99 protein-coding genes and 10 tRNA genes (1 of these 109 only partly in view) are annotated in these 114,099 nt (G+C 62.9%); 47 read left to right on the top strand and 62 right to left on the bottom strand.

What is annotated here, in order from left to right; genetic code table 11:
* The 24 genes from EDC39_RS15710 to EDC39_RS06950 all read right to left on the bottom strand — a co-directional run.
* On the bottom strand, positions 1–1,530 hold the 5' portion of the coding sequence (locus EDC39_RS15710) for a secretin N-terminal domain-containing protein (protein ID WP_187426689.1). Its footprint begins 951 nt before the window's first position; only the first 1,530 of its 2,481 coding nucleotides appear in the window; it begins with the start codon at positions 1,528–1,530; the stop codon falls past the left edge of the window.
* A 39-nt stretch (positions 1,531–1,569) separates the two neighbouring features.
* Positions 1,570–2,247 carry a hypothetical protein gene (locus tag EDC39_RS07060; protein ID WP_148895677.1) on the bottom strand — a complete coding sequence of 226 codons (678 nt, stop codon included), beginning with the start codon at positions 2,245–2,247 and terminating at the stop codon, positions 1,570–1,572.
* Entirely contained in the window at positions 2,244–2,813 is a 570-nt protein-coding gene (locus tag EDC39_RS07055) for a type IV pilus inner membrane component PilO (RefSeq protein ID WP_148895676.1), read from the bottom strand. The genes EDC39_RS07060 and EDC39_RS07055 overlap by 4 nt, the downstream gene beginning before the upstream one ends.
* Positions 2,810–3,355, bottom strand: coding sequence for a PilN domain-containing protein (locus EDC39_RS07050; RefSeq protein WP_148895675.1), 546 nt, complete (start codon positions 3,353–3,355; stop codon positions 2,810–2,812). The genes EDC39_RS07055 and EDC39_RS07050 overlap by 4 nt, the downstream gene beginning before the upstream one ends.
* 9 nt (positions 3,356–3,364) lie before the next feature.
* Positions 3,365–4,291: a type IV pilus biogenesis protein PilM gene (gene pilM / locus EDC39_RS07045; protein ID WP_148895674.1), complete on the bottom strand. Its 927-nt coding sequence runs from the start codon at positions 4,289–4,291 to the stop codon at positions 3,365–3,367.
* A complete protein-coding gene (locus EDC39_RS07040; RefSeq protein WP_148895673.1) occupies positions 4,288–6,006 on the bottom strand; it encodes a GspE/PulE family protein in 1,719 nt (572 codons plus the stop codon). Before EDC39_RS07040 ends, pilM begins: the two co-directional genes overlap by 4 nt.
* 12 nt (positions 6,007–6,018) lie before the next feature.
* Positions 6,019–7,245, bottom strand: a complete 1,227-nt coding sequence (locus EDC39_RS07035; RefSeq protein ID WP_246140199.1) for a type II secretion system F family protein — start codon at positions 7,243–7,245, stop codon at positions 6,019–6,021.
* Positions 7,246–7,354: 109 nt separating this feature from the next.
* On the bottom strand, positions 7,355–8,452 hold the full coding sequence (locus tag EDC39_RS07030; RefSeq protein WP_148895672.1) for a cytochrome c3 family protein: 1,098 nt from the start codon (positions 8,450–8,452) through the stop codon (positions 7,355–7,357).
* Positions 8,452–9,312, bottom strand: a complete 861-nt coding sequence (locus EDC39_RS07025) for a cytochrome c3 family protein (RefSeq protein ID WP_148895671.1) — start codon at positions 9,310–9,312, stop codon at positions 8,452–8,454. The genes EDC39_RS07030 and EDC39_RS07025 overlap by 1 nt, the downstream gene beginning before the upstream one ends.
* Positions 9,313–9,378: 66 nt before the next feature.
* Positions 9,379–10,419, bottom strand: coding sequence for an NHL repeat-containing protein (locus EDC39_RS07020; RefSeq protein WP_148895670.1), 1,041 nt, complete (start codon positions 10,417–10,419; stop codon positions 9,379–9,381).
* A gap of 8 nt (positions 10,420–10,427) precedes the next feature.
* Entirely contained in the window at positions 10,428–11,393 is a 966-nt protein-coding gene (locus tag EDC39_RS07015) for a peptidylprolyl isomerase (protein ID WP_187426688.1), read from the bottom strand.
* A 159-nt stretch (positions 11,394–11,552) separates the two neighbouring features.
* Positions 11,553–11,629, bottom strand: a tRNA-Asp gene (locus tag EDC39_RS07010).
* Positions 11,630–11,670: 41 nt separating this feature from the next.
* A tRNA-Val gene (locus EDC39_RS07005) sits at positions 11,671–11,746 on the bottom strand.
* 12 nt (positions 11,747–11,758) lie between these two features.
* Positions 11,759–11,835: transfer RNA gene (locus EDC39_RS07000), tRNA-Asp, on the bottom strand.
* A 126-nt stretch (positions 11,836–11,961) separates the two neighbouring features.
* Positions 11,962–12,234 carry an HU family DNA-binding protein gene (locus tag EDC39_RS06995; RefSeq protein ID WP_148895668.1) on the bottom strand — a complete coding sequence of 91 codons (273 nt, stop codon included), beginning with the start codon at positions 12,232–12,234 and terminating at the stop codon, positions 11,962–11,964.
* A 101-nt stretch (positions 12,235–12,335) separates the two neighbouring features.
* Positions 12,336–14,753, bottom strand: a complete 2,418-nt coding sequence (gene lon / locus EDC39_RS06990) for an endopeptidase La (RefSeq protein WP_148895667.1) — start codon at positions 14,751–14,753, stop codon at positions 12,336–12,338.
* 39 nt (positions 14,754–14,792) lie between these two features.
* The gene (clpX, locus tag EDC39_RS06985) at positions 14,793–16,043 is read right to left on the bottom strand and encodes an ATP-dependent Clp protease ATP-binding subunit ClpX (RefSeq protein ID WP_148895666.1); all 1,251 of its coding nucleotides are present in this window, start codon (positions 16,041–16,043) and stop codon (positions 14,793–14,795) included.
* A 24-nt stretch (positions 16,044–16,067) separates the two neighbouring features.
* Positions 16,068–16,652, bottom strand: coding sequence for an ATP-dependent Clp endopeptidase proteolytic subunit ClpP (gene clpP / locus EDC39_RS06980; protein ID WP_148895665.1), 585 nt, complete (start codon positions 16,650–16,652; stop codon positions 16,068–16,070).
* A 2-nt stretch (positions 16,653–16,654) separates the two neighbouring features.
* Positions 16,655–18,022 (bottom strand): trigger factor, encoded by a 1,368-nt coding sequence (gene tig / locus EDC39_RS06975; RefSeq protein ID WP_246140198.1) that lies wholly within the window; start codon positions 18,020–18,022, stop codon positions 16,655–16,657.
* 37 nt (positions 18,023–18,059) lie between these two features.
* Positions 18,060–18,144: transfer RNA gene (locus tag EDC39_RS06970), tRNA-Leu, on the bottom strand.
* Between the two features lie 138 nt (positions 18,145–18,282).
* Positions 18,283–18,358, bottom strand: a tRNA-His gene (locus EDC39_RS06965).
* 53 nt (positions 18,359–18,411) lie between these two features.
* Positions 18,412–18,488 (bottom strand) — tRNA-Arg (locus tag EDC39_RS06960).
* Between the two features lie 16 nt (positions 18,489–18,504).
* Positions 18,505–18,581: transfer RNA gene (locus EDC39_RS06955), tRNA-Pro, on the bottom strand.
* Between the two features lie 88 nt (positions 18,582–18,669).
* Positions 18,670–21,927 (bottom strand): PAS domain S-box protein, encoded by a 3,258-nt coding sequence (locus tag EDC39_RS06950; RefSeq protein ID WP_187426687.1) that lies wholly within the window; start codon positions 21,925–21,927, stop codon positions 18,670–18,672.
* 416 nt (positions 21,928–22,343) lie between these two features.
* Between EDC39_RS06950 and EDC39_RS06945 the strand changes: the two genes are divergently transcribed.
* From EDC39_RS06945 to EDC39_RS06915, 7 genes are all read left to right on the top strand, one after another.
* On the top strand, positions 22,344–23,132 hold the full coding sequence (locus tag EDC39_RS06945) for an MlaE family ABC transporter permease (protein WP_148895662.1): 789 nt from the start codon (positions 22,344–22,346) through the stop codon (positions 23,130–23,132).
* Positions 23,133–23,153: 21 nt separating this feature from the next.
* Complete coding sequence (locus EDC39_RS06940; RefSeq protein WP_148895661.1) at positions 23,154–23,936, top strand: ABC transporter ATP-binding protein; 783 nt, start codon at positions 23,154–23,156, stop codon at positions 23,934–23,936.
* Positions 23,933–24,385 (top strand): outer membrane lipid asymmetry maintenance protein MlaD, encoded by a 453-nt coding sequence (gene mlaD / locus EDC39_RS06935; protein ID WP_148895660.1) that lies wholly within the window; start codon positions 23,933–23,935, stop codon positions 24,383–24,385. Before EDC39_RS06940 ends, mlaD begins: the two co-directional genes overlap by 4 nt.
* Complete coding sequence (locus EDC39_RS06930) at positions 24,382–25,182, top strand: MlaA family lipoprotein (RefSeq protein ID WP_148895659.1); 801 nt, start codon at positions 24,382–24,384, stop codon at positions 25,180–25,182. The genes mlaD and EDC39_RS06930 overlap by 4 nt, the downstream gene beginning before the upstream one ends.
* 67 nt (positions 25,183–25,249) lie before the next feature.
* A complete protein-coding gene (locus EDC39_RS06925; RefSeq protein WP_148895658.1) occupies positions 25,250–25,852 on the top strand; it encodes an MlaC/ttg2D family ABC transporter substrate-binding protein in 603 nt (200 codons plus the stop codon).
* 200 nt (positions 25,853–26,052) lie between these two features.
* A complete protein-coding gene (locus tag EDC39_RS06920) occupies positions 26,053–26,253 on the top strand; it encodes a cold-shock protein (RefSeq protein WP_148895657.1) in 201 nt (66 codons plus the stop codon).
* 352 nt (positions 26,254–26,605) lie between these two features.
* Positions 26,606–29,557, top strand: coding sequence for an insulinase family protein (locus EDC39_RS06915; RefSeq protein WP_148895656.1), 2,952 nt, complete (start codon positions 26,606–26,608; stop codon positions 29,555–29,557).
* Between the two features lie 15 nt (positions 29,558–29,572).
* Here EDC39_RS06915 and hrpB read toward each other — a convergent pair whose 3' ends face one another.
* The 3 genes from hrpB to EDC39_RS06900 are packed head-to-tail and all read right to left on the bottom strand — an operon-like array spanning position 29,573 to position 34,174.
* Entirely contained in the window at positions 29,573–32,071 is a 2,499-nt protein-coding gene (gene hrpB, locus EDC39_RS06910; protein WP_148895655.1) for an ATP-dependent helicase HrpB, read from the bottom strand.
* A complete protein-coding gene (locus EDC39_RS06905) occupies positions 32,068–33,045 on the bottom strand; it encodes an RsmB/NOP family class I SAM-dependent RNA methyltransferase (RefSeq protein WP_246140197.1) in 978 nt (325 codons plus the stop codon). Before EDC39_RS06905 ends, hrpB begins: the two co-directional genes overlap by 4 nt.
* Positions 33,038–34,174 (bottom strand): M20/M25/M40 family metallo-hydrolase, encoded by a 1,137-nt coding sequence (locus tag EDC39_RS06900; protein WP_148895654.1) that lies wholly within the window; start codon positions 34,172–34,174, stop codon positions 33,038–33,040. The genes EDC39_RS06905 and EDC39_RS06900 overlap by 8 nt, the downstream gene beginning before the upstream one ends.
* A gap of 154 nt (positions 34,175–34,328) precedes the next feature.
* Here EDC39_RS06900 and EDC39_RS06895 point away from each other — a divergent pair, with 154 nt between their 5' ends.
* The 5 genes from EDC39_RS06895 (at position 34,329) to EDC39_RS06875 (ending at position 38,306) form a co-directional block, all read left to right on the top strand.
* The gene (locus EDC39_RS06895) at positions 34,329–35,657 is read left to right on the top strand and encodes a M23 family metallopeptidase (RefSeq protein WP_246140196.1); all 1,329 of its coding nucleotides are present in this window, start codon (positions 34,329–34,331) and stop codon (positions 35,655–35,657) included.
* Between the two features lie 3 nt (positions 35,658–35,660).
* A complete protein-coding gene (locus EDC39_RS06890; RefSeq protein WP_148895653.1) occupies positions 35,661–35,966 on the top strand; it encodes a hypothetical protein in 306 nt (101 codons plus the stop codon).
* Positions 35,963–36,805 carry a DUF362 domain-containing protein gene (locus EDC39_RS06885; protein ID WP_148895652.1) on the top strand — a complete coding sequence of 281 codons (843 nt, stop codon included), beginning with the start codon at positions 35,963–35,965 and terminating at the stop codon, positions 36,803–36,805. The genes EDC39_RS06890 and EDC39_RS06885 overlap by 4 nt, the downstream gene beginning before the upstream one ends.
* Positions 36,806–36,904: 99 nt before the next feature.
* On the top strand, positions 36,905–37,486 hold the full coding sequence (locus tag EDC39_RS06880; protein WP_148895651.1) for an acyl carrier protein phosphodiesterase: 582 nt from the start codon (positions 36,905–36,907) through the stop codon (positions 37,484–37,486).
* Positions 37,487–37,556: 70 nt separating this feature from the next.
* Positions 37,557–38,306: a ferritin family protein gene (locus EDC39_RS06875; RefSeq protein ID WP_148895650.1), complete on the top strand. Its 750-nt coding sequence runs from the start codon at positions 37,557–37,559 to the stop codon at positions 38,304–38,306.
* An 11-nt stretch (positions 38,307–38,317) separates the two neighbouring features.
* On the opposite strand, the gene EDC39_RS06870 is transcribed toward EDC39_RS06875, so the two are convergent.
* The 5 genes from EDC39_RS06870 to EDC39_RS06850 form a co-directional block, all read right to left on the bottom strand.
* Positions 38,318–38,989 carry a YkgJ family cysteine cluster protein gene (locus EDC39_RS06870; protein WP_246140195.1) on the bottom strand — a complete coding sequence of 224 codons (672 nt, stop codon included), beginning with the start codon at positions 38,987–38,989 and terminating at the stop codon, positions 38,318–38,320.
* Positions 38,986–39,801, bottom strand: coding sequence for an exodeoxyribonuclease III (gene xthA, locus EDC39_RS06865; RefSeq protein ID WP_148895649.1), 816 nt, complete (start codon positions 39,799–39,801; stop codon positions 38,986–38,988). Before xthA ends, EDC39_RS06870 begins: the two co-directional genes overlap by 4 nt.
* Positions 39,798–40,568: a TerC family protein gene (locus EDC39_RS06860; RefSeq protein WP_148895648.1), complete on the bottom strand. Its 771-nt coding sequence runs from the start codon at positions 40,566–40,568 to the stop codon at positions 39,798–39,800. The genes xthA and EDC39_RS06860 overlap by 4 nt, the downstream gene beginning before the upstream one ends.
* A 127-nt stretch (positions 40,569–40,695) precedes the next feature.
* Positions 40,696–42,552, bottom strand: coding sequence for a DNA helicase RecQ (recQ, locus tag EDC39_RS06855; RefSeq protein ID WP_148895647.1), 1,857 nt, complete (start codon positions 42,550–42,552; stop codon positions 40,696–40,698).
* Between the two features lie 78 nt (positions 42,553–42,630).
* Positions 42,631–43,992 (bottom strand): radical SAM protein, encoded by a 1,362-nt coding sequence (locus tag EDC39_RS06850; RefSeq protein WP_148895646.1) that lies wholly within the window; start codon positions 43,990–43,992, stop codon positions 42,631–42,633.
* A 145-nt stretch (positions 43,993–44,137) separates the two neighbouring features.
* Here EDC39_RS06850 and EDC39_RS06845 point away from each other — a divergent pair, with 145 nt between their 5' ends.
* From EDC39_RS06845 to EDC39_RS06820, 6 genes are all read left to right on the top strand, one after another.
* Positions 44,138–45,859, top strand: coding sequence for a B12-binding domain-containing radical SAM protein (locus EDC39_RS06845; protein WP_148895645.1), 1,722 nt, complete (start codon positions 44,138–44,140; stop codon positions 45,857–45,859).
* A 281-nt stretch (positions 45,860–46,140) separates the two neighbouring features.
* Positions 46,141–47,691 (top strand): class I SAM-dependent DNA methyltransferase, encoded by a 1,551-nt coding sequence (locus EDC39_RS06840; RefSeq protein WP_148895644.1) that lies wholly within the window; start codon positions 46,141–46,143, stop codon positions 47,689–47,691.
* Positions 47,681–49,069 (top strand): restriction endonuclease subunit S, encoded by a 1,389-nt coding sequence (locus EDC39_RS06835; RefSeq protein WP_148895643.1) that lies wholly within the window; start codon positions 47,681–47,683, stop codon positions 49,067–49,069. The genes EDC39_RS06840 and EDC39_RS06835 overlap by 11 nt, the downstream gene beginning before the upstream one ends.
* Complete coding sequence (locus EDC39_RS06830) at positions 49,066–50,307, top strand: AAA family ATPase (RefSeq protein WP_148895642.1); 1,242 nt, start codon at positions 49,066–49,068, stop codon at positions 50,305–50,307. The genes EDC39_RS06835 and EDC39_RS06830 overlap by 4 nt, the downstream gene beginning before the upstream one ends.
* Entirely contained in the window at positions 50,307–50,921 is a 615-nt protein-coding gene (locus EDC39_RS06825; protein WP_148895641.1) for a DUF4276 family protein, read from the top strand. The genes EDC39_RS06830 and EDC39_RS06825 overlap by 1 nt, the downstream gene beginning before the upstream one ends.
* Before the next feature lie 395 nt (positions 50,922–51,316).
* A complete protein-coding gene (locus EDC39_RS06820) occupies positions 51,317–54,463 on the top strand; it encodes a type I restriction endonuclease subunit R (RefSeq protein ID WP_148895640.1) in 3,147 nt (1,048 codons plus the stop codon).
* 9 nt (positions 54,464–54,472) lie between these two features.
* Here EDC39_RS06820 and EDC39_RS06815 read toward each other — a convergent pair whose 3' ends face one another.
* Positions 54,473–55,054, bottom strand: coding sequence for a transcriptional regulator (locus EDC39_RS06815; protein ID WP_148895639.1), 582 nt, complete (start codon positions 55,052–55,054; stop codon positions 54,473–54,475).
* A 767-nt stretch (positions 55,055–55,821) separates the two neighbouring features.
* Between EDC39_RS06815 and EDC39_RS06810 the strand changes: the two genes are divergently transcribed.
* Together EDC39_RS06810 and EDC39_RS15815 are read left to right on the top strand one after the other, a co-directional pair.
* Positions 55,822–56,295, top strand: a complete 474-nt coding sequence (locus EDC39_RS06810; RefSeq protein ID WP_148895638.1) for a hypothetical protein — start codon at positions 55,822–55,824, stop codon at positions 56,293–56,295.
* 110 nt (positions 56,296–56,405) lie between these two features.
* Complete coding sequence (locus EDC39_RS15815; protein WP_148895637.1) at positions 56,406–56,831, top strand: DUF2784 family protein; 426 nt, start codon at positions 56,406–56,408, stop codon at positions 56,829–56,831.
* Between the two features lie 184 nt (positions 56,832–57,015).
* On the opposite strand, the gene msrA is transcribed toward EDC39_RS15815, so the two are convergent.
* A complete protein-coding gene (gene msrA / locus EDC39_RS06800; protein WP_148895636.1) occupies positions 57,016–57,630 on the bottom strand; it encodes a peptide-methionine (S)-S-oxide reductase MsrA in 615 nt (204 codons plus the stop codon).
* 97 nt (positions 57,631–57,727) lie between these two features.
* Here msrA and EDC39_RS06795 point away from each other — a divergent pair, with 97 nt between their 5' ends.
* Together EDC39_RS06795 and EDC39_RS06790 are read left to right on the top strand one after the other, a co-directional pair.
* On the top strand, positions 57,728–58,939 hold the full coding sequence (locus EDC39_RS06795) for a GNAT family N-acetyltransferase (RefSeq protein WP_148895635.1): 1,212 nt from the start codon (positions 57,728–57,730) through the stop codon (positions 58,937–58,939).
* Positions 58,940–59,021: 82 nt separating this feature from the next.
* Positions 59,022–59,243 (top strand): hypothetical protein, encoded by a 222-nt coding sequence (locus tag EDC39_RS06790; protein ID WP_148895634.1) that lies wholly within the window; start codon positions 59,022–59,024, stop codon positions 59,241–59,243.
* A gap of 6 nt (positions 59,244–59,249) precedes the next feature.
* Here EDC39_RS06790 and EDC39_RS06785 read toward each other — a convergent pair whose 3' ends face one another.
* Both EDC39_RS06785 and EDC39_RS06780 read right to left on the bottom strand, forming a co-directional pair.
* Positions 59,250–59,498 (bottom strand): hypothetical protein, encoded by a 249-nt coding sequence (locus tag EDC39_RS06785; protein WP_148895633.1) that lies wholly within the window; start codon positions 59,496–59,498, stop codon positions 59,250–59,252.
* A gap of 26 nt (positions 59,499–59,524) precedes the next feature.
* A complete protein-coding gene (locus EDC39_RS06780) occupies positions 59,525–61,234 on the bottom strand; it encodes a DUF6178 family protein (protein WP_148895632.1) in 1,710 nt (569 codons plus the stop codon).
* A 199-nt stretch (positions 61,235–61,433) separates the two neighbouring features.
* Between EDC39_RS06780 and EDC39_RS06775 the strand changes: the two genes are divergently transcribed.
* The 7 genes from EDC39_RS06775 to EDC39_RS06745 all read left to right on the top strand — a co-directional run bounded on the left by EDC39_RS06775 (position 61,434) and on the right by EDC39_RS06745 (position 69,995).
* Positions 61,434–62,168, top strand: a complete 735-nt coding sequence (locus EDC39_RS06775) for an outer membrane lipoprotein-sorting protein (RefSeq protein WP_148895631.1) — start codon at positions 61,434–61,436, stop codon at positions 62,166–62,168.
* Positions 62,169–62,171: 3 nt separating this feature from the next.
* A complete protein-coding gene (locus EDC39_RS06770) occupies positions 62,172–63,392 on the top strand; it encodes an ABC transporter permease (protein WP_148895630.1) in 1,221 nt (406 codons plus the stop codon).
* The gene (locus EDC39_RS06765) at positions 63,385–64,635 is read left to right on the top strand and encodes an ABC transporter permease (protein WP_148895629.1); all 1,251 of its coding nucleotides are present in this window, start codon (positions 63,385–63,387) and stop codon (positions 64,633–64,635) included. Before EDC39_RS06770 ends, EDC39_RS06765 begins: the two co-directional genes overlap by 8 nt.
* Before the next feature lie 105 nt (positions 64,636–64,740).
* Positions 64,741–65,427, top strand: a complete 687-nt coding sequence (locus tag EDC39_RS06760; RefSeq protein WP_148895628.1) for an ABC transporter ATP-binding protein — start codon at positions 64,741–64,743, stop codon at positions 65,425–65,427.
* The gene (locus EDC39_RS06755; protein WP_148895627.1) at positions 65,424–66,614 is read left to right on the top strand and encodes a hypothetical protein; all 1,191 of its coding nucleotides are present in this window, start codon (positions 65,424–65,426) and stop codon (positions 66,612–66,614) included. The genes EDC39_RS06760 and EDC39_RS06755 overlap by 4 nt, the downstream gene beginning before the upstream one ends.
* Before the next feature lie 308 nt (positions 66,615–66,922).
* Positions 66,923–67,789, top strand: coding sequence for an ethylbenzene dehydrogenase-related protein (locus EDC39_RS06750; protein ID WP_148895626.1), 867 nt, complete (start codon positions 66,923–66,925; stop codon positions 67,787–67,789).
* Positions 67,790–67,799: 10 nt separating this feature from the next.
* Positions 67,800–69,995: a methyl-accepting chemotaxis protein gene (locus EDC39_RS06745; RefSeq protein WP_148895625.1), complete on the top strand. Its 2,196-nt coding sequence runs from the start codon at positions 67,800–67,802 to the stop codon at positions 69,993–69,995.
* Between the two features lie 14 nt (positions 69,996–70,009).
* Here the strand turns inward: EDC39_RS06745 and EDC39_RS06740 are convergent, their stop codons facing one another.
* The 7 genes from EDC39_RS06740 to EDC39_RS06705 all read right to left on the bottom strand — a co-directional run bounded on the left by EDC39_RS06740 (position 70,010) and on the right by EDC39_RS06705 (position 77,823).
* Positions 70,010–70,927, bottom strand: a complete 918-nt coding sequence (locus EDC39_RS06740; protein ID WP_263500088.1) for a DUF3179 domain-containing protein — start codon at positions 70,925–70,927, stop codon at positions 70,010–70,012.
* Positions 70,918–71,967 (bottom strand): AmmeMemoRadiSam system radical SAM enzyme, encoded by a 1,050-nt coding sequence (gene amrS, locus EDC39_RS06730; RefSeq protein ID WP_148895622.1) that lies wholly within the window; start codon positions 71,965–71,967, stop codon positions 70,918–70,920. The genes EDC39_RS06740 and amrS overlap by 10 nt, the downstream gene beginning before the upstream one ends.
* A gap of 408 nt (positions 71,968–72,375) precedes the next feature.
* Entirely contained in the window at positions 72,376–73,473 is a 1,098-nt protein-coding gene (gene rodA / locus EDC39_RS06725) for a rod shape-determining protein RodA (RefSeq protein ID WP_148895621.1), read from the bottom strand.
* A gap of 2 nt (positions 73,474–73,475) precedes the next feature.
* Positions 73,476–75,347 (bottom strand): penicillin-binding protein 2, encoded by a 1,872-nt coding sequence (mrdA, locus tag EDC39_RS06720; protein ID WP_148895620.1) that lies wholly within the window; start codon positions 75,345–75,347, stop codon positions 73,476–73,478.
* On the bottom strand, positions 75,337–75,870 hold the full coding sequence (gene mreD / locus EDC39_RS06715) for a rod shape-determining protein MreD (RefSeq protein WP_148895619.1): 534 nt from the start codon (positions 75,868–75,870) through the stop codon (positions 75,337–75,339). The genes mrdA and mreD overlap by 11 nt, the downstream gene beginning before the upstream one ends.
* Positions 75,867–76,685, bottom strand: a complete 819-nt coding sequence (gene mreC, locus EDC39_RS06710; RefSeq protein ID WP_148895618.1) for a rod shape-determining protein MreC — start codon at positions 76,683–76,685, stop codon at positions 75,867–75,869. The genes mreD and mreC overlap by 4 nt, the downstream gene beginning before the upstream one ends.
* Before the next feature lie 94 nt (positions 76,686–76,779).
* On the bottom strand, positions 76,780–77,823 hold the full coding sequence (locus EDC39_RS06705) for a rod shape-determining protein (protein ID WP_148895617.1): 1,044 nt from the start codon (positions 77,821–77,823) through the stop codon (positions 76,780–76,782).
* 189 nt (positions 77,824–78,012) lie between these two features.
* On the opposite strand from EDC39_RS06705, the gene EDC39_RS06700 reads away from it, so the two are divergent.
* From EDC39_RS06700 to EDC39_RS06665, 8 genes are all read left to right on the top strand, one after another.
* Entirely contained in the window at positions 78,013–79,953 is a 1,941-nt protein-coding gene (locus EDC39_RS06700) for a SurA N-terminal domain-containing protein (protein ID WP_148895616.1), read from the top strand.
* A gap of 10 nt (positions 79,954–79,963) precedes the next feature.
* Positions 79,964–80,854 (top strand): phosphoribosylaminoimidazolesuccinocarboxamide synthase, encoded by an 891-nt coding sequence (locus tag EDC39_RS06695; RefSeq protein ID WP_148895615.1) that lies wholly within the window; start codon positions 79,964–79,966, stop codon positions 80,852–80,854.
* A 17-nt stretch (positions 80,855–80,871) separates the two neighbouring features.
* Positions 80,872–81,573 carry a tetratricopeptide repeat protein gene (locus EDC39_RS06690; RefSeq protein ID WP_187426685.1) on the top strand — a complete coding sequence of 234 codons (702 nt, stop codon included), beginning with the start codon at positions 80,872–80,874 and terminating at the stop codon, positions 81,571–81,573.
* A 126-nt stretch (positions 81,574–81,699) separates the two neighbouring features.
* Positions 81,700–82,986, top strand: coding sequence for an NCS2 family permease (locus tag EDC39_RS06685; RefSeq protein WP_148895613.1), 1,287 nt, complete (start codon positions 81,700–81,702; stop codon positions 82,984–82,986).
* Between the two features lie 59 nt (positions 82,987–83,045).
* Positions 83,046–83,121 (top strand) — tRNA-Ala (locus tag EDC39_RS06680).
* A gap of 58 nt (positions 83,122–83,179) precedes the next feature.
* On the top strand, positions 83,180–84,541 hold the full coding sequence (locus EDC39_RS06675) for an anthranilate synthase component I family protein (RefSeq protein WP_148895612.1): 1,362 nt from the start codon (positions 83,180–83,182) through the stop codon (positions 84,539–84,541).
* The gene (locus EDC39_RS06670; protein ID WP_187426684.1) at positions 84,535–85,368 is read left to right on the top strand and encodes an aminotransferase class IV; all 834 of its coding nucleotides are present in this window, start codon (positions 84,535–84,537) and stop codon (positions 85,366–85,368) included. Before EDC39_RS06675 ends, EDC39_RS06670 begins: the two co-directional genes overlap by 7 nt.
* A gap of 38 nt (positions 85,369–85,406) precedes the next feature.
* Positions 85,407–85,492: transfer RNA gene (locus EDC39_RS06665), tRNA-Leu, on the top strand.
* Between the two features lie 476 nt (positions 85,493–85,968).
* Here EDC39_RS06665 and EDC39_RS06660 read toward each other — a convergent pair.
* Both EDC39_RS06660 and EDC39_RS06655 read right to left on the bottom strand, forming a co-directional pair.
* Positions 85,969–86,253, bottom strand: coding sequence for a YciI-like protein (locus EDC39_RS06660; RefSeq protein WP_148895610.1), 285 nt, complete (start codon positions 86,251–86,253; stop codon positions 85,969–85,971).
* 167 nt (positions 86,254–86,420) lie between these two features.
* Entirely contained in the window at positions 86,421–88,031 is a 1,611-nt protein-coding gene (locus EDC39_RS06655) for a delta-60 repeat domain-containing protein (protein ID WP_187426683.1), read from the bottom strand.
* 531 nt (positions 88,032–88,562) lie between these two features.
* Between EDC39_RS06655 and EDC39_RS06650 the strand changes: the two genes are divergently transcribed.
* From EDC39_RS06650 to EDC39_RS06635, 4 genes are all read left to right on the top strand, one after another.
* A complete protein-coding gene (locus tag EDC39_RS06650) occupies positions 88,563–89,168 on the top strand; it encodes a flavodoxin family protein (RefSeq protein ID WP_148895608.1) in 606 nt (201 codons plus the stop codon).
* 462 nt (positions 89,169–89,630) lie between these two features.
* The gene (locus EDC39_RS06645; RefSeq protein WP_148895607.1) at positions 89,631–90,215 is read left to right on the top strand and encodes a hypothetical protein; all 585 of its coding nucleotides are present in this window, start codon (positions 89,631–89,633) and stop codon (positions 90,213–90,215) included.
* A 111-nt stretch (positions 90,216–90,326) separates the two neighbouring features.
* Positions 90,327–91,655, top strand: coding sequence for an alkaline phosphatase (locus EDC39_RS06640; RefSeq protein WP_148895606.1), 1,329 nt, complete (start codon positions 90,327–90,329; stop codon positions 91,653–91,655).
* A gap of 479 nt (positions 91,656–92,134) precedes the next feature.
* Positions 92,135–92,650, top strand: coding sequence for a peptidylprolyl isomerase (locus tag EDC39_RS06635; RefSeq protein WP_148895605.1), 516 nt, complete (start codon positions 92,135–92,137; stop codon positions 92,648–92,650).
* A 57-nt stretch (positions 92,651–92,707) separates the two neighbouring features.
* Here the strand turns inward: EDC39_RS06635 and EDC39_RS06630 are convergent, their stop codons facing one another.
* A complete protein-coding gene (locus EDC39_RS06630) occupies positions 92,708–93,922 on the bottom strand; it encodes a class I SAM-dependent rRNA methyltransferase (RefSeq protein WP_148895604.1) in 1,215 nt (404 codons plus the stop codon).
* A 92-nt stretch (positions 93,923–94,014) separates the two neighbouring features.
* Here EDC39_RS06630 and EDC39_RS06625 point away from each other — a divergent pair, with 92 nt between their 5' ends.
* A complete protein-coding gene (locus EDC39_RS06625; protein WP_148895603.1) occupies positions 94,015–94,650 on the top strand; it encodes a hypothetical protein in 636 nt (211 codons plus the stop codon).
* Between the two features lie 169 nt (positions 94,651–94,819).
* Here EDC39_RS06625 and EDC39_RS06620 read toward each other — a convergent pair whose 3' ends face one another.
* A complete protein-coding gene (locus EDC39_RS06620; protein ID WP_187426681.1) occupies positions 94,820–95,806 on the bottom strand; it encodes a permease in 987 nt (328 codons plus the stop codon).
* Entirely contained in the window at positions 95,782–96,012 is a 231-nt protein-coding gene (locus EDC39_RS06615) for a hypothetical protein (RefSeq protein ID WP_148895601.1), read from the bottom strand. The genes EDC39_RS06620 and EDC39_RS06615 overlap by 25 nt, the downstream gene beginning before the upstream one ends.
* A gap of 52 nt (positions 96,013–96,064) precedes the next feature.
* Between EDC39_RS06615 and EDC39_RS06610 the strand changes: the two genes are divergently transcribed.
* Positions 96,065–96,856 (top strand): class I SAM-dependent methyltransferase, encoded by a 792-nt coding sequence (locus tag EDC39_RS06610; protein WP_148895600.1) that lies wholly within the window; start codon positions 96,065–96,067, stop codon positions 96,854–96,856.
* A 170-nt stretch (positions 96,857–97,026) separates the two neighbouring features.
* On the opposite strand, the gene EDC39_RS06605 is transcribed toward EDC39_RS06610, so the two are convergent.
* Positions 97,027–98,340 carry a citrate (Si)-synthase gene (locus EDC39_RS06605; protein WP_148895599.1) on the bottom strand — a complete coding sequence of 438 codons (1,314 nt, stop codon included), beginning with the start codon at positions 98,338–98,340 and terminating at the stop codon, positions 97,027–97,029.
* Positions 98,341–98,681: 341 nt separating this feature from the next.
* On the opposite strand from EDC39_RS06605, the gene dusB reads away from it, so the two are divergent.
* The 3 genes from dusB to ntrC are packed head-to-tail and all read left to right on the top strand — an operon-like array spanning position 98,682 to position 102,217.
* Complete coding sequence (gene dusB / locus EDC39_RS06600; RefSeq protein WP_148895598.1) at positions 98,682–99,683, top strand: tRNA dihydrouridine synthase DusB; 1,002 nt, start codon at positions 98,682–98,684, stop codon at positions 99,681–99,683.
* Positions 99,673–100,782 carry a two-component system sensor histidine kinase NtrB gene (locus EDC39_RS06595; protein ID WP_148895597.1) on the top strand — a complete coding sequence of 370 codons (1,110 nt, stop codon included), beginning with the start codon at positions 99,673–99,675 and terminating at the stop codon, positions 100,780–100,782. Before dusB ends, EDC39_RS06595 begins: the two co-directional genes overlap by 11 nt.
* Positions 100,783–100,786: 4 nt before the next feature.
* Positions 100,787–102,217, top strand: coding sequence for a nitrogen regulation protein NR(I) (gene ntrC, locus EDC39_RS06590; RefSeq protein ID WP_148895775.1), 1,431 nt, complete (start codon positions 100,787–100,789; stop codon positions 102,215–102,217).
* A 3-nt stretch (positions 102,218–102,220) separates the two neighbouring features.
* Here the strand turns inward: ntrC and EDC39_RS06585 are convergent, their stop codons facing one another.
* The gene (locus tag EDC39_RS06585; RefSeq protein ID WP_148895596.1) at positions 102,221–102,415 is read right to left on the bottom strand and encodes a GSU3473 family protein; all 195 of its coding nucleotides are present in this window, start codon (positions 102,413–102,415) and stop codon (positions 102,221–102,223) included.
* Positions 102,416–102,571: 156 nt separating this feature from the next.
* Between EDC39_RS06585 and EDC39_RS06580 the strand changes: the two genes are divergently transcribed.
* Positions 102,572–103,084: a dihydrofolate reductase gene (locus tag EDC39_RS06580; RefSeq protein WP_148895595.1), complete on the top strand. Its 513-nt coding sequence runs from the start codon at positions 102,572–102,574 to the stop codon at positions 103,082–103,084.
* On the opposite strand, the gene dnaB is transcribed toward EDC39_RS06580, so the two are convergent.
* From dnaB to ispE, 12 genes are all read right to left on the bottom strand, one after another.
* A complete protein-coding gene (dnaB, locus tag EDC39_RS06575; protein ID WP_148895594.1) occupies positions 103,078–104,445 on the bottom strand; it encodes a replicative DNA helicase in 1,368 nt (455 codons plus the stop codon). The two genes, EDC39_RS06580 and dnaB, sit on opposite strands and share 7 nt — an antisense overlap.
* 63 nt (positions 104,446–104,508) lie before the next feature.
* A complete protein-coding gene (gene rplI / locus EDC39_RS06570; RefSeq protein ID WP_148895593.1) occupies positions 104,509–104,958 on the bottom strand; it encodes a 50S ribosomal protein L9 in 450 nt (149 codons plus the stop codon).
* A 33-nt stretch (positions 104,959–104,991) separates the two neighbouring features.
* The gene (locus tag EDC39_RS06565) at positions 104,992–105,924 is read right to left on the bottom strand and encodes a DUF2232 domain-containing protein (RefSeq protein WP_148895592.1); all 933 of its coding nucleotides are present in this window, start codon (positions 105,922–105,924) and stop codon (positions 104,992–104,994) included.
* A gap of 29 nt (positions 105,925–105,953) precedes the next feature.
* Positions 105,954–106,217, bottom strand: coding sequence for a 30S ribosomal protein S18 (gene rpsR / locus EDC39_RS06560; protein WP_148895591.1), 264 nt, complete (start codon positions 106,215–106,217; stop codon positions 105,954–105,956).
* A gap of 32 nt (positions 106,218–106,249) precedes the next feature.
* Positions 106,250–106,627 carry a 30S ribosomal protein S6 gene (gene rpsF / locus EDC39_RS06555; protein ID WP_148895590.1) on the bottom strand — a complete coding sequence of 126 codons (378 nt, stop codon included), beginning with the start codon at positions 106,625–106,627 and terminating at the stop codon, positions 106,250–106,252.
* A 157-nt stretch (positions 106,628–106,784) separates the two neighbouring features.
* Complete coding sequence (ychF, locus tag EDC39_RS06550) at positions 106,785–107,879, bottom strand: redox-regulated ATPase YchF (RefSeq protein WP_148895589.1); 1,095 nt, start codon at positions 107,877–107,879, stop codon at positions 106,785–106,787.
* A 78-nt stretch (positions 107,880–107,957) separates the two neighbouring features.
* The gene (locus tag EDC39_RS06545) at positions 107,958–109,967 is read right to left on the bottom strand and encodes a sodium-translocating pyrophosphatase (protein ID WP_148895588.1); all 2,010 of its coding nucleotides are present in this window, start codon (positions 109,965–109,967) and stop codon (positions 107,958–107,960) included.
* 34 nt (positions 109,968–110,001) lie between these two features.
* Positions 110,002–110,577 (bottom strand): aminoacyl-tRNA hydrolase, encoded by a 576-nt coding sequence (pth, locus tag EDC39_RS06540; RefSeq protein ID WP_148895587.1) that lies wholly within the window; start codon positions 110,575–110,577, stop codon positions 110,002–110,004.
* An 11-nt stretch (positions 110,578–110,588) separates the two neighbouring features.
* Positions 110,589–111,212, bottom strand: a complete 624-nt coding sequence (locus EDC39_RS06535) for a 50S ribosomal protein L25/general stress protein Ctc (RefSeq protein ID WP_148895586.1) — start codon at positions 111,210–111,212, stop codon at positions 110,589–110,591.
* 39 nt (positions 111,213–111,251) lie between these two features.
* Positions 111,252–112,196 (bottom strand): ribose-phosphate pyrophosphokinase, encoded by a 945-nt coding sequence (locus tag EDC39_RS06530; RefSeq protein WP_148895585.1) that lies wholly within the window; start codon positions 112,194–112,196, stop codon positions 111,252–111,254.
* Between the two features lie 164 nt (positions 112,197–112,360).
* Positions 112,361–112,435: transfer RNA gene (locus EDC39_RS06525), tRNA-Gln, on the bottom strand.
* A gap of 27 nt (positions 112,436–112,462) precedes the next feature.
* Positions 112,463–113,323 carry a 4-(cytidine 5'-diphospho)-2-C-methyl-D-erythritol kinase gene (ispE, locus tag EDC39_RS06520; protein ID WP_148895584.1) on the bottom strand — a complete coding sequence of 287 codons (861 nt, stop codon included), beginning with the start codon at positions 113,321–113,323 and terminating at the stop codon, positions 112,463–112,465.
* Between the last annotated feature and the right edge of the window lie 776 nt (positions 113,324–114,099).

Here is a 114,099-nt window from a genome sequence, read left to right as displayed (position 1 = left end):
TCCGAGAATGGTCCGTTCACCGTCCTTGAGCACCAGCTCGGTCTGAGCGTTGGTGGTGCTGATGGCGAAGGCGACGTTATTGCCCGTACTGTCCACGACGTCGGCCCCCTTGTTGCTGACCTCGAGCTGGACCTTGGTCAGTACCGTCTGATCGAGACGGATATGGGCCTCGAGATCGAGCTTGACCCCGACATCGACATACTGGATGTTGGTCGAGGTGATTTCGCCAGTCGAGGTGTTGGTGGTGGTGACGATCGGCTCGCGGCTGCCGACATGCACCTTGGCCTTGGCGCCGTTCTTCAGCCGGATGTGGGGATTGGCCAGAATCTCGGTGTCGGACAGCACCTTCTTGAAGTCGAAGGTCGCCGACGGAATGGTGTAGAGAAACTTGCGGTTGCTGAGGCTGGAGATCGGCGTCGCCCCCGACAGCAGTGCCGCGCCGGTATCGTCGCTCAGCCCGAACTGGACCTGTTTCGAATCGAGGCTGGCGCCAAGTTCCAGATCGTCGGTGTGCGACACCTCGATCAGTTCCAGCTCGAACAGCACCTCCGAATCGGCCCGATCGGCGGCGCGCAGGATCTGCTCCGCCAGGCGAACCACTTCCGGCTTGTCGCGAATCACCAGCGCGTTCAGCTCTTCATGGACGTAGATCTTGCGCAGCTGCAGCATGGTGCGCAGCATGTTGACCGCTTTTTTCGCCTGGATGTTCGACAGGTAGAAGGTCTGAATCAGCTGGTCCTGGTACTGTTTCTGCTTTTCCTTGGTATCGGGATAGAGGATGACCGTCTTCGGATTGAGCACCCGCATCCGCAGCTTCTTCATCTTCAGGATCAGCTCCAGGGCCTGGGCGAAACTGGCCTGGTCGAGACTGACGGTCACCGTCTCCCGTTCCACGTCCTCGTCGAAGATGAAAGTGATGCCGGACAGGCGCGAAAGAATCCTGAAGACATCCTTGACCCTGGCTTTCTTGAACTTCAGGGTGATCGGCTTGTCGGAAGCGACGTCGAGCTCGACATCGCCGACCTCGGTCATGGTCGCCACCCGGACCTGCTCCTTCAGCTTGCGGGCCGCCGGCAGGTCGGGCGCCAGAAGCAGGGCCTGGTCGAGGTTGCTCATCGCCTGCTGAAACCGGCGGGTACGGTAGAATTCGTCGGCCTGCCGGACCAGCTCCTCGGCCCGCATCCGATCCTCGATCTGTTTCAGTTCCTGGGCCGCCTTTTCCAGGCTGGGATCGAGGGCCATCGCCTGCCGGTATTCACCGACAGCCTCCTGCAGCTTCCCCTCGCGTCGCAGCCGGCGCGCCTGTTCGAGGTAGACCGCTGCCGCCTTGGTCCTGGCAACGAACAGCTTCATCCGGTATTCAAGGGACCCGGGATCTTCCTGCAACGCCCTGGTGTAGAGTGCGACGGCCTCCTCGTAACGGCCATGACGCGTCATCTCCTCCCCCTGCAGGAACGCCTGCCGGGCCTTGTGCGCCGCGCAGCCGGTCAGCAAAACCAGGGCCATCCCCCACAGAATCACTTTTTTCATCAAGGAATCCATGCACTACCTCGCAGCTGTTGCGCCGGTTCAGGGCCGGTACTTCTTGAAAGATCTGAAACGGGGCTGGTCGACGGGCACGGTTGAACGTCGCAATGGCGTTTTCGGTCTGCCCACACCTTCCGCCTCTTTCATGCCGGTGCCCACAGACTCTTCCCTGTCGTTCAGGCTGATCCGGATCAGGGCGGAACGGCCCCGCTGACGGATTTCGACCGCCTCCGATGTCAGCGTTTCTACCCGGTACTCCCCGTTGTCGCCAAAGGTATCGCCTTCGCTCACGATGAAAAGCTTCCGCTCGTCGGTCAGAAAAACCCGCATCCGCTCCCCGGTGTCGACCAGTCCCAGCAAACGGAAACGTGCCGGCGGCGGGGCGGTGACAACCGGCCTGGGCGGCGGCGCCGCGCCGGCCTGCGGCGGTGGCGGTTGAACCGGCTTCGCCTTCTCTACCGGCCGCTTCGGGGGTTTGGGCACGTAAAACCGGAAGATGTCCCGTCTCACCGCCTCGTATCCGGCTTCGTCGTGAACCAGCAGATCGAGTCGCAACGATTCGCCCAGCGGGGTTTTTTCCTTCGTGGCCGTCGCGGAACGACCGACAACCGGAGTGCCTTTTCCGGCAATCCGCTGCTGCCGGGGAGAGGTCAGCCAGGCATAGACCAGGGAAGCCGCCAGAACGATCAGCAGGACAAGAAGCAGCCGTTCCTTCTTCATGCCTCCCCCCTGCGAAAATAGGTGGTCATGCGGATGCTGAGGCGGACGGTTCCCTCGTCCTTCCGGCCACGGTCGAGATTGAGCTGATCCACCACCACCAGCCGCTCGCTCTTCTCGATCAGGTAGATGAAACGCTTGACCTGTCCGTATTCGCCGGCAACGGAAAATGACAGGGCGTATTCGATCAGTCCCTGCTCGGGCAGGGGTTTCGGCCGGTAGTCGACCGCCTTGATGTCCAGTCCGGCCTTGCGGGCCATGGCGAACAGGTCTCCGACCAGGGCACTCAGCTCATCCTGCCCCGGCACGCGGGCGAGAAACTGTTCCAGATCCTTCTGTCCCTTGCGAAAAACCTGGCGCGGATTGCGGGCGGCCAACTCCGTCCGGCGTGCCTGGCGGGCACGCTGCTGCAATTCGATGAAGGTCCGCTCCCTGGCATAGAGTCCGGGATTGATCACCCGGGCAAGGTAGAGATAGCTCCCCAGGTCGGCAACCAGAAGCAGGGCCAGCAGGACCGGAATCCAGCGATTGAGCCGCCACAGCGAAGAGACAAATGTCGCCGGACTCATGCGCCGCCTCCCCTGACCTCGATACGGAAACCGACCAGGTCGCCGCCGGCCGGATCATCCACGGTCTGCTGCGACAGGATCAGAACTTCGGAAAAGAATTTCGAAGCGACCAGCCTGTCGAGCAGCAGCTGCAGATCGGCAATGCTTCGGGCTTCCCCGGACAACCGGATTTTCCCTTCCTTGAAAAGGGGATGGATGGTGCTGATTCGCACCTGTCGGGGCAGAACCCGCTCCAGATGTCCCAGCAACAGGCTCCAGCGGTAGCTGTCCCGCTCGATCACCCGGTTGGCGAAACGGATCCGTGCCTGCAGGCGCGCGAAATCACTGTCGCTGACCGGAGGCGCGGATTCGTCGATGCCGAGCTGCTGCTGCAGTTCGGCGATTCGGGCATCAAGTCGCTGCAACTGCGCACGGCCGGCGAACCAGGCGTGCAGATTGAAAACCAGGGCCAGAAGCAGGAGCAGGCCGACCAGGGCATAGACGCCATAGACCGCGCGCCGGTTCAGATGCTCGTGGGTTGCCAGGTTGATGGTCGGTTTCATGACGGTTTTTCAGATCATCCGTTCGGCAGCACCGGCTGCCGCAGCGAGGCTGCGGATCCGCCAGGGAGGAAGATTCAGTTCACCTGCAGCATGCCGGTCGAACCGGGGATTGAGCAGGTGAATTTCCTTTTCGAAAACCGACGACGCCGCCTCGACCAGCAGATCCGGTTCACGCCAGTCGGTATGGAGAAAGATGCGGGCACGGGCGATTTCAGGATGACTTTCCCTGGCACCGGTCATCGATCTGTTCATTTCCTGAAACATCAGGTCGGGCGCCGGCGCGGTTTCGCGCCCCCGCACGAAGGCGACCCTGCCATCGACCAGATAGCGAAAGCCGAACGATCCTCCCTCGATGTCGATCAGAACGATCTCCTCACCGAGGTCGCTGGCAAAACGGTACCAATTGTACAGGTTGGCGCCGTGAAAATCCAACACAACGGCCTGGTAACCGGCCCGGTCGAAGGCCTCTTCATACTGCTCGACGACACTGCGCAAGGCCAGCGCCACCAGAACCCGGTAGCGGCCGTTTTCCTGCTGTCCCAAAACCTGGTAATCGATCTGGACATCCTGCGGCGCGGCGGGAAGATTGGCCTTGAGTTGCCAGCGCAGGATGTCGATGCCCTCCCGGTGCGACTTGAAGGGCGTTTCGACTTCGGTCAGAAGCTGTCGGCCGGCGGCATCCGGCAACGACACCGAAATCCTCTCTTCCGTTCCGGCCAGCGGCGAAACCAGCTCCCGCAACCGTTCGGCAAAAGCGTCGAGGTCGCCGATGTTCGGCTCCCTGATGGCCGCCCTGAGCAGCCCCTCGGGCAGGCCCAGCACCCGTCCACCGGTGACAAGACGGTTCTTCCCCCGGCGCTGCATGGTGACCAGGCGCATCTCCTCGGGGCGCAGATCCAGTCCCAGATATTTTCGTCGCAGCAGTGACACGCTCATCCCTCGATAAAGGTCACCCGGTTGATTTCTTCCAGACTGGTCATCCCTTCGACCAGCTTCTCCACCGCGGCCTGGCGCAAAAAGACGGTTCCGGCCTTTCTCGCCGCTTCCTTGAGCCGGCTGACCGACGTCTTGCTGACGATCAGTTCGCGCAAATCGTCGTTGAGGTCGAGCAGTTCGACGATGGCGCTGCGTCCATGGTAGCCGGTACCGTTGCATTCCCGGCACCCGACCGCCTCATAGAAAGTATGTCCGGCATAGGTTTCCGGCGACAGCCCGGCTTCGCGCAGGGTTTCCGCCGAATAGCGTACCGGCTTGCGGCAGTGGGAACAGAGCTTGCGCACCAGTCGCTGGGCGGCGACACAGTTGAGGCAGGACACGAAATTGTAGGGATCGATGCCCATGTGCAGAAAACGTCCGAGTACGTCGAAAACGTTGTTGGCATGGACGGTGGTGAAAACCAGGTGACCGGTCAGCGCCGACTGGACGGCGATCTGTGCCGTTTCCGGATCACGAATTTCGCCGACCATGATCTTGTCCGGGTCATGGCGCAGGATCGACCGCAGCCCGCGGGCGAAGGTCAGGCCCTTCTTCTCGTTGACCGGTATCTGCAAAATTCCCTTGAGCTGGTACTCGACCGGATCCTCGATGGTGATGATCTTTTCCTGCTCGTTGTAAATCTCGTTGAGGGCCCCGTAGAGAGTGGTCGTCTTGCCTGACCCGGTCGGACCGGTCACCAGCACCATGCCGTAGGGCTCGCGGATCAGACGCCGCAGCCGTTTCAGCTCCCGCTCGGAAAAACCTAGAACATCGAGTGTCAGCCCCTTGAGATCGCGGGCGATGCTCTCCTTGTCGAGAATACGAATCACCGCATCCTCGCCGAAGACGCTCGGCATGATGGAAACGCGAAAATCGATCGACTTGCTCCCCATCCGCACCTTGAATCGGCCGTCCTGCGGGATGCGCCGCTCGGAGATGTCGAGTTCGCTCATGATCTTGATGCGGGAGATGATCGGCCCCTGAAAACGGGCATCCAGCGGCTCGGTCGCCCGAAAGAGAACACCATCGACCCGGTACTTGATCACCACACCATCCTGTCCGGTCTCGATGTGAATGTCCGAGGCGCGTTTTTTCAGTGCGTCGTAGAGGGTCGAGTCGATCAGGCGGATGATGGGACTGGTGTCGTCGGTCAGCTTCTCGATGGAAAGGACTTCCTCGCCCTTGTCGGTTTCCTTGACCAGATGCAGCTTGAAGTCCTCGGAGACTTCCTGCAACATCTGTTTGCTTCCCCCGCCGCGTTCGAGAATCTGCGCAATCCGACTCGGCGCCGCCACCACCAGGGTCAGCGGCGTATCGAGCAGAAGTTCCAGATCATCGAACGCGGCGACGTCCGAAGGATCGCCCATGGCGATGACCAGCCCCTTTTCATCCCTGCGCACGGGAACGAACTGGTAACGCATGGGCAGCCCGCTCGGCATCTCCTCCATCAGGGCCGGATCGGGCTCGAACTGCCGCAGATCGAGATAGTCGAGGTTGAACTGTTGCGCCAGCGCCTGTGCCAGCTCGTCCTCGCTGAAGTAGCCCTCAGCCAAACCGACCTGGCCGAACCGGCCGCCTTCGGCGGCCATCTTGTCGAGGATCAGCCGAATCTGTGCCGGGGCGATGGCCCCCATCTCGACGAGAATGTCACCCAGTTTCTTGCGTTCGAATTTCATCGTCCTTGCTTTTCAGCCGACCGTACCGGCCAGCTGGAATATCGGAAAATACATGGCGACCACAATACCGCCGATCAGAAGCCCCATGCTGGCCATCATCACCGGCTCGATCATGGTGGTCAACCGGTCGAGCCGGCGCTCGACCTCGCTTTCGTAGTAATCGGCGACATCGGCGAGCATTTCCGGCAGAGATCCCCCCTTTTCTCCAACGGCGACCATGCGCAGGGCGATATTGGGAAAAAAGCCGCAGCGGTCGAAGCTTTCGGACAGACTCATCCCCTCCTCGACCCGCCGGATGGCCTGCACGACGGCAGTCTCCAGCACCCGGTTGTTGAGCGTGCCGCGCGACATCTGCAATGCCTTGACGATGGGAACGCCGCTGAGCAGGATGGTTGCCAGGGTGCGGCAGAAACTGAGCAGGGCGTACTCGGTCAGCAACGCACCGAAAAAGGGGATCCGCAGCTTCAGCCGATCGAAGAAAAAGACCCCTCTTTCCGTCATCAGAAGCGAACGCAGCGACACGACCAGCAGAACAAGACCTCCAACCAGCAACGGCAACGCCCCGACCATGCCGTTGGCGACGGCGATGAGAATCCGGGTCATCAGCGGCAGTTCAACCTTGGCGTCGGCGTAGATCTGGCTGAAGCTGGGCACGACGTAGAGCATCAGGAAGAGCACCACCAGAACCACGAAGCCGGTCAGCAGCATGGGATAGAAGGTGGCGTTCCGGACCCGCGCCTTGATCGCCTCGATCCGCTTCTGGTACTCGATGTAACGCACCAGGGTAATAGGCAGATCTCCCGTTCTTTCACCCGCCCGCACCGAAGCGACGTAGAGATGCGGAAAGAAACGAGGGAACTTGCCCAGGGCATCCGAAAGGGAGGTTCCGGCCTTCACGTCCTCGCGGATGGCGCGCAACACCTCCTGCATCATGCCGCCTTCCTGCCGTTCGAGCAGGGTATCGAAAATCTGGATGATGGGCAGACCGGCCTTGAGCAAAACCAGGAATTCCTGATTGAAGGAGAGGAAACGGCGACTCGACCAGCCCCGCCGGCGCCCTCCGCCACGCGTCAGGCCGGCAAGAAAGGCCCGGCGGATTTGAAAAACGTAAAAACCCTGCTCCTCGAGCTGTTCGCGCAACATGGCGCTGTTGACAGCTTCGAACTCCCGCTCAACAACCCGGCCGTCCGATGTCCCGATTTTGCAGATGAAGGTCGGCATGGTCAGCAAAGATACCATATATTTCGCTTTTTTTTTAGAGCAAAGAACAACAAAACGCCGGTCCGAAAGGACCGGCGTTCATCGGCGGCATCCCCGGAGGTTCGCCCCGCGGGAAAAGAGATTCTCGTCAGTAACTCATGGGATTGTGCTCGACACCGTGACAGTTGAGCAGACAGGAACCGTGGCGGGTACCGATGCCGGTCGCCTTGAACTCGAGCTTGCCGTCGGCCGTCGGACTGACAACCTCCTCGTTGAAACGGATCAGATACTGGTATTTGCTGCTGCCATGGGCGTCATGGCAGGTATGGCAGGACGTTCCGGCCGGATTGCCGCGGATATGCAACGCGTGGTAGGGGAAGCTCTCGTTGCTCAGGATGCTGGTCCGGTCGTGACACCTGTAGCAGAGCTCGTAGGCGTAGCGGCTTTCGGGGCGCTCATCGCTGGTGTCGTAATTCAGCCTGAGCAGGCCGGCATAATTGGACCCGTGTGGGCCCTGGGGGCCGGACGCATCGTCACTTCCGTGGCAGTCGCTGCAGGTCATCCTGGTAACGTCCCCCGGATTTTCCTTCCGCTCGTTGTAAGGCGGCAACAGGCTGATGACGTAAAGGTTGCGTCCCTCCGCCTCGACCGGGTGGTACGACCTGTTGGTCTGCTTAAATTCCGCGTGCTTGTTGGTGGAACCGATAGGCAGGTTGGCACTTTCGGCGTGGCAGCGATAGCAGAGTTCGTACTCGTTCTCGATGGCGCCCTGGAAATTGCCGACCCGCTTGCCGACCATCCCCCGAAAGGGTTGATCCCGGTCGACCTGGTGCGGGTGATGACAGTCGACGCATTCGACATGCCGTGCGGCGTTGACCTGCTCTTCCGGCAACCGTTCCTGCGGATGATGCACCCCGCGGCTCTTCTCGACCGGATGCCGATAGGGCTTCCGGAATTCACGGGCGATGTTGTCGAGTCGGGCACCATCTCCAAGCAGGCCGGCCCGGCGCATCTTGTCCCGCTCGTCCTGCGAACCGTGACAGGCGTAGCAGACCTCCTCCTCGCCCCTTATCGCCATCGCCATGCCGCGATGGCAGGCACGGCAGGTCCGGGGCAACAGCTGCCTGTCGCCGTGCGCCCCGTCCAGAACCGTCCGGCCCACATTGCGCATCGCGTCGGCCGGTGAAAGAAGAAGCAGACCGCCTCCGACAAATCCGGCAAGCAGAATCAGAACGAGTTTCTTCATCACAGGTTATGTCCGTTGAACGGAGCTCCTCCCTTGTCGGTATGGCACTGGCCGCAGGTCGCGTCGTAATCGGCCTGTTCATCGGCCCCGGCGGAGTCATAATTGGCCCAGAACGGCAACGTGTAGGTCGTCCCGTTGTTGGTGTCGACATGCGGGTTGTGACAGGTGGTACACTGCATGCGGCTCTGGCCGTCGAGCCGAACGTCCGGGTCGGTCGGCAGCGAATAGACCGACTTGCCGGGCTGGGCGCTGATATAGGCCGCCACGTCGGCATTGTAGACGAAAGATACCGGATGGGTCGTGGCCAGGTCGTTGGTCGTCGCGTCGAGGGGATCGAAAATCTTAGTCTTGTCGGTTATGGTCGACTGGGTCATGGTGATGGTGACGCCGTTGGCCATTTCGCCGATAGCGGTCGCCCCGTCATGACACGACAGACAGAGCTTCGTCGCTCCGTTCGGATACTCGACGCCGTTGGTGCCGTTCGGCTCATATTTGGTGGTCGCCGTGATGGCCGCGTCGTCGATGGCAATACGGGCCGAATCGGGCCCGTTGTCGAACAGGGGAAAACTGCCCATGCGCACCGGATCCTTCCGGTTCCACAGCGGCGTCTGCGGCGTGCCGCCATGCGGCGTATGGCAGTAGACACAGATGCGCGTGTCGGCATACGAGTCGGGGCCGTCGTCGACGGCCTTGGGGCCACTGTGGGTCGCCAGTCGCGAAAGATTGTGCGGATTGTCGTTGACACCGTTGTTGTACCCGAGCAACAGGGTCGGATCAACGGCCAAAAGACGGCCCGGCAGACACGAAAAGACCAGTGTCAACAGGCCGACAAACAGGAAAACGCCGTATTTATACTGCATTTTTCCACCTTCAGGAAAAAGGGTTGCCACCCGTGATCTTCAAGGTGCAATGCTGATGCCAAGGTTCTACTCCTTCGGCACCTCCCGCTGACGCACATACTGAAAGACCTGCAGCCGGTGATTGTAGGCATCAACCACGTAAAGACGGTCCCGACCATCGAAGTAAAGTCCGGCGGGCAACGAAAACTGCCCCGGCTTCTGCCCCGGCTCTCCCCAGAAGAGCAGCAACCGGCCCTGCCGGTCGAAGATCTGGATATTGCCGAAGGCGGCGTCGGCCACGTAGACATGCCCGTCGGAATCGAGGGCTATGCCACGCGGCCGGGCGAAACGCCCCGGGATGTCACCCAGCTCACCGATACTGCCCAGGCTCTCCCTGGCTGCCGAAATCACCTCGACCCGGAAATTGAGCGAATCGACCACGAAGAGGGTCCCATCCCGGTCGACGGCGACATTGGCGGGGCGATTGAACTTGCCATCCTCGGTCAGAAAACTGCCGATCCTTTCGAGCCGCGTTCCTTCCGGGGAAAAGACCAGAACCTCTCCCAGCAGAACGTCCGCCAGGTAGAGCCGGCCCTCGGCGTCAACCGCCATGCCGGCGGGACGCTGCAGCAGATCGTCCGTCCACAGGCCGAGCAGCCGCCCTGCCGGATCGACAACAACAACCGCCCTGAGTCCGGGATCTGAAATGTAGAGCCGCTTTCTCTTCGGATCGAACGCCAGTCCAAGAGGAGAATCGAGCCGGACCTGACCGAACTGGCTCAGGGATGTCATCTTTTTTCGGGCCAGGTCGAAAAAGGCGACCCGGTGCGCCAGGGGGTCTGCCACCCAGATCCGCCCCTGACCGTCAGCGACGACACCATAGGGTGAAACGAGGGGCACGGCGCGCTCCTCTTCTCCCGTGAGCCAGCGCAAAAAAACCTTATCTTCCCCTGCCGGGACGGCGTCGGGCGTACCGCTGACCGAGCGCAGGTAGCGAATACGGGGAAGATCCGGAGGTTTCGGCCAGACCAGGTCCGCAACCGGAGATGCCCACTCGAAACTGCCCGGACCGGAAACACAACCGGCCGGCAGAAAAAGAATCAGCAGCAGCAACAGCGCCCTATGCACCGCGATTCTCAGAAAATCTCGACCCGGTATTTCTTCTTCAGCTCCTCAAGCCAGGCCTTCTTCAACCGCTCGCGCTCTTCCTTTTCCAGCTGCTGGCGAATCTTGCCGGCCATCTCCTCGTAGGTCAACTGACGTTCCTCGTTGACCTCGACCAGCTTGATGATGTGGTATCCGAACCGGGTGCGAACCAGATCGGAGATTTCCCCCGGCTTCAGCTTCAGCAGTGCCTGCTCGAAGGCCTTGACCGTCTGTCCGACATGAAAGTAACCGAGATCGCCGCCGACATACCGGGTGCGATCATCGGAATTGTAGTAGGCAAGATTGTAGAAGTCCTCTCCCGCCCTGGCCCGCTTGAGGAGCTCCTCGGCCCTCTTTCTGCGTTCTTCCCGTTCCTGTTTGTTGGACGAAGGGTCGACGCGCACCAGAATATGACTGGCCCTGAACTGCTTCGGACGCATGAAGCGGTCCTTGTTCTTTTCATAATAGGCCCGCACCTGCTGCTCGCTGATCTTGACCTGTTTTTCGACCCTCTCCTCTTCGGCCTTTTCGGCCAGAAGCTGTCGGTAAAGAGCGGCCCGATAACCCTGGACTCCTTCGACACCAGCCGCCTTCTCAAATTCTTCCCGGCTTTTGTACCGGGCCCGCAGCTTGGCCAACTTGGCGTCGACCTCTTCGTTGGGAACGGACAGTTCCTGATCGATGGCCCACTGCACCATCAATGCCCTTTCGACAAGCCGGTCGAGCGCCTGCTTGCGGATCTCCTCGCGCCTTTCTTTCGATACGCCGCCATGAAAACCACCCTGCAGGGGCAGGATCCTCTGAAACTCCCGCGCCAGCTCATAACGCGTTATCGGAACACTGCCGACACGAGCGACCAGATCGTTCTTGCTGTCGGCAGAGGCAAGCACGGGGAACAGAAGAAGGACGACAGAGAAAACTGCGCAGATGCGGACAAATCGAACCGGAATGATCATGAGTGGGCCTCGTACAGGTTGCGTTGAAAATGGACAGATGGTTTCCCGACCGTTCATGCTAGCACAAATCACCGCCACATTTAAACCATCCGCTTCATGCCCATAACCCAAACGGAAAAACAAAGAGGCGAGCCTTTCGACTCGCCTCTTGCATCTGAATGGCGGGGCTGACGGGACTCGAACCCGCGACCTCCGGCGTGACAGGCCGGCGTTGTAACCGACTCTACTACAGCCCCGTAGGTCCTTCCTCCGAAGAACCTCCTTTCTATATCTTTAATGGTGGGCGAAACAGGGCTCGAACCTGTGACCCCCTGCTTGTAAGGCAGGTGCTCTCCCAGCTGAGCTATTCGCCCTTGTCGACTAAATGGCGGGGCTGACGGGACTCGAACCCGCGACCTCCGGCGTGACAGGCCGGCGTTGTAACCGACTCTACTACAGCCCCGCATGCAAAGAGCATAGAAATAGGAAACAGAAAATAGCCTGTTGCTCTCGATTCCATTTTCTGTTTCCTATTCCTGCCCGACCGCCGGATTCCGGCGATCGGGCCTGAAACCTGCGGTTTGTCAGATCAGTTGACGGCGTCCTTCAGAGCCTTACCGGCCTTGAACTTGGGCGTCTTGGCGGCAGGAATGTTGATCTGCTCACCAGTCTGGGGATTCTTGCCCGTCCGGGCGGCACGCTCACCGACGCTGAAAGTGCCGAAACCAACAAGGGCAACCTTGTCACCAGCTTTCAGGGCATCCGTGACAACACTGGTGAAAGCCGCAAGTGCCTTCTCGGCATCAGCCTTGCTCAACCCTGCCTTCTCTGCCATCGCATTCACAAGATCCGCCTTGGTCACAACAAACCTCCAGTTATCTAGATTAATAAAGCCCTGCTGAAAACGGACTCCTTTATATCAGACTGCATTTTTTGAAGTCAAGCAATTTAATCAGCCAAAACCTAGTGCCTGACCGGTTCTCCCGGGCTCTCGGCAAAATGCGCATTACGCCCCTCGGCAAGAGAAGAATCCGTTTCGAGAAGAGCCTCGGCCAAAACCTCGTCCATGTGTTCGACGGTGACGATGTCGAGATCCTTGCGAACCTGAGGAGGCACATCTTCCAGGTCCTTCTCGTTCTCCTTCGGGATCAGCACCTTGCCGATACCGCCTCGCCGGGCAGCCAGCAGCTTCTCCTTCAGTCCGCCGATGGCGAGCACCCGTCCCTGCAGGGTGATTTCGCCGGTCATGGCCAGATCGGGCCTGACCGGACGCCCGGTCAGAATCGACGCCAGTGCCGTCGCCATGGTGATGCCGGCTGACGGTCCGTCCTTGGGAATGGCTCCTTCGGGCACATGAATGTGGATGTCCAGCTTGTGATAGAAATCCTCCTTCAGCCCCAGCTCCCGCCAGCGGGAACGGACATAGCTCATGGCTGCCTGGGCCGATTCGCGCATCACTTCGCCCAACTTGCCAGTCACCGTCAGTTTCCCCTGCCCTGGCAGAACAACGACCTCGATGGTCAGCAGTTCACCACCGAATTCCGTCCACGCCAGGCCGGTGACGATTCCCACCTTCTCCTTCTCCTCGCGGGTGCCGAACTGGTAGCGCGGCACCCCGAGATGCTTGCGCACCTGCGCAGCCCCGACATGGAACGTCTTCTCCTTGTTTTGCGACCTGACAATCTCGCGGGCGATCTTGCGGCAGATGTTGGCGATCTCCCGCTCGAGGCTGCGCACCCCGGCCTCGCGGGTATAGCAGCGCAAAATTTCGTAGATGGCGCTGTCGGAGAATTTCACCTGACCATCCCTGAGACCGTGCGCCTCGAGCTGCTTGGGGATGAGATAGCGGCGGGCGATGTGCAGCTTCTCCTCCTCGGTATAACCCTCGATGCGAATGATCTCCATCCGGTCCTGCAGCGGCCGCGGGATGGTGTGCAGGGTGTTGGCCGTGGTCACGAACATCACGCTGGACAGGTCGTAGTCGACATCGAGGAAGTGATCACCGAAGGTGGTGTTCTGCTCCGGATCGAGCACTTCGAGCAGCGCCGATGACGGATCACCGCGAAAATCGGTGCTCATCTTGTCGATCTCATCGAGCAGAAACACCGGATTCTTCACCTGCACCTTGCGCAGCCCCTGAATGATCTTGCCTGGCATGGCGCCGATGTAGGTCCGCCGATGCCCGCGGATTTCCGCTTCGTCCCTCACTCCGCCCAGGGAAACACGCACGAACTTGCGCCCCATGGCGCGGGCGATGGAACGACCGAGCGAGGTCTTGCCCACACCGGGCGGCCCGACCAGGCAGAGGATCGGTCCCTTGATCTTCTTGGCCAGGGCCTGCACCGCCAGATACTCCAGGATGCGTTCCTTGACCTTTTTCAGACCGTAATGATCCGCCTCGAGCACCTGCTCGGCGCGGGCAATGTCCAGCCGGTCCCGGGTTCCCTTTTTCCAAGGCAGGGCCAGCAGCCAGTCAAGATAGTTGCGGACCACCGTCGCCTCGGCCGACATGGGAGACATCATCTTCAGCTTGCGCAGCTCCGCCAGCGCCTTTTCGGTCGCCTCCCTGGACATGCGCTTCTTCTCGATCTTCTCCTCGAGCTCGCGCAACTCCTGCTTGAACTCGTCCTTTTCCCCCAGCTCCTTCTGGATGGCGCGCATCTGCTCGTTGAGATAGTACTCCTTCTGGCTGCGCTCCATCTGGTTCTTGACCCGTGTGCGGATCTTCTTCTCGATCTGCAGGATCTCGACCTCGCGCTCGATGATGGCGAGCAGCCTCTCCAGACGCTCGACAGCATCGAAGGTGGCGAGAACCTCCTGCTTTTCGGCGATGCGGATATTGAGCTGGGCGACGATGGTGTCGGCCAGCCGGCCGGCCTGGTCGATCCCGCGAACCGAGGCGACCACCTCGGACGGCACCTTCTTGCTCAGGTTGACATAGTTTTCAAAAGCGTTGTTGACGCTGCGGATCAGCGCCTGCACCTCGGCCGAATCCTGCTCGACGTCCGGCAGCTGCTCGCAACTGACAAAGAAACATTCATCCCGGTCGACCAGACGGGTGATACGCCCGCGCGTCTTGCCTTCGACCAGCACCTTGACCGTGCCGTCGGGGAGCTTGAGCATCTGGATGACCTGGCCGATGGTGCCGACATCGTAGATGTCGTCCCGGCCCGGATCGTCGTTCTTGGGGTCCTTCTGGGTGGCCAGAAAAATGGCCTTGTCCTGCTCCATCGCGCTTTCCAGGGCGCTGATGGAACGCGGCCGCCCGACAAAGAGAGGCGTCACCATGTGCGGAAAGATGACGATGTCGCGCAGGGGCAGAAGCGGCAAAAGGTCCCCGAAGAAATCTTCGGGAACCCGTTGGTCATAATAGTCGGTCATGATTTACCTGTCGCCTCCAACGACGTCGGTACTGGCGTCTCAGGCCGATTCGGCGCAATCGTAGAGAACGATCGGACGGGATTTCTTGGTGATCGTGTCTTCGTTGATGACAACTTCCTTGACCCGATCCTGAGAGGGGATTTCATACATGACATCAAGCATGGCATTTTCAAGAATGGAACGCAGCCCCCTCGCACCGGTCTTTCGAGTCAGCGTTTCCCGGGCGATCGCCTCAAGGGCGCCGTCGGTGAACTTGAGACTGACCTCTTCCATCTCGAAAAGCTTCTGATACTGCTTGATCAGGGCGTTTTTCGGCTCTTTCAGAATCTGGATCAGAGCCTCCTCGTCAAGTTCGTCGAGCGTGGCGATCACCGGCAGCCGGCCGACGAATTCCGGAATCAGGCCGTACTTGAGAAGGTCGACCGGCTCGGTCAGGGCCAGGATCTCGCCCAGGGAACGGTCGTCACGTGAACGGACGTCCGCCCCGAACCCCATGGCCTTGCCGCCGATGCGGCGGGAAATAATCTCCTCGATGCCGGCAAAGGCACCACCGCAGATGAAGAGAATGTTGGTGGTGTCGACCTTGAGGAACTCCTGCTGCGGATGCTTGCGGCCACCCTTGGGCGGAACACTGGCCGTGGTCCCCTCGATGATCTTCAGCAGCGCCTGCTGCACCCCCTCGCCCGACACGTCGCGGGTGATGGAGGGGGAATCGGACTTGCGGGCGATCTTGTCGACCTCGTCGATGTAGATGATCCCCTTCTGCGCCCGCTCCAGATCGTAATCGGCCGCCTGCAGCAGGTTGAGGATGATGTTTTCGACATCCTCTCCGACATAGCCGGCCTCGGTCAGGTTGGTGGCATCGGCGATGGCGAAAGGAACGTTCAGAACCTTGGCGAGGGTCTGGGCAAGCAGGGTCTTGCCGCTGCCGGTCGGGCCGAGCAGCAGGATGTTGCTCTTCTGGATTTCGACCTCGTCCTTCCGGCCGGCATGAGCCACCCGCTTGTAGTGGTTGTAGACGGCAACCGAGAGAACCTTCTTGGCCCGTTCCTGGCCTATCACGTAGTCGTCGAGGATATCCTTGATTTCCGACGGCCGCGGCAGGTTCTCGAGTCCGCCGAGGGACTCTTCCTCGAGTTTGGTCTCCTCGGCTATGATGTCACGGCACAGCTCGATACACTCGTCGCAGATATAGACCGCGGGACCGGCTATCAGTTTCTTGACTTCGTCCTGCGACTTTCCGCAGAACGAACAACTCAGGTCGCTTGACCGATCGTCTCTATGGCTCACGAATCACCCTCCCGGAATGACGGGTCATCCCTTCCTGGTAACCATATCGTCGATAATACCATACTCTTTAGCCGCGGGACCACCCATGAAGAAATCCCGCTCGGTATCGGCCGCAATCCGTTCGATGTCCTGTTCGGTGTGCCGGGCGAGGATGGCATTGAGCTGATCACGCATCTTGAGGATTTCCTCGGCGTGAATCTTGATGTCCGAAGCCTGCCCCTGAAAGCCTCCCAGCGGCTGGTGGATCATGATCCGGGCGTTGGGCAGGGCAAAACGCTTGCCCTTTTCGCCGGCCGCCAAGAGCACAGCCCCCATGCTGGCCGCCTGACCGACGCAGATGGTCGACACCGGCGCCTTGACATACTGCATGGTGTCATAGATGGCCAGCCCGGCGGTGACGATACCGCCGGGCGAGTTGATATAGAGAAAGATGTCCTTCTCCGGGTCTTCCGACTCGAGAAACAGCAATTGGGCGATCACCAGATTGGCAATATGGTCGTCGATGGCACCGCCGAGAAAGATGATCCGGTCCTTGAGCAGCCGCGAATAGATATCGTAGGCCCGCTCGCCGCGTCCGGTCTGTTCGACAACCATGGGGATCAGGGTCATGGTCAAGCCTCCGTTGCCTCTTCAGTTTCGGCCTGAGCCTTTTCCGCTTCCAGCTCCTGCCGGCCCACTTCAACAATCTTGGCATTGTCGATCAGAAACGCAAGGGTCTTCTCCTCGAGGATCTGATCCTTGAGCGTGGCGCGCGCCTCGTCGCTACTGTAATACTGTCGGACGGCATCGACCGGGGCATTAGCCATGGCGGCGATCTCCTCGAACTTGCCCTCGATCTCGTCATCGGCGACCTCGATCCCCTCCTGGCGGCCGATCGCCTCGAGCAACAGGCTGCCCTGAACCTGCTTCACCGCCGTATCGCGGTAGAGGCTAGCGAAAACCTCCTCGTTCATGCCGAGCATCTCCAGGGTCATCCCCTGCTGCTGCATGCGGTTGCGGACATTCTGCAGCATGTACTCGAGCTGCTTGGCCACCATCGCTTCCGGCACCTCGATCGGATTTTTCGCCACCAGGGCCTCGACCAGACGCTCGCGCAGATCTCCCTCGATCCGGCTCTTTTCCTGCTGCTGGAAATTCTCCGTCATCTTCTGCCGCAGATCTTCGAGGCTTTCGGCGCCGAATTCCCTGGCGAAATCGTCGTCCAGCCCGGGAAGCACCTTCTCCTTGATCTCGTGCAGCTTCACCTTGAAAACCGCCTTCTTCCCGGCCAGTTCCTTGTTGCCGTATTCTTCGGGGAAGGTCACCTCGATCTCCTTTTCCTCCTCCCGTTTCATGCCGACAATCTGCTCCTCGAAGCCGGGGATGAAAGAGCCGGAACCGAGTTCGAGCACGTGTCCCTCGGCGCTGCCGCCGTCGAAGGCCTCACCGTCGACAAATCCCTCGAAATCGATGGTGACGAAATCTCCTTCGCGCGCCTTCTTGCGGCTGGTCACCTTCTGCTCGACCCTCATCTGCCGCATCTCCTCCAGCCGGTGATCGACGACGGCGGGGTCGAACTCGAATTTTTCCTTCTTGACCTCGAGCCCGGTATAGTCCTTTGCCTCGACCTCGGGCTTGACCTCGACCTCGGCGACATAGGTAAAGGCCTTGCCGCGATCGATATCGCCGCTTTCAGTGATTTCCGGCTGGCCGACCGCCGGCACCTTGTGGTCGACCAGAGCCTGGAAGTAGGAGTCACTGATCAGCTTGGTGACGACCTTCTCCTCCATCTGCGGCCGGAAATACTGCTCGAGAATGCGCTGCGGAATCTTGCCCTTGCGAAACCCCTTCAGCTTCGCCGTCCGGGCGATTTCGGCGTAGGCCCCGGCAATGGCGGCGTCGACCTGCTCGGCGCCGACCTCGAAGGAGAGTCTCCGGCGGATGCTGCTGACTTCTTCGACCTTGACGTTCATATTCTTCACCTCGAGATAGGGAATCATTCGCGTTTTTCAGGCAGCCCCGCAACGGTGTCGAACCTGGTGCGAGAGGGGGGACTCGAACCCCCACGGCCCAGGCCGCTGGATCCTAAATCCAGTGCGTCTACCAGTTCCGCCACTCTCGCAGAAATCCGGAAAGAACCGACTGAAAAACCTTCAAATAAAGCAAATCTTTAAATAAAACAAAGCCCACCCTAGCCGTTTGACCCGCGGCCGGGGCCGCGTCTGTTCGGTAACGGTTGGGCGGGCCATGGTTGATGAAATGGGGTGAGTGAAGGGACTTGAACCCTCGACAACTGGAGCCACAATCCAGCGCTCTACCAACTGAGCTACACCCACCACAAGTGAAGCGAGATACTAACCAAAAAGCCGCTGAGCTGTCAAATCTAAATTGGCACGCCAGGAAGGACTCGAACCCTCGACCCGCGGCTTAGAAGGCCGCTGCTCTATCCAGCTGAGCTACTGGCGCGTGTTCACCTGGTGAATGGTCGGGGCGACTGGATTTGAACCAGCGACCCCCTGCTCCCAAGGCAGGTGCGCTACCAGGCTGCGCTACACCCCGACGGAGGCGGTTATTTACCATGGTCGGGGATCGAATGCAAGCGCAAACCGGCCGCAACCGCCCGTTCGCAACTCCACAGCTCCCACCGTCAATCTTCCTGCTGGTCACCGCAAGGAAGCAGAACCCATACCTTGGTATATGTCCCCACCTCGCTCTCGATCCTCAGTTCGCCGCCATGATCCTTGACAATGCCCTGACTGATGGAAAGGCCCAGTCCGGTCCCTTCGTTGACCGGCTTGGTGGTATGGAAGGGGTTGAACACCCGCCGCAGATGTTCCGGCGCGATCCCCGTCCCCTGGTCATGGAAGATGATGGCCAGACAGTCGTCCTGCCGGCGGCAGACGATGCACAACAGCTTGTCCGGACAGGATTGCGGATACTTCTGGTTCAGGGCATAGCGGGCGTTGCTGATCAGGTTCATGAAAACCTGCTGGATCTGCTGCTGAAAGACGTTCACCGGCGGCAGATCGGGCGGCACGTCGACCTCGAGATGGATACCGTCTTTCTGCAGCTGGGTGCGCACCAGTACCAGCGTGTCCTCGACGATCTCGGCAACCCGCACCGGGGTGCGCACCTGGCCGCCCAGCCGGGAGAAGGAGAGCAGACCGGTGACGATGGTGGCAATGCGGTCTCCTTCCTTGAGAATACGGCTGGCGATATCACACCACTGTTCCTGTCCGTCCAGGACATCATGCAGGATCTGCGCGTAGTTGATGATGCCGTTGATCGGGTTGTTGATCTCGTGGGCAACACCGGCGGCCAGCTCCCCGATCGAGGCGAGCTGACCGGCGCGCACCGCTTCTTCGCGCAGCCGCACCCGCTCGGTGATCTCCTGGGCGGCCAGAACCACGTTGATCACCTTCTGCCGGTCGTTGACCACCGGGTAGGTCCGCACATCCCAGAACCTGCCGCCTTCCATCTCGAAAGAAAGTGACTGGGGCCGTCCCAGTTCGAAGGTCCGGCGCACCGGACAGTCGGAGCACTCTGCCGGCAGGTGATGAAAGACCTGGTGGCAGAAACGGTTCTCGAGACCCCGGTCGCCACCAAGAGTACCGAGGGCCCCACAATTGCTCCAGACAACCCGCAACTGGCTGTCGAGCAACAGCAACGGATCCTGCACACTGTCGAGGATGGCCTGAAATTCGCGGGAAAGCCGGCGGTATTTCCGCCCTGCTTCCTCCAGGGCGTTGCGCGCCCGTTTCAGCTCGGTGACGTCCCGGATGACCACAAGCAGACAGTCCTCGTCCTCAAGCCGAACCGGGCAGCCCGAAATCAGACCGGTCTTCCGGCTGCCGTCACGCAACTGCAGATCGGCTTCGAAATTGTTCAGCCATCCATCGCTGAACAGCGCCTGCCACAGATCCCTCCTCACCCGCCGCTCGACCCAGAAACCGAGCTGCTCGGTGGTGCGCCCCGTAACGTCCTCCCTCGTGCACCCGACTTGACGCAGAAAACCTTCGTTGCAGTCGATGATCCGGCCGTCGGACCGCAACAGAAGAATGGCGTCCGGTATCGCGTGGAACATGGTGCGAAACCGCTCTTCGCTCAACTGCAGAGCCCGGCGGGCCTGATGCCCCTGAAACACCATGCTGAACTGGTGGCTCACCACCTTCAGCGACTCGACCTCGTCGGCCAGCCACAGACGCGGGTGTCGACGATCGACCAGGGCGATAAAGCCCGTCAGCCGGTTTCGTTGCAGCAGCGGAACGACCAGCATGGCACCGATCTGCCGTAACAGCAGAAAGTCCCTTTCGGTTCCGGCCCCGTCCGGCAGGTCGTCGACATCTGCCACAACCAGTGGGTCGAGCCTTTTCAGACGGTTCATCACCCAGGGGAAACGGCGGGGATCGAGTCGACCCAGATCCTCCGTCGTCACTGCCAGGTCTTCATGCTGCCAGAATCCGGCCGGCACCAGCGGCGAACCAGCGCCGAAGTAACGGAAAAGATAGGCACCGTCGACCCGGAACCAGCCGGCCACGTTCTGCAGGGTATGGCTGATGCCGGCCTCCATCTCCTCCAGCGGCTGCCGCACGAAACGACCGGTCATTTCGGCCAGCAGCTGCTGGAAGGCTGCCCGGCGCTCCAGGTCTTCGGCCTGACGGACCCTGGCCGAAACGTCCTGAAACAGAACCGCCACACGTCCCGGCGCGATCTGGAAGGCATGAACCTCGAAAATGCGGTCTTCCGATCGATCCCGCCCCAGGCAACGAAGCTGGCCATGATGCCAGGGGTGCCCCGTCTCGGCCACCCTGTGACAGACCTCGGGAATCTCGGCCGCATCGAGCCGGGGAAAGACTTTTTCCATCGCCATACCGACAAGATTGCAGCTGTCGACCCCCAGGATCCGGTCGGCGGCCGGATTTCCCTCGATGAGAATGAGGCGGCCCTGCTCATCGAGCTGGCAGATGAACAGCCCCATGGGAGAAGCCCGGACCACGCTGTGAAAACGGGCCTCGCTTTCACGCAGAGCCTTCTGGGCCTGCTTCATTTTGGTGATGTCGCGGGCGATACTGGTCACGGAAACCAGGCGGCCGGCATCGTCATAGTGAAAATGACAGTTCCACACCATGGTCGACACCCGCCCGTCAAGAGCAACCTGCCGGTTTTCTATGCTGCTGTTGCCAGCCCCGGCCCGCAGGCACTGCTTGAACCAGGCCCGGGTTCGTTCACGGTCGTCGGGATGGATGAAATCGAAGGCCGACATTCCGACGCATTCTTCGGGCTCGAGTCCGAAAATGCGTCGGGATGGGTGGTTGACGAACATGAAACGCCCGTCGGCATCGACCTGGGTCATCAGATAATCGGTCCCCTCGATCAGTTCGCGATAACGCTCTTCACTCTCGGCCAGCCGACTCTGTTCTCGTACCCACTCGCTGACATCGGTCAGCGTAGTCAGCACGGCCGCCCTGTCATGCCAACGTACGCGGTTCGATCGCGCCTCGAGCCAGACCGCCAAAACTCCTTCCATTCGGGGACGCAGCAGAACTGTTTCCGCGTTGTCAGGCCCTGAATCGACGAGGTCGAACAGCCGCCGTGCCCGCGGCTGATCCTGCGGCAAAAAAAGCTTTTCGGGGGATTCGACAGACTGCAGGTCCCCGGGAGAATCATAACCGAGCAGACCGGCAACGGCCCGGCTTGCATAAAGGATGCGTCCCTCGCTGGCCACCAGAAAACCGGTGGTGACACCATCGACCAGGCCCAGAAGAGCCCGGCATTCCTCCCCGCCCTGACGCAGCCGGGTCTCCTGCGACTCCAGAATGCGCCTCAATTCGAGATTGTCCTGCTCGAAAGCCGCCACCCGCAGACGCAGTCGACGCTGAGACCGGCAGGTGGACAGCAGGATCAAGAGAAAAATGGTGTACGTAAGGAACAGCCAAGGAAAACCGTCGGCAGGCGACGGCTGTACAGGCGGCGTCGGAGCAGCCATAACACCGGCGGGGGCCAGGACAACGGCAAAAGACCCGGCCCAGCCATATCGGACAAGACTGTGAAACCGATCAAAAAAAACGGCGGCACCCACCCGCAGAAAAACACCGCCATCTTTTTCGGGAGCGGCATGATGGCATCCCGTCCGGCACCACGGGATGGCGGACTTGAACGATCGGCGAGCCAAGGTTCCCCCTCCTGGCACGATCCATGGAACCTGCGGGCCAGAATGTGCCTGTATCAGTTTAGCAGATTTCCCGGAAAACACCTTCCACCGATGAAATCCCCTGTTATTTAACACTTGCATTGCCCGTACATTTGACTATCCTCTTGGGCATGTTTCAGTTGCTGGAAAGAATCGGCCGGGAAAGTCTCTACCTGCTCGAGGTGACTGGACGCATGGGCATCTTTCTCGGCACCTGCCTGCTGCGCATCGTCACTCCGCCCTACAAGCTGCGGCCGGTGATCCGCCAGATCCACTTCATCGGCGCCAAATCCATTTTCGTCATCATCTTTACCGGCGCCTTCACCGGCATGGTCCTCGGCCTGCAGGGCTACTACACCCTGCGCAAGTTCGGCTCCGAGGGGCTGCTCGGCTCGGCCGTCGCCCTGTCCCTGCTGCGCGAGCTCGGTCCGGTGCTGACGGCGCTGATGGTCATCGGCCGGGCCGGATCGGCCATCACCGCCGAAATCGGCATCATGCGCAACTCGGAACAGATCGACGCCCTCGAATGCATGGCCATCGACCCCTTCAGATACCTGCTTGTTCCCAAGTTCCTCGGCGGCATCATCGCCATGCCCCTGCTCACCTTCATTTTCGATGTGGTCGGCATCGCCGGTGGCTGGGCGGTCGGCGTCGGCCTGCTGGGGGTCAACGAGGGCGTCTTTCTGCAATCGATGTACAAGGCGGTTGTCTGGCACGACATCAACATGGGCATCATCAAGGCCCTGGTCTTCGGCCTGGTGGTGATCTGGATCTGCTCGGTCAAGGGCTACTACCTGCACATGGAACGTACCGGCGGCTTCGGTGCCGAAGGCGTCAGTCGCACGACCACGTCGGCGGTGGTCCTTTCCTCGGTGTCGATCCTGGTCTGGGACTATCTCATCAGCGCGATGATGATCTAGAGAAAGCGACCGCGAACAGACATGGAACAGGAACCGATCATCGAACTGGTCGACGTCGAAAAGTCCTTCGGCGAACAGAAGGTGCTCGACGGTGTCAACCTGCGGGTGCGTCCGGGTACAACCCTGGTCATCGTAGGGGCCTCGGGCCAAGGCAAGAGCGTCATCCTCAAGCACATGCTCGGCCTGATGCGCCCGGACAGCGGCCAGGTGAGGATTCTCGGCTGCGACCTGACCCGCTGCCGGCAGCGGGAACTGAAGGAAGTGCGCCGGCATTTCGGCGTCCTGTTCCAGAACGTCGCCCTCTTCGACTCGATGAATGTCTTCGACAATGTCGCCCTCCCTCTGAGGGAGAGAACGAAAATGCCGGAATCGCAGATCCGTGAGCGGGTCATGGACAAGCTGGCGATGATGGGACTGGAAGGGGCCGAAAACAAGTTCCCGGCCCAGATCAGTGGCGGCATGCAGAAACGGGTCGGTCTGGCCCGTGCCCTGGTCATCGATCCCAAGATCGTCTTTTTCGACGAACCGACCACCGGCCTCGACGTACACAAGAGCAACGAGATCTATCGCCTCTTCTACCGGGCGCAGGCGCAGCTCGGCTACACGGCGGTGATCGTCAGTCACGACGTGCCGAAGATCTTCAAGCTGGCTGACGAGGTGGCGCTGCTGGCCGACAGAAGGATCCAGGGCTGCCTCCCCCCCGAGGCTTTCCAGCTGTCCGACAACCCCCACATCCGCGCCTTCGTCGAAACCACCATGGGTCCGATCTATTCCAGTGAACGCGAGGAGTCAGTCTCATCATGAAAAGATTCAACATTGAGATGGCCGTCGGCCTCTTTCTGGTGCTGGGCTTCCTCTGCTTTGCCTACATTTCGGTCAAGCTGGGTGACGTACGCCTGTTCAACCACACGACATACACCGTCAACGCCCGCTTCAGTTCGGTTTCCGGCCTCAAGGTCGGGGCCAACGTCGAAATCGCCGGTGTCCGCATCGGCCGGGTCAAGGCGATCCGGCTCGATCCGGATGAGTATGAGGCCATTGTCAACATGGAAATCGACAACGGCGTCGAACTGCAGGACGATTGCATCGCCTCCATCCGCACCGCCGGCATCATAGGCGACCGCTACATCAGCATCTCCCCGGGGGGATCACCCGACCTGATCGAACCGGGTGGTGAAATCGAGGAGACCGAGCCGGCCATCAACATCGAAGAACTGATCAGCAAGTACATTTTCGAAAAGGACTCGAAATGAAGCGCCTGTTTCTTCCCCTGCTGTGCGGACTCGGCCTGGCCTGGGGGCTTTTCCTGGCGCCGGCTACCTTCTGCCACGCGGCCTCGCCTTCCATCGAATCCGAAACGGCAAGCCCGGCCGGCCAGACCGGTGAGACGGGCGATTTCAGCGATCCCTTCGACGATCCCTTCGCCGCGGAGGACTCCCAAATCGCCGACCCCCTGGAACCGGTCAACCGTGGTATCTTCTGGTTCAACGACAAACTCTACATCTACCTGTTCAAACCGCTGGCCAGGGGATTCCGCATCGTTCCCGAGCCGGGGCGGCTGGCGATCGACCGCTTCTTCAGCAACCTGGGCACTCCGGTACGGCTGGTCAACTGCATCCTGCAGCTGAAACCGAAGGAAGCCGGAACCGAACTCGGCCGTTTTGTCGTCAACTCGACGGTCGGCCTGCTCGGTCTTTTCGACCCCGCGAAAAGCTGGCTGGGCTGGAAAAAACAGGAAGAGGACCTCGGCCAGACCTTCGGCCGCTACCACGTCGGTCAGGGCTTCTACCTGGTCCTTCCCGTTTTCGGCCCGTCGAGCCTGCGCGACGGCATCGGGCTGCTCGGCGATGGTTTCATCGATCCCATTACCTCGCCCTGGTACGTCAAGCTGCGGCTCTGGGAGCAGATCGCCCTGAAGACCGGCGACCGGATCAACGTCCTTTCCATCGACAAGGATACCTACGAGAGCATCCGCAGGGAGCAGCTCGACCCCTATCTCTTTGTCCGGGACGCCTGGGCCCAGCAGCGGGCCGCGCTGGTCGAAGATTGAAAGACCGGTTTTGGGCTATAATGGCAACGACCCGATTCAATGACCGTTGATCACAAAGGAGTTCCGCATGATTGCCAGAGCGATACGCATCATTCTCACAGCCGTCATCGCCTTGCTGCTCAGCGCGCCGACAGCCATGGCGACCACCCCGAAAGAGGATATCTCGGCCACCGTCAACAGGATTCTCGACGTGCTGCGCGACAAGAACCTGGACAGGCCGCAGCGCCGGCAGACCCTGACCGAACTGATCAAGGGACGGTTCGACTTCGAAACCATGTCCCGCAGCACCCTGGGCAAGAACTGGCGCAAGGCCACGCCCGAGCAGAGGCAGAGATTCATGGAGCTCTTCTCCGCCCTGCTCGAAGCCACCTATCTCGGCCGCATCGAGGCCTACACCGACGAAACCGTCGCTTACGGCGACGAGAAGATCAGGGGGAAAAAGGCTTTGGTCAAGACCAGCATCCGTTCGGGCAACACCGATATCCCCATCCACTACAAGCTGGTACGCAAAACTGACGGCTGGTACGTCTACGATGTGGTCATCGAGGGCGTCAGCCTGGTGCGCAACTTTCGCGGCAGTTACGGCCACATCATCGAACGGGAAGGGTTCGAAAAGCTCTTCGCCAAAATGGAGGCCAAGATTGCCGAACTGAAAAAAGGCCGCCAGTAAAAACTTTTTTGACTTGCTGCAAACAGAACGGCGTGCTATAAGTGATCCTGATACAACAGGCAAGACTGGGATCACGTGAAGAAAGAAATATCCATAAACTGAGACACCGGCCGCATGCTGACAGGACAGCGTGCGGCCTTTCTTGTACCAAGGGGGCCCAGACCCGCACAACCCGTCCTTCGGGACAAAGGAGCAGAACGATGGCAGAAGGTGTAGTGAAATGGTTCAATGATGCGAAAGGTTTCGGTTTCATCGCCCAGGAGGAAGGTCCGGACGTCTTTGTCCACTTCTCTTCAATCCAGATGGAGGGATTCAAGTCGCTGGCCGAAGGTGACCGCGTCTCCTTCGACATCACCGAAGGACAGAAGGGGCCCCAGGCGGCCAATGTCGTCAAGATCTGACCCGGCCCCCGCAATCCAGCCATCGAGCCCCGCGGTCATCCGCGGGGCTTCATTTTTGTTGACAAATCGTGCTGCCCAAAAAGGTTCGGATGCAAGGCATCCGTAAATGTCGAGGCATGAGGCGTACCTTGAAACCGTACTCGAATGCCGAGAAATGCGGAAACACAGCAGACGGGCCTTTTTCAGCAGCCTGAGACCACGCGGCCTTCCGCGGGGCATTTTTCGCCATTCCCCCTGTCAAAACCGCCCGTTTGCCGCTAGACTTGAGAGCAGTACCGGGGCGACCCGGATGAGCCGTCCGCCGGACCGCCCATCCGGGTGCGGCCCGCATTTTCAGAACGGAGTTGAGTGCATGAGCGACACGACTTTCCAGCCCGGCAGCCGTTGCGCCGGCTTCACGGTCGAGGAAAAGACCGACCTTCCCGAACTCAACCTGACCCTGATCCGGCTGGTCCACGACCGGACCGGGGCCCGCCACCTGCACCTGGCGGCTGACGACAGCAACAACCTGTTCGCGGCGACCTTCCGCACGCCGCCGACCGATTCGACCGGCATCGCCCACATTCTCGAACACACCGTCCTGTGCGGCTCGCACCGCTATCCGGTGCGCGATCCCTTCTTTTCGATGATCAGACGCTCACTCAACACCTTCATGAACGCCATGACGGCGAACGACTGGACCAGCTATCCCTTCGCCAGCCAGAACCCGCGGGATTTCGACAATCTGCTCGGCGTCTATCTCGACGCCGTCTTCTTCCCCCTGCTGCGCGAAGAGGATTTTCTCCAGGAAGGGCACCGGCTCGAGTTTGCGGCCGAAACCGACGACGCCCCCCTGACCATCCAGGGGGTGGTCTACAACGAGATGAAGGGCGCCATGGCCTCCCCTGCCAGTCTGCTCGGCCGGCGGCTGGCCAGGGCGCTCTACCCGACCACCACCTACCGGCACAATTCCGGCGGCGAGCCCGAGGCCATCCCCGAGCTGACCTGGCAGGACCTGCGCGCCTTTCACGCCCGCTACTACCACCCCAGCAACAGCTGGCTCTTCAGCTACGGCAACCTGCCGCTCGAGCATCTGCTCGAGCAGGTCGACCGCCTGGCCCTGAGCCGTTTCGACCGGGCCGGGATCGACAGCGAAGTGCCGCCGGAGAAGCGCCTCGACCGGCCCAGGTGCTGCGAGGAGCCCTTCCCTCTCGATCCCGGCGAAAGTCCGGACCGCCGCTCCATGGTCCAGGTCGGCTGGCTGGCCAACGACATCGACGACAGCTACCAGCGGCTGGTGATGAATCTCGTCTCTTTGCTGCTGCTCGGCAATCCCGCCGCTCCCCTCTACCGGGCCCTGCTCGAAAGCGGCCTGGGCAGCAACCTCACCCCGGGCTGCGGCTACCATGACGACAACCGCACCACCTACTTCGCCGCCGGTCTGCAGGGGACCGATCCCGAACGGGCCGAGGCGATCGAACGCCTGATCCTCGACACCCTGGAGCGGGTGGTCGGTGAGGGTTTTTCCGACGAGCGGATCGCAGGCGCCCTGCACCGGCTCGAATTCGCCAACCGCGAGGTGACCGGCGATTCCTACCCCTATCCCCTGCTGCTGATGATGCGCCTGCTCGGTCCCTGGCTGCATGCCGACGACCCGGTTTCGCCGCTGCGCCTGGAGCGTCACCTCGACCGGCTGCGCGACAACCTGAAGGATCCGGGCTACCTTCCCGGCATCATCCGGGAGATGCTGCTCGACAATCCGCACCGGGTCCGGCTGCTGCTGAAGCCCGACACGACCCTGAAACAGCGGCAGGACGAGGAGCTGGCCCGCAGGCTGCAGCAACGCCGGGCGCGCCTGTCGGCGGCGGAGGCGGAGGAGATCCGGCGCAAGGCCGCCGAACTGAAGGCGCGGCAGGAAGCCGAGGAAGACCTCTCCTGCCTGCCGGGTCTCGGCCGGCAGGACATTCCGGAACGGGAGGAAACCGTGCCCTGGCGGCGGCACGGGGAGAACGCCGGTCTGCTGCTCTTTCCGCAGCCGACCAACGGCATCAGCTACCTGGTCGGGCACCTGGCCTGCCAGGGGCTGGAACCGGAGCGGCAGAAGGATCTCGCCATCTACGCCGCCCTGCTGCCGCAACTGGGCGCGGCGGGCCGGGACTACCTGCAGAACGCCGCCCTGGCCGAACGCTACACCGGCGGCCTGCAGGCCGGCACTGAAATTCTCGAAGAGCCGGGCGATGCGCACCGTTTCCGCGGTGAGCTGATCGTCAGGGGCAAGGCGCTGGTCCGCAACCACGACAAGATGCTCGAGCTGCTCGGTGACATGCTGCTGGCGCCCGATTTCGACGACCACGAGCGACTGCGGACTGTTCTGGGACAGATCCGCACCTCCCTGGAAAACGCCATCCCCGGCTCGGGGCACAGCTACGCGGCCCGCTACGCGGCCGCCAGCCTGACGCCGGCGGCAGAGCTGCGCGAAAGCTGGAACGGCATCAGCCTGCTGCGTCGGATCCGCGCCCTGCTCGACGGCTCCACGGAGGCCCTGGTCGACTGGGCCCGGGCAACGGCCGAATCCGGCCGGCAGATGCTGCGGCACAGCCGGCTGCAGTGCGCCCTCGTCGCCGAACAACGGACGCTGGATGATCTGGCGGCGACGACCGAAGCCTTCTGCAGCCGTTTCGCCGGCGGCAGCGAACCGGCTGCGACCGAACGCTCTTTCACCCCGCGGCCCGGGCAATTCGGCCTGGCCACTTCGGTTCCGGTCGCCTACGTCGTGCGCACCTTCGCCACCATCCCCTACACCCATCCCGACGCGCCGCTGCTGCTGCTGCTCGGCAAGCTGCTCAAGGCCGTTTATCTGCACCGTGAGATCAGGGAAAAAGGGGGGGCCTACGGAGGGCTCGCCAGCTGCGACGCCGAGGGGGGCATCTTCTCCATGCTCTCCTACCGCGACCCGCACATCGTCCGCACCCTGCGGGTCTACGACGAGGCCGCCGACTGGGCCGCTGGCGGGCACTTCAGCCAGCAGGAACTGGACGAGGCAATCCTCTCCGTCTTCAGCGATCTCGACCGGCCGCTGTCGCCGGCCGGCCGGGCCGGCCGCGAATTCGCCAACCTAGTGCAGGGGCTCAAACCCGAACTGCGCCAGCGCTTTCGCCGACGCGTGCTGGCGGCGACCTCCGGCGACCTGGCGCGCGTCGCCCAGCGCTACCTGCTCGACAACAGGCAGCGCAGCGCCGTCACCGTCATTGCCGGCCAGACGATGCTGGAAGCGGCCAATCGCGAGCTGGCGGAAAACGAAAGACTGGTGATCGAGAGAATCTGATCCCCTCGTCACCCGTCACCGCCTTTTCGCGTGCCGGACCCTGGCGGTTGCCTCGGCGGTCAGGGGGTCCTCCGGCCAGGGGTGTTTCGGATAACGGCCCCGCATCTCCCGGCGCACTTCCGGATAGCCGTTGCGCCAGAAGGAGGCCAGATCACGGGTCACCTGCAGGGGGCGACCGGCCGGGGAGAGCAGGTGGATGACCAGCGCCACCCTGCCGTCGGCGATGCGCGGCGTCTGCCGCCAGCCGAAAAGCTCCTGCAGCTTGGCCGCCAGCACCGGTTCGTCGGCCGCCAGGTAGTCGATGCGCGCCCGGCGGCCGCTCGGAATCTCCATCCGCTCCGGCGCCAGCCTCTCCAGCTCGCGCAGCCGGCCGCCGGCCAGCAGCCCCTGCAGCAGGGGCTGCAGGCGGACACGCCGCAACCCGGCCGCGTCTCTGACGCCGTAAAGCCCGGGCGCAAGCCAGCGCTCCAGGTGCTGCAGCAACCACGACTCGGTCAGCGGCGGCCAAACATCCTCGCCGAAAACCTTCGACAGCAGGCGCACCCGGGCGCAGAAAGCGGCGACCTCGTCGTTCCAGTCGAGCAGCCGCAGCCCCTGGCGGCGAACGACGCCAAGCAGCAGGGCGACGGCCCGTTCCGGATCCGGTTCACCGGGACGCTGCTGCAGCACCAGGGCGCCGAACCGCTTCCGCCGGCAACTGACCAGCCGGCCGCCATCGGCGTCCCAGTCCAGATGGTCCTCCCAATCGACTCGCTCGCGCAGCTCATGGACCACCTCTTCGGAGAGGGGGCTGGCGATGGTGATCGTCGCCTCCTGCTCACCACCGGCCACCTCGACAGCCACCAGCCATTCGGACTGGCCGGCCATCGACCAGGGCGCCAGTCGCGCCGCCCGCCCGCTGGCAAGCAGGTAGCGGTCGGCGCCGCCTTCCCGCCGGCGGCCGATCCGGTCGGGAAAGGCCGTCGCCAGCAGATGCCCGACAGCATCAGGGCCGCAGGCATCGCCGGCATCCCTGCCGACGCCGAGCCGTCGGCGCCAGTAGTTGCGAGCCCGCGCAAGAGAGGGGTCGCGACGGACCGCCAGCCACTCGAGCAGCTCCCGGACATCGCACGCCCGCCGTCCGCCGTCGCCGCGCGGCAGTCGCCGGAAATCGACCTCGGAGAGCAGGGCCGCCAGGTCGGCGCCAAGCGCCGTCCATTGCCGGTCTTCCGCCTCGACCAGCAGACGCGCCAGCCGGGGATGACAGGGATGACGGCTCATGCGCCGGCCGACAGATGTCAGCCGGCCGCCGTTGTCAATAGCCGCCAGCCGCTCGAGCAGTTCCCGCGCCGCACGCAGGCCCGAAGCCGGCGGCGGGTCGACCCATTCCAGTGCCGCCGGGTCGGCGACGCCCCAGGCCAGCAGTTCGAGCAGCAGCGGCGCCAGATCGGCCTGGCGGATTTCCGGCGGCGCCGCGTCGAGCATTTCCGCCTCTTCGCCCCGGCTCCAGAGCCGGTAGCAGACACCGGGGCCGAGCCGGCCGGCCCGGCCGGCCCGCTGCCGGGCACTGGCCCTGGAGATGCGCACCGTCTCCAGCCGGGTCAGCCCGACGGACGGCTCGAACCGTGGACGGCGTTCAAAGCCGCTGTCGACCACCACCCGTACCCCTTCGATGGTCAGGCTGGTCTCGGCGACGTTGGTCGCCAGCACCAGCTTCCGGCTGTCGCCCGGCTGCAGGGCCCGGTTCTGCGCCGCCAGATCGAGGCCGCCGTGCAGGGGCGCCAGCAGCAGTCCCCGGGAAGCGGCCCAGGGCGCCAGTTCCGTCGCCAGCCGCTCGATCTGCCGCCGGCCGGGCAGAAAGACCAGCACGTCGCCAACGGTTTCGTCGACTGCCTGCCGCACCACCGCCGGCAGCAGCTGCGGCCAGGCATCGCCCACCCTTTCCGGGCGATAACGGCAGTCGACCGGATGCTGCCGTCCGCCGCAGGCGATCACCGGCGCATCGCCGAGGGCGCGGGACAGCCGGTCGGCGTCAAGGGTGGCGGACATGATCAGCAGCCGCAGATCGGGGCGCAGCCCCGCCTGGATGTCGCGACAGAGGGCGAGCCCCAGATCCGACTGCAGCTGGCGCTCGTGGAACTCGTCGAAGATGACCAGGCCGATGTCCGCCAGTTCGGGGTCCTGCTGCAGCCGCCGGGTCAGCACTCCCTCGGTCACCACCTCGATGCGGGTGCGGGCGGAAACCCGGCGCTGGTAACGGACACTGTAACCGACCGTCTCCCCCACTTCTTCCCCCAGCAGTCCGGCCATGTAGCGGGCGGCGCAGACGGCGGCCAGCCGCCGCGGCTCGAGCAGCAGAATCCCCCTGCCGGCCAGCCAGGAGGCGTCGAGCAGCGCCAGCGGCACCCGGGTGGTCTTGCCGGCTCCCGGTTCGGCCTGCAGGATCGCCAGCGGCCGCCCGGCGAGTTGCCGGTCGAGGCGCGGCAGAGCTTCGTCGACCGGGAGGGACGGTAAGCGTGAGAATCCTTCCTTCATCGATTCTTGCGCAACAGGGCGAGATAGAAACCGTCGTAGCGGCGGTCGGGCAGGATACGTACCGTGGAGGCCAGTTCGGCCGGCAGCTGCCGTCCCTGCCAGGCGGTCAGTCCGGGCATCTGCGGAACCTCGCCGGGCACCGCCAGCGGCTCAACGCTGAACTGCCCCGGAAAGCGCCTGAGCAGGCGGGCGACGTTCAGCTCGTTTTCCTCGGGAGAGAAGGCGCAGGTGCAGTAGAGCAGCCGTCCGCCGGGTCTGAGCGCCTGCAGGGCGGAAACCAGCAGTCCCTGCTGCTTGCGCGCCGTCTCCTTCACCTTGCGCGCCGACCAGTGCGCCCAGCTTTCGGGACGCAGCCGGCTGAAGCGGGCCTCCGACGAACAGGGGGCGTCGAGCAGCACCCGGTCGAAACGGCCGGGCACCTTGCGGCCGATGGTACGGCCGTCGGCCAGGTAGGTATCGACCAGGGTCGCCGCTCCGCGGCGCAGGTTTTCCTTCAGCCGGAAAAAACGCCCCCTTACCGCCTCGACCGCCGCGATCCGGCCCTGATTGCCCATCATCGCCGCCAGCAGCAGCGTCTTGCCGCCGGGAGCGGCCGCCAGGTCGAGAACCTCCTCGCCCGGCTCGGGCGCCAGCAGCAGCGGCGCCAGCATGCTCGACGGCGACTGCAGGTAGATGCGTCCCTCGGCGAATGCGGCGCTTCCGGTGAGCAGCGCCTTCTGTTCCGCCGGCACCCAGCAGGCCAGTGGATACCAGGGAACGGGCGACAGCCGACAGCCGGCAGCCTCCAGCTCGGACCGGATCACCTCCGGCTCGGCGCGCAGGGGATTGAAGCGCAGGCAGACCGGCTTGACCGCGGCGAAACTCTCCATGACCGAAGCAAGCCGCCCGGCCGGCACCAGCTGCCGCAGCAGCTGGACAAAGGCCTCCGGCAGCGGGGACAGGTCTCCGGTCCCGGCGCTGGGATTGTCAGGCACGGGCCAGAATCTCCACCAGCAGTTCGGCGACGGCCGCCATGTCGGCCACCCGGACCTGCTCGTCGACCGTATGCACCCGTTCCATGCCGGTGCCGAGGATGACCGTTTCGATGCCGGCCTGGTTGAAGATGTTGGCGTCCGAGCCGCCGCCGGCAGTACCCACCTCGAGGGAACGTCCCAGGCCGGCCGCCGCCCCGGCCGCCAGTCGGATCACCTCCGCCTCGACCGGCACGTGCATGATCGGATAGTCGAGCCAGACATCAGCCTCGATCCGGGCCCGGACCCTTTCCCCGTCGATCTGCCGGGAGGTCGCGTCCGCCGCCCGCTCCACCGCCTCGAGCATCGCCCGGGTCTGTTCCTCGAGCCGTCGGGAGCTGTGGCTGCGCGCCTCCCCTTCCATGCGGACAGTGCGCGGCACGATGTTGCGGGCGATACCGCCTTCGATGGTGCCGATATTGGCCGTCGTCTCCTCATCGATCCGGCCCAGGGGCATGGCGGCGATGGCCCGGGCGGCCACCTCGATGGCCGACAGTCCCTTCTCCGGAGCGATGCCGGCGTGCGCCTCGCGCCCGTCGATGGTGATCCGCAGCCGGTTGCTGCCCGGCGCGCGGTGAATCAGCCGGTCGACGCCGTTGGTGTCGAAGGCGTAGCCGCGGCGGGCGGTCAGCCGCGAAACGTCGAAATGCTTGGCGCCGGCCAGGCCGATCTCCTCGCAGACGGTGATGACGATCTCCAGCGGCGGATGGCCGATGCCGAGCCGTCTGACCGTCTCCAGCGCCTCGATCAGTTCGACGATGCCCGCCTTGTCGTCGGCGCCGAGGACGGTTTCGCCGGCGCTGCGGAAAACCCCGTCCACAAGCACCGGCTCAACCCCCTCGCAGGGCGAGACGGTGTCCATGTGCACCGAAAGCAGCAGCGGCTCCCCCGCCCTGGTGCCGGGCAGCCGCACCAGCAGATTGCCGACCTCGCCGCCGACCCGTTCGCCGGCGTCGTCCATGCTGACCTCGCCGCCCAGACGGCGGAAGCGTTCCGTCAGGTAGGCGGCCATGGCCCCTTCCCTTTTCGACGGGCTGGCGATGGCCGCCTGGCGGGCGAATTCCTCGATGATGGCTTGCTGATTGACGCGCATGTTTTCTCCTTTCCAAGCTGACAGCGCAACCTTACGCATCTTGTCGTCCCTTTGCAACCGGCACTTATCCCCGCTGGACACCCGAGGTCTCTTCCTGCTAACATGGCCGGGATTTGGCCAGGCCCAGGCGGCCCTGAACTGCAGGTGGTTTGCGATGGATTTCGATTTTCAGCCCCCCCGCCAGAGCATGGCGCAACGCAAGGGCCGGTGGAAACTCCCCGCCCTGGTGCTGGGATGCCTTCTGCTGCTGGTCCTCGGCTTCGTGCTGACCCGGCAGCCGCTGGTCAACCCGACCGAAGCCCGCACCGAACCGGTGGCCGAAATCAAGCCCCCGCCACAGCCGGAAGTCGAGCGGACGGTCATCGCAGACACCATCGATCCCGGCGAAACCCTGACCTCCCTGCTCGGCGACTATCTCAGCCCGCGGGACATCCTCCTGCTCAGCAAGAAGAGCGAAAAGGTCTTCCCCCTCTCCCGCATCTGCGCCGGCCAGCCCTACCGCATCTGCCTGACCGACGGTCGGTTCGAACGCTTCGAATACGACATCGACCGCGACGAAGAGCTGATCGTTTCCCGCCAGGAGGACGACTTCGTCATCGAGCGCAAGCCCATCCCCTACGATGTCCGGGTCGACCACGTGCAGGGCACCATCCGCAGCAGCCTGTTCGAAGCGGTGGCCGACATCGGCGAAGAGGCGGAGCTGGCCCTGGCGCTGGCCGACATCTTCGCCTGGGATATCGACTTCATCCTCGACATCCGCACCGGCGACAGCTTCCAGGCCCTGGTCGAAAAACGCTTCCGCGACGGCAAGCCGGCCGGCTACGGCCGCATCCTGGCGGCCGAATTCTCCAACCGGGGCAGAATCTTCCGCGCCTTCCTCTTTCAGGACGGTGACAAACCACCGTCCTATTACGACGAACGGGGACACAGCGTGCGCAAGGCCTTTCTCAAGGCCCCGCTCAAGTTCAGCCGCATCTCCAGCGGCTTCACCATGCGCCGGTTTCACCCGATCCGCAAGACCTGGCGCGCCCACCCGGCCATCGACTACGCCGCGCCGACCGGCACGCCGATCAAGGCGGTGGGCGACGGCGTCATCAGCCGCAAGGGCTACACCAAGGGCAACGGCAACTTTGTCGAGATCCGCCACAACAGCACCTACAAGACCCTCTACCTGCACATGAGCAGGTTCGCCCGCGGCATCCGCAAGGGCCGCCGCGTCCGGCAGGGGCAGGTCATCGGTTACGTCGGCTCGACCGGTCTGGCGACCGGGCCGCACCTCTGCTTCCGCATGTACCGCAACGGCAAGCCGGTCAATCCGACCCGCATCGAGTCGCCGCCCATGGCGCCGGTTTCCAAGGCCAACCGCCAGCTCTTCTTCGACATGATCCAGCCCTGGATCGCCCGCCTCGAACAGCCGTCGAAGGAGCGGATCATCCAGGCCCGACTCGAGAAGGCCGGCGACGGCCGGCATGACGGGAGGTGAACAATGCGCCCATGGTTTCTGCTCTTTCTGCTGCTGACGCTGCCGTTCACCGGCTGCTTCGCCGACCGGCCGCCCGCTCCGGCAGATGACCGGATCAGCTTCACCGGCAGGGTCGTCTTCGTTCCGCTCGAAGGCGGCTTCTTCGGCCTCGAGGACGCGCAGGGCAACCACTACCTGCCGGACCGCATCCCCGCCGCCCTGCGCCGGGACGGCCAGAAGGTGCGGGTGGTCGCCCGGCCGGCGCCGCCCACCGTCGGCTACCGCATGTGGGGCCGGCGCATCGTCATCGAGGAAATAGGCCCGCCATGAGCCGGAGTTGCCACCTGCAGCCCTTCGAAAGCTTCGGCGAGTCCCTGCCGCTGGCGCTGGCCGCCATCGGCGCCGAAGAACGCCTCGCCGGCCAAAAAACCGTCATCATCAAACCGAACCTGGTGACCGACGACCCGCCGCCGGTCACCCTGCCGGTCGAAGCGGCCATGGTGCTGGTGCGCTGGCTGCGCAAGCGGACCGACGCCCGCATCATCATCGCCGAGGGGACCGGCGACCGGCTGCACTCGACCATCAAGGTCTTCGACCACCTCGGCTACATGGACCTGGCCGATCGCTACAACCTGAAACTGATCGACCTGAACCAGGCGCCGGTCACCGAACTGAACCGGGACGACTGCCGGGTCTTTCCCCAATTCTATCTGCCGGAAATTCTGCTCGACGCCTTTGTCATCTCCTTCGCCGTGCTCAAGGCACACAGCCTGGCCGATGTCACCCTGAGCATGAAAAACATGATCGGCTGCGCGCCGCCAAGCTTCTACCAACAGGGCGGGCACTGGAAGAAATCGGCCTTTCACCGGCAGATGCACCGCGCCATCTTCGAACTCAACCTCTACCGCAAACCGGACCTGGCCCTGATCGACGCAAGTGTCGGCCTGGCCGAACACCACCTGGGCGGCCCGGTCTGCGACCCGCCGCCGAACCGGATCGTCGCCGGCTTCGATCCGGTTGCGGTCGATGCCGCCGGCGCCCTGCTGCTCGGCAAGGATTGGCGACAGATCCCCCACATTACCCTGGCCGACGGGGTTCTCGGAGACGCAACCATCGGCGAAACGGCCTTCCGTATGGCGCAGCGAGCGGAATCGGAGGCGAAACATTAAAGCCGGGAAGGCGAAAGACATGAGTTTCGAACCAGTTCCCTGGTTGGCAACCGGATTTTCAGGATTGCATCTCACACCTCGCGTCTCGCGTCCAACGCGATGAACTACCTTGTCCACCTCTATCTCTCCGACCCCGATCCCGAGGTCCGGCTCGGCAACCTGCTCGGCGACTGGGTCAAGGGCCGGCTGGTTGCCGCTGACTGGCCGGCGGGTGTGCTGCGCGGTTTGCGTCAGCATCGCGCCGTTGATCGTCACAGTGTCACCAGCCCGGCAGTGCGGGCCAGCAAGGCACGCATCGATGACCGGTTCGGCATCCTCAAGCCGATACTGGTCGACATTTTCTACGACCACCTGCTGGCTGCAAACTGGGATGACTACCACCATCAGCCACTGGAGCAATTCGCTGCTGACAACTACCTGTTATTTGAGCGCTACAGGGAGCTGTTGCCTGAATCCTTCCGCCCGGTCGCCAGGCGCATGGCGGAGCACAACTGGCTGGTTTCCTACCGGGATGTAGAGACAGTTTCGATCATCCTCAAACGTCTGTCACAAAGATTGCCCCGTCCCAATCTGCTCCATGAAGGAGCGGCGGAACTGACCCGCGCACACAGGGAGTTGAAGAACGACCTTGATCTTTTCCTGAAGGAAGACTTAACCACGAGCGGCACTGACCGGCGATAGTGTTCTGCCCGCGCCCTGCTATACTTTTTTCCAGGTCCAACTGGTCGTGCCCATATGGTGGAGGAACAGAATGGAAAGAAAGGAACAGCTCAAGGCCATTGTCGACCTGGCCCTGTCCATCGACCGCAAAGCCGAAGCCATTTATCATCAGCTCTCGAATCAGGCGGACAATGATGAGCTGAAAGATTTCTGGCAACTTATGGCCGAAGAAGAAGCGGAGCACAATGCATTCTGGGTTGAACTTAACCGGGCGATCGACAAAGGAAAAATCCCGATGATTTTCGATGACCCCCGAGAGACCTTTTTCGAGTTACTCGAAATCGACAAACGGGCGGCAGAGTTGGTTGCAGTTCCTAACCGGAGAGTGTCCGTAGGCGACGCCTTCCGCACTGCCTACAAAATGGAATTCTACCTGCTCCATCCAACCTTTGAAGTGCTGTTCCAGCTGGCCGAAGAAAATGCCGGAATCCCATCACCCGATGAGGATTACCAGAACCATATCCGCCAATTTCTAGAGGGTTTCGCCCGGTTTGGCGGCATCGACCTTTCACTGGAACTCGCCGGGGAATTCCTTGTTCATGTCTGGAGGGAAAACCGCCGTACGGCCAAACGCATGGTCGAGCTCTACGGCTATCGATCGATTATCCCCTCCTGCGCCGGATGCGGCAAGATAAGGGACGAACAAGGGAAATGGGTCAGCAGTGACAGTTTCATTCGCGAATCCCTGCACAAGGAGCTGACTCACGGCGTCTGCCCGACCTGCATGAAGGAGCTGTACCCGGAGGTTCCAGCTCCCGAAGGAAGCGGCACTTCCAACTGAAATGAGGCTCTTCAGCCACGAGGGTCGGCCAGCAACGGGCCACGCCAGTCGATTGCCTCAAAATCGATCAACACCGCCAGGGGTATAAAGGTATCGAGTTCACGGAAGGGGCGCCCGGTCAGTTGCAGGGCGAACTGCCGTAACAGTGCGTTCTCGCGCCGAAACAAGGCACGATAGGGATAGCGCAGGTCAAAATTTTCCGACAGCCAGTTGCGGCTGCAGACCGCCGAACCGAAATCGGTACCGTCAAGGTCGATGGCCGGCAAACCGTGCAGTCGGCAGGTCATCGGCCGGACCTCATAAACAAGGCAGCGCCCGTCTTCGGCCAGCAGCAGACAGGGCGTCAAATCGTCCTCCGGCATCTCGGTCCATTCCTCGTCCGGCATGCCGTTGAGCAGATACGGCGGCTGCCAGTGCGGCCAGCCCTGTTTCAATTCGTCCAGCCGCATCAGGGCCTTGCCCCGCACCCGACGACGGATATCGGCAGGCAACCCCTCCCATGCCCGGCGCAAAATCAGCGCCTCAATCAGACTGATATCAAACAGCCCCCGGCAGCAGGCGCTGCAGCCGGCACGACAGGCGATGGCGTCAGCGGGAAGCTCCCGCGCGGTCGCGACAAACCAGGCATCGACCTGCTGCATCAGCTCAAGCTGGGCGTCAAGAAAGGCTTGCAGATTCTTCACAAAGCGAATTCCGCCCAGCAGGGGCAATGATCCGACGGCTTCTCCATGCCCCGGATTGCGTAATCAATCCCCGCCGCCGTCAGTTTTTCCGCCAGGGGCGCGGTCACCAGCAACTGATCGATGCGCAAGCCGCGCTTCGGATCGGCCTCGAAACCGCGGGAGCGGTAGTCGAACCAGCTGAAACGGTCGGCGACGTCGGGATGCAGCCGGCGGAAGCTGTCGGTCAGCCCCCAGTCGCACAGGGACCGGTGCCATTCCCGCTCCTCCGGCAGGAAGGAACACTTGCCGGTACGCAGCCATCGGCGGGCGTTCTGCTCGCCGATGCCGACGTCCAGATCGTCGGGAGCGACGTTCATGTCTCCCAGCACCACCAGCGGCTGCTGCGGGTCGCATTCCCGCACGAGATAGTCGCGCAGTCGGGCGTAGAACCACCGCTTGGCCGGAAACTTCACCGGATGCTCCCGATTTTCGCCCTGGGGGAAATAGCCGTTGACCACGCGCAGTCTCCGGCCGTCGGCGAGGGGAAAATCGGCGATGATGCAGCGCCGCTGGGCATCGTCCGGTTCGCCCGGCAGCCCCTTGTGCACCGCCAGCGGCTCCTGCCTGGAGAGGATGGCAACACCATAGTGGGTCTTCTGGCCGTGCCAGGCCACCCGGTAGCCAAGTTCGCGCACGGCGTCCAACGGAAAGTCGGCATCCTGCACCTTGGTCTCCTGCAGACCAATGATATCGGGGGCGTGACTCTCCACCAGCGCCGCCAGCTGATGCAGCCGGGCGCGAATGCCGTTGACATTGAACGAGACGATCTTCATGCTTTCTCCCCTCTTGCCGGTTCGCTCTTTTCCACCGGGACACGCCTGTGCAGATGCACGGGCGACCTTCTTTTACGGACCTTCATGTTGAGCAGTTCGACCGCCACCGAAAAACCCATGGCGAAATAGACATAGCCCTTGGGCACATGCAGGCCGAGTCCATCGGCCATCAGAGTAACGCCGATGAGAATGAGAAAACTCAGGGCCAGCATCTTGAACGTCGGATGCTCCTCGACGAAGCGGCCGATGGCGCCGGCCGCCAGCATCATCGCCAGCACCGCCAGGATGATGGCCAGCATCATCACCGGCAGATCCCGTGCCAGGCCAACCGCGGTGATGACCGAATCGAGGCTGAAGACGATATCGAGCAGGGCGATCTGCACCAGCACGCCGACGAAGGACTGCCCCCTGCCGCCCACCGACGTTTCCTCCTCGCCTTCGAGGCTGGCGTGAATCTCGAACGTGCTCTTGACCAGCAGAAAGAGCCCGCCACCGAGCAGAATGAGATCGCGGCCGGAGAGGGCCCGGCCGAACAGCTCGAAGAGCGGACTGGTCAGCCCCATGATCCAGCTCAGGGAGAGCAGAAGGAGCAGCCGGGTGACCATGGCCAGCCCCAGGCCGAGAAGCCTCCCCTGCCGGCGCTGCCGTTCCGGCAGCCGGCCGACCAGGATGGTGATGAAAATGATGTTGTCGATGCCGAGAACGATCTCCAGGGCGACGAGCGTGGCCAACGCCACCCAGGCCTCGGGATCGGCGATCCAGTACATGGTGGTGTCACCTCCGACCCAAAAAGCTTCACAAGGAAAATGCCGATCCCCGTCAGGTGGGCATCAGGGAAACCGGCAGCCATGGGGTATCAAATGGATGCCCCCTGCGGAGCCAGTCCCCCACATCTCACGCCTCACCGCCCTGCCCCAATTCTTCCAGAAAATCCGCCCCGAAACGCTCCAGCTTGGTCAGGCCGACCCCGTTGATCTGCAGCAGCTCCTGGGCGGTCTGCGGCACCACGGCGGCCATTTCCGCCAGGGTGGCGTCAGAGAAGACCATGTAGGGTGGAATCCCCTGCGCATCGGCGATCTGTTTGCGGCGGGTGCGCAGGCGTTCGAACAGGGTCTGGTCGTAATCACCGATCGGCCCCCGGCTCTTCTTCGGCTTCTTCACTGCCCTGACCCGCAGCCGCGGAACCGGCAGTTCGAGGCTCTCTTCGCCGCGCAGCAGGGGCCGGGCCCGCTCGGTCAGCTTCAGCACCGAGTAGTTGCCGATATCCTGATGGAGATAGCCGCGCTGGATCAGCTGGCGCAGCAGGCTGCTCCAGTGGTCGCTGCTCTTGTCGGCACCGATCCCCCAGGTCGACAGGGTCTGGTGGTTGTTGCGCCGGACCCGCTCGTTGTCAGCGCCGCGCAGCACCTCGACCACGTAGCCGACCCCAAAGCGCTGCCCGACCCGGTAGACGCAGGAGAGCGCCTTGCGGGCATCCTCGGTGGCGTCCCAGGTCTCCGGCGGATCGAGGCAGGTGTCGCAGTTGCCGCAATCCTCTTCCAGGGACTCGCCGAAATAGCCGAGCAGGGTCCGCCGCCGGCAGCCCCGCTCCTCGGCGTAGGCGACCATGGCGTTCAGCTTGTGCAGTTCGATGCGGACCTGTTCCGGATTCTCCGACTGCTCGATCAGGCTGCGCACCAGGGCGATGTCGCCGTAGCCGAACAGCAGCAGCGCCTCGGAGGTGAGCCCGTCCCGGCCGGCACGGCCGGTCTCCTGGTAGTAGCTCTCGAGGTTCTTCGGCAGATCGTAATGGACCACGAAGCGCACGTTCGGCTTGTCGATCCCCATCCCGAAGGCGACCGTGGCGACCACGATGTCGAGGTCGTCACGCAGAAACGCCTCCTGGGTGGAGTGGCGCAGCGCATCCGGCAGCCCGGCGTGGTAGGGGGCGGCGCGCAGCCCGCTGGCGGCCAGCTTGCCGGCGATCTCTTCGGTACGCTTGCGCGACAGGGCGTAGACGATCCCCGACTCGCCCCGGTGGCGGGCGAGAAAGCGCTGCAGCTGCTCGAAGGGGCGCGCCTTCTCGAGCACCGTGTAGCGGATGTTGGGCCGGTCGAAGCTGGCGATGTGGGTATGCGCCTGCTGCAAACCGAGCCGCTCGACGATGTCACGCCGGGTCTGGGGATCGGCGGTGGCGGTCAGCGCCGCCAGCGGCACTCCGGGAAAATGTTCGCGCAGCACCGGCAGCTGCAGGTACTCGGGACGGAAGTCGTGTCCCCACTGGCTGATGCAGTGGGCCTCGTCGATGGCGATCAGGGCGACGTCGATATCGGACAGGCGGGCCAGAAATCCTTCGGAGAGAAGGCGCTCCGGGGCAACGTAGAGCAGGTCGAGCTCGCCGGCGTGCAACCGGGCCAGCAGCTGCCGGGACTCGGCGGCGCCGAGCGCCGAATGGTAGCAGGCCGCGGCGACACCGAGCTGGCGCAGGCTGTCGACCTGGTCCTTCATCAGGGCGATCAGCGGCGAGACGACGATCGCCGTCCCCTCCCGCACCAGGGCGGGCAACTGGTAGCAGAGCGACTTGCCGCCGCCGGTCGGCATCAGCACGAAGGCGTCCCGCCCGTTGCAGAGCGCCCGGATGATTCCCTCCTGGCCGGGGCGGAAGGAGCGGAACCCGAACACCTTATCGAGGACCTGCAGCAGCGGATCGGCATCCGGGACAGATGTTCCGGCAAGGCCGGCCCCCGGCAGTTGCTGTTCAGCGGACGACATCGTGTCTCCCCCCTCCTCGCGTCTCACATCCGACATCCCAACTCCCCGAGTGCCATCGTCCAGCCTCCTTCCACCGCCTCACCCGTCGCCGGAAAGAGAGGCATCCGCGGGTCCGGGCCCCTGCATCTCCCACAGCTCGTCTCCCCGCGGATAGAAGTTCTCGCGGGTGCGGTTGAAATAGCCGTACTGGAGGTGGGGATGCTCGGCCTTGAGCCGGTCGAGAAAGCGCTTCATGCCGAAACCGGCGCCGTCGACGCCGAGCGCCGACCAGTAGAGGACCGGATCGATGGCCAGGTTGCGCATCTGGATCAGGTCGACACCGGCGCTGCCCACCAGGTCGGACAGGGCACGGTATTCGTCTTCCCGATCGGTGACACCGGGAAAGACCAGGTAGTTGAGCATGGTGAACATGCCGTTGCGTTTCGCCCGGTGGATGCTCTCGATCACGTCGGCGAACCGGTAGCCGCGCGGCCGGTAGTAGGCGTTGTAGCGCTCTTCGAGCACCGAGTTGAGCGAAACCCTGATCGACTCGACGCCCGCCTCGGCCAGGCGGTCGATGGCGTCCGGCAGCGAGGCGTTGGAATTGAAGTTGATGGTACCGCGCCCGGTCTGCCGCCTCATCTTGCGCACCGCCTCGCAGATGACCGGCGTCTGCAGGATCGGGTCGCCCTCGCAGCCCTGGCCGAAGGAGACGATGGCGTTTTCCGCCTGCTCCAGGTGCGGCACCGCCACCTCGCAGATTTCGTCCACCGTCGGCACGAAGGTCAGCCGCTCCTGGCTCGACGGGCAGCATTCCCCCTCCTGCAGCGAAATGCAGCCGATGCAGCGCGAGTTGCAGGCCGGCGAGGTCGGCAGCGGCGCCTCCCAGCGGCCGAAAAAGAGATTCTTGGCGGCGAAGCAGTGGTAGTCGAGCGCGCAGCGGGCCAGCTGCTCGTAGAGACGGTTGTCCGGATAGCGCCGCAGCCGCCTGCGCACCAGGGGCTCAAGCTTGCGGTCGTCGAAATGCTCCGGCTGCCACTGGGTGTTGCCGTCGACCTTCACCGCCGCAGCGTAGAAACGTTCTTCCTCGACGCACCAGCCGACGGCGGCGTAGGACCACAAAGGCAGAGTGACCGACTTCGCCTCCCAGGCGGCCGCCGGCAGCAGGGTCCGGGTGTAGCCGGGCGTCAGAAAGACGCTGACCGCCTGGATTTTCCCGCCGCCCCAGCTGCGCGGCAGCCGGTCGCGGGTCACCAGCCGGCCGCTTTCGCGGTCGAAACCGACCGGCGGCGTGCCGGGAACGGTAAAGAGCCGGCTGCCTTCGGGCAGGGGGATCAGCTCGTCGTCCTGCGGCCGGCGCGGCGTCAGGCCGCTGCCGCCGGCCAGCAGCAGGCCGGGATGTTCGAAAACCTCGCCGCTGTCGTCGGCGACCACGGCGAGGATGGTTCTCGATTTGGGCATGGGATCTCTTTCCGGCAAACCTTTCACCACAAAGGCACCGAGCTCCGGAGAAAGGTTTGAAATCATTTTTTCGCGGTCCGAGCATAACACAGCAGCCAGGCAGGGACAATTTGGCTTTCCCCCCTTTTTCCGCTATGCTCGCGCCATGCGCGTCGTTCTGACCACCCTGCACAGCCGTTACATCCATCCGAGCCTGGCCCTGCCCTGCCTGGCCGCTTTCTGCGGTGATCTCGACTGCGAGATCCGCATCCGCGAATTCACCCTGCAGGAGCCGAAGGAGTCGGTCCTCGCCCTGCTGCTGGCCGAAAAACCGGATGTCGTCTGCTTTTCCGTCTACCTGTGGAACCGCGTCCGCACCCTGGAGCTGGTCGACGCCCTGCACGTCGCTTCTCCAGGGCTGCGCATCGTTCTAGGCGGACCGGAGGTCTCCTTCGACGGCCCCGAGCTCTTCGCCCGCCATCCCGGATTGAACGCACTGGTGCGCGGCGAGGGGGAAGAGCCGCTGCGCGCCCTGCTGGCGGCCTGGAGCCGGGGCGACGAGCCGGGCGAGACGCCGCGACTGGCCTGGCGGCAGGGCGAACGGATCGTCGAAGGCCCGGACGGCCCGCCGCTGGCCGATCTCGACCGCATCCCCTCGCCTTTCGCCGCCGGCCTGGTCGATACCGGGCGCGGCCAGGTCTATCTCGAAACCAGCCGCGGCTGCCCCTACGACTGCGCCTTCTGCATGAGCGCCCTCGACGACCGGGTGCGCAGCTTCTCCCGACCGCGCATCGAAACCGATCTGCGCTGGCTGATGCAGCGGCAGGTTCCGCTGGTCAAGCTGGTCGACCGCACCTTCAACTACGACGCCGGACGGGCCCGGCGCATCTGGCGCTTCATTCTCGAACACAACCGGGCAACCCGCTTTCATTTCGAGATCGGTGCCCACCTGCTCACCGACGACTGTTTCGAGCTGCTGGCGACGGTGCCGCCGGAGACGTTCCAGTTCGAGATCGGCGTGCAGTCGACCCTGCCCGTCACCCTGCAGGCCATCGGCCGCAGGGCCTCACTGGAACGACTGGAAAAGAACGTGCGCCGGCTGGTGCGCCTGGGCAACATCCACCTGCACCTGGACCTGATCTACGGCCTGCCGGGCGAAGGGCTGGACAGCTTTGTGGCCTCGATCGACCGGGTGCTGGCCCTGAACCCGCACCACCTGCAGGTCGAGCCGGTCAAACTGCTGCCGGGCGCTCCCCTGCGCCGCGACGCCGAACGACTGGGTATCCGCTTCGATCCGAACCCGCCCTATACCGTGCTGGCGACGCCGCAGCTCGACTTCGACGAACTGGAGCACCTGCGCACCCTCGGCCGGCTGCTCGACCTGACCTGGAACAGCGGCCGCGTGCCGCGCCTGTTCGCCGCCCTGCGCCATGCCGGCTGCAGCCCGGCCACCGACCTGGCCGACCTGGCCGGCTTCTGCCGCGCCGGCGACCTGCTGCGCCACCCGCTGAGCCAGGAGGGTGTGTTCAACCTGCTCTGGGACTGGCTGCGGCAGCGTTTCAGCAGCACGGAACTGCCCCCCCTGCGCACCGCCCTCGGCCGCGACTACGCCCACAGCGAGCGGGTGCTGCCGAACCGGGTACCCGACTTTCTGCGGGGAGATCTGACCGACGGGGAACGCCGGCAGGTCCGCCAACGGGTCGACGCCGAACGGGCCGCCCGGCGGGGTGACGGCAGCAAGCTGCAGTTCTTCGCCGTTCCCTTCAACCACCTGCCGGGGCGGGAGAAAGAACGGGTGATCGCCCTCTTCCTCTACCGCACCGCCAGCGGCCGGGGGCGCGAGGTGGAAGAGCTCTGGCTGACAGAGAACGGGTGGTTCTCACCATGACCGGTTGACTGGAGTCATTCGCCGCTCCCTGTCTTCTTTGCCCCGGTCCCGTCAAAGGCACGGGCTGGGCAGCCGGATGGTTGACAACCCATCTGTCCTTCTCTAACCTCTGACTGTCTTTCTGTTATGATTCCACACAGCAAAAGGAGGGGTCCAACTGCCGGAAAACACCGGCAAATTCCCACTTACTCAAAACGACACTACACCTTCACTCCGCGGCTGACAGCAACAGGGTATCGCTGGAGGCTCTGCTGACAGCCAACCAATCATAAGGACGGAAAATGGCGAGAAAACCGCAGAACAAAAATTCAACCGCCAAGGTCGGTTTCGAGCAAAAACTCTGGCAGGCCGCAGACGCACTGCGCAACAACATGGACGCGGCCGAATACAAACACGTCGTGCTCGGCCTGATCTTCCTCAAGTACATCTCCGACGCCTTCGAAGCCAAGTACGCCGAACTGACAGCCCAGATTTCCGAGGGTGCCGACCCGGAGGATCCGGACGAGTACCGGGCCGCGAGCATCTTCTGGGTGCCGAAGGAGGCCCGTTGGGCGCACCTGAAAGCCAACGCCCCGCAGCCCACCATCGGCAAACTCGTGGACGACGCCATGGCCGCCATCGAGCGCGACAACCCCTCGCTCAAAGGCGTGCTGCCAAAGGACTACGCCCGCCCCGGCCTCGACAAGGAACGCCTTGGTCAACTCATCAATCTGGTAAGCGACATCGCCCTCGGCGATCCTGCCGAGCGTGCCAGGGACACCCTCGGCCGCGTCTACGAGTATTTCCTCTCGCAATTCGCCAGTGCCGAGGGGAAAAAAGGCGGACAGTTCTACACGCCGACCCACGTGGTCCGCGTTCTGGTCGAGATGCTCGCCCCCTACAAGGGCCGCGTCTACGACCCCTGCTGCGGCTCGGGCGGCATGTTCGTGCAGAGCGAGAAGTTCATCGAGGCCCACGCCGGACGCCTCGGCGACATCTCCATCTACGGCCAGGAATCGAACTACACCACCTGGCGGCTGGCAAAAATGAACCTCGCCATCCGCGGCATCGATGCCCAGATCGCCCATGGCGACACCTTTCACAACGACGCCTTCCCGGACCTCAAGGCCGACTACGTGCTCGCCAACCCGCCCTTCAACAGCAGCGACTGGCGCGGCGAACTGCTCAAGGACGACAAGCGCTGGGTCTATGGGGTGCCGCCAGCCGGCAACGCCAACTTCGCCTGGGTGCAACACTTCCTCCATCACCTGGCACCCAACGGCATCGCCGGCTTCGTGCTCGCCAATGGCTCCATGTCGTCCAACCAGTCCGGCGAGGGCGAGATCCGCAGGAACATCATCGAGGCTGACCTCGTTGACTGCATGGTGGCCCTGCCGGGACAGCTCTTCTACTCGACGCAGATTCCGGTCTGCCTCTGGTTCCTGGCACGCGACAAGCGCAACGGCCGCTTCCGCGACCGCCGCGGCAAGACGCTCTTCATCGACGCCCGCAAGCTCGGCACCATGGTCGACCGCACCCATCGCGAGCTGACCGAGGAGGATATCCGGAAAATTGCCGGCACCTACCACGCTTGGCGCGGGGACAGGGACGCGGGCGAGTACGAGGATGTCCCCGGCTTCTGCAAGAGCGCAACCCTCGACGACATCCGCAAACATGGCCACGTGCTCACACCGGGACGCTACGTCGGCGCCGAGGCCCAGGAGGATGACGGCGAGCCGTTCGAGGAGAAAATGAAGCGACTGGTCGCCCAGCTCAAGGAGCAACAGGCCGAAGCGGCAAAACTAGATGCGGCGATTGCCCGGAATCTGGAGGAGTTGGGGTATGGGGGGTGAGTGGCGCGAAGCTACGATCGAGGAAGTCGCCGAGAAGGTAGCAATGGGACCATTTGGCTCCTCGATCAAGGTTGAGACATTTGTTTCAGACGGGATACCAGTAATCAGTGGGCAGCATCTGCACGGCTTCAAAGTCGATGATCGAATTGGATTCAACTACGTGACTGAAGAGCATGCTGGGCGGCTGAGAAACGCAAATGTTCAGCGAGGAGACGTCATCTTCACTCATGCTGGGAACATCGGCCAAGTTGCATTCGTGCCATGGAATTCGCTTTATGAGCGGTATGTCATTTCGCAGCGACAGTTCTATATGCGCTGCGACCGTTCCAAGGTAATACCAGAGTTTGTCGTTGCCTACTTCAAAACCCCAGAGGGTCAGCATCGACTTCTAGCGAACACTTCACAAACGGGCGTTCCGTCTATTGCACGGCCAGTCTCGTATTTGCGAACGATACCCATTCCCTTACCTCCTATAGAGGAACAACGCGCCATCGCCCACATCCTCGGCACGCTAGACGACAAGATCGAGTTGAACCGGAAGATGAGCGAGACGCTGGAGGAAATGGCGCGAGCACTGTTCAAGTCGTGGTTCGTGAATTTCGATCCGGTGGTCTGGAACGCCGTGCAGGCCGGCAATCCGATCCCGGAACGTTTCGCCGCAACCGCTGCCCGCTACCACAACGGAGCCCCTTGTCCCGTGTCCGGCAACATCGTCAACCTCTTTCCCGACTCCTTCGAGTCCTCGGAGTTGGGGGATATTCCGAAGGGGTGGGAGGTGAAACCGCTACCACAGGTCATTGACGTCAACCCACCGCGAAAGCTGACAAAAGGTAGGGTCGCCCCTTACTTGGATATGGCGAACATGCCCACACAAGGCCACTCGCCCGATGTCGTCATTGAACGCTCTTTCACCTCGGGAATGCGCTTCATTAACGGCGACACGCTGCTGGCTCGCATCACTCCGTGCCTGGAGAACGGAAAAACGGCGTTCGTTGACTTCCTAAATGACGGGCAAGTGGGCTGGGGGTCTACTGAATACATCGTCCTTCGGCCGAAGCCACCGCTTCCAAACGAGTTTGCGTATTGCCTCGCGCGCGATGCGGAGTTCCGCGAGTTCGCGATCCAAAGCATGACAGGATCGAGTGGAAGGCAACGTGTCCCAGCCAAGGCCCTCGACCACTTCACGATTGTGACTCCGCCGGAGGAAATCAGCCGGGCGTTCGGGAAGCAAGTCACCCCGATCTTTGCGCGGTCAAGCGCTGCTGCTCTCGAATCCCGGACCCTCGCTGTTCTGCGCGACACCCTGCTCCCCAAGCTCATCTCTGGTAAACTGCGGGTGAAGGATGGGGGCAAGCTCATAGAGAGGATACAGACATGAAACAAGCGTCTCATGACGGCGGCCGCGTACGAATTGAATACCTCAAGGTGCAGAACTTTCGCGCACTGCGATCGGTGGAATTCAAAGACCTGACGCCGCTGACGGTGCTGTTGGGACCAAATGGCAGCGGCAAGTCCACAGTGTTCGACGTGTTCGCCTTTCTCGCGGAGTGTTTTGAGTTGGGACTGCGCCGTGCGTGGGACAAGCGCGGCCGGGCCAAGGAATTGAAAACCCGGGGCGGCGACGGGCCTCTGGTCGTCGAGATCAAGTGCCGTGAATCGGGCTACCCACTCATTACCTATCACTTGGCGGTGGATGAGCGCGACGGACGTCCGATCGTCGTAGAAGAATGGTTGCAATGGCGACGTGGTCAACGTGGCAAGCCGTTCCGTTTCTTGGATTACCGGGAAGGTCAAGGCCAGGCGGTAAGTGGAGAACTACCGGACGAAAAGGACAAACGCATCGAAACTCCGCTCAAGTCCCCCGATCTATTGGCGGTGAATGCCCTGGGCCAGTTCGCCGAGCACCCGCGGGTGGCGGCGCTACGTGACTTCATCACCGGTTGGTATGTTTCCTATCTTTCCGCCGACAGCGCGCGGGGCCAGCCGGAAGCGGGGCCACAGGAGCGGCTTTCCAAGAGCGGCGACAACCTGGCCAATGTCATCCAGTACTTGGCCGATCAGCACCCGCAACATCTCGAACGGATTTTCGAAGTGTTGCGACGGCGGGTGCCGCGCATCGAGCGGGTGTTGGCCGAGACCATGCCGGACGGACGCCTGCTGCTGCAGATCAAGGACGCCCCGTTCGACAACCCGGTGCTGGCCCGCTTTGCCTCCGACGGCACCCTGAAGATGCTGGCCTACCTGGTGCTGCTCCACGACCCGGCGCCGCCGCCTTTCATCGGGGTCGAGGAGCCGGAAAACTTCCTCCACCCGCGCCTGCTGCCGGAGCTGGCCGAGGAGTGCCGCGCCGCCACGGCACGCACCCAGTTGCTCGTGACCACCCATTCGCCCTTCTTCCTCAACGCCCTGCGTCCGGAAGAGGTACGGGTACTCTGGCGTGACGAGAACGGATATACCCAGACGCGCCGCGCCGCCGACCTGCCCGGCGTCACCGAGTTCGTGAGCGAAGGTGCGCTGCTGGGCCACTTGTGGATGGAAGGGCAGCTCGGCGTAGGCGACCCGTTGGTCAATGAAGGCGCGCCCACGCGGCCATTGAAGGGAGCCGGGAGCAAGTGATGGTTTGTCGTCTGGAGTTTCTGGTGGAAGAGCCCTCCATGGAGGCGTTCCTGCGCGCGCTCCTGCCGCGCCTGCTGCCACAAGATCGGACCTTCGAAGTGCACCCCTTTCAGGGCAAGGCGGATTTGCTCGCCAGGTTGGAACAGCGCCTGCGCGGGTACGCCGCCTGGTTGCCGGATGACTGGCGCCTCGTGGTCGTCGTCGATCGGGATGATGACGACTGTCACGAGCTCAAGCGCCGGCTGGAGGACATAGCTAAGCGCGCGGGCTTGAGCACACGCACATCCGCCGCCGGTGCACAATGGCAGTTGGTCAACCGCATCGCCATCGAGGAGCTGGAGGCTTGGTATTTCGGCAACTGGGACGCGGTTTGCGCCGCCTATCCACGGGTATCGAGATACGTGCCACAGCGGCAGAAATACCGTGCCCCGGATGCCATACGCGGCGGCACGTGGGAGGCGTTCGAGAACATTATGCAAAAGCACGGATATTTCCGGGGCGGCCTTGCCAAAATCGAGGCGGCAAGAATGATCGGCGCCCATATCGATCCTGCCCGAAGTTCATCGCCCAGCTTTCTGGCCTTGTATCAAGTGCTGACCGAGGCGTGCGGCTAGCGGAGAACAACGATGACATTTCTCACCGAATCCGTCGTGGAAGACACGGCACTGGCCTGGCTGGAGGCGCTCGGCCACAAGAACAAGCACACCCCAGGGACGTCAGCAAGGGGAGCGACGCACTCCCGGCATCAGCAATCAGCCGGACGGTAAAACTTGCAATCAGCCGATGTCTTAACTTGCAATCAGCCGGCATGGCGGCTTTTGAGATGATTCCACAATTGCTCGACGCTCGGGACCGTGAGTCGTTCACTGAATAGGCCGGCGGCACTCATCCACGGCCCGTGCCAAGGAGACAAGACCCCACTGTCACGCATGGTGGAAAAAGCGGAAGGCTGCCGCGACATCCAGCGAATTCACGCCGTGCCTATCCGTGCTCTATGGGAGGGGCTGTAATGAGCCATTTCACCGAATCCGTCGTCGAAGATGCTGCCCTCGCCTGGCTGGAATCCCTCGGCTACGAGATCAGGCACGGCCCGGAAATCGCCGTTGGTGAGCCGGACGCCGAGCGCGTTGCCCCGAACTACCGAGACGTGGTGCTGGAAGGCCGGCTGCGGCAGGCGCTGACGCGGCTGAATCCGGATTTGCCGCCGGAGGCGCTGGACGACGCCTTCAAGAAACTGACCCGGCTCAACGCGCCGTCACTCATCGAACGCAACCGCGCGGCACACCGGATGCTGGTGGACGGCGTGACAGTGGAATATCGCCGTCCGGACGGCTCCATCGCGGGCAATCAGTCCCAGATAATCGACTTTGACGAACCAGACAACAACGACTGGCTGGCCGTCAACCAGTTCACCGTCTCCGAAGGTCAGCATACCCGCCGGCCGGACGTGGTGCTGTTCATCAATGGCCTGCCGCTGGCAGTGATCGAGCTGAAGAATCCGACCGACGAAGACGCCACCATCTGGGCGGCCTGGCAGCAGCTTCAGACCTACCAGGCCCAGATCCCGAATCTGTTTGCCACCAACACGGCCCTGGTCGTCTCCGACGGCATCGAAGCTCGCATCGGGGCTCTGGGCGCGGGCAAGGAGTGGTTCAAACCCTGGCGCACCATCACAGGCGAAAAAAATGCTCCGGCCTCCCTGTCCCAGCTCCAGGTGGTGCTGGAGGGGGTCTTCGACAAGCGCCGTTTTCTTGATCTGGTGCGCCACTTCATCGTCTTCGAGGACGAAGGCGGCGGGAAGCTGATCAAGAAGATGGCCGGCTACCACCAGTTCCACGCCGTCAATGTAGCGATCGAGGAGACATTGCGGGCGGCGCGGGTCATGGCCGGCGATCGGGTGGCGGAAGAGGAAGGGCGCTACGAGGCAGGGCGTCGTCCCGGCGGGGAGCCTGGTGACCGCCGCGTGGGGGTGGTCTGGCACACGCAGGGCTCGGGCAAGAGCCTGACCATGGCCTTTTACGCCGGGCGCGTGATTGTGCATCCGGCGATGGAAAACCCGACCATTGTCGTCATCACTGACCGCAACGACCTCGACGACCAGCTCTTCGGCACCTTTGCCCGCTGCCGCGACCTGCTGCGCCAGCCGCCGGCGCAGGCCACCGACCGGGCTGACCTGAGGGAGAAGTTGAAGGTTGCCTCGGGCGGCGTGGTATTCACCACGATCCAGAAGTTTTTCCCCGAAGAAAGGGGCGATCGTCATCCGGTCCTTTCGGAGCGGCGCAACATTGTCGTCATTGCCGACGAGGCGCACCGCAGCCAGTACGACTTCATCGACGGCTTCGCCCGGCACATGCGCGACGCCCTGCCCAACGCCTCTTTTATCGGCTTCACCGGAACACCGATTGAGAAAACCGACGCCAACACCCGCGCCGTCTTCGGGGACTACATCAGCATCTACGATATCCAGCGCGCCGTGACCGACGGAGCCACCGTGCCCATCTACTACGAGAGCCGGCTGGCGAATCTCGAACTCTCCGATGCCGAAAAACCGCATATCGACCAGGAATTCGAAGAGGCCACCGAGGGTGAGGAAGTCGAGCGCAAGGAGAAGCTCAAGAGCAAGTGGGCCCAGCTTGAAGCCATCGTCGGGGCCGAAAAACGCCTGAAACTGATCGCCCGCGACCTGGTGGAGCACTACGAGCAACGCTGCGAGGCCCTGGAGGGAAAGGCCATGGTGGTGGTCATGAGCCGCCGCATTGCCGTGGAGCTTTACAATGAACTGGTTGCCCTGCGGCCAGAGTGGCATGGAGAGACTGACGAGACAGGCTCTCTCAAGGTGGTGATGACCGGCTCGGCCTCCGATCCGCTCGAATGGCAGCCGCATATTCGCAACAAGGCGCGACGGGAAGTGCTGGCGAACCGCTTCCGCGACCCGAAAGACCCGTTCCGCATCGTCATTGTGCGCGACATGTGGCTCACCGGGTTCGACTGTCCAAGTCTGCATACCATGTACATCGACAAACCGATGCGGGGGCATGGCCTGATGCAGGCGATCGCGCGGGTGAACCGGGTATTCCGGGACAAGCCCGGCGGCCTGGTGGTGGACTACCTGGGGCTGGCCGACGAACTGAAACAGGCACTTGCCACCTACACCGAGGCCGGCGGCACGGGCAAGACCGCCCTCGACCAGGCCGAGGCGGTTGCGGTCATGCAGGAAAAGGTCGAGATCTGCCGGGGACTCCTCCACGGCTTCGACTGGAGCCCGTGGACCAACGGAACTCCACAGGATCGCCTCTCGCTGTTGCCGGCGGCCCAGGAGCACATTCTCGCGCAGAAGGACGGCAAGACGAGGTTTTTGCGGGCAGTTCGGGAACTGTCACAGGCTTTCGCCCTGGCGGTGCCACATTCCGACGCCCTTGCAATCCGTGACGAGGTCGGCTTCTATCAGGCTTTGCAAGCGGTACTCGCCAAGTCCACACCGGGCAAGGCGCGTTCAGACGAGAAAACCGAGCACGCGATCCGACAGATCCTTTCCAGGGCCATTGTCCCGGACGAGGTGGTGGACATTTTCGCCGCGGCGGGGCTCAAAAAACCGGACATTTCGATCCTCTCCGATGAATTTCTCGCCGAAGTTCGCGGCATGCCGCAACGCAACCTGGCCGTCGAACTGCTGCAGAAACTGCTGAAAGGCGAAATCCGTACCCGGCGGCGGCGCAACGTCGTGCAGGCGCGCTCTTTCGCGGAACTTCTGGAACAGGCCATCCGCAAATACCATAACCGCGCCATCGAAACCGCCCAGGTCATCGAAGAACTGATCCAATTGGCGAAAGAAATGCGGGAAGCCGGCAGGCGCGGCGAGGAGCTGGGTTTGTCGGATGACGAGGTGGCGTTCTACGACGCGCTGGAAACCAACGACAGCGCGGTACAGGTGCTGGGCGACGAAACACTGAAGACGATCGCGCGCGAGCTTGTCGCCACCGTCCGCCGCAACGTCACCATCGACTGGACCATCCGCGAAAATGTCCGGGCCCAGCTACGGGTCTACGTGAAACGCATCCTGCGCAAATACGGCTACCCGCCCGACAAGCAGGAAAAGGCAACACAGACGGTGCTGGAACAGGCGGAAGTGCTTTCGGCAGCCTGGGCCACTAGCTAACCCTCTCCTTCAGACTTCTCCCCGCAGCAGCTTCTCCAGGCAGTCGGGGCAGTAACCATGAGTGAATCTCATGTCGTGGTGGGTTCTGAAGTACTGCTCCACTTCCGACCAGGACTCCTGGTCGTCGCGGATCTTCTTGCAGACCGAGCAGATGGGCAGCACTTCCCACAGGCCGGACAGCTCGTCGATATCCTCCAGCGACAGCAGCACCAGCTCCTGCCCCTGGTGGCGAAAGGGGACGGCCGTCAGCAAAGTATAGAAGGCGACAACCTTTTCGCCGCGGCGAAATTCGAGCATGGCCCGACTGCGGCAGGTCTTTCCCTCGCGCCGCGCCCTTTTGACCGTTTCCCGGATAACACAGGTGCGGCAGCACTCGGCATGGCCGCAGCCGGGGGAATTGGGGTTGTAGTTGATGCAATTCAGCACGCCGGGCCGACTGGACAGCTCTTCCCGGCTGCCATCGACAACCTGGCTGGCGGACCGGTTGAAGGCCAGAACCTTCAGCTCGTCCGCCACCACCATCAGCATCGCCGGGCTGGCATCGAGCATCGCCTGCAGCAACCCTTCCCAGTTCCGGTCCCGACTATCCATTGACCATCTCCTTTGAGACACGGACAGGCCCCGAAAAAAACAGAAGGCAGCCGCAACCGATCCCCCAAGCGACTGCCCATGCACTTTCCGATTTTGGCTGAAACCTGAATCAGTGAGTTCATGCCGGATGGCAAGTGCAAGCGCCTGACCTGAATGGGCTTTTCAAAAATCGTCAGGCCACCCATAGATTCGCCGGCGATTTCTGGAAACTTCAGGCAGGTCAATTGAGGTGTGGCTATCCGCCGGCGATGGCTCACTGATTCTGGTGAGAGCCCCTCCGGCCCTTCGCAGCCCTCTTCAGACGCTCACTTGTCTGGGCATCGAAGATGTCATCCCTGCAAAACGGAAAGGACGGGAACCTCACCTTTTTATTGATTTTACCATTTTACGCCGGGCATGGCGGTTAGAAGATATTTAGGCATTCACCCGTCCAGCGGACTGCAGGCGGACAAGAAGATCCGGCACCTCACCCAGACCGACCGTTCAGGATCAAACCGACCGTGATCGACGAAAGATTGACATGCCCTAAGAAGTTTTCTAGTCTGACAAACAGCTTTCTACAGCACGCCGGGGAATCCAGGAGGGGGGATATCCACGCACCACCAGCATCAAGCCGCCAGCCGGCCTCTCCTTTCCTTTAATTTTCGATAGCCATAGCCGTTTTATAGGCATTTTACAGGCTGTTCCAGCATATCCGATAACACGGAATCTTTTGTATCCGATATAAAAGATTTCGCCTATTCCCTGTTATCTTTCGGAGAATGAAAATGCTAGATCAAATTGAGCAGTGGATTGACCAGACAAACTCTGCGTTTCTAGCACGGAGAGTCTGCTGTGATCGTTTTTCCAAAGTTTTCGAAGGATTCTATTCAGTTTCATTTCTCAACAATGCCTTTTTTGTGGTTGTCGACAAAATTCCAAAACCTGCCTTCCCCGAACTGCGGGAAATGGGGCTGGATGATTTTATAGACATGGATATTACCGGCATCACCTATAAAAATACTTATTACATTCTCCCCCACGTTATTAACAACATAAGGCTTCATTTTCACGAACTTGTTCACGTAGCACAGTGGAAAAAGTTAGGCACCAGAGGCTTCATTGAACGCTATATACGTGAAATACAAAATTACGGTTATGATAAAGCACCGCTGGAAACAGTTGCATACTTTCTAGATAACCACTTTGTTAACATCGGTAAAAAGTTCGATATTCCGAGTTTCATTTCGGAAAAAATATAACAACTCAATCAACCGAACTGTAGTACCAGGGGCGGTTTTCGAAAAGGGCCCTGCTAGTTTGAGTCAGTACGTCGCAGCCGGTTAACCTAGATCCGTTAGAGGGGGCCCAAATGGATTCATCGACAGTCATCCTACTGGCAGCAGATACAATCTTGCTGCTCCACGTGCTATTCGTTGCCTTTGTTGTGATTGGCCTGGTGCTTATATTTGTCGGTAAAGCTCGTGCATGGTCCTGGATCCGCAATCCCTGGTTTCGGTTAATACATCTTGTAGCAATTGGAGTGGTCGTCATTCAGTCGTTGATCGGCGTTATATGCCCGCTCACTACAATTGAAATGGAACTACGTTCACGGGTCGGTGATACCGTATATTCCGGTTCTTTCATATCACACTGGCTGGAAAATATTTTGTACTATCAACTTCCACCATGGGTCTTTGTCGTTTGTTATATGACATTCGGTGCTGTAGTCTGTGCCAGCTGGTTCTGGATCCGTCCGCGAGGTTTCAGAAAATCCAAAAGTCACCACGCCCCCTAACACTTATCAGCCACCCGGCCGTCAGGAGTAAAAAAAGTCCGTTAACGCAAAAGAGCAGCCCTTTTCGTTCGTTGACAAGCGACTGATTGTACAGAGATAGTTATCATCCGACACTTCCGCCCCTGGCGGGATGACGAACTTCCGCAGCCTCTTTAGTTCGTACCGCTCTTTGGCGTTTCGCCCGCTACCGCTTTCCCCAGACCTTCTGCAGGTACTCGTCGCGCCCCGAGCCGCTGCGATAGAAATAGTAGCGCAGGGGGCTCTTGCGATAGTAGTCCTGGTGGTACTCCTCGGCCCGGTAGAAGGTCGAGGCAGGCATAATTTCGGTAACGATCGGTTTTTCGAAACGGCCGCTGGCAGCCAGGCGCACCTTCGAGGCCTCGGCCAGGCGTTTCTGTTCTTCATTGTGATAGAAGATGGCGCTGCGGTACTGGTCGCCGCGATCGACGAACTGGCCGCCGGCGTCGGTCGGATCGATGTTCATCCAGAAGACCTCGAGCAGCCGCTCGTAACCGATCCACTCCGGATCGAAGCTTATCTGCACCGCCTCGGCATGGCCGGTGCCGCCGGCCGACACCTCGCGGTAGGTCGGATTCTTCACGTGACCGCCGGTGTAGCCGGAGATGACCGCGATCACGCCGTCGAGCTTTTCGAACGGATGCTCCATGCACCAGAAACAGCCGCCGGCGAAGGTCGCCACCGCCACGTCCTTTCCTTTCATCGGCGCCCCGCTCTCCGCCGCCAGGGCCGGCGGCGAGAACGCCAGCAGCAGCAAGGCGAGTCGCAAGATGTTCTTCATGGTCGCTCCTTCGGCGCCTGCCCCCCGGTCGGCGCTCTTTGTTCCACTTTATCACCTTCGGCTTGTGCATGCGGTTAGAACGTGCTAAAGAGCAGGCATGGCCGCCCTGACACCGACCACAACCCCTGACACGCCTCCCGTTCCCGACGGCCGTACAACCCCCGTCCGGCTCTGGCTGCTGATCTTCTTCGCCGTGCTGTTCTGGTCGGGCTGGCATCCCTACGATCGCTACATCTGGGTGCTGGAAGCGGCGCCGGCGATCTTCGGCCTGCTCCTGATCGCCCTGACCCGCCGCCGCTTTCCTCTTACCCCTCTGGTCTACTGGCTGATACTTGCGCACGCCATCATCCTGATGGTGGGCAGCAAATACACTTACGCCCGGGTTCCGCTGTTCGACTGGCTGAAAGACGTCCTGGAGCTGGGGCGCAACCACTACGACAAAGTCGGCCACTTAGTCCAGGGCTTCGTTCCGGCCCTCATCGCCCGCGAAATCCTGTTGCGCCTGTCGCCGCTGCGCCGCGGCGGCTGGCTCTTCTTTCTGGTGACGACGGTCTGTCTGGCGTTCAGCGCCTTCTACGAGCTGATCGAATGGTGGGTAGCCGAACTGTCCGGCACCGCCGCCACGGCATTTCTCGGCACCCAGGGCTACGCCTGGGACACCCAGTCGGACATGCTGCTGGCCCTGATCGGCGCCATCCTCGGCCAGCTGCTGCTCGCCCGCTGCCAGGACCGACAGCTCGGCCTGGAACCGCCGCGGCAGCCGGCAACAAAAACGGACGGCCGGACCGGACCGGACGCCGGCGTCCTGATCCGGCGCGCCGGACCGGACGACTGGCAGGCGGTTGTCGCCATCTACAACCAGGCGGTGGAAGAGCAATTCTGCACCGCCGACACCGAACCGGCCAGCGTGGAGAGCCGCCGCCTCTGGCTGGAAACCCACCTCGACAGACGCTATCCCATTCTGCTGGCCGAAGCCGACGGCCGCGTCCTCGGCTGGTGCAGCCTCAGTCCCTGGCGACCGGGACGCCGGGCGCTGGCGGGCGTCGCCGAGGTCAGCTACTATCTCGACCGCTCGGCTCGCGGAAGGGGGCTGGCCTCCCGGCTGCTCACCGAAGCCATGCGCCAGGCCCGCAACCTCGAATTTCACACCCTGATCGCCATTCTGATGGACGTCAACCAGCCGAGCCAGCGCCTGCTGGAGAAACACGGCTTTGAGCCCTGGGGACAGCTGCCGCAGGTTGCCGTCTGGCCGGACGGCTCCCGCTGCGGACAGCTCATCTACGGACGCAGGCTTTCACCGGACTCCTGACTGCGGCCGGCAGGGAATCTGTTAAGCCGGAATCAGGATGAAGACAGACAAAGGAGATGAAGACAGACAAAGGAGGAGTGCCGTGAAACGATCGCTGTCGACCCTGCTGGCGTTGCTGGTCCTGCTCCCCTTCGCCGCCCGGGCCGGTGACGAGCTTCCGCCGCCCGAGATCGAGGTGCGCGGCACGGCGGCGCTGGAGACCACTCCCCAAAGACTGGCGGCGACGGCTCCGCCGGTGACCGCGCCGCAACAGCTGCAGGTCAGGGCCGAGGTCCGCCTGGTCTACGCCATCGGCAACCGCTGAGGCGGCTCATTCAAGGGCCTTTTCGGTCTTGTGGATCATGCTCTTTTTGGCATCGATGCCGGTATCCAGCCCCTTGCCGAGATACTGGACGATGAGAAAGACGCCGGCGACAAAGAGCAGCAGGCCAAGCAGCTGAAAGAGCAGCTTGCGGCGAAAGAAGAAGAGCAACAGCAGCAACCCGCCGCCGACGGCGACGGGAAGGGGCCAGCGCTGCCAGAGCGCCAGCGCCTGGTCGAGCATGACCTGAAAATCCACTTTCCTCTCCTCCTTCCCCTCCGCTCTCAGGCCGGCTCGGACAGCCGGACCAGGATGCCGCCGACAAAGCGCGGATCGAGGTCCGCCGGATCGATGTTGCAGAATTCCTCATCCCAGACCGCCAGGCACCAGTCGGCGAAGGCTCCGCCCCCCGCCAGTTCGGATTCGAACCTCTCCACCAGCCGGCGGCGCAGCTCGGGATCGAGCTCGCCGTCGCGGCTGATCAGCCCGTGCAGGGTGGCGAGCTCGGCCGCCGGCAGCGGCAGCGGCAGAAAATCACCGCCCAGCAACTGGTTGGCCAGCGCCGTCAGAAAGAAGACTGACAGGGAAATCTGGCTGGCGTCGTCGATCTGACAGCCGTCCAGATCGAGTTCGTCGGGCGGTGGCAGTTCGAAGGGAAGAACCTCCTCGAACAGGCGACGCTGCCCCTCCAGCCGCTCGAGACATTCCTCGACCTGCCGCAGCTCGGCCAGGCGGGCGAAAGGCCGGAAGCCGCCGCGGCCGGCCTCGATCGCTCCTTCCCAGCACTCCGGCCGCCGGCGACACAGGGCGTCGAGCAGGGCCCGGTAGGGGGCGTCGATGTAGGGGGCGATGCTGCTGGCGGCGAGGGCGCGGGCACGCCGCGCCAGCCGCAGCACCAGGCTATGACCGTGGCGGAAAAGATATTCGAGATAGCAGCCGTTGAAGAGGTGCGCCGCCTTTTCGACATCCTGCCCCGCCAGGGATTCCAGGGCCAGGTTGAGGGTGGCGTAGAGCCGCCGCAATCCGGCATCGACCTGGCGTGCATCACCGATGTCGATGCCGTCGGCCACGAACATCTTGTTCAGCAGGTAGGTCAGCTCCCAGGCTGTCTCCTGGTCGATGCCGCCGGCCAGCACCTCGGCCAGCAGATCCTTCGGGGTCACCCGCACCAGCAGGTAGCCGGGGGCCCGCACCTCGGGATCGAAAGCCATGGGCACGGTCCGCCGCCAGGCGTCCGGATCGGCCCTGTCGGGATCGAGCCAGGCGTAGATGACCTGCGCCTCGAACGGCTCGGGGAAGCCCTGGTCGAGCAGCCGGCCGTTGCGCCAGCGGAACACGTCCTCCTCCAGCGCCGATTCCGGCTCACCGCGCACCGTCTCCATCAGCCGCCAGTAGACGGCCGGATCGTGCCGGAAGAGGAGGTTGAGCAGATACCCGACCTGCTTGGCGGTTTCGCTGTCGCGGTATTCGATGCCGTAACCGCCGTCGCGGGCGATGAGGGCCTTGCGCTCCTCTTCGTCCTCGATATCGTCCGGGGTGTAGGTGACCCGGACCCACTTGCCGACCATCAGGGCCAGCAGCTCGAAATCCATGCCGGTCAATACCCTGAGAACCTGCTCGTCGCCGGCCTCGGCCAACGCCGCCAGCCAGGCCAGGGCATCCTTCCCGTTCAGCCGGTCCTGCGTCCAGCAGTCGAGATCGATCAGCCCGGTTACCTGCTCGGGAGTGGCCAGCGCCAGCAGCTCGGTCATGTCCTCAGGGCCGAGCTCACGGGCCAGCAGATAGATCTCCTGAAGCGGCAGCCGCTCGACAATGGCCGGCGCGTCGGCCGCATCGATGATCAGGTCGTACTTCCTCTTGCCGGAAGCCTCCTGTACCAGTGCCAGGCGCTCCTCGAACGGCAGCGCGTTGTACTCCTTCGCCGTCAGGCGGGACGGTTTGCGCAACAGGGCGAGATGCCCCACCCGCCGCGTGGTTTCGTTCTTGCCGGTCATGAATCTCCTGTCATCCTTGGCAGGGCATGAAATTCGTGACAGGGCGTGGAAAAGCGATGAGGGCAGGCCATAGCTTTTCGACGTCCTGTTCGTCGATGAGGCAATCTAATGCAGGGGGAATGCGAGGTCAAGCACCCGGCCGCCGTTTTCCTGCTATAATCACCCCGTCACCCTGAAACGTTTACTTTCCGAACCGGCCATGACGCGATCCATCCAGCTTTTGCTGTTTCTGCTTCTACTTGTGCCCCCGACGGCGTCGGCCATGGACATGCGCCAGCTCATCCGCGAGGTCGAGGACCAGTACATGGGCGTTTCCTCCGAGGCGATCATGGTCATGCAGGTGCGGACCGCGCACTGGACCCGCACCACCGAGATGCACGCCTGGTCCCTCGGCCGCGACCATTTCCTGGTGCGCATTCTGGCGCCGGCGAAAGAGCGCGACGTGGCGACCCTGAAGATCGGACGGGAGGTCTGGAACTACCTGCCGAAGGTCGACCGCACCATCCGCATCCCGCCGTCGATGATGGGCGGCTCGTGGATGGGCAGCCACATCACCAACAACGACCTAGTCAAGGCGGCGCACATCGACGAGGACTACGATTTTCGCCTGCTGGCCGAAGACGCGCAGACCTGGACCATCGAGGGCCTGCCGAAGCCAAACGCCGCGGTCATCTGGGGCCGGATCGTCTATCGGGTGGAGAAGAAACGCCGGGTGCCGGTACAGATCGACTATTTCGACGAAGAAGGCGTCAGGGTCCGCAGCATCGGCTTCGACCGGGTCACCAAGATCGGCAACCGTCAGATTCCCCTGCGCATGCGGGTACAACCCCTCGACCAACCGGACGAACAGACCGTCCTCGAATACCGCAAGCTGCGTTTCGACGTCGACATCGACCGCACCTTCTTCTCCCGCCGGCAGCTCAGAATGCCCTGACCCATGCTGCTGGCCACCGCCTACCGCAATCTCTGGCGCAACCGCCGCCGCACCCAGCTGACCCTGTCGGCCATGATTCTCAGCTCGTCACTGCTGATCCTCGCCCTGGGCATCTTTTCCGGCATGCTGGACGACATGCTCGCCTCGGCCACCGAGCAGTACCACGGTCATGTCGTCATCTCGGCCCGGGGCTACCAGGACAGTCACGATCTCTACGCCACCCTCGACCCCGTCCCCCTGCTCGAAATTCTGCGCCGACGACCGGAGATTCTCGGCTTCTCTCCGCGCCTGCGCGGCTTCGGCCTGGCTTCCGGCGCCAAAGCCAGCCGGCCGGTCGAACTGCTCGGCGTCGACCCGGGGGCCGAAGTGCGGGTCACCACCCTGTCGCACCAGCTCGAACAGGGCGCTCCCCTGAATGCCGGCGGCACCGGCCAGGCTCTCATCGGCAGGGGACTTGCGGAAAAGCTGGGTCTGAAAGTCGGCGACAGCCTGGTTCTGTTCACCCAGGCCGCCGACGGGTCGCTGGCCAACGACCTGCTGCGGATCACCGGCATCTTCGCCACCGGCGACAGCCGACGGGACAACAATCTCGTTCTCTGCCAGCTCGCCTGGCTGCAGAACTTCCTGGTTCTGCCCGGACGGGTGCACGAAATCTCCCTGCGCATCGCCGATCCGCTGGAAGCCGAAAAGACGGCGGCGGCACTGCGCACCCTGGTCGATCCGGAGCTCGAAATTCTCGACTGGGGCCGGCTGCTGCCGGAGATGCGCGAAGCCGTCGCCTCCTTCGACGTCAGCCGCATGATCATCGTGCTCATCCTCTACGCCGCCACCGCCCTCGGCATCCTCAACACCTTCTTCATGTCGGTGCTCGAGCGCAGCCGGGAATTCGGCATCCTCTCCGCCCTCGGCATGCGCCCGCGGCGTATCCTCTCGCTGATTCTGCTCGAGGCCGGCCTGCTGGGCCTGATCGGCCTCGCCGGCGGCACGGCGCTGGGCCTGCTGCTGACCTGGCCCATGGCCGCCGTCGGCATCGACCTTTCGGCAACCCTGACGGCGGTCACCTACGGCGGCGGCACCATCCTGCCCCGGCTGCACGCCGAGTTCGTCGCTGCCAATTTCTGGCTGCCGGCCCTGAGCCTGTTTCTGGTCAGCCTCGCCGCCGGGCTGCCTCCGGCCCGGCGCGCCGCCCGGCTGAAACCGGTGGAGGCGCTGCGTCATGACTGACCTGAAACGCGCTCCCCTGCTGCACCTGGCCTGGAAGAACATCTGGCGCAACCGCCGCCGCACCCTGATCACCCTGGCCGCGGTCGCCCTGAGCGTCACCCTGGTGCAGGCCTTTCACAACCTCTCGCACGGCGTCTACCGACAGATGATCGACAACGGCGTGCGGGCCGGCAGCGGCCATCTCGCCATCTACCACCGGGGCTATCTGCAATCCCGCGACGAACGCCTGCTCTGGTCCCCGAAAAGGCTGCCGGCCGATATCGCCGCCCTGCCCGGCGTGACCGCGGTGCTGCCGCGCATCTACCTGGCGGGGCTGGCCCAGTCGAGCCGCGAAAGCCGCGGCATCGTCCTGACCGGCGTCGATCCGGCCGCCGAACGGGCGGTCAATCCCTTTCTGAAACAGCGGATTGCCGGAGAGCCGTTCAGCCGGGCGGACAGCCGAAAGGTGATCATCGGCGAACGGCTGCTGCGTGAACTGAAGCTGAAACCGGGGCAGAAGCTGGTGATCACCGTGCAGCGGACCGACGGCGAGCTGGCCAGCGAACTCTTCCGCGTCGGTGCCGTGATCCGAACCGGCTTGCGGGAGATCGACGGCAGCCTGGTCATGGCCGGACGCGAACGGGTGGCGAACCTCGCCGGCCAACCGGGGACGATCCACGAACTGGCCGTCATTCTCGACACTGCCGAACGCGACCGGCAGGTCGCGCCGGCCGTCGCCAGCCTGCTCGAGGGCCGCAACGAACTCGGCCTGGTCCCCTGGGACCTGGCCATGCCGAATTTGGCCAACGCCATCAAGCTCGACTACGCCAGCCAGAAATTCATCTTTCTGATCATTCTGCTGATCGTGGCCATCGGCGTGGTCAACACCCAGCTGATGTCGGTCATGGAACGCCAGCGGGAATTCGGCGTCCTGCTCGCCATCGGCAGCAGCCCGGCGCGACTGCGAAGGCTGGTCCTGTTCGAGGGGCTGCTGCTCGGCGGTTTCGCCGGTCTGGTCGGCTCGCTGCTCGGGGCGCTGGCCACCCTCTATCTCGCAGAAATCGGCATCGACCTGCGCCGGTTTCTGCCGGAAAACCTCGAATTCGGCGGCGTCGTCTTCGACCCGGTGCTGCGCGCCACCTGGGATTTCGGCTACATGCTTCGCATCGCCGTCTACGTGGTCGTGCTGTCGCTGCTGGCGGGCCTCTACCCGGCCCACCGGGCCGGGCGAATCAGGCCGGCGGAGGCGATGAGGAAGGTTTGAAAAGGAGGGGGATGTCAAATCGGCGAAAGGCGAAGGGCTGATGGCCCTTTGCCGATTTCAGCCTGTTACTTGCAACCTGCAGCTTGCGGCTATATTCTACAGACCATGCCCCTGATCGAACTCGACAAGGTCGGCAAGACCTACCGCTCCGGCAACCGCAACGTTCCGGCCGTGGTCGATTTTTCGACCCGCATCGAGGCCGGCGAATTCACCGTGCTGGCCGGCCCGTCCGGCAGCGGCAAGACCACCCTGCTCAATCTGATCGGCTGTCTCGACCAGCCGACATCGGGACGGGTGCTCATCGACGGCCAGGACGTCGGCAGCCAGTCGACGGCGAAGCTCGCCGACTTCCGGCGCGATCACATCGGCTTCATCTTCCAGTCCTACAACCTGATTCCGGTGCTGACCGCGCTGGAAAACGCCGAATTCACCCTCATGCTGCAGGGCGTTTCCCCGGCGGAACGCCGACGGCGGGTGATGGAGATCTTCGAACGCCTCGGCATCGCCGGCCTGGAAAACCGTCGCCCGGACGATCTTTCCGGCGGCCAGCAGCAGCGAGTCGCCGTGGCGCGGGCCATCGCCGCCAGGCCATCGCTGGTTCTGGCCGACGAACCGACCGCCAACCTCGACTCCACCAACAGCCGCGAACTGCTGGAGCTGATGCGCCAGCTCAACCGGGAAGACGGCATGACCTTCGTCTTTTCTTCCCACGATCCGCAGGTCATTGAACGGGCACGGCGGGTCATCACCCTGCGCGACGGCCGTCTGATCGAGGACCGACGGCGGCCATGATCCGCGCGGCGGCGATCCTGCTGCTGTTTTTCGCCGTCGGCGGCACGAACGCCTTCGCGCAGCTGCAAGGCGTCGCCAAAGTCTTCGGCCTGCGGCAGCCGCACGCCGCCTCCGACCAGCTGCCGCAGGCGACCCTGCTCAGCGGCAGCCTGCGTCTGGGCACGACCCTGCGACCGACAACGGACTGGTCCCTGGAGCTGGCCGCCGAACACTTCCGCAGCTTTGCCTCTCCCCCGTTTCCGGCCGGCGATCCGACCGCCAACGCCAACCGGCGCCTCGACCTGGAAACCGCTCACGACACCAGCGGCCACGGCCGCGCCTACACCGCCGTCGACCGGCTGCGCCTGAACTGGGAAGGGACCGACAACGCCCTGAGTCTGGGCAGGCAGGCGATCGGCTTCGGCCGCATCGTCCTCTTCTCTCCCCTCGACGTTGTCGCGCCTTTCGCGCCGGATGTCATCGACAGCGAGTTTCGCCCCGGCGTCGATGCCATCCGCATCCGGCATTTTCTTCCTTCCGGCGACGACCTCGGGCTGCATCTGGTCTTCGGCCGGGAAGCACGCCTGAACAGCTATCTGGTATCGGGCAGCGGCCAGGTGGCGGGCATCGATCTGCTCGGACTCGCCGGCAGCCTGCGAGACCGTCCCATGGCCGGCGTCGGACTGGCGGGCGATCTCGGCGGTCTGGGCTGGCGGGTCGAAGCGAGTCTCTTTCGTGGCCGGCGGGTCGGACGCACCGGCGGCGACCCGAAAGAGACGTTCGGCCTGGCCGGGGTCGAACTCTGGTACCGCTTCGCCGGCGACCTGTCCCTGCTGGTCGACTATCTCTACAACGGGGCCGGAACCGGCAACCCGGAAGACTACCCCAGGGTCTATGCCTCCGCCCCCTTCGCCGAAGGGATGATCTTTCTCGCCGGCCACCACTACCTGCTGGCCGCTCCCGCCTGGCGGGCGCACCCCCTGGTCGAACTGCGCGGCCTGCTGATCTGGAACCTGGGCGACGCCTCCTGGCAGCTGCGTCCGCTGACGGTCCTCTCCCTGGCCGACAACCTGGAGCTGCAGCTCTTCTGGACCCTTTTCCGGGGCGAGAAGCCGCGCCAGGCCGCCCCACTGCCGGTGGCCGTCCCGCGCAGCGAATTCGGCCAGTTCGAAGACAGCGGTGGCCTGTTTCTGGCCTGGCATTTCTGACCTCCGCGCAAATTGTCACCGGGAGACGATTCAGGACCATTCCCGACCGGAACGCAGCCCGGCCCGTCCCTGGCCCGGTGGATTCAGCTCCGAGTCATTGTTCCTTGAAATAACAGGTATTTCGATTATTATCTGCATGCACCAGACACCGCCTTGCGGCTTTGCCCCGGCAACTGAAACGGCCCGTTTTTTGCTTGATCGAAGGAGATTCCAGCCGGTATTTGCTGCATCGTCTCGAACCGGCGTGCTCGTACCGATCAAGGAGTTTTTCACGCCGCTCACAGCAATTTTGTTCCAGGAGGTCCATCATGTTCCGTCAAGCCCTGCTTCTGCTCACCGGCAGCCTGCTGCTCTGCTCCCAAACCGCCCTGGCCGCGCAAACGGTCACCGCCGTCACGGTCGACACCGCACCGGTCGTGGACGGCCGGGCCGACGATCCGGCCTGGCGCGCCGCACCCGAGATCAAAATCCATGACCAGGTCGCGGATACCGACATCCGGCTGAAAAGCGTAACCTGCGGGGACATGATCTATTTCCTGGTCCGCTTCGCCGACGACCAGCCCAACGAGCTGCACAAGCCCTGGGTCTGGGACAGCGATCTCGAGGCCTACATGCTCGGTCCCCAGCGCGAGGACAGCTTCGTCTTCAAGTGGAACCTGGAAGACCACCCGGTCGACCTGTCCAACTTCTCCGATGACAACTACCGGGCGGACGTCTGGTACTGGAAGGCCAATCGCACCAATCCTGCCGGTTACGCCGACGACAAGCACCATGTCCTGTCGGTCAAGGCGGCCCCCAAGGCCAAGGCGATCACCAGCAAGTCCGGCACGCAGAAGTTCCTGCAACGGCTCGGCGACGAAGGAACCTCGACCACGAAAAAACGGATTCTGACCAGGTACGAGGGCGATATCCAGCCGCAGTACCAGATCCGCCAGCCGAACGGCAGCCGGGCCGACGTCAGGGCCAAGGGGATCTGGGCCGACGGCACCTGGACCATCGAATTCGCCCGCAAGCTGCAGACCGGTCATGCCGACGACGTCCAGTTCGACAAGGGCGGCAAGTACCTGTTCGGGGTTTCGATCTACGGTCTCTACGGCAAACCGGTCGACAAGAGCAAGCCGCACCTGTACGGCCAGGGGCGCATTTCCGAACCCCTGACCCTGGTCTTCAAGTAGGGGACGGCCCATGCGTTCCGGACTGTCACACCGGGCTATCCGCAACTTCGGTCTCGGCCTGCTCGTGATCATCATCATGGTGATGGTCGGCAGCGGCATCTACCAGGCCAGTACCATGGATCAGCGCCTGCAGACGCTGGAAACCTATCGCCAGCACCTGGAAAGCGCCGATGCCATCCTGACCGATTTTCTGGATATCCGCGGACAGATGACCTCGATGATCATCGAGGAACGGAGCGATCCAAAACTGCTGCTGACAGAAATCAAACAGCTGCAGGCGAAGATCGCCGAACTGCAGAAACAGCTTCCGGAAGACAAAAGCCGCAAACTGATCACCGACTTCGGCGAAAAGCTCGGCCGGTTCCGGGTCGCCGCCATCGCCTACCTGCAGGAGATGGCCCTGGGCACCAAGGGGGAAGGGATCCGGACCTGGGGCAACGTTCTGCTGCAGCTGGAGAAGGAAGCCCACCAGATCGGCGCCGAATTCAAGGCCTGGTTCCGGCAGCAGATCCGCGACCAGAACCGCATTATCCTGGCCAACGCCAACCGTAACCGGACCCTGGTCATCCTGTTCGGCGGCATCGGCGCCGTGGTCGCCGTGTTCATCGCCTTTCTGCTGCACAACGCCCTGGCCCGGCCGATCCGCGACCTGGTCCGTATCTCCGAAGCCGTGGCGGAAGGCGATCTCACCCGCGAAGTCAACCGTACCAGCGAGGACGAGCTCGGCCTGCTGGCGGATGCCATCGGCACCATGGTCGACAAGCTGCGCGGCACCGTCCGCAGTATCCAGCATTCGGCCCGGCAGGTCGGCAACACGGCCCGCGAACTCGATCGCTGCGCGACCCAGGTAAGCCAGGGAGCCGACGAACAGACCCGGGAAATCAGCACCGTCACTCACAAGGTCACGGAACTGGAAACCATCATCACCCAGATCAACGCCAAAGTCGTGAATCTCACCGATTCGCTCAACGAATCGAAGGTTTCCGCCGAAGAAATGGCCGCCAGCATCAAGGATGGCTCGCAACTTTCCGACCGGGTCGCCGAAGCGGTGCAGAGCATCTCCTCTTCCATGGCCCAGATGCACAGTCTCCTCGGCCAGAACCTGGAATTTCTGGATTACCTGGCCAGCTCGGCAGCACAGATGCGCAACACCGCCGAAGAACTGGCCGACAGCAGCGACCAGGTCGGCCGCCGCGCCGACGAATCTGCAATCCTGGCGGCCAGGGTCGCGGAAATGGCGGGCCAGGAGGGGTCCTGGGCTCTTGACCAGGTCGCCAGGGAAACCGCCCGGAACCGGGAAGAAATCATCAGCTACCGGTCCCTGATCCATTCTCTGGGGAAGAAATCGAGCAGCATTGGCGACATCCTCGCCATGATCCGCTCGGTCGCCGAGCGGACCAACCTCCTCGCCCTCAATGCCGCCATCATCGCCGCCCAGGCCGGGGAACACGGCCGCAGCTTCGCCGTGGTCGCCGACGAAATCCGCAATCTTTCCGAAACCACCACCGGGCAGATCAACCAGATCGAGCAGGTGATCGAGGGAGTCCAGAACGAACTCGGCACCGCCGTCAGCATGATCGAACGGGTCATCGAAGGCGCTGACGCGAGCATTTCCGCGGTCGATCAGGCCCGCCAGACCATCGCCGAAATCGTCGACAGTTCCGGGCAGGCCGGCCGGATGGCCCGGGAAATCGCGGAAGCCGCGGCCGCCCAGCGGTCCAGCAGCCAGAACATCCGCCTGGAAATCTCCCGCAACAGCGACCAGGTGCGGGAAATCAAGGAGATGATCGCCGAACAGAAAAAGGGCAGCGACCAGATCGTCGCCGCGACCGAAGAACTCAGGGAGATCGCCGAGTGGCTCAAGGCCGGCACCCGGGAACAGGCCGAAGGCAGCGCCATCATTTCCCGGACCCTGAACGAAACCTACGAGTTCTCGAGGGAGATCGCCTCCGCCATGGACCAGGAACGGGCCGCGAGCAAGGCGATGGTCGAATCGTTGCAGAGTATCTCCGACATTGCCAAAACCAACCTGAACGCCATGAAAACCCTCGGCAACAACGTCGACCAGTTGCGTGGTCTGGCCGACCAGCTGCTCCCCGAGGTCAGCCGCTTCCTGCTGCCGGAGGAAACGACCGACCAGAGAGCAAAAGAAGACCGCCCCGACAGATCGCAGGGGCCCGAAGCCCCCGTTTCCCAGCCGGCCTGAAAGCGCCGGCTCCGCTAGCGAGAAGGTTCTGCCGGAGGGGCGAAACGTTCCGTCCGGGGATGAAAAGCCTTCCAGACGAACCAGTAGGTTATCAGGTGCGGCAACGGCCGGCCATCCCGGTCGCGCACCTGCAGCTGGTCCGTGGCTCCATCGTAGTTCAGAGTCAGGGTTCCCGGCACCGACGTGTCGACCAGGCGGCCCCGCCGTTTGAGCCAGTCAAGCGGATAAGCGCGACTGACTCCCTCAAGCTCGATCCCGACCACCAGTTCCTTGTCCTCTTCTCCCGGACCGGCACTCAGAAAACCGAACAGGCCGCTGCGCCGGCGGTAGTAATCCTCGTAGGGATCCCGGCTGTAGTCCCGGTCGTAACCGGTCGCGGTAGTCAGAACCAGCGTCCCGGGGTGCTGACGGCGCCATTTGTCCCAACGGGTCAGGGTCGAAGGCAGGACTTCCAGACGGCTGCCCAGCCGCGGGCCGGTCACCGCCTCGCTGAGGATCTGCGACCAGAGCGATTCGCTCTGATGGTCGTACATCAGCACATTGCTTCGGTACAGCAGACCGGATACCCCGAAGGTCAGTTCCTCGGCTCCGATCCTGCGGGAGTACACGACCCCCGAATAGGCCAGCGGTCACCAGGAGACCAGGACCGGCAGGCCGCCGAATCGATCGTTGACCAGTTCATGCCAGGAAAGGATGCGGGTCGGATAGGCCTTGGCGACCCCGTTGAGTTCCACCCCCAGAACCAGATCGTCGGGGCGCATGAAGGGAACCTGGCCCGCGAGGGCGAATTGCGGTTCCAGCAGGGCCGGAATCCCGTCTCTGGGCGGTCCCCCGGAAAGAATTTCCTCGGTATTGATGCTCGACCGGGAAAGGTCCCAGGCCGCCAAGGCCAGGCCTGGCCAGAGCAGCAGCGCCAGCAGCATCAGGCGCATGACGTGCCCTTTTCTCCTCCCGGTCCGATATTGAAAAGCCCGGCCAGGCGGTTTCCGCACTGCCGACAGCAGCCGTTGTCGAGCCGCAGCGAAACCACCTGGAAACCACGCCGCTTGATAACCTTCCGGCCGCAACCGGCACAGTAGGTATGCCCTCCTTCGGGATCATGCACGTTGCCGGTATAGACATGCCGCAGACCGGCATCCAGGCCGAACTGGCGGGCACGGCACAGAATCTCGGGTGACGTCGGGGGCGCGTCGAGCAGCCGGTAGGTCGGATAGAAGGCGGTGACATGCCAGGGAACCTCGGGGCCGAGTTCATCGGCGATGAAGCCGGCGATGCCCTTCAGTTGCCCGTCATCGTCGTTGATCCCCGGAATGATCAGAGTGGTCACTTCGAGCCAGATGCCGAGCCGCCGGTAGTCGCGCATGGTCGCCAGCACACCGTCAAGGGAGGCCCCGGTCAGTTTCCGGTAGACATCGTCGCGAAAGCCCTTCAGGTCGATGTTGGCGGCATCCAGCCAGGGGGCGATCGCCTCCAGCGGCGCGGTTTCGATATAGCCGTTGCTGACGAAGATGTTGCGCAGGCCGGCCCGGCGGGCGAGAACGGCCGTGTCGAAAGCATACTCGTAATAAATGGTCGGTTCGGTGTAGGTGTAGGCGATGCTGCGGCAGCCGGCGGCCCTGGCGCGCCGCACCACCTCGGCGGGAGTCAGCCTTTCACCGGCGACCTGCCCCCGCTCACTCGGCCATTGCGAAATCTGGTAATTCTGGCAGTGCAGGCAGCGGAAATTGCAGCCGACGGTGGCGATGGAAAAACTCAGGGAGCCGGGTTCGACATGATAGAGGGGTTTTTTCTCGATCGGATCGACCGCCTCGGTAATGCTGCGGCCGTAAACACGGGTGTAGAGGGTGCCGTCGTGGTTTTCCCGCACGCCACACAGTCCGACCCGCCCCGGCGCAATGCGGCAGTGAAACCGGCAGAGCCGACAACGGACATCGCCGTTTTCGCCCTGTTCCCAGAACCGCGCTTCGTGCATGACCCACCTCCCCTGTTCGTTTTCTGTTCTCAGTATAACAGGACTCAGGAAACAAGAATCGAGAATCACGAATCGCGAAACGAAAGCCCCCTATGCCGCAGCCGGAGCGAGACGAAGAGGCAAGGGAAATGCGGGTGCCTTCACTCCGGCAGACTGTTTCGGCGGCCTTGAAAACTCAGCTGTCGCCTCGGGCATTCATGGCCTTTTTCCCGGAACAGTCCGCCTCCATTCAGTGGCTTCCACGCGAAGGGGAAACCCGGTCTTTCAATCTTTCCGGCAAAACCGTTCCAGGGCAGTCGAGAAGGACGCAGATATGCAAGGCTTGTGAAGGATGAGCAGGCGTAGCGGTTGCTACGTCGAGGATTTAAGACTGAGCGTAACGCGGCAGATGCGCCCTTATCGGCCGCCCTAGAAGACAAAGCGTCGCATGCTGACGTTGAGCAGCATCCCCACCCCCACCATCGTCGTCACCATGCTGGTGCCGCCATACGAAAAGAGCGGCAGCGGCACGCCGACCACCGGCAGCAGGCCGATAACCATACCGAGATTGACCACGATGTGCCAGAAGAGCATGGCGGTGACGCCGACGGCGAGATAGCTGCCGAAGCGGTCGGCGGCCCGCCGGGCGATGTAAAGCCCCCAGAGCACCAGCAGCAGATAGAGGCCGATGAGCAGCAGGCAGCCGGTAAAACCCCATTCCTCGGCGAAGACCGAAAAGGCGAAATCGGTGTGCCGCTCGGGCAGAAAGGAGAGCCGCGACTGGGTTCCCTGCATGAATCCCTTGCCGAAGAATTCACCGCTGCCGACGGCGATTTTCGACTGGATGATGTGATAGCCGGCGCCAAGGGGGTCGTGTTCGGGGTCGAGAAAGGTCATGATGCGCTGGCGCTGGTAGTCGTGCAGCAGATACCAGCCGCCCCAGCATCCGAGCATGCCGCTCAGGGTCAGAAAGAGCAGGGTCTGCCGCCGGATGCCGGCGACCAGGGCCATGCTCAGGCCGATAAAGAGGATCAGCAGGGCGGTGCCGAGATCGGGCTGCCTGGCGACCAGCAGCACCGGAATGCCGAGCAGCAGAAAGGGACCTCCCAGCTCCTTCAGGCTGAAACCGCCATAGGGGGCGTTCTCGCTGAAATAGCGGGCCAGGGCCATGATGATGACCAGCTTCATCACCTCGCTGGGCTGCAGGTTGAAAAAGCCGAGATCGATCCAGCGAGTGGCCCCCATGATCGTCTTGCCGATCACGAAGACGGCGACCAGCAGCAGGATGTTGGCGGCATAGAAGAAAAAGCTCAGGTGGATCAGCCGCCGGTAATCGAACAGGCAGAGCGCCAGCGCCAGCGTCACCCCGAACCCGAGCCAGGCGATCTGTCGCAGGTAGACGCCGCCGACCCGCGCTTCCCAGGCGCTGGTGGCGCTGTAGAGGTTGCCGATGCCGATGGCGGCGATCAGCAGCACCAGAATCAGCAGCAGCCAGTCGAAATGGGTCAGCAATCGCCGATCGAACATGCTCAGTCTCCGAGATAGCCGGGATTTTCCATCTCCTCGCCGTCGGCGAGATGGAAATAGCTGCGAAAGATCGCCCGGGCGATGGGAGCGGCAGCGGTCGATCCGTGGCGTCCGTGCTCGACCACCACCGCCACGGCGATCCGCGGCTCGTCCGCCGGCGCGTAGCCGACGAAGAGGGCATGATCCCGGAAACGCCAGGGGGTCCGGTCGCGATCTTTCTCCCGCTCTTCCTCCTCGTTCGACTTGCGTCGGACGACCTGCGAGGTTCCGGTCTTGCCGGCGACCTCGATCTGCCGCAGCCGGGTGGCCCAGCCGGTGCCGTGCGGCTCGTTGACCACCGCGACCAGTCCCCGGCGCACCGCCTGCAGCGCCCGCGCGCCAAGGTCAACCTGCCTGACAACGTCGGTTTCGCGCCTGAAGACCGCCTCGCCGTCCATGGTTTCGATCCGGTAGACCAGTTCCGGCCGCAACACCTTGCCGCCGTTGGCGATGGCCGCCGTCATCACCGCCAGCTGCACCGGCGTGGCCAGCACATAGCCCTGTCCGATGGCGGCGATGACCGTCTCGCCGTCGTACCAGCGCTGACCGAACCGCTTCCGTTTCCACTCACGCGTCGGAATCAGTCCGCGCTTCTCGCCGCTCAGTCCGATGCCGGTCGGCGCGCCGAGTCCGAGATCGAAAGCCATTTTCGACAGCCGGTCGATCCCCAGCTCGAGGGCCACCCTGTAGAACCAGACATCGCACGATTCACGCAACGCCTTTTTCAGGTCGGTCGGTCCATGCCCCTTCTTTTTCCAGCAGCGGAAGACCCGGTCGCCGAGCTCGATCTCCCCCTCGCAGTCGATGGTGGTCCCCGGCGTGGCGATGCCGGCCTGCAGGGCAGCCAGCGCGGTGACAATCTTGAAGGTCGAACCGGGGGGATAGAGGCCGCTGATCGCCTTGTTCTGCAGAGGCCGCCGCGGATCATCGACCAGCCGCTTCCATTCCTCGACCGAAATGCCGCGCGCGAACTGGGCAGGGTCGAAGGCAGGCCGGTTGACGAAGGCGAGCACCTCTCCCGTTCTGACATCGATGGCCACCGCCGCCCCCGATTCCTCGCCGAAGGCCTTCTCCGCCGCACGCTGCAGATCCCGGTCGATGGTCAGAAAGACCCGATGCCCGGGTTGCGGCTCCCTGGTCTGCAGAATGCGCATCCGCTTGCCGCGGACGTCAACTTCCAGCAGCCGCTCGCCGTCGATGCCGCGCAGGTAGGGTTCGAGCTCCTTTTCCAGCCCCCGCTTGCCGACGAAATCGCCGGGGCGATATCCCCTGTCCGCCAGAGAGTCCAGTTCTTTTTCGGTCACCTCGCCGACGTAACCGAACAGGTGGGCGGCCAGGTCGCCTTCCGGATAGGCGCGCACCGGATGAACCTCGACCAGCACCCCGGGCATTTCACCCGAATGTTCCTGGATCTGCTCCATGATGTCGCGCGACACGTCGTCAGCCAGGCGGACCGGACGGTAGGGAGGCAACCGCAACCCCTCGCGCCAACGGCGAAGCAGCTCCTCGACCGGCAGATGCAGATAGCCGGACAGATTCTCCAGCAGTTGTTGCGAATCGGTCACATCCTGCCGCAGAACCGAAATGGCGAAAGCGGGACGATTGTCGATCAGCATCCGTCCGTAGCGGTCGAGCACCGGCCCGCGCGAGGCCGGAATCGACAGGTAGCGGATGCGGTTCTTCTCCGAAAGCTGCCGGTAACGGTCGCCGCTGATGACCTGCAGATACCAGAGCCGGGCCAGCAGCAGAGAAAAGACCAGGAGCGCCGCCACCGCCAGGTAGAGCAGCCGCCTGGGATGTACCGGGTCGGCGTCCCAGCCGGTGTTAAGGCCCATATCTCTTCTCCAGCCGTTTCAGTCCGGGCAGGCCGCGCCCCGGAGCCAGCCGCAGCCGCAGCCGGGGTACCAGACGCAACATCCCCCAGGTTGCCAGCAGGTTCAGCACCAGTTGCGGAACGAAAGTGGGAAGGACTTCGAGCCAGAGTCCGGCGACATCGGCGAAGGGACCGAGAAAGACCAGCAGCCCCCCCTGTACCAGGGTTCCGCAGGCGACGAGAAAGTAGAGCAGCAGCTCGTTTTCGGCGTTGAAGTGACGGGATATCAGCAGCACCAGGTAGTAGACCGACAGCAGGATGGCGGCGTTCAGGCCGAGCTGCGCCCCCGCCAGGGCGTCGAGGCAGCTGCCAATGAAGAGCACCAGCAGTCCGCCGGTCACGGCATTTTCTGTCAGGCCGACATAGACCGTCAGCACCAGCAGCAGGTCGGGTTTGACCTGCCAGCCGGTCACTCCCGGCCAGAGCGCAGTCTCGACCAGGGCGAAAACCCCCGCCAGCAGCAGCAGACCGGCCACGCGCGTCATTTCGGCGGCTCCAGCAGAACGAGAACTTCTTCCAGGCGGGAGAAATCGACGCTCGGTTCGACCGCCACTCCCTGGAACAGGCCGTAATCGCCGCGGCTGATTTCGGAAACCATGCCGACCATCAGCCCCTTGGGGAAGATGCCGCCCATGCCCGAGGTGACGACCGGATCGCCGACGCTGATCTGGTCGTTGCGCAGGGCGAAATCGAGAACCAGCCGCTGGGCGCGGCCGCGACAGATGGCCCGGCTGCGGGTCGGCTGCACCAGCACGGCGACCGCCGAGGAGGCGTCGGTGACCAGCAGCACCCGCGAAGCGTGCGGCGCGACCTGGAAGGTGCGACCGACGATCCCCTCGGGCACCACCACCGGCAGCCCTTCGCGTACCCCGTCGCTGGCCCCCTTGTCGATCACCACGGTCCGGAACCAGCTCGAGGCATCCTCGCCGATCACCTGCGCCGGCAGCACCGGCCGCGTCACCTCCTGCCTCAAATCGAGCAGCCGTCGCAACCGTTCGTTGGCCAGCCGCACCTCGGCGAGATCGGCCAAAGCCGAGCGCAGGCGGCGGTTTTCCCGCCTCAACCGCTCGTTCTGTTCGGCGGTGTCGACCAGCCAGAGGTACCGGTTCCAGGTTTCGGCGACCGTTTCCACCGAAACATCGATCATCCGCTGAAACGGCGCCGTCAGTTGCAACAGGCCGCGATGAAAGAGGCTAAGGTTCTGTCGATGCCGCAACTGGTAGGAATAGAAGAGGAGCGAAGCCAGAAGGAGACTGCCGGCCAGCAGGTGTATCCGGTACTTGCGAAAGAAATCGAGCATAGACTCCGGCCCGTGACGACAGGAGGAATCGTCTCCCCCGGCTTGCCGGAGCGGTGCGGTGACGCGCCGGCAAACCGGACCGGGGACGGCGATATCAGGAGGTGACGGTCACCCGCCGCAACAGTTCGAGCTCGTCCAGCACCTTGCCCGAACCGAGCACCACGCAGGAAAGGGGATCTTCGGCCTGCACCACCGGCAGGCCGGTCTCCTGGTGCAGCAGCTTGTCGAGGTTGCGCAGGATGGCGCCGCCGCCGGCCAGGACGATCCCCTTGTCGACGATGTCGGCCGCCAATTCCGGCGGGGTGCGCTCCAGGGCGATGCGCACCGCCTCGACGATGGAGTTGATCGGCTCGGACATGGCGTCCCGCACCTCGCCTGCGCTGATGGTCATGGTCTTGGGAATGCCGCTGACCAGATCGCGGCCCTTGACCTCCATCCTCTTTTCATCGTCGTCGGGATAGGCACTGCCGATCTCGATCTTGATCTGCTCCGCCGTCCGTTCACCGATCAGCAGGTTGTACTTGCGCTTCATGTGCTGCACGATGGCCTCGTCCAGCTTGTCGCCGCCGACCCGCACGCTCTTGGCGTAGACGATGCCGGCCAGGGAGATCACCGCCACCTCGGTCGTGCCGCCGCCGATGTCGACGATCATGTTGCCCGAAGCCTCGGTGATGGGCAGACCGGCGCCGATGGCCGCGGCCATCGGCTCCTCGATCAGGTAGACTTCGCGCGCACCGGCCGATTCGGCCGACTCCCGGACCGCCCGCTTCTCCACCTGGGTGATGCCGGAAGGGACGCAGATGACGATCCGCGGCCGCACCAGGGTCTTGCGGTTGTGCACCTTGCGGATGAAATAGCGCAGCATCTCCTCGGTGATGTCGAAGTCGGCGATGACCCCGTCCTTCATCGGCCGGATGGCGATGATCGAACCCGGCGTGCGGCCGAGCATCTTCTTCGCCTCCATGCCGACGGCGAGAACCTTCTTCTGTCCCATCTGATCCTTCTGCACCGCCACCACGGACGGTTCGCTGACGACAATCCCCTGCCCCTTGAGATAGACCAGGGTGTTGGCGGTGCCGAGATCGATGGCCAGGTCGTTGGAAAACATGCCCCAGATGGCGTCGAACAACTTGAACATTGTGTGTGGTCTCCTTTGCTTTTGCGGTCGGTGACAAAGGGCCGCAAAATGACTGTTCACATTACCAAAATCCCCCCCCCATTTCAAGGACGAAAAGGGAACAAAGCTGTTGCATTTACCCCCCCGATTGACTAACATGCCAGCCTGCTTCAAAACCCGGCCCGAAGCCGTCAAGGAGAACATCCGACCATGCTCGACATCGTCCGCACCAAGCAGAAATCGCTTCTGATCAAGCTGGCCTTCGCCATCATCATTCTCAGCTTCGTCATCGGCTATGCCATGCTGACCTCGCCGAAGGGCAACGGCCGGGACGATGGTCCGGCGGCCGTAGTCAACGGCAGCGAAATCAGCATGGACGACTTCCGGCAGGCCTACGGCAATCTCTACCGCTTCTACCAGAACATCTACCAGGAGCGTTTCACCCCGGCGCTGGAAAAGCAGCTCAATCTCGAACAGCAGGCCTTCAACCAGCTGGTCGACCGGGCCCTGCTGCTGCAGGAGGCCGAGCGGCTCGACATCTCCGTTACCAAACAGGAAGTGGTCGACGCCATCGCCGCCATCCCGGCCTTCCAGGTCAACGGCGTCTTCAACAAGCAGCAGTACCTGCAGGTGCTCGGCTACCAGCGGCTGACACCGGACCAGTTCGAGGCGATGCAGCGTCAGGACCTGCTGGTGGAGAAGGTGCGCCGGCACCTGCGCGGCGAGGTCCAGGTGACTGACGCCGAGATCGAGGACGAGTACCGCCGGCAGAACGAAAAGGTCAACCTGGCGTTCGCCCGCTTCGCCCCCTCCCTGTTCGAAGACCGGGTCAAGATCGACCAGGCCGAACTCGAGGCCTTCTTCAAGGAAAGGATCGAGGATTTCCGTCTGCCGGAAAAGATCTCCCTGCGCTACATCGTCTTCGACCCGGCGGCCTACGAGAAGGATGTCGAGCTGAAGCAGGAGGCGATCGAAAAATACTACCGGCGGCACATGGACCTGTTCGACATTCCGGAACAGGTCCGCGCCAGCCACGTGCTGATCCGCGTCCCCAGGGACGCCGACGAAAAGACCCGCAAGGAGAAACGCAAACTGGCCGAGAAGGTACTTGAAGAAGCGAAGGCCGGCAAGGACTTCGCCGAACTCGCCCGCACCTACTCCGACGACAAGGCGAGCGTCGCCAAGGGCGGCGATCTGGGCTACTTCAAGCGGGGCACCATGGTCGCCCCCTTCGAAAAGGCCGCCTTCGCCCTGCAGCCGGGTGAGCTGAGCGACATCGTCGAATCCCCCTTCGGCTATCACGTGATCAAGGTAACCGGTTACATCGAAGCCGGCGTCAAGCCGCTGGAAGACGTCCTTGACGAGGTGAAGTCGGGGCTGCGCAAGGAGCTGGCGCGGCAGCTCGCCTTTGAAAAGGCGATGGACGCCTACAACATCAACCGCAAAAGCGGCGATCTGGACGCCGCCGCCAGGAGCAACGGTCTGAAGATCGAAGAGACGCCGCTGTTCACCCGCGAGCAGGCGATTCCGGGCTTCGGCCTGCAGCCCGACCTGGCCGGCACCGTCTTTTCGCTCGAGGCCGGCAAGCTGGCCCGGCCGGTCAACCTGTCTCGGGGCGTGGTACTGATGGCGCTGAAAGAGCGCCAGGAAAGCCGCCTGCCCGAACTGAAGGAGGTCCGTGAGGCGGTCGAAAAGGCTTTCCGCAAGGAGCACAGCGTCGAGCTGGCCAAAGCCGCCGCCGAAAAGGCCCTGGCCGCCGCCCGCAAGCAGGGCAGGCTCGCCGGCGCCATCGGCGACAAGCGCATCAAAATCGAGGAAACCGGCGATTTTGCCCGCAGCTTCGGCGATTTCGTCCCCCGCCTCGGACAGAACGCCGAACTGGCCAAGGCCGCCTTCGAGCTGACGCCGGAGGCCCCCGTCGCCGACCGGGTCTTCGAGGTCGGCGGCAAGTTCGTCATCGTCGCTCTCAAGGCGAAGTCCCCGGCCGACATGACCGCCCTCGACGAGGCCAAGAAGAAGGAGCTGCGGCAGGCCCTGACTTCCCGCAGGCAGGACGAGGCCCTGAAACGGAAACTGGACGAACTGCGCAAGGCCGCGGTGATCGATGTCAGCCCGGCCCTGGTGCAACGCTTCAACCTGAAAGAGGAATAAGGAACTCAAAATGAGCCAGGTTCTCATGCAGAGCAACTGCCCCGACCTCAAGCTGGTCAACCGGGGCAAGGTGCGCGACATCTACGATCTCGGCGAACACCTGCTGATCGTCACTTCCGACCGCATCAGCGCCTTCGACGTTATCATGGACCAGGGCATCCCGGACAAGGGACGGGTGCTGACCGCCATATCCGCCTTCTGGTTCGAACGGATGACCGACCTGGTGCCCAACCACATTGTCAGCACCGACTTCGACAGCTTTCCCGAGCAGGTCAAGGCCTACCGGGACCAGCTCGAAGGCCGCAGCATGCTGGTGCGCAAGGCCGAACCGCTGCCGGTCGAATGCATCGTCCGCGGCTACGTCTCCGGCTCCGGCTGGAAGGACTACCAGGCCACAGGCGCCATCTGCGGCATCCGCCTGCCTGAGGGTCTGCAGCAGAGCGACCGGCTGGCCGAACCGATCTTCACCCCCTCGACCAAGGCGGAGATCGGCGAGCACGACGAAAACATCCCCTTCTCCCGGGCCGTCGAGCTGTGCGGCGATCAGATCGCCAACCGCGTGCGCGACCTCTCCATCGAGATCTACAAGCGGGCCCGCGACTACGCCGACGGCAAGGGGCTGATCATCGCCGACACCAAGTTCGAATTCGGTCTGTGCGACGGCAAGCTGATCTGGATCGACGAGGCGCTGACTCCCGATTCCTCCCGCTTCTGGCCGAAGGACCAGTACCGTCCCGGCGGCCCGCAACCGAGCTTCGACAAGCAGTTTCTGCGCGACTATCTCGAAACCCTCGACTGGGGCAAGGTGGCCCCGCCGCCCCCGCTGCCGGACGAAATCGTCGAAAAGACAGCGGAAAAATACCGCGAGGCCCTCTTCCGCCTGACCGGCATCCGGCTCTGATGGCCAGAGGCGGCGACATGCGGCGCGCTGCAGGAACCGGACGCACCGTTCTTTTCGCCCTGCTCGGCCTGCTTCTGCTGACCGGCTGCGCCGGTGTCGCCGGTGTCGCCGTCACGCCGGACCCCGAACTCGGCCGGCGGCTCTTCCGCGAGGCGGAGCAGCTCTACGCCACCCGCAACTACCGACAGGCGGCCGACAGGCTGGCGCAGGCGGCTGTGTACCTGCCCGCCAACGCCGATCTGATCCTGCGCCGCGGCGAGGTCGAGGAGTATCTCGGCAACTTCGCCAACGCCGCCCGCATCTACCGTCAGGGCCTGCAGCAGACCGGCGAGCGGCTGAACGAAATCCGCTACCACCTGGCCCGACTCGAACTGCGGGTGCTGAAACACCCACAAAAGGCCAGGGAGCTCTTCCGGCAGATTCCCAACTGGGACTGGCACTACGACGACCTGCGGGCTCTCTTCCTGCTGCTCGAAAAGAAGGATCCGCGCGGTGCGCTGCAGAACCTGAACTGGATTCCCTACCGCCTGAAAAATGCGCCGGAAAGCGCCTTCGTGCACTTTCACATCGCCCTGGCCTACGCCGAGCTTGGTCAAATCGACAAGGCGACCGAGCGGCTGCTGCTGGCCATCGACCGCAACAGCCACAAGGGACTGAGCCGCCAGATCGAACGTTTCTGGAACAGGATTCAGAACGCCCCCCTCCCGCCGGCGCGCTAGCCCCGTCGGCAAACGTTCCAGACACAAATTCAGACCTTGCTCCCCCCTCCCCCCATCTGCTAAGATTCGCGCCGCCAATCGCCCGTTCTGCCCGACCAAAAGACCGAGCCATCAAAGGAGCCTGTCATGTTGGAGCGTTTTTTCGAACTGCAGCAGCGGAACACCGACGTCCGCACCGAAATCATCGCCGGCGTCACCACCTTTCTCACCGCGGCCTACATCATTTTCGTCAACCCGGCCATCCTCAGCCAGACCGGCATGGACAAGGGAGCGCTGACCACCGTCACCTGCCTGGTCGCCGGCATCGCCACCCTGCTGATGGCCCTGTGGGCCAACGCGCCGCTGATGATGGCCCCGGGCATGGGGCTGAACGCCTTTTTCACCTATTCGCTGGTCATCGGCCAGAAGGTGCCCTGGCAGACCGCCCTGGGCGTAGTCTTCATCTCCGGCGCCCTCTTTCTGGTGCTGACCTGGTTCGGGCTGCGGGAGAAGCTGGCCAAGGCGATCCCCAACACACTGCGCCTCGCCGCCAGCGTCGGCATCGGCCTGTTCATCGCCTTCATCGGCCTGCAGAACCTGGGACTGATCGTCAAGAACGACGCCGTGCTGGTGCAGCTCGGCGACTTCACCAAACCAGCCCTGTTCGGACTGGCCGGTCTGCTGCTGATGCTGGTGCTGGAAATCCGCCGCATCAAGGGCTCGATCCTGATCGCCATCCTGGTCACCGCCCTGGCGGGCATGATCGCCGGTCTGACTCCCTTTCCCGACGGCCTGGTGACCCTGCCCCCCTCGCCGGGGCCGATCGCCTTCAAGCTCGACATCGCCGGTGCCTTCAAGCTGGCCCTGTGGGCGAACATCCTCTCCTTCATGTTCGTCGACCTGTTCGACAGCCTCGGCACACTCCTCGCCGTCTGCCGCGAAGCGGGCCTGACCGACGAGAAGGGCGAGGTGCACAACCTGTCGCGCATGCTACAGGCCGACGCCGTCGCCACCGTCGGCGGGGCGCTGCTCGGTACCAGCACCACTACCACCTACATCGAGTCGGCCAGCGGCGTGTCCGAAGGCGGCCGCACCGGCCTGACCAGCGTCGTCACCGCCGTGCTCTTTCTGCTCGCCGCCCTCTTCACCCCGGTGATCGGCGCCGTGCCGGCCTACGCCACCGCGCCGGCCCTGATCCTGGTCGGCATCTTCATGATGCGCGGCATCGGCCAGCTCGACTTCTACGATTTCGAGGAGGCGGCGCCCGCCTTCCTCACCTTCATCCTGATGCCGCTGACCTACAGCATCGCCACCGGCCTGGCCTTCGGATTCATCAGCTACGTGCTGCTGAAAATCCTCACCGGCAAGCTGGCGCAGTGCGATCCGCTGCTCATCGGCGCCGCCGTTTTTTCCCTGGTCAGCTTCTGTCTGTAAAGGATAAAAAAAAGCATTGACAGGGCAATTCCGCTCTGTTATAAACACCTTCGCTTCACGGGGCTATAGCTCAGCTGGGAGAGCGCTTGAATGGCATTCAAGAGGTCGGCGGTTCGATCCCGCCTAGCTCCACCAAGCCAAACAGAGGGGTTAATCCGAAAGGGTTAACCCCTTTTCTGTTATCCGGATTCCGATGACCGTTCGTACCCTGACCCGACCCCTCGACAGTTTCGATCCACTGGCCGCCTGGCTGCACCTGGGCGCGGCGCCGCCCGGCTTCTGCGAAAGCGCCATGACCGACGTCCGCATCGGCCGCTACAGCATCCTGCCCCTGCGCACCACCGCCTGCTACCGGCTCGACGGCGACGGCCTGCGGCTGAGCGAAAACGGCACGACCACCGCCCTGCCCGGCCCGGTCTGGCGACACCTGGCCAGGCGGCTGGAACAGGCGGCGATCAGTGAGGCCACCAGCGTCTTTCCCGGCGGTTTCTTCGGACTGTTCGCCTACGACCTGGCCGGACAGATCGAAGAGCTGCCGCGTCGGGCCAGGCGCGATCTGCCAGTGCCCGAACTGCTCCTCTACTGGGTCGACCAGACGGCGGTCTACGATCACCACACCCGGCAGCTGCACATCGCCAGCCTCGACCCGAACACCGACCTGGAGGCCCTGGCCGAAACGGTGATCGCCGCCGCGAGGCGGCCACTGCCGGTCGCCGCGCCGAAGGTGACCGCGCCGCGGCCGGTGATGCCGGCCGGGCGGTTTCGCACCATGGTCGCCCGCTGCAAGGAATACATCGCCGCCGGCGACATCTACCAGGCCAACCTCTCCTGCCGCTTCGACAGCCGCATCGAAGGCCCGTCCTGGCCCCTCTACCGGGAGCTGCGCCGGATCAACCCTTCTCCCTTCGCCTGCCTGCTGCACACCCCGCAGCTCGACCTCGTCTCCGCCTCGCCGGAGCGTCTGGTGATGCTGCACGGCGAGCAGGCGGAAACCCGGCCCATCGCCGGCACCCGGCCGCGCGGCTACACGCCGCCGGAGGACGACCGGCTCGGCCGCGAACTGCTGGGCCATCCCAAGGAGCGGGCCGAGCACATCATGCTGGTCGACCTGGAGCGCAACGACCTGGGCAAGGTCTGCCGCGTCGGCAGCGTCGAGGTCGACGAGCTGATGGTGCTGGAACGCTACTCCCACGTCACCCACATCGTCTCCAACGTGCGCGGCCGCCTGCGTCCCGACCGCGGGCCCTTCGACCTGGTGCGGGCGATGTTTCCCGGCGGCACCATCACCGGCGTGCCGAAGAAGCGCTGCATGGAGATCATCGACGAGCTCGAGCCGGTCGGCCGCGGCAGCTACACCGGCAGCGTCGGCTACCTTTCGGTCACCGGCCGCCTCGACCTGAACATCCTGATCCGCGGCTTCCAGCGCCTGGGGAATCACCTCAGCTACCAGACCGGCGCCGGCATTGTCGCCGATTCGGACTCGGAGCGGGAATGGCAGGAATGCCTCGGCAAGGGGCGTGCCCTCAACCTCGTCCTGGAGAGATTCGCATGCTGAGCGTCTGCCTGGGCCGCCTGAGCGAAGGAGCGCCGCAGGTCGACGCCGACCAGGCGGCCCTGCTCTACGGCGACAGCCTGTTCGAAACCATCCGCGCCCGCGGCCGCGAGCTGTTCTGGCTCGACGACCACCTCGACCGCATCGAAAGCGGCTGCCGGCAAAGCGGCATTCCCTTCGACCGCCGGCAGGCCGAAGACGACCTCGCCCGGCTGGCATCCGCCCTTCCCTGGCCCGACGCCCGCGTGCGGCTCACCGCCGGCAGCGGCCCTCTCGGGTCCGACCTGCAACCGCAGGGCGGCCTGCAGTTCGCCAGCGCCGTCCCCTACACGCCGCCGACACCCGTCGACATCCGTCGTGGCGTCGCCTGCGTCTTTGCACCCAACCGCCGGGTCAACAGCGTATCCGACCTGCCGCAGATGAAGCGGGGCAACTACGCCGACTGCCTGTACGCCCGCCGGCACGCCATCGCCAACGGCGCCTTCGAGGCAGTCTTCGTCGAACCGGACGGAGAGCTGCTGGAAGGGAGCATCAGCAACATCTTTCTGCTGCTCGACGGCGTTCTGCTCACCCCGCCCGCCGGCACCCTGGTGCTGCCCGGAATCGCCCGCGCCCGGGTGCTGCAAGCTGCCCGGCAACTCGGCCTGCCGACGCTGGAGCAACCGCTGTACCGCGATCTGCTGCCACAGGCCCGGGAGGTCTTTCTGACCAACAGCATGTTCGGCCTGCTGCCGGTGACGAAAATCGACGCCCTCAAACTGCCCGCCGGCCCCGTCGCCCGCAAGATTCGCCAGGCTCTCGGCCCGCCCTTCGCTGACACGCAGGCTTGACCACCGCCGGACGACTCACTATAATTCCTTTCGCTTTTGCCGAAGTGGTGGAATTGGTAGACACGTCGGTCTCAAAAACCGATGCCCTCAGGGCGTGCCGGTTCGAATCCGGCCTTCGGTACCACAACCAGACAGGGCCCTTGGCCCAGAAGAAAACCCGCCGGAAGGCGGGTTTTCTTGTTTTCACCCAGGCGGCGGGCACTGAATCCCGAATGTGCTACAGCGAACCCACCATGTCCATCCAGCCCTTGGTCAGCCCGCAGTGAGTGCACAACAACCTCGGCATCCCGCCGTGACCATCGTCGGAAACGCTTGGGAGCAGAATGCCTACAGCCGCGCCCACGTCACCGTGGCCGTTACCTTTCCCTGCCCCCCCACCTGAAACATTTCGACACCCAGAGCAACAAAACACCACTGGAAGGGGGTTGAGGCTGTAGAGAGGCAGGAAGATCTGGTGATGGCCACCTATCTGTGACGGGGGGAGGCTGTGTCAGGGACACTGGCTCAATATACCCCGCAAGAATGGTTCAGAATAACTGTCGGCAATGCGCAGTTCGTGGGAATTCCTGGAGCCTGTGATCTTCGCCTGGCGCCGGGCACTTACAGGGCGGCGGTACCGACGACGACCGTCCATTCCCTGATCCGCCAGCCCGTCACGATCCCGTGAGCGACATAGGGATCCCTGCGAACGAACTCCTCGACCCGGTCACGAGCCTCCACCCTGAACACCAGGGCGGCACCGTCTACCGGATCAGCATAGGCTCCACCCAGTACGAGTTCTCCCCTGTCAAGAAATTCCCGCGCCAGGGCAAGGTGCTCCTCGCGGTAGGGGGCCCGCCGCTCGACGACATTTTCGACGTAATCGTAAAAGAGCAGGAAATACATGATGGTCTCCTGAATGAAGGGAATTACCCGGATATCTGCCTTACCGGGAGCGACTGCCTTGTCATTGTACAATCGAGTTTTTCTCAAATTTAGAAATTTTTCAGGGATGCTTGACCAAGACCGGGTAGAAGGTGAACGATCCCAAGAGGCTTACCTCTCCTTCTTTCCTACGGAATCACCCGCCAGACGACCATGTCACTACTGACAACTCCGCGGCTGTACCCTGTTACAAGCAATTTGCCGTCCGCATCGATCGTTAAAGCCCACCCCACATCATCAATGCCCCCTGCATCGAATGCCGCATCGTATACCATAACTCCGCCTGTGCCAAAAGTCACATCAGGGGTACCGTCCGGATTGAAGCGCCAAACCGCCATGTCCGGGCCAGAAGTGCGGCCTATGGCCCCGACGACCACGATCCTGCCATTGGCGTCGACAAGGAGGCCATTGCCTATGTCCCCCCATAAACTGGCATCCGGGCCGGCAAAAACAACCTTCCCGGCATTGCCGAAAGTCATATCGGGGGAACCGTCACCATTAAAAGCCCAGAGAACCATGTCACCGTCATGACCGTTCATGCTCCAGCCCGTGACAAGAATCCTGCCGGTCAAATCGAGGGCACAGCCCAGCCCTGCATCATTATCGTTTCCCCCGGCAGCATTGTCATCGACAACTACGCCGGAGTTGCCGAAGCTGGCATCAAGACTCCCATCGGCATTGAACCGCCACAAGGCCATATCGTTGTTACTGCCATTGTCGACATACCCTGTCACCAGAATTTTGCCGTCAGCATCTTCAGCAATCGCCACACCCTGATCACCCCAAAGGTTTCCGCCAGCATGATCATAGACAACAACACCCCCATTGCCAAAGGTCAGATCGGGAGTACCATCCTCACGAAACCTCCAGACAACCAGGTCCCGGTCAGAGCCGTTGTCACTGGCACCCGCAACCAGGATACGGCCACTGGAATCGATCATGCCTGCATATCCTGCATCGTCCCTGTTCCCGCCGGCGGCATTGTCGGAAATCACGATCCCACCATTGCCAAAAGAGGCGTCGAGGACACCGTTGGCGTTGTAACGCCACAGGGCTAGGTCCAGATTCCCGGCAAAATTGCGACGGGTTCCCATGATCACAATCCTGCCGTTTGCATCAACCGTCACCGATACCCCTCTGTTGACGGTATTCGCAGTTTCGCCGAGGTCTGTCACCACGCCACCTGAACCAAAGGAGGAATCAAGGGAACCGTCAGGGTTGTAGCGCCAGGCCAGCATATCCTCGGTCAACGTATGGGATTCATAGCTCGCCCCCGTAACCAGGATTCTGCCGGTGGTATCGGTTGTAATGGCACACCCCCAGTCATCCCAATAGCTGAGGGTCTGAGTGGGGTTGTCGTAGACCACCACACCGGCCGTACCGAAGGTAGGATCGGGTGTACCCGAATCGTAGCAATGCACCTCGATATCAGCCACATCCGCGTCGGATATCGTTCGGGAGCCGTTCGTCACGTAACAGCTCTGTGAAGGAGGTTGCGTGGCTATGGTCACGCTACAGGTGGAGCCGATGGCTTGGGGAGAGGCAAAGGTGAATGTACCGTCCGCGGTTATGGTTAGAGAGTCTTTGCCGTTGTTCTGCAATACCAGGGTGCCGTCAAGCCCCGTCACCGTGCCGCCAACGGTGAAAGTGGGGACCCCTCCTCCGGAACCACAGCCTGTCGGCAGGATGCCAAGTGCAACGATCAGCAGTCCAGACAGTATCGTCCTGGCGTATTTCATTCCCCCTCCTCCATGTGCGTCATTCTGCAAGCGCAAAAAAGCCTGCACTTCGTGGCAAGGCATACCCCAATTCATTTGACAGATAAAATAGTGACGTTTGCAACGGGGAGATGTCAACTGGCTTCCTGCAACAGCCGTTCAGCCTGGAAAATTCAAATTTTAAAAGTAACTCCGCCTCCCGACCTTTAAGAGAAAACCACGTGAATACCGAAAAACAATGATCTATGGCGAAAATTGACTCCTTGTTGGATAGTCCTTGTTATCAGTCCATTCTTTCGATAGCTTGTTGGAGTATCGGATTCAGGAACCAGGTATGCAATCCGGGAACCCACCAAGAACCGGTTTGCTCGACCAATGAACAGAATACGCATCGTTCCAGTACAGACAGCCGGTGAAATCGTGGAAATCCGCCGCCTGTTTCGGGAATACCAGGAATTTCTCGGGGTCGACTTGTGCTTTTCAGGGCTTTGCAGAGGAGCTGGACCTGAACGCCCGGTGCTTGAGTAGTCTTCTCTGCCGCGGATGTATACCATGACGAAGAGCAAAACCGCCATCGCCATCGTCGGCAGCTACCGCAAGGGCGGAACGGTCGACGCCGCCGTCAGTGAAATCGTTAGCTCCCTGCAGCAACAAGGCATCGAAAGCGAAAAGATCTACCTGCAGGACTGCACCATCGCATTCTGCACCAACTGCCGCTCCTGCCTCCAGACACCGGGACCGTCCCGCGGCCGGTGCATCCACGAAGACGACATGGAAAACCTGCTGCAACGGATCGAGGCCGCCGATGTTCTGGTCATCGGCGCTCCCACCAACGCCGGCAGCGTCAACGCCCTGACGAGAAGGTTTCTCGAGCGGTGCGTCGGTTTCGCCTACTGGCCATGGGGTGCGCGTGCACCCGTCCTTCGCGTCAAAACCAGGCGCAAAGCGTCGATCCTGGTATCGGCCAGCGGCGCGCCGGCTCTGATCGGCAGGTATTTCAACGACACGATGAAGACCCTGCGAACGCTTTCGCGATACCTGGGCGCCCGACCGGTCGGCACGGTCTGGATCGGCGGTGTGACCGCTGAAAAATACAGGATATCGGTCAGGACGAGAAAAAGGATCCATCGCCTGACGCACAAGCTGGTTGAACATTGACCGGGAACTACCAGGGCAGTTTTCCTGTCGCGACATCTGACGGGAGACCGCTGTTGCTTTATTGCTTTAACCCGCTACACTCTAATCCATGCCCGGACAACCTCGCACGCAACATCCCCGACATGCCGGGCCCATCATTGTCGGCGGGATTGAGCGTCTTACCATCTTCCGCGACGATGACGAAACACAACCTTCCCGTTCGGCCCGGTAAACCGCCAGCCGAAACCGACACGGAATGTCGTTGTGAAAAGGTGGGCCATTTTCTGTGACCTGGCCGTCCGTTGACCCCGTCGCTCTTGCACAAGGGGCGGCCATCACCGGGGCATCGTCCCTTTTCGGTCTTCCGAAATGTTTGCCAAGGTGAGGAGATCGTTATTGCGAATCCGAACATCGCGGCAGGAGTTGAAGAGCTCTTGACAACGGCACCTCCTGCGCATGATCCAGCCCCAAAGGAGAGTCATCATGAAAAAGAAACTTCTGTACGCACTGGCAGGCATTCTACTTCTGAACATCATGGTCGTTCCCGGTTTTGCCCAAAACGGACACGGGCACCGGGGGCCGGGAATGGAGCATTCGATGATGTCCATGAAAATGAGGGGCGCTCAGGGCCCTTCTTGCATGGCAAACTCCACTTCACTTGCCGGCCGGCTCGACATGATGACCTGCATGCTCACTGGCAAAATGCCCATGCAGCCGGGCAAGATGCACACCATGATGAAAAGAGTGTTTTTTCTCGACCGAATCGAGGAACTCGGACTGCAGAAAGCCCAGGTTGAACGGCTGAAGGAAATTCAGGCTGCCTGCCGTCGTGACAACCTGCGAACCGCCGCCGAAGTGAAGATCGCCCGTCTTGAACTGGAAGATCTGCTTGAGGGGGACTGGACTCTGGATGCCGCGGAACAATTGATCCGCAAGATTTCGAAATTCGAAGGGGACATGAAAGTTCGCCACCTGGCGGCGGTCAGGGAAGCTTTTGCCGTGTTGACAGACGAGCAGACGAAAAAATTGTTCACTGAGGATTCGCCCGAATCTCTGTTCGACGAATAGGCCGCCGGCCGATACCGGCATGTTCACCCCGGAATTTCCGCCTGAGGATACGGACCCTCCCCTCTCTGCAGAAAAGTGTCCGCATGTACACAGTTTCGCTATCTTTCCCGTATGGCTGAAGAACCAATCAGAACCACTTCGCCGGCAAGTCCCACCCCGGGGCTCCGGCTTTTTTTTATCCTCCTGTGCGGGCTGCTCTTTTTCGTCTCCCCCGGGGCTGTCGCCAACGAACCTGCCCGGCCGAGAAACCTGATTCTGATGATCGGCGACGGCATGGGATTCGGCCACCTCGAAGCGGCCGGCTACTGGAGCCCGAAGGACGGCTTCAACCCGCCCTTCGCCTGCTTTTCCTTCGCGGCGGCCATGAGCACCTACCTGGCCGGAGGCTCCTACGACCCTGAACGCGTATCCCGAAATCCCGATTATCTGTTTGCCGGGGCCACCGACTCCGCCGCGGCTGCCACAACGCTGGCAACCGGCCACAAGACCGCGCGCGAGGTCATCGGCATGGCCCGAGACAATCACGGCCGGCTGGTGCCGGTGGAGAACCTGCTCGAAGCAGCCGAAAAGCTCGGCAAAGCGACCGGCGTGATCACTACGGTGCCGATCAGCCACGCCACTCCGGCCGGCTTCGTCGCCCACAATCCTTCGCGCAAAAATTACCCGGAAATCGCCCGCGAAATGCTGCTTGAAAGCCCCATCGATGTCGTCGCCGGGGCCGGTCATCCGGGTTACGATGATGACAGCCGACCGCGCACCCGGCCTGCCTACAACTATCTCTATGTCGGCGGCCGGAAGCTCTGGCAGAAGATTGTTGCGGGGCAAGCCGGAGGCGATGCCGATGGCGATGGTACGGCCGACCCCTGGACGCTGGTGGATCAGCGGACGGCCATCCAGCGGCTGGCGGACGGACCGACCCCGAAACGACTGCTGCTTCTGGCCCCGGTGGCCACAACCCTGCAGCAGAAACGCTCCGGCAATCCGCTGGCGAAGGCGGGGGAGATTCCATTCAACCCGGGAACGCCGACCCTGGCCGAACTGACCCGCGCAACCCTCAACGCCCTTGACGACGACCCCGACGGCCTGGTCCTGATGATCGAAGGCGGCGCCATCGACTGGGCCGGCCATGCCAATCAGTCGGGGCGGATGCGCGAGGAACTGGACGACTTCGCCGCCAGCGTTGCCGTGGTCAGCGACTGGGTCGAACGGCACGGCGGCTGGAAACAGACTCTGCTGATCGTCACCGCCGATCATGAAACCGGCGGACTTGAAGACGGACACTGGCGAACAACCCGACACAGCAACAGCCTGGTCCCGCTGTTGGCGCGCGGCATCGGCGTTACCGACCTGAAATCACTGGCCGACAAACAGGATCCGGTCCACGGCCCCTACCTCGACAACGCCGAACTCGGCCGCTGGCTGCTGGCTGGTCAGCACTGACAGTGCCTTGCGCTATCATTAAAAAGAGGGGCTTGACAACGCGACGTGAGCGAGACCCGAGTCTTGCCCGAAACCGTGGGTTCATGCCGATAGCGTGTTTAAGCTGTCAGATCTTGGCGGGACCTGAAATCTCCCCACCCGACATCGGCAAATGGAGTCCATACCCAGGTCCTCAACCGAAAACATGGTCGCATCGGCCACATCGTTCAGGAGCGTTTCAAGGATCGTGGCCGAAATGAATAGTCGTCTGCTCAAGCTGCGCCGCCAGATGACCAGCCGGGTGAGCATCTGGGCTGCAACACATTTCGCCCAGGCCGAACAAGGTCGACCATTGCCCTGTTTTTCTGTCTACGCTCTTGACCCCGCGCCCCGCCGACGCCTAAACTGACCACGGAACAATCGCCGGTTCGTTCACCGGCCCAACCCGACCTCCGCCACTTTCGGCGGGGGTTTCTTTTACTGCAGAAGGAGAGTCAACGATGACCGACAAGAACCCGCAGGTCCGCCTGCGCACCTCGAAAGGGGACATCACCCTCGAACTCGACGCCGCCAGGGCGCCGGAAACCGTCGCCAACTTTCTCGCCTACGTCGATGACGGCTTCTACGTCGGCACCATTTTCCACCGGGTGATCGACGGCTTCATGATCCAGGGTGGCGGCCTGGACGCCGAACTGCACCCCAAGACGGCCGGCCGGCCGCCCATCCGCAACGAGGCGGACAACGGGCTGAGCAACGCCCGCGGCACCATCGCCATGGCCCGCACCTCGGATCCGCACAGCGCCACCAGCCAGTTCTTCATCAATGTCAGCGACAACGATTTGCTCGACCACAGCGGCAAGAATCCCCAGGGCTGGGGCTATTGCGTCTTCGGCCGGGTGGTCGAAGGGATGGAGACGGTCGACGCCATCCGGCAGGTCGCCACGGGCACCCGCGGCATGTACCAGGACGTGCCGAAAGAGACCATCATGATCGAGGGGGCAGAGCGCCTCAACTGACCGGGAAATCCCGACCGCACACCGACGGCGCGGCATGGTTTCGGACATCCGCGCCGGTCAGTCCTCCGGCTCCAGCCTGAGCTGGACGCACTTCAGATAACGCCCCTCCGGAAAACCGACGGCGAAAGGAAAATCCGGACCCTGCCCCCAGGTGCCCAGCACCTGCAGGGTCCGGCCGCTGTGGGCGGCGCCCCGCCGCAGCTCCTTCAGATACTCGGCCCAGTCGACCTTCTGGTGATTGGAACAGGCGAAGATGATTCCACCCGGCCGCACCACCGGCAGCAGCGCCGCCACCAGCTCGGAGGTGCCGCGCCGGGTGGTGAACCGGCCCCGACCGACGGTCGAGAAACTGGGGGGATCGACGAAGACCAGATCAAAAACGCGCCCCTGCTGCGCCAGTCGCCCGAGCACCTGAAAACAGTCGCCGCGCACCAGCTCGCTGCGCTGTTGCGGCAGACCGTTGGCCTCGACATGGCGCCGGCACCAGTTGAGGTAGCTGCGCGAGGCGTCGACGCTGGTCACGCTGGCGGCGCCGCCGGCCAGCGCCGCGACGCTGAAGGCACCGGTGAAGCAGAAAAGGTTGAGCACCGCCCTGTCCCGGCTGGCCTGCTGGAACCGCCGGCGGTTGTCGCGCTGGTCGAGAAAGAGTCCGGTGTGCAGACCCTCGTTGAGCCGCACCAGGAAGGTAAGGCCGTTCTCCCGTACCGGCAGCAGTTCGGGCGCCGGCTCGCCCGCCACCAGCCGCACCAGATCGCCATCCCCGCCTTTGGCCGCCAGCTCGCGCGTCTGCTGCGGCCGGAACTTGAGATAGAGCCCCCGCGGGCGCAGTTCCTGGCCGATCGCCGCCGCCAGCGTGTCGAGATGCGGTTGCCAGGCCGGGGTGTAGAACTGCAGCATCAGCCAGTCGCCGTAGCGATCGAGGGTCAGCCCCGGCAGTCCGTCCCCCTCGCCGTTGACCAGCCGCATCGCCTCGGTCCGGCCGGACGGAATGCATGCGCGGCGCAGCTCTACCGCCCGGCGCAGCCGGCGGCGAAACCACTCCCGGTCGATGTTCGCCGGCTGCCGGTCGAGACAGCGGGCGACAATTCTGGCTCCCGGCTCGGCCAGGGCCGTGGCGAGAAACTCTCCCCGCGGCGACTCCAGTCCGACCACCTGCCCCATACCGAGGCTCTTCGGCCAGCGGGCGGTGTCCCGGTCGGCGATCACCCACGGATGCCCCGTCGACAACTGGCGCGCCGTCTCGGCGCCCACCTTCAGCCGTTTCATGGCCATGGCGAAAACACTCCCTGAATTTACCCCCGCCGAAAAGAATGCTAGATTGGTCGCCGCCGGCATCGATGCCGGCACGACAGGGGATTGCAAAAATGACCAATACCGCCAGGACCGCAGCCGAACACCACATCGAAACCATCATGCGCCAGCTCGATCCCGACTCGCCGCGCTACCGGGTTCTGCTGTCGGCCAGGGACTTCAAGTCGTCCTGGGTCAGCCTCGGCGAACAGCTGCAGCGGGTCCTTCAGCAGAAACTCTTTTCAGACTGGGGTTATGCCACCTTTGAGGAGTATTGTCGACAGGAAATCCGCATCCGCACCCAGACGGCGATGAAGCTGACCCGGGCCTACCATTTTCTCGAACGGGAGGAGCCGCGGCTGGTCGCCGAGCGGGACAGCCTGCGGCCACTGCCGGATTTCCGCGCCGTCGACCTGCTGCGCCAGGCCAGGGAAGAACAGGACGCCGACGAGGAGGACTACCGACAATTGCGCCAGGCCGTGCTCGACGAGGGAAAGTCGCTGGCCACGGTGCGGCGACAGTTTCGCGCCCTGGCCGACGCGACGCAGGATGATGACGAACGGCGACAGCAGAAGCTGAAGACCACCCTGGCGGCGGCCCGCCGGCTGGCGACCCTGCTGGAGGAGCTCCCAGAGACCCGGCCGGAACACCGTGACGCCCTGCGGCAGCTGACGGCGGAGCTGGCCGGTCGGCTCGACGAGCGGGACTGAAGCGCCCCCTAGCCTTTGTCCCCCCCCCAACAGGGTGTTGAAAAACGTCGTGAGAGCAGGCGAGACTAGGCGAGGCTGAAAAAGCGCAGTTTACAATATCGGTAAATGAGCATTTTGAAGCTGTTTTCAACGCCGCATCGCCATCCAGCAACAGTTTTTCAGCCCCCTGCTACCCTCCCAGCCAGCGCCAGGCAAAGGCCAGCGTCAACGTGCCGCTGATGCACAGCGCCAGGTAGAGGAAGAAGACCCGCTTCTTGAACATGCTGAGAAAAATCCCCATCACCGGCAGGGCGGTCACCGGTCCGCCGACCAGCATGGCGATGCCGGGCCCGTTGGCGAGGGGGATGGTCTGCCCCGGATCGGGCAGGAAAAAGCCGAAGATCATCGAGGCGGCGGTCACCTGCGGCAGATGCAGGGGGATAGTGGCGAAGGTGATGGCCAGTATCGGCATCACGCCCTCCCCGGCCAGCAGGGCGGTCAGCCACTGGTTGGGAATGAAGAATTCCGCCAGCACCTCGATCACCATGCCGATCAGGGCGAAGCGGCCGATCTTCAGGCTCCCCTCCCAGAAGCGCGCCAGAAAGACCAGAAACTTGTTGTGGGTGCAGCGGTTGACCCGGTGCGAGAGCTGCTTGCCACATTCGCAGCGCAGCTCTTCAACCGGGTAGTCTGGATCGTGAAAGTCCCCTTGCGGCAGCGCCTTGCGGAAAAGTTCGTCCTCCCGGAACCCCCGGTCGCGCAGCAGGTGGGTGACCAGGCCGGCGAACAGGCCGAGCAGCACGGCGCAGACGGTCACCGTGCTGGCCCAGCCGATGCCGAGCATGCCCGACAGCATGGAATAGGAGGCCGGACTCATCAGCGGCGAGGTCACCAGCAGCGACATGGCCGGCGCCAGTGGCAGCCCCGCCAGCATCAGGGAAATGACCAGCGGCAGCGTGGCGCAGGCGCAGAGCGGACTGATCACCCCGAGCAGGGTGGCGACGACAATCGACCAGGTTCCGAACCGGGTCAGGGCGTGCCGGATCTTGACATGCCAGCGAAAGGTGCGGATGACGGCTTCCAGCAGCACGCCGGCCGCCAGATAGGGCAGGATGTAGAGAAACTCCTTGACCAGCTCGCGTCCGAGTTCGATCAGGGTAGGGGCGACAGATTCCACCAGACAGCATCCTCCGGGTTAGCTTTTTGTCGAATCGGGCAACAGGGCGGCAGCTTTTCGCCGCCAACAGCCCCGCCGGCGGCCGGAAACACCCGCCATGGGCCAAACCTGCTGTGACACAGCAAATCGCGTTCCCAATCCGCCAGCCCAAAACAGATCATCCGCAAAAGCGCCGATCGCCGACCGTTTTCGTCAGCAATTTTCATCCATTTTCCTGCACAAATGCTATAATGTGGGGAAAATTTCGTGGAGTGACCCATGGCAAAGGATTTCAAGACCCGGGTGCGCGAGCAGTTCTCCCGCACAGCCGAGGGCTACATCAGGGGCAAAGGCTTCGCCGGCGGCGCCGACCTCGAGGCGGCGCTGGAACTGATGAAGCCGACCCAGGACGACACCCTGCTCGACATCGCCTGCGGCGGCGGGCACACTGCTCTTTTCTTCGCTCCGCACGTCAGGTCGGTGGTCGCCTCCGACCTGACCATGCAGATGCTGAAAAAGGCCCAGGAATACCTGAGCGAGGAAGGCGGCGTCGACAACGTCACCTTCCGCGAGGCCGACGCCGAGGATCTGCCCTTTCCGGCCGGCTCATTCACCGCCCTGACCTGCCGCATCGCCCCGCACCATTTCACCGACGTACCAAGGGCGCTGCGCGAATTTCACCGGGTGCTGCGTCGGCACGTCGGCCGCATGGTGATCATCGACACCCTGCTGCCGGAAGACCCGGAAATCGCCGAATTCTACCAGACCTTCGAACAGATGCGCGACCCGACCCACGTGCGGGCCTACACCGAGCAGGAATGGATAACCATGGTGGAAGAAGCCCTGTTCAAGGTCGAAAAAACCCTGATCTTTCCCAAAACCCACGATTTCCAGGAATGGGCCCGGCGGGCGGGGCTCGACGCCGCCGGCGTAAAGAAACTGAACCAGTTCTTCATCGACGCTCCCGCGAAGATGCACGACTACTTCCAGATCGAGACCTTCGCCGGCGAGGTCGAAGCCTACACCGACCGCAAGATCCTCATCTACGCCACCCGCATCGACAAGAAGTAGGAAATATCGGGTGCCGGGTGCTAGACTCCAGGCGCCTGCCGCCTGACGCCCAATCCCAAAACAAGCGAAGAGGGGCGCAACGCGAAAGCCGGAGCAAAAGGACCGCCCCCCGAAAAAAAAAGAGGGATGCCCGAAGGCATCCCTCTTCACATTCGCCATCTCGCATCGGCTTACTTGATGCCGGCAGCCTCTTCCAACATGGCAGTGGTAACCGACTTGGGACGCTCGATGGGATAACCGAGAGCGCGATCCCAGGTGATGTTGGCCAGGCAGCCGAGAGCGCGGCCGACACCGAACAGAACGGTGTAGAAGTCGTACTCGGTGACGCCGTAGTACCACTGGATGACACCGGACTGGGCGTCGACGTTCGGCCAGGGATTCTTGGCCTTGCCGTGCTCCTGCAGCACGCCCGGAGCCACTTCGTAGATCATGCTGACCAGCTTGAACAGCGGGTAGTCCTTCAGCCCTTCGGTCTTCAGGCAGAACTCGCGCTGAGCGGTGTAGCGCGGGTCGGTCTTGCGCAGAACGGCGTGACCGTAGCCGGGAATGACCTGGCCGCTGTTGAGGGTATCCCACAGGGCCTGCTCCAGCCGCTCCTTGGTCGGAACCTCGCCGCCGAGCTTGGCCATGAAATTCTGGGTCCAGGCGAGCACTTCCTGGTTGGCCAGACCGTGCAGCGGACCGGCCAGGCCGTTGATGCCGGCGCTGTAGGCATAGTAGGCGTCGGACAGGGCCGATGCGACCAGGTGGGTGGTGTGGGCCGAGACGTTGCCCGACTCGTGGTCGGAGTGCAGGATGAAGTACATGCGGGCGACGTCGTCGTAAGGTTTGTCGACGCCCATCATGCGGGCGAAGTTGCCGCCCATGTCGAGATTCGGATCGGCCTCGATGTGGGTGTCGCCCTTGTACTTCATGCGGTAGATGTAGGCGGCGATCGGACCGAGTTTCGCCATCAGGTTGGTGGCGTCCTCGTACATGTCCTCCCAGCAGGTCATCTTGTTGAACTTGCCTTCGCGGTAGTTCTTGGCGAAGACCGAGTCGCGCTGCATGGCAAGGATGGCCGAGGAGAACATGGTCATCGGATGCGAGTCACGCGGCATGGCGCGCAGCACGTCGATGACGTAGGCCGGAATCTGCGACCGGGACTTCCAGTCCTCGACCACTTCCAGGGTCTGCTCCATGGTCGGCACTTCGCCGGTCATCAGGAAGTACCAGAAGCCCTCGACATAGGGATAGTCGGAACCCGGAACCTTGGGCAGGGCCTCGAAGGTCTCCGGAATGGTCTTGCCGCGGAACCGGATTCCCTCGTAGGGATCGAGGTAGGAGATGTCGGTGACCAGGCACTTGACACCGCGGGCGCCGCCGATGGCCTGGGAGATGGTCACCTCGCCGAGGCTGACGTCGCCATGCTCCTTGAGCAGACGGACGGTACGCGGACGATGCTCCTCGATCTTCTGACGCAGGACTTCTTTCAGTGTGGACATAACTCTCTCTCCTTTACAGAATGTGAAGCTTGCGGGACGAGCCCGCCCAATATGAATACTGCCCCTTTAGCTGGGTGCCGGCCCCCGGCTGTCTCTCTCCGGCGGGAAATCCGGCGCGAACAAAGCTGTCAATGATAACAGAAACCCGAGCAAGGCGGGCCTGCGGGAGCAGGCGTGGATGGCAAACCTTGTCTGGTCGCAAATTCCAAATATCGTTTTATCAACCTCCCCCCCGCCTTGTCAAGCAAATTTGTATACAGTATCCCAGTCTCCGCGCGGTGGCGGCGGACCGTTTTGCCCGTTGCCTGAAAACCGTCTCCGTGCTAGCATGCCTAAAAATTATGCAGAACACACATCCTGTCAGAATCGCCGGCCTGGAGCTGGAGTGCCCTGTCTTTCTCGCCCCGATGGCGGGGATCACCAGCCTCCCCTACCGGCTCGTCATGAAAGAACACGGCGCCGCCCTGGTCTTCACCGAGATGGTCAGCTGCAACGGCCTGGTCAGGGACGGCCGCAAGACCCTGGAGCTGGTCCGCTCCTGCCCCGCCGAAAGGCCCCTCGGCATCCAGGTCTTCGGCGGCGATCCGGAGATCGTCGCCGAGGGGGTGCGTCGGCTGGGCGACGCCGGTGACCTGATCGACCTCAACCTGGGCTGCCCGGTCAGCAAGGTGGTGCGGGGCGAAGCGGGCAGCGCCCTGCTGCGGCACCCGCGCAGAATCGCCACCATCGTGCGGGCCATGCGCCGGGCGACCGACAAACCGCTGACGGTCAAGATCCGCTCCGGCTGGGACAGCTCGAACCTCAACTTCGTCGAGATCGGCCGCATCGCCGAGTCCGAAGGCGCCGACGCCGTCACCCTGCACCCCCGAACCCGCGCCCAGGGGTTCGGCGGCCGGGCCGACTGGTCGCAGATCGGCGAGCTGAAGAGCCGGCTGCGCATCCCGGTCATCGGCAGCGGCGACATCGTCACCGCCGAAGACGGTGTTCGTATGCTGCGCGAAACCGGTTGCGACGCGATCATGATCGGCCGCGGCAGCCACGGCAATCCCTGGCTGATCAGCAACATCCGCCGCAGGTTGTGCGGCCTGCCGGAACGGCAGCCGACCGCCGGTGAACGGCTGGACGTCGTCCTTCGTCACCTCGCCCGCCACCGGGAATGCTTCGGCGACAGGAAAACACTGTTTGAGATGCGCAAGCATCTCTGCTGGTATTCGCGCGGCATGGCGGACGCGGCCACCTTTCGCAGCCGGGTCAACCGCACCGGCAGCCTGGACGAACTGGAACAGCTGGTCCGCGACTTCTTCGCCGGCCGGCCGCAACCGGGGACGGCCAATGGAAGCTGACCTGCACCTGCGCATTGTTGAAAGTGTCGACCTGGCGGTGATCGTTCTCGACCGCGATGGCCGGATCGTGCTCTTCAATCCGGCGGCGCAGAACATCACCGGTATCTCCGACCGGCAGGCGACGGGCCGCCACTACCGCCACCTCTTTCCGCACTCCAAAGGCCTCGACCAGCTGATCGGCGAGGTCATGCAACAGGGACGCTCGATCTCCAGTCCGGAAAGGATGCTCCTGCGGCCGCTCTCCGGCCGCGAACTGCAGGTCAGCGTCGCCGCCTCCCCCCTCTTCCGCCAGGATGGCAGCCAGGAAGGGGTGGTGGTTCTGTTGCGCGACCTGCAACGCCTGCAGGGGCTGGAAGAGACGGAGAAGACGTCCGACCGCATGGCCGCCATCGGTACCCTGGCGGCCGGTCTGGCGCACGAGATCAAGAACCCGCTGGGCGGCATCAAGGGCGCGGCCCAGCTGCTGGCCAAGGAGCTGGCCGACAGGGAAGAACTGGCGGAGTACACGGGCATCATGCTCCGCGAAGTCGACCGGGTCAACGGCATCATCGAAGAGCTGATGAACCTGACCCGACCGCGCAAGATGCGCTGGGGGGCGACCGACCTGACCCGGCTGCTCAACGACATCACCCTGCTGCAGCGCCAGGCCCACCACGGCGACGCCATCGACTTTCAGCTGTTGCTCGACCCGAGCATTCCTCCCATTCTCGGGGACGAGGCGCTGCTGCACCGGCTCTTTCTCAACCTGGTCAAGAACGCCGCCGAAGCGCTCGAAGGAAGTGGCCGGGTGACCGTCACATCGCGCATCAGCCCCGACATGCGCCTCAACAGGCCCGGGCACCGGCCGGTGCCCTTCGTTGAGGTCGCGGTCAGCGACAACGGTCCCGGCATCGCCGAGGAACACCTGGCCAAGATCTTCACCCCCTTCTTTTCCACCAAGGAGAAGGGAAGCGGCCTCGGCCTGGCCATCTGCCAGCGCATCGTCGCCGAACACCAGGGGATGCTGAAAGTGACCAGCCGGGTCGGAGAGGGGACCCGGTTCCAGGTCATGCTCCCCTTCATCCGCCCCGATGAAACCGCCGAAGCGAGAAGAGACTGACACCATGGCCATCCGCAGAATCCTCATTGCCGACGACGAGGACTCGATCCGCTGGGTGCTGGAACGCTCCCTTTCACGCCAGGGATACGAGGTCGCAACCGCCAGCGACGGCAGGCAGGCGCTGGAGCTGTTCCGCCACCACCAGTTCGACATGGCCATCCTCGACATCCGGATGCCGGGCATCGACGGCCTCGAACTGCTGGAGCGCTTTCTCGCCGAACGTCCCGACCTGCTGGTCATCATCATGACCGCCGAAACCTCGATGAAGAACGCCATCGAGGCGATGAAGAAGGGCGCCTACGACTACCTGCCCAAGCCCTTCGACCTCGACGAGGTCGACGCGCTGATCCTCAAGGCGAGCAAGGCCAACCAGGTGCGGGAGCAGGTCTGCCTGCTCAAGGAAGAACTGCGCGAACACTACCAGCTTGACCGCAACATCATAGGCAACAGCCCCCCCATGCAGAAGCTGTTCAAGATCCTGGGGCGGGTGGCGCCGTCGGACGCGACGGTGCTGATCACCGGCGAATCGGGCACGGGCAAGGAGCTGGTCGCCCGCGCCATCCACTTCAACAGCCCCCGGCTGGGCAAGCCCTTCATCGCCATCAACTGCGCCGCCATCCCGCGGGAGCTGCTCGAAAGCGAGCTGTTCGGCCACGAAAAGGGGGCCTTTACCGGCGCCAGCGAACGCAAGGCGGGCAAGTTCGAACAGGCCCATGGCGGCACCCTCTTTCTCGACGAGATCGGCGACATGCCTCTGGAGCTGCAGGCCAAGCTGCTGCGGGTGCTGCAGGAGAAGGAGATCACCCGCACCGGCGGCAGCCGGACCATCGCCGTCGACGTGCGCATCATCGCCGCCACCAACCAGAACCTGCAGGAGAAGGTACGCGAAAAGAGCTTCCGGGAAGACCTCTTCTACCGACTGAACGTGGTGCCGGTGGCCTTGCCGCCCCTGCGCGAAAGGCGGGAGGACATCCCGCTGCTGGTCGACTTCTTTCTCGAAAAGGCGCGCGAAGAACTGCAGGTCGACACCCGCAGCTGCAGCAAGGAGGCGATCGGGCTTTTGCAGCGGCACGACTGGCCGGGCAACGTGCGCGAGCTGGAAAACGCCATCATGCGCGCCGCCCTGCTGTCGCCGGACCCGGTGCTGTCGCCGGCCGACTTTCCGGACCTGCAGGGGGGCGCCGAGCGGCGGGAGGAATCCCTCGAAGACCTGATCGGCAGCAAGTTGCGCCAGTCCCTCGATCCGGTCAACATCTTCGAGCTCGACAACCTCTACGAGCTGGTGCTGCACCAGATGGAACGGCCGCTGCTGCGGATCGTGCTGGAGAAGACCCGCGGCAACCAGGTCAAGGCGGCGGAGATCCTCGGCATCAACCGCAACACCCTGCGCAAGAAGCTCCAGGTGCTGGGACTGAAGGCAGGACGGGGCTCCTGAGAGCTACTGCAGGGAGGAGCGCCGCTCGGGGATGCTGAACATCTGCCGGCCGCGCCGGCGGACGGGATCGGTCTCGATGTCGACCCAGCCGTCTGAACGGCGAAAGCGGGCGATCTTCTTCTCTTCGATCAACCGATCGAGCAGCGGGGCCTTGACCATGTCGTGACGCCCATCCTGATAGACCACCGGAATCATCATGGCGCCAACTCCTGTAGGCGATGGCGATCGCGGTGCAAGGAGGGTTGCGCGATAAGCCGCTTCGCACGAGGGTTGAAAGACTGACCGGAGGAGACTGGTTTCCCGCGTGGCCCTCCGGCCACGGACACTGCCACCTACATCTTCATTCTATCGCCCATGACCGAGAAAACAACCACCGCCGCGACCGGCCCCACTCTGGTCGTTGCCATGACCCGAGCCGGCGTCATCGGAGCTGCGGGACGCCTGCCCTGGTCCCTGCCCGAAGACCTGCGCCTGTTCCGGCAACTGACCTGGGGCGGCGTCGTCATCATGGGACGCAAGACCTTCGCGTCGCTGCCGGGGCCGTTGCCGGGACGAATCAATCTCGTGGTCAGCATGAGCCTGCCACCCACCGCGGGCATCGATGTCTTCCCCACCCTGGACGCCGCTTTGCTGCGGGCCGCCGCCCTCAAACGCCCCGCTTTTGTCATCGGCGGCGTCCGCCTGTACGCGGAAGCCCTTCCCCGGTGCGAGCGGATGGTCATCAGCTGGGTCGAAGAGGATGTCGAAGGGGATGTCGTTTTTCCCGAAGTGAACTGGGAGCAGTGGCGCCGGCGGGAATCGACCCGGCACGCAGGATTCGTCAGGGAGGTCTACGAAAAGATCGCCGGCCAGCGGCGGCCTCAGTAGCCCTCCTGCCGTTTTGCCTGGTTTTCGAAACGGGTGTACATGCCGCGGAAGGTGAGGTTGACGGTGCCGATGGGCCCGTTACGCTGCTTGCCGATGATGATCTCGGCGTCCATCTCGTGGCCCTTGTCGCAGGTCTTCTCCCGGTTGCGGCAGGCCTCGCAGTAGACCGCCTCACGATAGACGAACATGATGACGTCGGCGTCCTGCTCGATGGCGCCTGATTCGCGCAGGTCGGCCATGATCGGCCGCTTGTCGGTGCGGTTTTCCAGCGAGCGGTTCAGCTGCGACAGGGCAACCACCGGCACGTTCAGTTCCTTGGCCAGGGCTTTGAGCGAACGGGAAATCTCGGAGATTTCCTGCTGCCGGCTTTCGGCGTTGTGCCCCTGCATCAGCTGCAGGTAGTCGACCACCACCAGTCCCAGCCCCTGATCCGATTTCAGGCGACGCGCCTTGGAGCGCAGCTCAAGAACGCTGATCCCCGGCGTGTCGTCGATGAAGATCGGCGCTTCGGCCAACTTGCCGGCCCCGGTGGTCAGCTTCGGCCAGTCGTCCTCGTGCAGATGACCGGTGCGCATGCGGCTGGCGTCGACCCGCGAGATGGAGCAGAGCATGCGCTGCACCAGCTGCTCCTTGCCCATCTCCAGCGAGAAGATGACCGTCGGCACCTTCTCCTTGTTGTGCACCGCGGCGTTTTCCACCAGATTGAGACAGAAGGCGGTCTTGCCCATCGACGGACGGCCGGCGACGATGACCAGATCACCCGGCTGCAGGCCGGCTGTCATCTGGTCGAGGTCGGTAAAGCCGGTGGGCACGCCGGTCACCGTCTCCTTGCGGTTGTAAAGCTCTTCGATCGCCTTGAAGGTGTCCTTGAGAATTTCCCGGGTTGAATAGTACGAGGGCCGGGTCTTCATGCCGGTGATGTCGAAAATCGACTTTTCGGCCCAGTCGAGAATCTCTTCGACGTCGCCGCCCTCAAAGCCCCGGGTGGCGATCTCGGTGGCGGTCGAGATCAGCCGCCGGGAGATCGCCTTCTCCTTGACCAGCTTGCTGTAGTAGACGATGTTGGCGGCGGTCGGAACGTAATCGACCAGCGATGCAAGGTAGGGCGCGCCCCCTACGGCCTCGATTTCGCCGCGGGACTCCAGCTCGGCGCTCAGGGTCACCATGTCGGCCGGCTCGCCGCGTTCGGACAGGGCAACGATGGCGGAGAAGATTTTCCGGTGGGATTCCTTGTAAAAATCGTCGGGAGTGAGAATTTCCAGAACCTGGTTCAGTGCCTGGTTGTCGAGCAGAATCCCGCCCAGAACGGACATTTCACCTTCGAGACTCTGCGGCGGCAGACGGATATCGCGATCGGACATCACAACCCGGACAAGAATAATGGGGCCGGGACCGATGGCCCCGACCCGCGGCAGGCAGTTGTTTTACTCGGCTTCGGCGACGACGGTCAGCTTGATGGTCGCGGTCACGCCGGCGTCGAGCTTGACAGGAATCTCGTACTCGCCCAGGTTCTTGATCGGCTCGTCGATCTGGATCTTGCGGCGGTCGATCTCTATGCCGGCCTCGGCCAGCTTGGCGCCAATTTCCATGGCGGTGACGGCGCCGTAGAGCTTGCCCTCTTCACCCGCCTTGTGCGCGACCTGCAGCGGCTGGGCCTCGATCTTGCCCTTGAGCACCTCGGCGGCCTGCACCACACGCTGGAACTTGCGCTCGGCCTGGCGCTTCTGGTGTTCGAATTCCTTGATGTTGCGGCTGTTGGCGATAACGGCCAGCCCCTTGGGAACCAGGTAGTTCCGGGCGTATCCGGGCTTGACCTTCACCAGGTCGCCGATATTGCCGAGCCCTTCGACATTTTCTGTGAGAATGATTTCCATCGCTCTCCTCCACGGTGAGTCAATTTATGTTTCCTACTGTTTGTTCCGCTTCAGACGCGGCTGGCGAAAATCGACCCAGAGATCGAACACGCCGATGCCGGTCACGATGACGGGCAACGGGTTGATCACAGCGATCAGCACGTAGCCGGCGCCGCGCATGACCGGCGGCACCCCCTTGCGGGCGAAAAACCAGGTGACGATGGCCATTCCCTGCAGAAAGTAGGCCGGCAGAATGACCAGCAGCAGGTTCAGACCGACGATGCGCAGCACCCCGTCACCCAGGGCACCGGCGAAACCGGCAGCGATCAGGGGCCAGATCAGCAGTTCATGCGTCTTCCAGCGGCGAAACTCGCTGCCCGCCAGATGAAACCGTCCGTGGGCCAGACGATTGAGAAAAAGCACCTGCACGGCCATCAGAATCTCGACCACCAGAACCGACCAGCCGGGAAAGGTCACCCGGAGAAAGTCTCCCATGCCGGTGACCACCCTCCGGTATTCGGCCAGCTGATCCGCCGTCAGGTTGCCGGCCTCCCCCATTTTCAGGGCGGTATCGATTTCGCTCTGCAGATAACCGTTGACGGTTTCGATCATCCCCACGCCGGAGCGGGAAGCGTAAATCCAGAGCCCGGCGAAACCGACCGCGAACACCAGCAGGGTGCCGACGGCAATGGCCCGGTCCCAAGGCACCGAGCGGCGCAGCAGCCCGGCCAGAATCAGGGCCGGAGCAGCGAACTGGATGGCAAAGACCGCCATCGCCCACGGACCGCCGGTCGCCCAGGCAACCACGAAGGCGATGAAGGCCGCCAGCCCACCCGCAGGCATGCCGCCGAGCATGGCGACGTAGGCCAGGGGGACGGGCACCAGCAGGTTGACCAGCACCCCGGCCATGCCGAGAAAACCGGCCAGAAGCTGCAACCCGAGGCTGACGGCGGCGCCGAACAGGGACAATCGTACGAGTGCAAGCATGGACCGATCCCTGCCCCCCGGGCCAGGGTCTATTCGGGCACCTGGCTGGCGGTAAAGGGCAGCAGGGCGATGTTGCGCGCCCGCTTGATCGCTTCGGTCAGCTTGCGCTGATGGGTGGCGCAGTTGCCGGAAATCCGCCGCGGAACGATCTTGCCCCGCTCGGACAGGAAATATTTCAGGGTATCGACCTGTTTGTAGTCAATCACCAGGGTCTTGTCGGCACAGAATCGGCAGCCCTTGCGCCGGCCGTAGCGACGCCGCGGATTTCCTCCAGATTGTCTCGGATTCGCCATCGTTTCTATCTCCTCTTCTTTTCGGTTCGGATTCAGGCTTCGGTCTGCTCGGCGGCCTCTTCGCCGGGCGCTTCCACACCGGCCCCGGCTTCGGCTGCAGGCTGTTCTTCCGGCACGCTGAAGTCGTCATCGAGCAGGACGGTCTGGAACTTGAGCACCGCATCCTCGATGCGCAGGCGCCGTTCGAACTCAGCGATCGAACCCGGATCGACCTTGTAGATGAAAAGATAGTAGATGCCGCGAGCGTGCTTTTTGACCAGATAGGCCAGCTTGCGCACGCCCCACTCCTCGACCTTGAGGATTTCGGCGTTGACCTTACCGAGAAACTCCTTGAGCCTCTCGACCTCGGCAGCCAGTTCCTCTCCCGCCAGCTCGGGATTGAGGATGACCATGGTTTCGTAGTTTCGCATGTGAGAATTCCTCCTCGTGAGTTGTGTCCTGAACCCCCGGCTCAGGTGTCAGCCCCGGACCGTCCGGAGCAAGGAGCTTGCGTCGGCCCTTCCGACGCAAAAGAAGGTTTATTTACCACGATTGCCCGGTAAAGGCAACAGCTTGCAACAACAGACCTCAGACGTTGAACCTGAAATGCATGACATCGCCGTCAGCGACCACATAATCCTTGCCTTCGAGGCGCATCAGGCCCTTTTCCCGGGCGCCGGCCTCGCCGCCGGCGCGGATGAAATCGTCATAGGCAATCACCTCGGCGCGGATGAACCCCTTTTCGAAATCGGTGTGGATGACTCCGGCGGCCTGCGGCGCCTTGCAGCCGGCGGGGACAGTCCAGGCCCGCACCTCCTTGACGCCGGCGGTAAAATAGGTCAGCAACCCCAGCAGCCGGTAACCGGCCTGAATCATCCGATCGAGACCGGACGACTCCAGCCCGAGATCGCGCAGAAACTCCTCCTTCTCGGTGCCGTCGAGCTCGGCGATCTCTGCCTCGATACTGCCGCAGATGACCACCACCTCGGCGTTCTCCTGCCGTGCCTGACTGCGCAGCTTCTCCACGAGCACATTGCCATCGGGAAGATCGTCCTCGCCGACGTTGGCCACATAGAGGACCGGCTTGGCGGTAATGAGACAGAGCTCCTTAAGTCGCGCCGCATCCTCCGGTTCGAGGCCGGCGGCGCGGGCCGGCCGTCCGTCGTTGAGCACCGCCTCGACCCGGCGCAGCACCTCGAGTTCGCGCTGCATCTCCTTGTCGCCACTGCGGGCCTGCTTGTCGATGCGGGCGATCCGCTTTTCGACCGTCGCCAGGTCGGCGAGATTGAGCTCGGTCTGGATGACCTCGACATCGCGCAAGGGATCGACGGCGCCGTCGACATGGACGACGTTCTCGTCCTCGAAACAGCGAACGACGTGGGCCACGGCGTCAACCTGCCGGATATGACCGAGAAACTGGTTGCCGAGTCCCTCTCCCTTGCTCGCTCCGCGGACCAGGCCGGCGATGTCGACGAACTCGATCGTGGTCGGCAGTACCTGCTGCGGCCGGACGATCTCGGCAAGGGCCTGCAGCCGCGGGTCGGGGACAGCCACCACGCCCACATTCGGCTCGATGGTGCAGAAGGGATAGTTGGCCGACTCGGCGCCAGCCGAGGTCAGCGCATTGAAGATGGTCGACTTGCCGACATTGGGCAGACCGACAATACCGCACTTGAAACCCATGTATTAATCCTGTGCAAAAGACGATAGCCGGGGACCGCGCCCCGGCTATCGGATGTTTCGATGTCTGTCGCCGCCCCCCTAGGCAAGCAGGGGAGCAATAACCAGGGAGACAACGCTCATCAGCTTGATGAGGATGTTCATCGCCGGGCCGGAAGTGTCCTTGAAGGGGTCGCCGACGGTGTCGCCGATAACGGCGGCGGCGTGGGCCTCGCCCCCCTTCTTCTCACCGTCGAGTTCACCCTTTTCGATGTATTTCTTGGCGTTGTCCCAGGCGCCGCCGCTGTTCGCCATCATCAGGGCGAGCAGCACGCCGGCGAGGGTGGCGCCGGCCAGCATGCCGCCGAGGGCCTCCCTGCCAAGAACGAAGCCGACCGCAACCGGAGCGATAACGGCGACGACGCCGGGAAGCACCATCTCCTTCAGCGCGGCCTGGGCCGAGATGTCGACGCACTTTTCCGACTCCGGCTTGACGCCGGGCTTGCCCTCGAGCAGGCCGGGAATCTCCCGGAACTGGCGACGGATTTCGTCGACCATCTTGCCGGCGGCGCGGCCGACCGAGGTCATGGTCAGGGCGCCGATGAAGAACGGCAGGGTGCCACCAATCAGCAGGCCGATGACCACCAGGGGATCGGTCAGATTGATCGCCTTCAGACCGACGGTAGTGGCATAGGCGGAGAACAGGGCCAGGGCGGTCAGCGCCGCCGAACCGATGGCGAAGCCCTTGCCGATGGCGGCGGTGGTGTTGCCGATGGCGTCGAGGCTGTCGGTGATCTTGCGCACCTCGGGGCCGAGTCCGGCCATTTCCGAGATGCCGCCAGCGTTGTCGGCGATGGGACCGTAGGCGTCGACGGTCATGGTCACGCCGACGGTCGCCAGCATGCCGACGGCGGCGATGCCGATGCCATAGAGTCCGGCGAAATAGTTGGCGACGAAGATGCCGACACAGATGAAAAGTACCGGCAGGGCGCAGGATTCGAGCCCCACGGCCAGACCGTGGATGATGTTGGTCGCCGGTCCGGTCTTGCTGGCATTGGCGATGCGGGCGACGGGCGAGCCGGCGGTGTAGTACTCGGTGACCTGGCCGATAGCGATGCCGGCCAGAGTGCCGGCGAGGATGGCCCAGAAGACGCCGAACGCGATGCCAAGAGCATTGATGAGAACGATCGCCGCGACCAGGAATCCTCCGGCGGCGACAAAGGTGGTGTAGTGCAGCGCCTTGGCAGGATCCATGTTCTTGAGCACTTTCATCGAGGCGATGCCGATGAGCGAGAAGATCAGGCCGACCATGGCCAAAGCCAGCGGCAGCAGCATGGCCGCATTCTGGATCTGCAGCCCACCGAGCTTGAGCAGCAGCTGATCGCTGGCGGCAGCGGCAATGGCGATGGTGGCGATGATGGAGCCGACATAGGACTCGAAGATGTCGGCGCCCATGCCGGCGGTGTCGCCGACGCAGTCACCGACGTTGTCAGCAATGACGCCCGGGTTGCGCGGGTCGTCTTCCGGAATGCCAGCCTCGACCTTGCCGACCAGGTCGGCGCCGACATCGGCGGCCTTGGTGTAGATGCCACCGCCGACACGGGCGAACAGGGCGATGGAGGAAGCCCCCATGGCGAAGCCGTTGATGTACTGGGCGGTGCTCGGATCACCGAAGGCGATGAAGGCGACACCGACGCCGACCAGGCCGAGCGAGGCCACCGCGAGCCCCATGACGGCGCCGCCGTTGAAGGAGACCAGCAGCGCCTTGGCCTGTCCTTCGGTACGGGCGGCCTCGGAAGTGCGGACATTGGCCCGGGTGGCCGCCTTCATGCCGATGAAACCGCAGGTCATCGAGCAGATGGCGCCGCCAAGAAAGGTGAAGGCGGTCTGGAAATTCATCCCCATGGCGATCAGGCCGAAGACCAGGATGATGAAAACCGCCAGCACCCGGTATTCGCGACCGAGAAAGGCCATGGCCCCGGCGTGGATGGCCTCAGAGATTTCCTTCATCGTCTCGTTGCCGACCGGCTGCGCCTTGACCAGATTGTACAGGACAATGGCGATGGCAAAACCGATCACCCCGAGGATGGGAGCAAAGATCTGCAGTTCCATTGGCTTTTTCCCTCTCTGTTTTTTGGATTTAGAATCAGTCCGTAAGAACCTGATTATTGAACTTGTTCATGGCGGCCTGCAGACCGCCGGTCACAAACAGCTCGACCGCCTCGGCGGCTCGGTCGACCAGCTCCTCGAGCCGGCGGGCCTGGTCCCTACCGAAGGGGCGCAGCACATAGTCGACGACTTCCTGCCCGGCCGGCGGTCGGCCGATGCCGAGCTTGCAACGAGCGAAATCGCCGTGTCCCAACACCTGGATGATGTGCCGCAGGCCGTTGTGACCGCCATGACCGCCTCCGGCCCGAAAGCGGATGCGGCCGTAGTCGAGATCGAGATCGTCATGAATGACAAGCAGATCTCCCGGCGCGATGCCGAGGGACCGAACGGCGGAACCAACGCTGGCGCCGCTGTGATTCATGAATGTCTGGGGCAACAGCACCGTGACCTGTTCGTTGCCGACCCGACCGACGCCATGGATACCCTGGTGTCCGCGCCGCTTCAGTGACAAGCCGTTGCGAGCCGCCAGACGCTCGGCCACCATGAAGCCGATATTGTGCCTGGTCAACCGGTAACGTTCGCCGGGATTGCCAAGTCCGACAATCAGCTTCACGACAACTCAGCTCAGCCTTCGGACGACTCTGCGCCCTCTGCGCCCTCTTCGCCTTCGGCACCCTCACCGGCTTCCGGCTTGTGGCCGGTGCAGGTAATCACGGTGAAGTTGACATCATAGGGGATCTCGACCCCCGCCGGCGGCTGGATATCGGCAACATGCAGAACATCGCCGATGTTCAGCGCCGCAACATCGACCTCGATGGCCGAGGGGATGTCGGTCGGCAGACAGAGCACTTCCAGCTCGTGGCGGATGACCTCCAGGTTGCCGCCCAGCTTCTCCCCTTCAGACTTGCCGACAGGATGCACCGGCACCATGACGCTGACCTTGGCGCTCAGGTCGATGGCCTGAAAATCGACATGCAGCACTTCGCGGCGCAGCGGGTCGATCTGCATATCCTTGACGATCACCTGCTTGCCGTCGAAGGGACCGTCGCCCTTGAGAGTGATCAGGGTGTTCCAGCCGGCCTCGTCATCCAGGGCCTTGTCCAGCGCCCGGGGATCGACGGTGATGGCACAGGGCTCCATCCCCTTGCCGTAGACCACGGCCGGGACGAGTTTTTCCCTGCGAACCGCGCGGGCTCCACCCTTGCCGGTCCTGGTCCGTGCGGTGACATTCAATTCTGCTTGAGCCATATCGGTATCCTCCAGTGACTTACCGTTTGTTGACCTGTTTCAGACAAAAAGCGAACTGACCGATTCATCGCCATGGATGCGCCGGATCGCCTCCGCCAGCAGCTCGGCAACGGAGAGAATCCGCAACCGGTCGCACTGCTCCAGCTTGTCCTCAATGGGAATGGTGTTGGTCACCCAGACCTCTTCCAGGCAACTGCCGTTGATGCGGTCGAGGGCCGGCCCGGAGAGCACGGGATGGGTGGCGCTGGCGTAGATCTTGTCCGCCCCTTTCTCCTTCAGCGCCTGGGCCGCCTGACAGAGGGTGCCGGCGGTATCGATCATGTCGTCGACAATCAGACAGACCTTCCCCTCGACATCGCCGATAATATGCATGACTTCGGAGACGTTCGGGCCGCTGCGCCGCTTGTCGATGATCGCCAGGCCGGCATCGAGACGCTTGGCGAAGGCACGTGCCCGCTCCGTCCCGCCGGCATCCGGCGATACGACAACCAGCTCCTGGTCGCCGAACCGGTCCTTGATCGCCGACAGAATGACCGGCGCGGCATAGAGATGATCGACCGGTACATTGAAAAAGCCCTGAATCTGCCCGGCATGCAGATCCATGGTCACCAGTCGGCTGACGCCGGCCACCGAGATCAGGTCGGCCACCAGCTTGCTGGTAATGGGAGTACGGGGCGCGACCTTGCGGTCCTGCCGGGCATAACCGAAGTAAGGAACGACGGCCGTGATACTGGCGGCAGATGCCCGCTTCAGGGCGTCGGTCATCACCAGCATCTCCATCAGATTGTTGTTCGACGGCTTGCAGGTCGACTGAATGATATAGACATCGCAGCCGCGGACATTCTCGCCGATCTCGACCATGATTTCGCCATCGGAAAAGGTACGGACGCTCGCCTTGCCGAGCGGCACCGACAGGGTGGCACAGATTTCGCGGGCCAGGTCGATATTGGAGTTGCCGGTGAAGATCTTCAGCTTTTCAATCATTTTACCACCCATCCACAGCATCCCGTAAAAAACGACAAGGCCATGGAAGCGCCATGACCTGCTCGGTTAGCGACGTAATAAGGTCGTATATCGAAAACATGAAATCGCGGCCGACGCCCGTTCCAACCCGCCGAAACCGACACCCGTCCGCTTTTTTTGAACAATGGCTGGGGCGCCAGGATTCGAACCTGGGAATGCCGGAATCAAAATCCGGTGCCTTACCGCTTGGCGACGCCCCATCACAGTCTGCAGCCCGATGCAGCATATCAGCAAGGTCTGGCGACAAAGACCTGCCAGTCACTTTCGCCATCAAGCCGTTCACCGGCCTGCCGCACCTGACCTTCATCCGAAAAGACCCCGAAAACAGTCGCCCCGCTGCCGGACATCAGCACCCCTGCCGCACCGAGATCCAGCAGAGCTTCCCTCGCCTTTGCCACCTGCGGATAGCGGGAGCAGGTCACCGCCTCCAAATCGTTGCGCAGAAGGCGCACCAAAGCATCTGTCGTCCGGGGAAACTCGCGCAGTTTAGCCGCCTGCCGGGGGGCTGTCAACCCCAAATTTCCAAAGACCCAGGCGGTCGAAACGGCCACCCCCGGGTTGACGAGAAGATACCAGACTTCGGGGAGTCCGCCGACCGGCTCGAGCACCTCGCCAACCCCCCGGGCGCGGGCCGCCGGCACGTCGAGCAAAAAGAACGGAATGTCGGCTCCAAGCCGCACGCCATGCCGGATGAGAACCTCCTTGGCCAGCCGCAGCCCGAGTCGTTCGTTGAGCGCCAGCATAACGGCGGCGGCATCGGACGAACCGCCCCCAAGACCGCCTGCCGCCGGAATCCGCTTGCGAATCGCAATCCGGCATCCCGCCCGCTCCTTCCCGGCCAGCCCGAACATCAGCCTGGCGGCGCGGGCCGCCAGGTTGTCGCCGCCGGGCGGCAGTTCGAGCCCCGGACAGTCGACCCGTATCTCGCCGCTGTCGTCGAGGCGAATCTCCAGCTCGTCGCACAGATCGATCCGCTGCATCAGCATGTCCAGCTCGTGATAGCCGTCGTCCCGCCGACGCAAAACATGCAGCCAGAGATTGATCTTCGCCGGTGCCAGCACCCTGTCGACCTGACTTTCGCTATCCATAAGTGAAGCCAACCTTCCTCGAAACCGAATTCGCGTACCGGCAGCCGACGCCCGGCACCAGAGAGACAGAGCCCACGTTAAACCATCGACCGGCCGGTTTCAACCCGCTGCCGCCTGCGGGCGGACAATTTCAGCCACCCACCGGACCGGTGTGGCCAATTTCAGCCACTTCAGGACCAGCCGGACAGTAACACGGAAAATAAAATCAGATTTGACGGCGCACCGCAGCCAGACCCGCTTTCGCCATCGGGTGAAACCGCGAGAGACTCCCCTCTATTATTTATGTATTTTCGCTGACTTAACAGACAAAACAACCATCCTTCCCGGCCGGCCATTCCAACCATCCGACACAGATGGAGACGAACTTGTGGCAGGTTTTACAGCCAGAATATAAAAAAATTTTATTTCCGCCGACCAAACCGCCTTTTCAGGCCGTTTCGCCCGTCCGGCAACAGTTTCGCCTGCCTTGGCAGCTGGCGAACTGGCATTCAAATTGCTCAATTAAGTGCGCGCCGGCGTCAATCGGCCAACTAAAAAGTTTAGGATTAATGGTGCAAGTCAACACCAGCCGGCGTTCGTTCAACAGGTGTTTTGTTGCCATGAGGGCAACACCTTCATTCCAACCCATTTACTTATTTCAAAAGAGGAGAGGAAAGACATGAAAAGCAAGCTGTTGTTCGTCACCCTGTTTGCCGCCCTGGCCCTGGTGGTCACCTCGACCGTCTCCATGGCAGCTCCCATCGTCATCAAGTTCTCGCACGTCGTCGCCGAGAACA

The sequence above is a fragment of the Geothermobacter ehrlichii genome, from assembly GCF_008124615.1.
Lineage (GTDB): Bacteria > Desulfobacterota > Desulfuromonadia > Desulfuromonadales > Geothermobacteraceae > Geothermobacter > Geothermobacter ehrlichii.
Note: the sequence above shows the minus strand (reverse complement) of the source record. Positions and strands in the feature narration are given on the sequence as shown.

What these genes read in the sequence shown, in the direction of transcription:
- EDC39_RS06530 (WP_148895585.1), bottom strand. Translation starts at nt 112,196, where the DNA reads ATGATTGAAAAGCTGAAGATCTTCACCGGCAACTCCAATATCGACCTG.
- EDC39_RS06760 (WP_148895628.1), top strand. Translation starts at nt 64,741, where the DNA reads ATGCCCCTGATCGAACTCGACAAGGTCGGCAAGACCTACCGCTCCGGC.
- EDC39_RS06630 (WP_148895604.1), bottom strand. Translation starts at nt 93,922, where the DNA reads ATGGCCATGAAACGGCTGAAGGTGGGCGCCGAGACGGCGCGCCAGTTG.
- EDC39_RS06850 (WP_148895646.1), bottom strand. Translation starts at nt 43,992, where the DNA reads ATGCCCAAATCGAGAACCATCCTCGCCGTGGTCGCCGACGACAGCGGC.
- EDC39_RS06750 (WP_148895626.1), top strand. Translation starts at nt 66,923, where the DNA reads ATGTTCCGTCAAGCCCTGCTTCTGCTCACCGGCAGCCTGCTGCTCTGC.
- EDC39_RS06755 (WP_148895627.1), top strand. Translation starts at nt 65,424, where the DNA reads ATGATCCGCGCGGCGGCGATCCTGCTGCTGTTTTTCGCCGTCGGCGGC.
- pilM (WP_148895674.1), bottom strand. Translation starts at nt 4,291, where the DNA reads ATGAGCGTGTCACTGCTGCGACGAAAATATCTGGGACTGGATCTGCGC.
- EDC39_RS06655 (WP_187426683.1), bottom strand. Translation starts at nt 88,031, where the DNA reads ATGAAATACGCCAGGACGATACTGTCTGGACTGCTGATCGTTGCACTT.
- EDC39_RS06925 (WP_148895658.1), top strand. Translation starts at nt 25,250, where the DNA reads ATGATTGCCAGAGCGATACGCATCATTCTCACAGCCGTCATCGCCTTG.
- EDC39_RS06635 (WP_148895605.1), top strand. Translation starts at nt 92,135, where the DNA reads ATGACCGACAAGAACCCGCAGGTCCGCCTGCGCACCTCGAAAGGGGAC.
- EDC39_RS06880 (WP_148895651.1), top strand. Translation starts at nt 36,905, where the DNA reads ATGAACTACCTTGTCCACCTCTATCTCTCCGACCCCGATCCCGAGGTC.
- EDC39_RS06840 (WP_148895644.1), top strand. Translation starts at nt 46,141, where the DNA reads ATGGCGAGAAAACCGCAGAACAAAAATTCAACCGCCAAGGTCGGTTTC.
- EDC39_RS06915 (WP_148895656.1), top strand. Translation starts at nt 26,606, where the DNA reads ATGAGCGACACGACTTTCCAGCCCGGCAGCCGTTGCGCCGGCTTCACG.
- EDC39_RS07060 (WP_148895677.1), bottom strand. Translation starts at nt 2,247, where the DNA reads ATGAAGAAGGAACGGCTGCTTCTTGTCCTGCTGATCGTTCTGGCGGCT.
- EDC39_RS06780 (WP_148895632.1), bottom strand. Translation starts at nt 61,234, where the DNA reads ATGACCGGCAAGAACGAAACCACGCGGCGGGTGGGGCATCTCGCCCTG.
- rpsF (WP_148895590.1), bottom strand. Translation starts at nt 106,627, where the DNA reads ATGCGAAACTACGAAACCATGGTCATCCTCAATCCCGAGCTGGCGGGA.
- EDC39_RS06940 (WP_148895661.1), top strand. Translation starts at nt 23,154, where the DNA reads ATGGAACAGGAACCGATCATCGAACTGGTCGACGTCGAAAAGTCCTTC.
- mreD (WP_148895619.1), bottom strand. Translation starts at nt 75,870, where the DNA reads ATGACGCGCGTGGCCGGTCTGCTGCTGCTGGCGGGGGTTTTCGCCCTG.
- EDC39_RS06835 (WP_148895643.1), top strand. Translation starts at nt 47,681, where the DNA reads ATGGGGGGTGAGTGGCGCGAAGCTACGATCGAGGAAGTCGCCGAGAAG.
- EDC39_RS06795 (WP_148895635.1), top strand. Translation starts at nt 57,728, where the DNA reads ATGGCCGCCCTGACACCGACCACAACCCCTGACACGCCTCCCGTTCCC.
- tig (WP_246140198.1), bottom strand. Translation starts at nt 18,022, where the DNA reads ATGATTCCCTATCTCGAGGTGAAGAATATGAACGTCAAGGTCGAAGAA.
- xthA (WP_148895649.1), bottom strand. Translation starts at nt 39,801, where the DNA reads ATGAAGATCGTCTCGTTCAATGTCAACGGCATTCGCGCCCGGCTGCAT.
- EDC39_RS06920 (WP_148895657.1), top strand. Translation starts at nt 26,053, where the DNA reads ATGGCAGAAGGTGTAGTGAAATGGTTCAATGATGCGAAAGGTTTCGGT.
- EDC39_RS06685 (WP_148895613.1), top strand. Translation starts at nt 81,700, where the DNA reads ATGTTGGAGCGTTTTTTCGAACTGCAGCAGCGGAACACCGACGTCCGC.
- EDC39_RS06695 (WP_148895615.1), top strand. Translation starts at nt 79,964, where the DNA reads ATGAGCCAGGTTCTCATGCAGAGCAACTGCCCCGACCTCAAGCTGGTC.
- EDC39_RS06895 (WP_246140196.1), top strand. Translation starts at nt 34,329, where the DNA reads ATGGATTTCGATTTTCAGCCCCCCCGCCAGAGCATGGCGCAACGCAAG.
- mlaD (WP_148895660.1), top strand. Translation starts at nt 23,933, where the DNA reads ATGAAAAGATTCAACATTGAGATGGCCGTCGGCCTCTTTCTGGTGCTG.
- rodA (WP_148895621.1), bottom strand. Translation starts at nt 73,473, where the DNA reads ATGTTCGATCGGCGATTGCTGACCCATTTCGACTGGCTGCTGCTGATT.
- EDC39_RS06700 (WP_148895616.1), top strand. Translation starts at nt 78,013, where the DNA reads ATGCTCGACATCGTCCGCACCAAGCAGAAATCGCTTCTGATCAAGCTG.
- EDC39_RS06660 (WP_148895610.1), bottom strand. Translation starts at nt 86,253, where the DNA reads ATGTATTTCCTGCTCTTTTACGATTACGTCGAAAATGTCGTCGAGCGG.
- EDC39_RS06890 (WP_148895653.1), top strand. Translation starts at nt 35,661, where the DNA reads ATGCGCCCATGGTTTCTGCTCTTTCTGCTGCTGACGCTGCCGTTCACC.
- EDC39_RS06615 (WP_148895601.1), bottom strand. Translation starts at nt 96,012, where the DNA reads ATGAAAATTGCTGACGAAAACGGTCGGCGATCGGCGCTTTTGCGGATG.
- dnaB (WP_148895594.1), bottom strand. Translation starts at nt 104,445, where the DNA reads ATGTCCGATCGCGATATCCGTCTGCCGCCGCAGAGTCTCGAAGGTGAA.
- EDC39_RS06580 (WP_148895595.1), top strand. Translation starts at nt 102,572, where the DNA reads ATGACCGAGAAAACAACCACCGCCGCGACCGGCCCCACTCTGGTCGTT.
- EDC39_RS15815 (WP_148895637.1), top strand. Translation starts at nt 56,406, where the DNA reads ATGGATTCATCGACAGTCATCCTACTGGCAGCAGATACAATCTTGCTG.
- EDC39_RS07025 (WP_148895671.1), bottom strand. Translation starts at nt 9,312, where the DNA reads ATGCAGTATAAATACGGCGTTTTCCTGTTTGTCGGCCTGTTGACACTG.
- EDC39_RS06535 (WP_148895586.1), bottom strand. Translation starts at nt 111,212, where the DNA reads ATGGCTCAAGCAGAATTGAATGTCACCGCACGGACCAGGACCGGCAAG.
- EDC39_RS06585 (WP_148895596.1), bottom strand. Translation starts at nt 102,415, where the DNA reads ATGATGATTCCGGTGGTCTATCAGGATGGGCGTCACGACATGGTCAAG.
- EDC39_RS06545 (WP_148895588.1), bottom strand. Translation starts at nt 109,967, where the DNA reads ATGGAACTGCAGATCTTTGCTCCCATCCTCGGGGTGATCGGTTTTGCC.
- EDC39_RS06860 (WP_148895648.1), bottom strand. Translation starts at nt 40,568, where the DNA reads ATGTACTGGATCGCCGATCCCGAGGCCTGGGTGGCGTTGGCCACGCTC.
- EDC39_RS06810 (WP_148895638.1), top strand. Translation starts at nt 55,822, where the DNA reads ATGCTAGATCAAATTGAGCAGTGGATTGACCAGACAAACTCTGCGTTT.
- EDC39_RS06565 (WP_148895592.1), bottom strand. Translation starts at nt 105,924, where the DNA reads ATGCTTGCACTCGTACGATTGTCCCTGTTCGGCGCCGCCGTCAGCCTC.
- EDC39_RS06650 (WP_148895608.1), top strand. Translation starts at nt 88,563, where the DNA reads ATGACGAAGAGCAAAACCGCCATCGCCATCGTCGGCAGCTACCGCAAG.
- EDC39_RS06645 (WP_148895607.1), top strand. Translation starts at nt 89,631, where the DNA reads ATGAAAAAGAAACTTCTGTACGCACTGGCAGGCATTCTACTTCTGAAC.
- ntrC (WP_148895775.1), top strand. Translation starts at nt 100,787, where the DNA reads ATGGCCATCCGCAGAATCCTCATTGCCGACGACGAGGACTCGATCCGC.
- EDC39_RS06610 (WP_148895600.1), top strand. Translation starts at nt 96,065, where the DNA reads ATGGCAAAGGATTTCAAGACCCGGGTGCGCGAGCAGTTCTCCCGCACA.
- mreC (WP_148895618.1), bottom strand. Translation starts at nt 76,685, where the DNA reads ATGCTCGATTTCTTTCGCAAGTACCGGATACACCTGCTGGCCGGCAGT.
- ychF (WP_148895589.1), bottom strand. Translation starts at nt 107,879, where the DNA reads ATGGGTTTCAAGTGCGGTATTGTCGGTCTGCCCAATGTCGGCAAGTCG.
- EDC39_RS07040 (WP_148895673.1), bottom strand. Translation starts at nt 6,006, where the DNA reads ATGAAATTCGAACGCAAGAAACTGGGTGACATTCTCGTCGAGATGGGG.
- EDC39_RS06885 (WP_148895652.1), top strand. Translation starts at nt 35,963, where the DNA reads ATGAGCCGGAGTTGCCACCTGCAGCCCTTCGAAAGCTTCGGCGAGTCC.
- EDC39_RS06705 (WP_148895617.1), bottom strand. Translation starts at nt 77,823, where the DNA reads ATGTTCAAGTTGTTCGACGCCATCTGGGGCATGTTTTCCAACGACCTG.
- EDC39_RS06670 (WP_187426684.1), top strand. Translation starts at nt 84,535, where the DNA reads ATGCTGAGCGTCTGCCTGGGCCGCCTGAGCGAAGGAGCGCCGCAGGTC.
- EDC39_RS06770 (WP_148895630.1), top strand. Translation starts at nt 62,172, where the DNA reads ATGCTGCTGGCCACCGCCTACCGCAATCTCTGGCGCAACCGCCGCCGC.
- EDC39_RS06945 (WP_148895662.1), top strand. Translation starts at nt 22,344, where the DNA reads ATGTTTCAGTTGCTGGAAAGAATCGGCCGGGAAAGTCTCTACCTGCTC.
- lon (WP_148895667.1), bottom strand. Translation starts at nt 14,753, where the DNA reads ATGACCGACTATTATGACCAACGGGTTCCCGAAGATTTCTTCGGGGAC.
- ispE (WP_148895584.1), bottom strand. Translation starts at nt 113,323, where the DNA reads ATGGATAGCGAAAGTCAGGTCGACAGGGTGCTGGCACCGGCGAAGATC.
- EDC39_RS07035 (WP_246140199.1), bottom strand. Translation starts at nt 7,245, where the DNA reads ATGGTATCTTTGCTGACCATGCCGACCTTCATCTGCAAAATCGGGACA.
- EDC39_RS06765 (WP_148895629.1), top strand. Translation starts at nt 63,385, where the DNA reads ATGACTGACCTGAAACGCGCTCCCCTGCTGCACCTGGCCTGGAAGAAC.
- EDC39_RS06820 (WP_148895640.1), top strand. Translation starts at nt 51,317, where the DNA reads ATGAGCCATTTCACCGAATCCGTCGTCGAAGATGCTGCCCTCGCCTGG.
- EDC39_RS06745 (WP_148895625.1), top strand. Translation starts at nt 67,800, where the DNA reads ATGCGTTCCGGACTGTCACACCGGGCTATCCGCAACTTCGGTCTCGGC.
- msrA (WP_148895636.1), bottom strand. Translation starts at nt 57,630, where the DNA reads ATGAAGAACATCTTGCGACTCGCCTTGCTGCTGCTGGCGTTCTCGCCG.
- EDC39_RS06930 (WP_148895659.1), top strand. Translation starts at nt 24,382, where the DNA reads ATGAAGCGCCTGTTTCTTCCCCTGCTGTGCGGACTCGGCCTGGCCTGG.
- EDC39_RS06815 (WP_148895639.1), bottom strand. Translation starts at nt 55,054, where the DNA reads ATGGATAGTCGGGACCGGAACTGGGAAGGGTTGCTGCAGGCGATGCTC.
- EDC39_RS06595 (WP_148895597.1), top strand. Translation starts at nt 99,673, where the DNA reads ATGGAAGCTGACCTGCACCTGCGCATTGTTGAAAGTGTCGACCTGGCG.
- rplI (WP_148895593.1), bottom strand. Translation starts at nt 104,958, where the DNA reads ATGGAAATCATTCTCACAGAAAATGTCGAAGGGCTCGGCAATATCGGC.
- EDC39_RS06845 (WP_148895645.1), top strand. Translation starts at nt 44,138, where the DNA reads ATGCGCGTCGTTCTGACCACCCTGCACAGCCGTTACATCCATCCGAGC.
- amrS (WP_148895622.1), bottom strand. Translation starts at nt 71,967, where the DNA reads ATGCACGAAGCGCGGTTCTGGGAACAGGGCGAAAACGGCGATGTCCGT.
- EDC39_RS06690 (WP_187426685.1), top strand. Translation starts at nt 80,872, where the DNA reads ATGCGGCGCGCTGCAGGAACCGGACGCACCGTTCTTTTCGCCCTGCTC.
- mrdA (WP_148895620.1), bottom strand. Translation starts at nt 75,347, where the DNA reads ATGGGCCTTAACACCGGCTGGGACGCCGACCCGGTACATCCCAGGCGG.
- EDC39_RS07030 (WP_148895672.1), bottom strand. Translation starts at nt 8,452, where the DNA reads ATGAAGAAACTCGTTCTGATTCTGCTTGCCGGATTTGTCGGAGGCGGT.
- EDC39_RS07055 (WP_148895676.1), bottom strand. Translation starts at nt 2,813, where the DNA reads ATGAGTCCGGCGACATTTGTCTCTTCGCTGTGGCGGCTCAATCGCTGG.
- EDC39_RS06775 (WP_148895631.1), top strand. Translation starts at nt 61,434, where the DNA reads ATGACGCGATCCATCCAGCTTTTGCTGTTTCTGCTTCTACTTGTGCCC.
- rpsR (WP_148895591.1), bottom strand. Translation starts at nt 106,217, where the DNA reads ATGGCGAATCCGAGACAATCTGGAGGAAATCCGCGGCGTCGCTACGGC.
- EDC39_RS06825 (WP_148895641.1), top strand. Translation starts at nt 50,307, where the DNA reads ATGGTTTGTCGTCTGGAGTTTCTGGTGGAAGAGCCCTCCATGGAGGCG.
- EDC39_RS06640 (WP_148895606.1), top strand. Translation starts at nt 90,327, where the DNA reads ATGGCTGAAGAACCAATCAGAACCACTTCGCCGGCAAGTCCCACCCCG.
- hrpB (WP_148895655.1), bottom strand. Translation starts at nt 32,071, where the DNA reads ATGAAGGAAGGATTCTCACGCTTACCGTCCCTCCCGGTCGACGAAGCT.
- recQ (WP_148895647.1), bottom strand. Translation starts at nt 42,552, where the DNA reads ATGTCGTCCGCTGAACAGCAACTGCCGGGGGCCGGCCTTGCCGGAACA.
- EDC39_RS06830 (WP_148895642.1), top strand. Translation starts at nt 49,066, where the DNA reads ATGAAACAAGCGTCTCATGACGGCGGCCGCGTACGAATTGAATACCTC.
- EDC39_RS07050 (WP_148895675.1), bottom strand. Translation starts at nt 3,355, where the DNA reads ATGAAACCGACCATCAACCTGGCAACCCACGAGCATCTGAACCGGCGC.
- EDC39_RS07015 (WP_187426688.1), bottom strand. Translation starts at nt 11,393, where the DNA reads ATGATCATTCCGGTTCGATTTGTCCGCATCTGCGCAGTTTTCTCTGTC.
- EDC39_RS06875 (WP_148895650.1), top strand. Translation starts at nt 37,557, where the DNA reads ATGGAAAGAAAGGAACAGCTCAAGGCCATTGTCGACCTGGCCCTGTCC.
- dusB (WP_148895598.1), top strand. Translation starts at nt 98,682, where the DNA reads ATGCAGAACACACATCCTGTCAGAATCGCCGGCCTGGAGCTGGAGTGC.
- EDC39_RS06625 (WP_148895603.1), top strand. Translation starts at nt 94,015, where the DNA reads ATGACCAATACCGCCAGGACCGCAGCCGAACACCACATCGAAACCATC.
- EDC39_RS06605 (WP_148895599.1), bottom strand. Translation starts at nt 98,340, where the DNA reads ATGTCCACACTGAAAGAAGTCCTGCGTCAGAAGATCGAGGAGCATCGT.
- clpP (WP_148895665.1), bottom strand. Translation starts at nt 16,652, where the DNA reads ATGACCCTGATCCCCATGGTTGTCGAACAGACCGGACGCGGCGAGCGG.
- EDC39_RS06900 (WP_148895654.1), bottom strand. Translation starts at nt 34,174, where the DNA reads ATGCGCGTCAATCAGCAAGCCATCATCGAGGAATTCGCCCGCCAGGCG.
- EDC39_RS06675 (WP_148895612.1), top strand. Translation starts at nt 83,180, where the DNA reads ATGACCGTTCGTACCCTGACCCGACCCCTCGACAGTTTCGATCCACTG.